Origin of the sequence: Methylobacterium aquaticum (genome assembly GCF_016804325.1) — a bacterium.
GTDB classification, from domain to species: domain Bacteria; phylum Pseudomonadota; class Alphaproteobacteria; order Rhizobiales; family Beijerinckiaceae; genus Methylobacterium; species Methylobacterium aquaticum_C.
In genome coordinates this window covers 605,001-720,343 of record NZ_CP043627.1, presented here as the reverse complement: position 1 = coordinate 720,343, position 115,343 = coordinate 605,001, and the positions used below count along the sequence as shown (strand labels likewise).

General features: G+C 70.7%; 86 protein-coding genes, 2 tRNA genes, 2 rRNA genes and 2 pseudogenes (2 of these 92 cut by a window edge). 49 read left to right on the top strand and 43 right to left on the bottom strand.

Features of this window, described 5'->3' with window-relative positions; genetic code table 11:
- The 7 genes from F1D61_RS03190 to F1D61_RS03160 form a co-directional block, all read left to right on the top strand.
- A protein-coding gene (locus F1D61_RS03190; RefSeq protein WP_203158899.1) for a cytochrome c oxidase subunit I crosses the window boundary here: on the top strand, positions 1–741 show its 3' portion. Its footprint begins 852 nt before the window's first position; only the last 741 of its 1,593 coding nucleotides appear in the window; its start codon lies beyond the left edge, outside the window; the stop codon is at positions 739–741.
- On the top strand, positions 738–1,400 hold the full coding sequence (locus tag F1D61_RS03185; protein WP_203156486.1) for a cytochrome c oxidase subunit 3: 663 nt from the start codon (positions 738–740) through the stop codon (positions 1,398–1,400). Before F1D61_RS03190 ends, F1D61_RS03185 begins: the two co-directional genes overlap by 4 nt.
- 11 nt (positions 1,401–1,411) lie before the next feature.
- Positions 1,412–1,711, top strand: coding sequence for an oxidase (locus F1D61_RS03180; protein WP_203156485.1), 300 nt, complete (start codon positions 1,412–1,414; stop codon positions 1,709–1,711).
- Positions 1,712–1,756: 45 nt separating this feature from the next.
- A complete protein-coding gene (locus F1D61_RS03175; RefSeq protein ID WP_203156484.1) occupies positions 1,757–2,548 on the top strand; it encodes a class II glutamine amidotransferase in 792 nt (263 codons plus the stop codon).
- Between the two features lie 114 nt (positions 2,549–2,662).
- Complete coding sequence (locus tag F1D61_RS03170) at positions 2,663–3,400, top strand: sigma-70 family RNA polymerase sigma factor (RefSeq protein ID WP_203156483.1); 738 nt, start codon at positions 2,663–2,665, stop codon at positions 3,398–3,400.
- A 141-nt stretch (positions 3,401–3,541) separates the two neighbouring features.
- Positions 3,542–3,949 (top strand): DUF1236 domain-containing protein, encoded by a 408-nt coding sequence (locus tag F1D61_RS03165; RefSeq protein ID WP_203156482.1) that lies wholly within the window; start codon positions 3,542–3,544, stop codon positions 3,947–3,949.
- Positions 3,950–4,156: 207 nt separating this feature from the next.
- Positions 4,157–4,411: a hypothetical protein gene (locus F1D61_RS03160; protein WP_203156481.1), complete on the top strand. Its 255-nt coding sequence runs from the start codon at positions 4,157–4,159 to the stop codon at positions 4,409–4,411.
- Between the two features lie 3 nt (positions 4,412–4,414).
- Here the strand turns inward: F1D61_RS03160 and mscL are convergent, their stop codons facing one another.
- Positions 4,415–4,825 (bottom strand): large conductance mechanosensitive channel protein MscL, encoded by a 411-nt coding sequence (gene mscL / locus F1D61_RS03155; protein WP_203156480.1) that lies wholly within the window; start codon positions 4,823–4,825, stop codon positions 4,415–4,417.
- Between the two features lie 122 nt (positions 4,826–4,947).
- On the opposite strand from mscL, the gene tam reads away from it, so the two are divergent.
- Entirely contained in the window at positions 4,948–5,721 is a 774-nt protein-coding gene (gene tam / locus F1D61_RS03150) for a trans-aconitate 2-methyltransferase (RefSeq protein ID WP_203156479.1), read from the top strand.
- A gap of 332 nt (positions 5,722–6,053) precedes the next feature.
- Positions 6,054–7,184 carry a glycosyltransferase family 2 protein gene (locus F1D61_RS03145; RefSeq protein WP_203156478.1) on the top strand — a complete coding sequence of 377 codons (1,131 nt, stop codon included), beginning with the start codon at positions 6,054–6,056 and terminating at the stop codon, positions 7,182–7,184.
- 12 nt (positions 7,185–7,196) lie between these two features.
- On the opposite strand, the gene F1D61_RS03140 is transcribed toward F1D61_RS03145, so the two are convergent.
- The 6 genes from F1D61_RS03140 to F1D61_RS03115 form a co-directional block, all read right to left on the bottom strand.
- Complete coding sequence (locus tag F1D61_RS03140) at positions 7,197–7,997, bottom strand: class I SAM-dependent methyltransferase (protein WP_203156477.1); 801 nt, start codon at positions 7,995–7,997, stop codon at positions 7,197–7,199.
- A complete protein-coding gene (locus tag F1D61_RS03135) occupies positions 7,994–9,097 on the bottom strand; it encodes a DegT/DnrJ/EryC1/StrS family aminotransferase (protein WP_203156476.1) in 1,104 nt (367 codons plus the stop codon). Before F1D61_RS03135 ends, F1D61_RS03140 begins: the two co-directional genes overlap by 4 nt.
- Before the next feature lie 771 nt (positions 9,098–9,868).
- Entirely contained in the window at positions 9,869–10,717 is an 849-nt protein-coding gene (gene pssA / locus F1D61_RS03130) for a CDP-diacylglycerol--serine O-phosphatidyltransferase (protein WP_203156475.1), read from the bottom strand.
- Between the two features lie 17 nt (positions 10,718–10,734).
- Complete coding sequence (locus tag F1D61_RS03125) at positions 10,735–11,448, bottom strand: phosphatidylserine decarboxylase (RefSeq protein WP_203156474.1); 714 nt, start codon at positions 11,446–11,448, stop codon at positions 10,735–10,737.
- Between the two features lie 123 nt (positions 11,449–11,571).
- Complete coding sequence (locus F1D61_RS03120; RefSeq protein WP_203156473.1) at positions 11,572–13,524, bottom strand: ABCB family ABC transporter ATP-binding protein/permease; 1,953 nt, start codon at positions 13,522–13,524, stop codon at positions 11,572–11,574.
- A gap of 230 nt (positions 13,525–13,754) precedes the next feature.
- Positions 13,755–15,122 (bottom strand): LysM peptidoglycan-binding domain-containing protein, encoded by a 1,368-nt coding sequence (locus tag F1D61_RS03115; protein ID WP_203156472.1) that lies wholly within the window; start codon positions 15,120–15,122, stop codon positions 13,755–13,757.
- Positions 15,123–15,342: 220 nt separating this feature from the next.
- Between F1D61_RS03115 and F1D61_RS03110 the strand changes: the two genes are divergently transcribed.
- Positions 15,343–15,936 (top strand): TIGR00730 family Rossman fold protein, encoded by a 594-nt coding sequence (locus F1D61_RS03110; RefSeq protein ID WP_203156471.1) that lies wholly within the window; start codon positions 15,343–15,345, stop codon positions 15,934–15,936.
- 239 nt (positions 15,937–16,175) lie between these two features.
- Positions 16,176–16,382 (top strand): DUF1737 domain-containing protein, encoded by a 207-nt coding sequence (locus tag F1D61_RS03105; protein ID WP_432443200.1) that lies wholly within the window; start codon positions 16,176–16,178, stop codon positions 16,380–16,382.
- A gap of 42 nt (positions 16,383–16,424) precedes the next feature.
- Here the strand turns inward: F1D61_RS03105 and cysS are convergent, their stop codons facing one another.
- Positions 16,425–17,804, bottom strand: coding sequence for a cysteine--tRNA ligase (gene cysS, locus F1D61_RS03100; protein WP_203156470.1), 1,380 nt, complete (start codon positions 17,802–17,804; stop codon positions 16,425–16,427).
- Between the two features lie 347 nt (positions 17,805–18,151).
- On the opposite strand from cysS, the gene F1D61_RS03095 reads away from it, so the two are divergent.
- The gene (locus F1D61_RS03095; protein WP_203156469.1) at positions 18,152–18,481 is read left to right on the top strand and encodes a hypothetical protein; all 330 of its coding nucleotides are present in this window, start codon (positions 18,152–18,154) and stop codon (positions 18,479–18,481) included.
- 395 nt (positions 18,482–18,876) lie between these two features.
- Positions 18,877–19,215 (top strand): hypothetical protein, encoded by a 339-nt coding sequence (locus F1D61_RS03090; RefSeq protein WP_203156468.1) that lies wholly within the window; start codon positions 18,877–18,879, stop codon positions 19,213–19,215.
- 10 nt (positions 19,216–19,225) lie between these two features.
- Here F1D61_RS03090 and F1D61_RS03085 read toward each other — a convergent pair whose 3' ends face one another.
- The gene (locus tag F1D61_RS03085) at positions 19,226–20,227 is read right to left on the bottom strand and encodes an ABC transporter substrate-binding protein (protein ID WP_203156467.1); all 1,002 of its coding nucleotides are present in this window, start codon (positions 20,225–20,227) and stop codon (positions 19,226–19,228) included.
- Between the two features lie 124 nt (positions 20,228–20,351).
- Positions 20,352–20,600 (bottom strand): DUF6356 family protein, encoded by a 249-nt coding sequence (locus F1D61_RS03080; protein ID WP_203156466.1) that lies wholly within the window; start codon positions 20,598–20,600, stop codon positions 20,352–20,354.
- Positions 20,601–20,744: 144 nt separating this feature from the next.
- On the opposite strand from F1D61_RS03080, the gene F1D61_RS03075 reads away from it, so the two are divergent.
- Together F1D61_RS03075 and F1D61_RS03070 are read left to right on the top strand one after the other, a co-directional pair.
- Positions 20,745–21,206, top strand: a complete 462-nt coding sequence (locus tag F1D61_RS03075) for an Lrp/AsnC family transcriptional regulator (protein ID WP_203156465.1) — start codon at positions 20,745–20,747, stop codon at positions 21,204–21,206.
- Positions 21,207–21,319: 113 nt separating this feature from the next.
- On the top strand, positions 21,320–22,783 hold the full coding sequence (locus F1D61_RS03070) for an MDR family MFS transporter (RefSeq protein ID WP_203156464.1): 1,464 nt from the start codon (positions 21,320–21,322) through the stop codon (positions 22,781–22,783).
- Between the two features lie 243 nt (positions 22,784–23,026).
- Here the strand turns inward: F1D61_RS03070 and F1D61_RS03065 are convergent, their stop codons facing one another.
- From F1D61_RS03065 to F1D61_RS03000, 14 genes are all read right to left on the bottom strand, one after another.
- Positions 23,027–23,992, bottom strand: coding sequence for a tyrosine recombinase XerC (locus F1D61_RS03065; protein ID WP_203156463.1), 966 nt, complete (start codon positions 23,990–23,992; stop codon positions 23,027–23,029).
- 69 nt (positions 23,993–24,061) lie between these two features.
- Positions 24,062–24,940 carry an aldose 1-epimerase family protein gene (locus F1D61_RS03060; protein ID WP_203156462.1) on the bottom strand — a complete coding sequence of 293 codons (879 nt, stop codon included), beginning with the start codon at positions 24,938–24,940 and terminating at the stop codon, positions 24,062–24,064.
- 303 nt (positions 24,941–25,243) lie between these two features.
- Positions 25,244–26,923, bottom strand: a complete 1,680-nt coding sequence (locus F1D61_RS03055) for a DEAD/DEAH box helicase (protein ID WP_203156461.1) — start codon at positions 26,921–26,923, stop codon at positions 25,244–25,246.
- A 285-nt stretch (positions 26,924–27,208) separates the two neighbouring features.
- Positions 27,209–31,036: an ATP-binding protein gene (locus F1D61_RS03050; protein ID WP_203156460.1), complete on the bottom strand. Its 3,828-nt coding sequence runs from the start codon at positions 31,034–31,036 to the stop codon at positions 27,209–27,211.
- Between the two features lie 163 nt (positions 31,037–31,199).
- Entirely contained in the window at positions 31,200–31,745 is a 546-nt protein-coding gene (locus F1D61_RS03045) for a gluconokinase (RefSeq protein WP_203156459.1), read from the bottom strand.
- Positions 31,746–32,093: 348 nt separating this feature from the next.
- The gene (gene lpdA, locus F1D61_RS03040; protein WP_203156458.1) at positions 32,094–33,497 is read right to left on the bottom strand and encodes a dihydrolipoyl dehydrogenase; all 1,404 of its coding nucleotides are present in this window, start codon (positions 33,495–33,497) and stop codon (positions 32,094–32,096) included.
- 73 nt (positions 33,498–33,570) lie between these two features.
- Complete coding sequence (locus F1D61_RS03035; RefSeq protein ID WP_203156457.1) at positions 33,571–34,329, bottom strand: SDR family oxidoreductase; 759 nt, start codon at positions 34,327–34,329, stop codon at positions 33,571–33,573.
- 285 nt (positions 34,330–34,614) lie between these two features.
- On the bottom strand, positions 34,615–35,895 hold the full coding sequence (gene odhB, locus F1D61_RS03030) for a 2-oxoglutarate dehydrogenase complex dihydrolipoyllysine-residue succinyltransferase (protein ID WP_203156456.1): 1,281 nt from the start codon (positions 35,893–35,895) through the stop codon (positions 34,615–34,617).
- A gap of 85 nt (positions 35,896–35,980) precedes the next feature.
- Positions 35,981–38,935 carry a 2-oxoglutarate dehydrogenase E1 component gene (locus tag F1D61_RS03025; protein WP_203156455.1) on the bottom strand — a complete coding sequence of 985 codons (2,955 nt, stop codon included), beginning with the start codon at positions 38,933–38,935 and terminating at the stop codon, positions 35,981–35,983.
- A gap of 212 nt (positions 38,936–39,147) precedes the next feature.
- Entirely contained in the window at positions 39,148–40,032 is an 885-nt protein-coding gene (gene sucD, locus F1D61_RS03020; protein ID WP_048434186.1) for a succinate--CoA ligase subunit alpha, read from the bottom strand.
- Positions 40,033–40,189: 157 nt separating this feature from the next.
- Positions 40,190–41,386, bottom strand: a complete 1,197-nt coding sequence (gene sucC / locus F1D61_RS03015; protein WP_203156454.1) for an ADP-forming succinate--CoA ligase subunit beta — start codon at positions 41,384–41,386, stop codon at positions 40,190–40,192.
- Between the two features lie 80 nt (positions 41,387–41,466).
- On the bottom strand, positions 41,467–42,429 hold the full coding sequence (gene mdh, locus F1D61_RS03010; protein ID WP_139033825.1) for a malate dehydrogenase: 963 nt from the start codon (positions 42,427–42,429) through the stop codon (positions 41,467–41,469).
- A 250-nt stretch (positions 42,430–42,679) separates the two neighbouring features.
- On the bottom strand, positions 42,680–43,381 hold the full coding sequence (locus F1D61_RS03005; protein ID WP_203156453.1) for a TetR/AcrR family transcriptional regulator: 702 nt from the start codon (positions 43,379–43,381) through the stop codon (positions 42,680–42,682).
- Between the two features lie 104 nt (positions 43,382–43,485).
- A complete protein-coding gene (locus tag F1D61_RS03000) occupies positions 43,486–44,043 on the bottom strand; it encodes a DUF533 domain-containing protein (protein WP_203156452.1) in 558 nt (185 codons plus the stop codon).
- Positions 44,044–44,191: 148 nt separating this feature from the next.
- Here F1D61_RS03000 and F1D61_RS02995 point away from each other — a divergent pair, with 148 nt between their 5' ends.
- The 4 genes from F1D61_RS02995 (at position 44,192) to katG (ending at position 49,296) form a co-directional block, all read left to right on the top strand.
- On the top strand, positions 44,192–44,956 hold the full coding sequence (locus F1D61_RS02995; protein ID WP_203156451.1) for an alpha/beta fold hydrolase: 765 nt from the start codon (positions 44,192–44,194) through the stop codon (positions 44,954–44,956).
- A gap of 286 nt (positions 44,957–45,242) precedes the next feature.
- Complete coding sequence (locus F1D61_RS02990; protein ID WP_203156450.1) at positions 45,243–45,659, top strand: ester cyclase; 417 nt, start codon at positions 45,243–45,245, stop codon at positions 45,657–45,659.
- Between the two features lie 31 nt (positions 45,660–45,690).
- Complete coding sequence (locus F1D61_RS02985) at positions 45,691–46,623, top strand: glutathione S-transferase family protein (RefSeq protein ID WP_203156449.1); 933 nt, start codon at positions 45,691–45,693, stop codon at positions 46,621–46,623.
- A gap of 372 nt (positions 46,624–46,995) precedes the next feature.
- On the top strand, positions 46,996–49,296 hold the full coding sequence (katG, locus tag F1D61_RS02980) for a catalase/peroxidase HPI (protein ID WP_203156448.1): 2,301 nt from the start codon (positions 46,996–46,998) through the stop codon (positions 49,294–49,296).
- 340 nt (positions 49,297–49,636) lie between these two features.
- On the opposite strand, the gene F1D61_RS02975 is transcribed toward katG, so the two are convergent.
- Both F1D61_RS02975 and F1D61_RS02970 read right to left on the bottom strand, forming a co-directional pair.
- On the bottom strand, positions 49,637–50,266 hold the full coding sequence (locus tag F1D61_RS02975; RefSeq protein WP_203156447.1) for a L,D-transpeptidase: 630 nt from the start codon (positions 50,264–50,266) through the stop codon (positions 49,637–49,639).
- A gap of 111 nt (positions 50,267–50,377) precedes the next feature.
- Entirely contained in the window at positions 50,378–52,480 is a 2,103-nt protein-coding gene (locus F1D61_RS02970) for a prolyl oligopeptidase family serine peptidase (RefSeq protein WP_203156446.1), read from the bottom strand.
- Between the two features lie 177 nt (positions 52,481–52,657).
- Here F1D61_RS02970 and F1D61_RS02965 point away from each other — a divergent pair, with 177 nt between their 5' ends.
- Positions 52,658–53,824, top strand: a complete 1,167-nt coding sequence (locus F1D61_RS02965; protein ID WP_203156445.1) for a ceramide glucosyltransferase — start codon at positions 52,658–52,660, stop codon at positions 53,822–53,824.
- Positions 53,825–53,993: 169 nt separating this feature from the next.
- On the opposite strand, the gene F1D61_RS02960 is transcribed toward F1D61_RS02965, so the two are convergent.
- From F1D61_RS02960 to F1D61_RS02950, 3 genes are read right to left on the bottom strand one after another with little or no spacing between them, the layout of a single operon-like run.
- Entirely contained in the window at positions 53,994–55,139 is a 1,146-nt protein-coding gene (locus F1D61_RS02960; RefSeq protein ID WP_203156444.1) for a glycosyltransferase family 4 protein, read from the bottom strand.
- A gap of 5 nt (positions 55,140–55,144) precedes the next feature.
- A complete protein-coding gene (locus F1D61_RS02955; protein ID WP_203156443.1) occupies positions 55,145–56,161 on the bottom strand; it encodes a glycoside hydrolase family 5 protein in 1,017 nt (338 codons plus the stop codon).
- 1 nt (position 56,162) lies between these two features.
- The gene (locus F1D61_RS02950) at positions 56,163–57,515 is read right to left on the bottom strand and encodes a lipopolysaccharide biosynthesis protein (RefSeq protein ID WP_203156442.1); all 1,353 of its coding nucleotides are present in this window, start codon (positions 57,513–57,515) and stop codon (positions 56,163–56,165) included.
- A gap of 357 nt (positions 57,516–57,872) precedes the next feature.
- Between F1D61_RS02950 and F1D61_RS02945 the strand changes: the two genes are divergently transcribed.
- From F1D61_RS02945 to F1D61_RS02930, 4 genes are all read left to right on the top strand, one after another.
- Positions 57,873–58,682, top strand: coding sequence for a WecB/TagA/CpsF family glycosyltransferase (locus F1D61_RS02945; RefSeq protein WP_203156441.1), 810 nt, complete (start codon positions 57,873–57,875; stop codon positions 58,680–58,682).
- Positions 58,683–58,911: 229 nt separating this feature from the next.
- Positions 58,912–60,726 (top strand): alpha/beta hydrolase, encoded by a 1,815-nt coding sequence (locus F1D61_RS02940; RefSeq protein WP_203156440.1) that lies wholly within the window; start codon positions 58,912–58,914, stop codon positions 60,724–60,726.
- A gap of 3 nt (positions 60,727–60,729) precedes the next feature.
- On the top strand, positions 60,730–61,653 hold the full coding sequence (locus F1D61_RS02935) for a glycosyltransferase family 2 protein (protein WP_348649456.1): 924 nt from the start codon (positions 60,730–60,732) through the stop codon (positions 61,651–61,653).
- Between the two features lie 68 nt (positions 61,654–61,721).
- Positions 61,722–62,765 carry a zinc-dependent alcohol dehydrogenase family protein gene (locus F1D61_RS02930; protein ID WP_203156439.1) on the top strand — a complete coding sequence of 348 codons (1,044 nt, stop codon included), beginning with the start codon at positions 61,722–61,724 and terminating at the stop codon, positions 62,763–62,765.
- 59 nt (positions 62,766–62,824) lie between these two features.
- On the opposite strand, the gene F1D61_RS02925 is transcribed toward F1D61_RS02930, so the two are convergent.
- Positions 62,825–64,759, bottom strand: coding sequence for an SDR family NAD(P)-dependent oxidoreductase (locus F1D61_RS02925; RefSeq protein WP_203156438.1), 1,935 nt, complete (start codon positions 64,757–64,759; stop codon positions 62,825–62,827).
- Between the two features lie 539 nt (positions 64,760–65,298).
- On the opposite strand from F1D61_RS02925, the gene F1D61_RS02920 reads away from it, so the two are divergent.
- The gene (locus tag F1D61_RS02920; protein WP_203156437.1) at positions 65,299–66,411 is read left to right on the top strand and encodes an FAD-binding domain-containing protein; all 1,113 of its coding nucleotides are present in this window, start codon (positions 65,299–65,301) and stop codon (positions 66,409–66,411) included.
- Positions 66,412–66,529: 118 nt separating this feature from the next.
- Here F1D61_RS02920 and pepT read toward each other — a convergent pair whose 3' ends face one another.
- Both pepT and F1D61_RS02910 read right to left on the bottom strand, forming a co-directional pair.
- Entirely contained in the window at positions 66,530–67,765 is a 1,236-nt protein-coding gene (gene pepT, locus F1D61_RS02915) for a peptidase T (RefSeq protein WP_203156436.1), read from the bottom strand.
- Between the two features lie 221 nt (positions 67,766–67,986).
- The gene (locus F1D61_RS02910) at positions 67,987–68,607 is read right to left on the bottom strand and encodes a glutathione S-transferase family protein (protein ID WP_203156435.1); all 621 of its coding nucleotides are present in this window, start codon (positions 68,605–68,607) and stop codon (positions 67,987–67,989) included.
- A gap of 384 nt (positions 68,608–68,991) precedes the next feature.
- Here F1D61_RS02910 and F1D61_RS02905 point away from each other — a divergent pair, with 384 nt between their 5' ends.
- Positions 68,992–70,071 (top strand): replication initiator protein A, encoded by a 1,080-nt coding sequence (locus F1D61_RS02905; protein ID WP_203156434.1) that lies wholly within the window; start codon positions 68,992–68,994, stop codon positions 70,069–70,071.
- A gap of 1,442 nt (positions 70,072–71,513) precedes the next feature.
- Here the strand turns inward: F1D61_RS02905 and hutU are convergent.
- Both hutU and hutI read right to left on the bottom strand, forming a co-directional pair.
- On the bottom strand, positions 71,514–73,178 hold the full coding sequence (gene hutU, locus F1D61_RS02900; protein ID WP_203156433.1) for a urocanate hydratase: 1,665 nt from the start codon (positions 73,176–73,178) through the stop codon (positions 71,514–71,516).
- Between the two features lie 215 nt (positions 73,179–73,393).
- Positions 73,394–74,617, bottom strand: coding sequence for an imidazolonepropionase (hutI, locus tag F1D61_RS02895; RefSeq protein ID WP_203156432.1), 1,224 nt, complete (start codon positions 74,615–74,617; stop codon positions 73,394–73,396).
- 125 nt (positions 74,618–74,742) lie between these two features.
- Between hutI and F1D61_RS02890 the strand changes: the two genes are divergently transcribed.
- The 5 genes from F1D61_RS02890 (at position 74,743) to F1D61_RS02870 (ending at position 82,248) form a co-directional block, all read left to right on the top strand.
- Entirely contained in the window at positions 74,743–76,101 is a 1,359-nt protein-coding gene (locus tag F1D61_RS02890) for a formimidoylglutamate deiminase (protein WP_203156431.1), read from the top strand.
- 122 nt (positions 76,102–76,223) lie between these two features.
- Positions 76,224–76,730, top strand: a complete 507-nt coding sequence (locus F1D61_RS02885) for a CYTH domain-containing protein (protein ID WP_203156430.1) — start codon at positions 76,224–76,226, stop codon at positions 76,728–76,730.
- Between the two features lie 500 nt (positions 76,731–77,230).
- Positions 77,231–78,961: a malate dehydrogenase (quinone) gene (gene mqo, locus F1D61_RS02880; protein ID WP_203156429.1), complete on the top strand. Its 1,731-nt coding sequence runs from the start codon at positions 77,231–77,233 to the stop codon at positions 78,959–78,961.
- 284 nt (positions 78,962–79,245) lie between these two features.
- On the top strand, positions 79,246–79,662 hold the full coding sequence (locus tag F1D61_RS02875) for a DUF1236 domain-containing protein (protein ID WP_203156428.1): 417 nt from the start codon (positions 79,246–79,248) through the stop codon (positions 79,660–79,662).
- A gap of 273 nt (positions 79,663–79,935) precedes the next feature.
- Complete coding sequence (locus F1D61_RS02870) at positions 79,936–82,248, top strand: PAS domain S-box protein (RefSeq protein ID WP_203156427.1); 2,313 nt, start codon at positions 79,936–79,938, stop codon at positions 82,246–82,248.
- Positions 82,249–82,719: 471 nt separating this feature from the next.
- Here F1D61_RS02870 and F1D61_RS02865 read toward each other — a convergent pair whose 3' ends face one another.
- The 5 genes and pseudogenes from F1D61_RS02865 to F1D61_RS02845 form a co-directional block, all read right to left on the bottom strand.
- Positions 82,720–85,149 carry a glycosyl hydrolase 2 galactose-binding domain-containing protein gene (locus F1D61_RS02865; RefSeq protein WP_203156426.1) on the bottom strand — a complete coding sequence of 810 codons (2,430 nt, stop codon included), beginning with the start codon at positions 85,147–85,149 and terminating at the stop codon, positions 82,720–82,722.
- A 233-nt stretch (positions 85,150–85,382) separates the two neighbouring features.
- Positions 85,383–86,384 carry a DUF1839 family protein gene (locus F1D61_RS02860; RefSeq protein WP_203156425.1) on the bottom strand — a complete coding sequence of 334 codons (1,002 nt, stop codon included), beginning with the start codon at positions 86,382–86,384 and terminating at the stop codon, positions 85,383–85,385.
- 7 nt (positions 86,385–86,391) lie between these two features.
- On the bottom strand, positions 86,392–87,360 hold the full coding sequence (locus F1D61_RS02855; protein WP_203156424.1) for an amino acid--[acyl-carrier-protein] ligase: 969 nt from the start codon (positions 87,358–87,360) through the stop codon (positions 86,392–86,394).
- Positions 87,360–88,570: pseudogene (locus F1D61_RS02850) on the bottom strand (acyl-CoA dehydrogenase family protein). The gene F1D61_RS02855 and the pseudogene F1D61_RS02850 overlap by 1 nt, the downstream one beginning before the upstream one ends.
- 2 nt (positions 88,571–88,572) lie before the next feature.
- On the bottom strand, positions 88,573–88,827 hold the full coding sequence (locus F1D61_RS02845; RefSeq protein ID WP_203156423.1) for an acyl carrier protein: 255 nt from the start codon (positions 88,825–88,827) through the stop codon (positions 88,573–88,575).
- A 602-nt stretch (positions 88,828–89,429) separates the two neighbouring features.
- Here F1D61_RS02845 and repA point away from each other — a divergent pair.
- The 4 genes from repA to F1D61_RS02825 all read left to right on the top strand — a co-directional run bounded on the left by repA (position 89,430) and on the right by F1D61_RS02825 (position 92,287).
- Complete coding sequence (gene repA, locus F1D61_RS02840; protein WP_203156422.1) at positions 89,430–90,638, top strand: plasmid partitioning protein RepA; 1,209 nt, start codon at positions 89,430–89,432, stop codon at positions 90,636–90,638.
- Positions 90,635–91,705 carry a plasmid partitioning protein RepB gene (gene repB, locus F1D61_RS02835; RefSeq protein ID WP_203156421.1) on the top strand — a complete coding sequence of 357 codons (1,071 nt, stop codon included), beginning with the start codon at positions 90,635–90,637 and terminating at the stop codon, positions 91,703–91,705. The genes repA and repB overlap by 4 nt, the downstream gene beginning before the upstream one ends.
- 91 nt (positions 91,706–91,796) lie before the next feature.
- Positions 91,797–92,000, top strand: coding sequence for a hypothetical protein (locus F1D61_RS02830; protein ID WP_203156420.1), 204 nt, complete (start codon positions 91,797–91,799; stop codon positions 91,998–92,000).
- Positions 92,001–92,062: 62 nt separating this feature from the next.
- Positions 92,063–92,287, top strand: coding sequence for a hypothetical protein (locus F1D61_RS02825; protein WP_203156419.1), 225 nt, complete (start codon positions 92,063–92,065; stop codon positions 92,285–92,287).
- An 895-nt stretch (positions 92,288–93,182) separates the two neighbouring features.
- Here the strand turns inward: F1D61_RS02825 and F1D61_RS02820 are convergent.
- The 4 genes from F1D61_RS02820 to F1D61_RS02805 form a co-directional block, all read right to left on the bottom strand.
- Positions 93,183–95,516, bottom strand: coding sequence for an FdhF/YdeP family oxidoreductase (locus F1D61_RS02820; RefSeq protein ID WP_203156418.1), 2,334 nt, complete (start codon positions 95,514–95,516; stop codon positions 93,183–93,185).
- 81 nt (positions 95,517–95,597) lie between these two features.
- Positions 95,598–96,065, bottom strand: coding sequence for a YaiI/YqxD family protein (locus tag F1D61_RS02815; protein ID WP_203156417.1), 468 nt, complete (start codon positions 96,063–96,065; stop codon positions 95,598–95,600).
- A 5-nt stretch (positions 96,066–96,070) separates the two neighbouring features.
- Positions 96,071–96,262 carry a hypothetical protein gene (locus F1D61_RS02810; RefSeq protein WP_203156416.1) on the bottom strand — a complete coding sequence of 64 codons (192 nt, stop codon included), beginning with the start codon at positions 96,260–96,262 and terminating at the stop codon, positions 96,071–96,073.
- A 461-nt stretch (positions 96,263–96,723) separates the two neighbouring features.
- Complete coding sequence (locus tag F1D61_RS02805) at positions 96,724–97,116, bottom strand: PilZ domain-containing protein (RefSeq protein ID WP_203156415.1); 393 nt, start codon at positions 97,114–97,116, stop codon at positions 96,724–96,726.
- A 231-nt stretch (positions 97,117–97,347) separates the two neighbouring features.
- Between F1D61_RS02805 and F1D61_RS02800 the strand changes: the two genes are divergently transcribed.
- From F1D61_RS02800 to F1D61_RS02730, 14 genes and pseudogenes are all read left to right on the top strand, one after another.
- Entirely contained in the window at positions 97,348–99,531 is a 2,184-nt protein-coding gene (locus tag F1D61_RS02800) for an ATP-binding protein (protein ID WP_203156414.1), read from the top strand.
- Between the two features lie 205 nt (positions 99,532–99,736).
- Entirely contained in the window at positions 99,737–100,066 is a 330-nt protein-coding gene (locus tag F1D61_RS02795) for an Hpt domain-containing protein (protein WP_203156413.1), read from the top strand.
- Positions 100,067–100,706: 640 nt separating this feature from the next.
- Positions 100,707–101,462 (top strand): cellulose biosynthesis protein BcsS, encoded by a 756-nt coding sequence (gene bcsS / locus F1D61_RS02790; RefSeq protein WP_203156412.1) that lies wholly within the window; start codon positions 100,707–100,709, stop codon positions 101,460–101,462.
- Positions 101,463–101,464: 2 nt separating this feature from the next.
- Positions 101,465–104,215: a UDP-forming cellulose synthase catalytic subunit gene (gene bcsA / locus F1D61_RS02785; protein WP_203156411.1), complete on the top strand. Its 2,751-nt coding sequence runs from the start codon at positions 101,465–101,467 to the stop codon at positions 104,213–104,215.
- A 14-nt stretch (positions 104,216–104,229) separates the two neighbouring features.
- A complete protein-coding gene (locus F1D61_RS02780; protein WP_203156410.1) occupies positions 104,230–104,430 on the top strand; it encodes a hypothetical protein in 201 nt (66 codons plus the stop codon).
- Positions 104,431–104,434: 4 nt separating this feature from the next.
- On the top strand, positions 104,435–104,851 hold the full coding sequence (locus tag F1D61_RS02775; RefSeq protein ID WP_203158896.1) for a cellulose biosynthesis cyclic di-GMP-binding regulatory protein BcsB: 417 nt from the start codon (positions 104,435–104,437) through the stop codon (positions 104,849–104,851).
- Positions 104,836–106,437, top strand: coding sequence for a cellulose biosynthesis cyclic di-GMP-binding regulatory protein BcsB (locus F1D61_RS02770; RefSeq protein WP_203156409.1), 1,602 nt, complete (start codon positions 104,836–104,838; stop codon positions 106,435–106,437). The genes F1D61_RS02775 and F1D61_RS02770 overlap by 16 nt, the downstream gene beginning before the upstream one ends.
- Positions 106,434–107,492, top strand: coding sequence for a glycosyl hydrolase family 8 (locus F1D61_RS02765; RefSeq protein ID WP_203156408.1), 1,059 nt, complete (start codon positions 106,434–106,436; stop codon positions 107,490–107,492). Before F1D61_RS02770 ends, F1D61_RS02765 begins: the two co-directional genes overlap by 4 nt.
- A 1,107-nt stretch (positions 107,493–108,599) precedes the next feature.
- Positions 108,600–109,817: pseudogene (gene bcsN / locus F1D61_RS02755) on the top strand (cellulose biosynthesis protein BcsN); the annotation flags it as partial.
- A 457-nt stretch (positions 109,818–110,274) separates the two neighbouring features.
- Positions 110,275–111,579, top strand: coding sequence for a response regulator (locus F1D61_RS02750; protein WP_203156405.1), 1,305 nt, complete (start codon positions 110,275–110,277; stop codon positions 111,577–111,579).
- 391 nt (positions 111,580–111,970) lie between these two features.
- Positions 111,971–113,454, top strand: a 16S ribosomal RNA gene (locus F1D61_RS02745).
- 150 nt (positions 113,455–113,604) lie between these two features.
- Positions 113,605–113,681: transfer RNA gene (locus F1D61_RS02740), tRNA-Ile, on the top strand.
- 121 nt (positions 113,682–113,802) lie between these two features.
- Positions 113,803–113,878: transfer RNA gene (locus tag F1D61_RS02735), tRNA-Ala, on the top strand.
- 271 nt (positions 113,879–114,149) lie between these two features.
- Positions 114,150–115,343: ribosomal RNA gene (locus F1D61_RS02730) — 23S ribosomal RNA — on the top strand (it continues 1,612 nt past the right edge of the window).
- The 16S and 23S rRNA genes sit together here with 2 tRNA genes alongside, the layout of an rRNA operon.

Genomic DNA, 115,343 nt, shown 5'->3' with positions numbered 1-115,343 from the left:
TTCTTCGTCTGGGGCCACCACATGTTCGTCAACGGGCAGAGCGACTTTGCCAGCGTGGCGTTCTCGGTGCTCAGCTTCGCGGTGGCGGTGCCGTCGGCGGTCAAGGTCTACAACTGGACCGCGACGATCCACAAGGGCTCGCTCAAGCTCGACACGCCGATGCTCTACGCCATGGGCTATATCGGGCTGTTCGTCCTCGGCGGCCTGACGGGTCTTTATCTCGCGACGCTCGCCATCAACCAGCACGTCCACGCCACCTACTTCGTCGTGGCGCATTTCCACTACATCATGGTCGGCGGCACGGTGCTGGCGTTCCTCGGCGGCCTGCATTTCTGGTGGCCGAAGATCACCGGGCGGATGTATATCGAGGCCTGGGGCCGGATCTCCGCTTTCCTGATCTTCATCGGCTTCAACGTCACCTTCTTCCCGCAATTCATCCTCGGCTATCTCGGGATGCCGCGGCGCTACCACGTCTATCCGCCGGAATTCCAGTTCCTCAACATCCTGTCCTCGGCGGGCTCGACGATCCTGGCGGTCGGCTACCTCTTCCCGATGGTCTATCTCGTCTACTCGATCTGGTTCGGGAAGCGGGCCCCGGCCAACCCCTGGGACGCCAAGGGCCTGGAATGGACCGTGCCCTCGCCGCCGCCGGCCCACAACTTCCTCACCGAGCCGGTGGCGCCGAAGATCCCCTACGACTATCCGCTCCAGGCCCGCGAGACCGGGAGGCAGCACTCGTGAGCGCGGGAGCGACCGACGGCGCGGTGGGCGTCAAGCTCGTCTCGCACTTCGCGACCGTCGAGCAGCAGAAGCGCGCCGCCGTGCTCGGCATGTGGGCCTGGCTCTTGACCGAGCTCCTGCTCTTCGCCGGCCTGTTCCTGACGGCGCTGATCCTGCGCCTGCTCCATCCGGAGGCGATCCAGGAGGCGGCGCGGCACCTCAAGTTCTGGATCGGCGCCACCAACACCGTGGTGCTGATCGGCTCCAGCCTGACCATGTCGGGGGCGATCCAGCTCTCGCGCCTCGGCTGGCAGCGCGGCATGGTCCGGTTCATGCTCGCGACCGCCGCTCTGGGCACGCTGTTCCTGTTGCTCAAGGGCTACGAATATTACGCTGACTACCAGGAACACATGATGCCGTTCCTGTCCGACCGGCCCTACGAGCTGAAGGATTCACCGCCCTCGCGGCTATTCGTGAACCTCTACTACGTCGCGACCTCCCTGCACGGCCTCCACCTGATGACCGGCATCACCATCCTGCTGGTGATGTCCTGGCAGGCGAGCCGGCCGGGTTTCTTGAGCGTCCATCAGAACCGGATCGAGATCTTCGGACTCTACTGGCACTTCATCGACCTGATCTGGATCCTCGCCTTCCCGATCCTCTACGTACTCAACCGGTAGGAGGCGCCTCCATGTTCGGCACCAGCGACGAACGCCGCATCCTCTGGCGGCACATGCGCGAGCCGGTCCTGACGGCGTGTGCGCTCCTGGTGATGCTCGGGATCAATGTGGGGTTGGGCGCCGCCCTCCCCTTCCCGCATGTCTGGATCGTCGAGCTTCTGGTGGCGAGCGCCATGGTGGTGACGATCCTCTTGTTCTCGATGGAGGTCCGCCACGAGCCGCCCCTGGTGAAGCTGTTTGCCGGCATCGGCTTCTTCTGGGTCGGCATCCTGTTCACCATGACGCTGGTGGATTACCTGTCGCGAGGGTAAGCCCGTTCACTCCCCGCTCACCGATCCGGCCCTATAACCGTTGCCATGTGCGAATTGCTCGGCATGAGCGCCAACGTCCCGACCGATATCCGCTTCAGCTTCGCGGGCCTGGCGCGCCGCGGCGGCGAGACCGGGCCGCATCAGGACGGCTGGGGCATCTCGTTCTACGAAGGCCGTGGGAGCCGCAGCTTCCACGACCCGGAACCGAGCGCCCGCTCGGAGATCGCCCGGCTGTTGCGGCAATACCCAATCAAGAGCCGGATCGTGATCGCCCATGTCCGGCGGGCCAATCGCGGCCGGGTGGCGCTCGAGAACACCCACCCGTTCAGCCGCGAATTGTGGGGGCGCACCTTCACCTTCGCGCATAACGGCCAGCTGAAGGGCGTGAAGCGCCTGAAGCTCGGCCGCTTCAAGCCCGTCGGCACCACCGACAGCGAGCACGCCTTCTGCTGGATGCTGGGGCGGCTCGAGGAGCGCTGGGGCAGCCTGCCCAAGCCCACCCGCCTCGACGGGGCGGTGCGGGAACTCTGCGCCGAATTGCACGGGCTCGGGGTGTTCAACATGCTGCTCTCCGACAGCCGCACCCTCTACGCCCATTGCGGCAAGCGCCTCTGCACCCTGACCCGGCGGGCGCCGTTCGGCACCGCGACGCTGATCGACGAGGATTGGCGGGTGGATTTCGCGCAGGAGACCACGCCCGACGACATCGTGACCGTGGTGGCGACCCGGCCGCTGACCCGCGACGAGAACTGGACCGACCTCGCCCCCGGCGAGGTGCTGGCCTTCCGCCTCGGCGTGCCGGACGGGGACGAGAACGCGGCCGGCGCCGGGGGCTGACCCGGCGCCGTGGCGCGGCGGGGCTCTATCCGCCGGCTTGTTTCTCGCTAAGCTCTCCCTTTCCGGTCGCGGCCCCCGGGCCCATCTTCCTGACGACAGGCAGACGCGAGAGCCATGACGCGAGACATCGTCCCGAATCCGTCGTCCCCGATTCCGTCGGCGGAGGACCGCCCCGGGCTGTCGGCCAACATCCGGTCGCATCTCGGCACCCAGCTGCGGGCCACCTACGAGGCCCTGGGCGACGCCGATCCGGACAACCGGTTCGCCGATCTCGTCGCGCGCCTCGAAGCGGCGCTGAAGGCGCAGGGCGAGATCGTCCGGCCGGAATTCCGCGACGGGCTCCTGCAGGCGGTGCCGTCCCTGCGCGCCTTCGCGCTGTCGCTCACCAGCAATCCGGCCCGGGCCGACGACCTGGTGCAGGACACGCTGCTGAAGGGCTGGCAGCACCGGGCCCGGTTCCAGCCCGGCACCAACCTGAACGCCTGGCTGTTCACGATCCTGCGCAACATCTTCTACTCCGACCACCGCAAGCGGGTGCGCGAGGTCGAGGACCAGGACGGCTCCTACGCCGCGCGGCTCGCCACCGCGCCGCACCAGGGCGACCGGCTCGATGTCGAGGACCTGCAGAGCGCGCTCGCCAAGCTGCCGCCGGACCAGCGCGAGGCCCTGGTCCTCGTCGGCGCCGAGGGCGTCTCCTACGAGGAGGCGGCGGCGATCATGGGCTGCAAGGTCGGCACGGTGAAGAGCCGCGTCAGCCGCGCCCGCGGCCGGCTGGCGGAATTGCTGGGCTACGACGAGGAAGACCTCGGCACCGACCGTCTGATCCAGTCGGCGATGCCGAAAGACGCCTGATCCGGCCCGGAGTACTCCGGTGGGGTTCGGGGCGACTTTTTCTGCCGAACGATTGAACCGTTTCGCCGGGGGCGACGTTACTCCCCCCGAAGACCTGCCCCGCTCGACCGGGGTAGACTGGACGAAACGGAGATCGACCCGATGAAGAAGACCCTCCTGGCCGCCGCCGCCCTTGCCCTGTCCTTGCCGATGGCTGCCCAGGCCCAGGGCCTGATCCCGGGCGCCCAGCGTGGGGCCGAGGACGGCGCGGCTGCGGCCGGCCCGGTCGGCGCGATCGTCGGCGGTGCCGTGGGCGCCGCGACGGGTGCCGTCGGTGGCCTGCTGGGCGTCGACGACCGCCCGCGCTTCCGCTCCTACGCCGTGCGCCAGCACCGCTCCTACGACTGGGACGGCGACGTGGCCGTCGGCACCGTGCTGCCCTCCTCGGGCGTGAGCTACTACGAGGTCCCGGCCGATTACGGCATCCGCGGCCGCCGCTACACCGTGGTCAACGACCGCGTCGTGCTGGTCGATCCGGGTACCCGCCGCATCGTGCAGGTGATCGACTGATCACGTCCTGCGCCGCCCTCGGGCGGCGCAGCCGTTCTGTACAGAAAGCCCCGGTTCGTCGCCGGGGCTTTTTGCCGTCCGGCAAGATAAAATCCAGCATGTGCCACGGCGGCCTTGCAACGAAACCGGTCCGATCCTCGTTCTTGTTGAAGATCGGCGCGACGGGATTGACACGCGCGCCGCAACCACCCAGCCAGCCGGATCGCAATGCCCTCCGACCCGCACGAAAACCACGACGCCGCGCTGCCGCCGCCGGTGCGCGAGCATCTCGGGCAGCAGCTCCGCTCGGCCTACAACGCCGAGGCCGAGAAGCCGGACTATCTCGGCGATCCGGGCCTTCCGCCGGAATTCACCCCGCAGCTGCGCCGCCTCGAAGGCCGCCTGAAGGCCCACGAGACCGGCCGCGAGGCGGTGGAGGACGCGCTGAAGGACATCCTGAGCGAGTTGCCAGCGAGACGGTGAGCGTTACCGCCGCGCCGCGAGCAGGTCCCTGATCTCGGTCAGGATCTTCACGTCGGCCGGGTCCTCCTTCTTGACCTCCTCGCGCCGGACCAGCTGGTTCATGCCGCGGATGACCAGGAACAGCACGAAGGCGACGATCAGGAAGTTCAGCGCCACGGTGACGAACTGGCCGTAGCCGAGCACCGCGCCCTGCTTCTTGGCCTCGGCATAGGCCAGCCCGCTCTGCACCTTCGAGGAGAGCGGCAGGTAGTAGTTGGAAAAGTCGAGGCCGCCGGTGATCGCGCCGACCACCGGCATGATCACGTCCTGCACCAGCGAGGTGACGATCGCCCCGAAGGCCGCGCCGATCACCACGCCGATCGCCAGATCGACGACGTTGCCGCGCAGGGCGAATTTCTTGAATTCCTCGATCATGGCTTGTGTCTCCGCGGAGGGGATTTCCGTTCGGGCAAACCTGCCCCGCGCAAGCCGGCATCGCGCGGGCGGGGCCCGTTCGGTTAAGCTGGGGCGCTCAAGTGCGGCGGGGAGTCTGTCCGATGGCGGATTGGGATACGGGCCAGTACCTGAAATTCGCCGACGAGCGCACGCGGCCGGCCGCCGACCTGCTCGCCCGGGTGCCGCTCGACGCGCCCGCCCGGGTGGTCGATCTCGGCTGCGGGCCGGGCAACAGCACCGCGCTCCTCTCGGCGCGGTTTCCGCACGCCGCGATCACCGGCCTCGATTCCTCGCCCGCCATGCTGGAAGAGGCGCGCCGGACCCTGCCCGCCCTCACCTTCGTCGAGGCCGACCTCGCCACCTGGGCGCCGGACGTCCCGCCCGACCTGATCTTCGCCAATGCCGTGCTGCAATGGCTGCCCGACCACGCCGCCCTGCTGCCGCGCCTCGCCGGTTTCCTGGCGCCGGGCGGCTGCCTCGCCGTGCAGGTGCCGGACAATCTCGACGAGCCGTCCCACCGGCTGATGCGCGCGGTGGGGGAGGAAGACCCGTTCCGCGAGACGCTCTCCGGCGCCGCCGGCGCGCGGACCACGCTCGGCACGGTCCAGGATTACGATGCGTGGCTGTCGCGGGCGGGCTGCACCGTGGATCTGTGGCGCACCACCTACATCCACCCGCTGCGCGGGCATCGCGGCATCGTCGAGTGGGTGCGCTCGACGGGATTGCGGCCGTTCCTGGCACCGCTCGATCCGGGGGGTCAGGCCGCCTATCTCGCCCGCTACGAGGATGCCTTGCGCCGGGCCTATCCGATGCAGGACGACGGGCGGGTGCTGCTGCCGTTCCCGCGGCTGTTCATCGTAGCGCGGCGGAACTAAAGCATTTTCCGACGAAGTGGATACCGGTTCGTCGCAGAAAATGCGGCAAAATCAATGACCTAGAGAGCTTCGCGATTGCAACGCGATCGTGAAGTGCTCTAGCGCCGCGACCGGGGACCGGCCGCCGCATCGTCGTCGGGCCTTGGGCTGCCGCAGCGAAAGCGGTGGCGTCGGCGCAAGGCAGCGCCTAAGTGCAGTTGACGAAATTCCGGCTGCGCCGGCGTCGCCGCGGCCAGGGACGAGGGCGACCGCGAGTTTCGTGGAAGGCACCGAACCGCCGGCGGGCCGCACGATTCTCGACCGGCCGGATTTGCCAGGGATATCGACCGTCGATGCAGATCCACCTGTATTGCATGTGCCTCAACGAGGCGAAGATCATTCCATATTTTCTGTCGCATTATCGTGATATTGCTACGAAGATTTACGTTTTCGACAACGGATCGACCGACGACAGCCTGCATCTCCTGGCCGGCGACGAGCGGATCACGGTCGCGCCGGTGGAAACCCGGCACGAATCCTTCGCCGACACCTACACGTCGCTGATGAACAACGCCTGGAAGCCGTCACGGGAGAAAGCGGACTGGGTCATCACCGCGGAGATGGACGAGCATCTCCATCATCCGGACCTGCCGGCCTATCTCCGGCAATGCCGGACGGACGGGATCACGCTGCTGACCAGCGTCGGCTACAACATGATCACCGAGGCGTTCCCCACCGATCCCAGGCCTCTCTGGCGCCAGATCGTACGCGGGGCCCGCGCCCCGGATTACGACAAGCCGGCCGTCTTCGACCCGCAGGCGATCGTCGAGATCAACTACCGCCACGGCCGTCACGCCGCCGACCCGACGGGCCGCGTCACGCCCGAGGCGCGACGGCAGGTCAAGCTCCTGCACTACAAGAGCCTCGGGCTCGATTACGTCTGCGAGCGCAACGACACCCTGGCGGTCGGCCTCAAGGCGGTGGACCTCCAGACCGGGCGCGGCGCGCATTACCTGCGCGACCAGGCCCGGACGAGGGCCGATTTCGAGACGATCCGCGCCCAGGCCCGCAGGGTGCCGGGCCTGCGCCTCGACGGCGTGGCGCCGGAGCCGACCTTCGAGGACGAGGTGGACCTGCTGGACCGCTCGGGCCTGTTCGACCCGGTCCACTACCTCGCCCAGAACGGCGACGTCGCCTCCGCCGGCATCGATCCGCTGGTGCATTTCTGCACATTCGGATGGCGCGAGGATCGGGCCCCCAACCGGCACTTCGCGCCGCGCTGGTACCACAGGATCTACCGGCACGAGGTCTCGGACGAGGTCAATCCGCTGCTGGACTACGTCCTCGAGGGAGAGCGGCTCGGCCGCTTCCCGGGCCCGGATTTCGACCCGGAACTGTACCGGCTGGCCGAGCGCCTGAATCCCAGCGAGAGCCCGCTGCGCCACCTGCTGGCGTCGGAGCGGCGGCCGCGCAAGCCGGCCTGACCCCCTGCCCGGTCAGGCCGGGTCGCGGTAGCCCCAGGCCAGGATGTGCTTGCCCGCATCGGTCAGCGCCGGCACCGCCTGCAGGCGGCGCTCCAGGGCGAGCACCCCCTCCTCGTCGGCACGGATCGCCGCGGCGCAGCCCTCGCGGCCCTGGGCGCTCGCCGAGATCAGGATCCCGCACGCCCCGACCCGCGCGAGGCCCGCCTCCCGCAGGAGCGCGGTGATGCCTCCGGCATCGAACAGATGCACGCCGGAGCGCCGGCCGGCATGGACGAAGACGCCGCAACCCTCCTCGAGGCGCACCAGCGCCTCGTCGCCGCGACCGAGGCGCAGGAGCTCGAAGGTGAGGGCGACGCTCGAATCGACGAGGACGCAGACGGGAGCACCGGGCCGGACCCAGCGCACGAAGCGCGCCACCGCCATCCGCGGGTCGGCGGCGTATTGCAGGGACCCCATGGCGAGGACCGCATCGGCCCCGGCCTCGGGGAGCGGGGCGTCCTCCATCGTCTCCGGCCGCAGGGTGAAGCCCTCGGCGAGGGCGGGCTTGTCGGCGAGCACCGCCCGCATCTCCGGCGACGGCTCGATGCCGACGACCGCATGCCCGAGGGCACGCAGCCGCTCGGCGTTGCGCCCGGTGCCGCAGCCGACATCGACGACCCGGCCGGGCGCGGCCGGCAGCAGGGCCGCCACCCGCTCCCAGGCCAAGCGCTCGTAGATCCGGCGCATCGGCTCGGTGTCGAAGCGGTGGTCGTAATCGCGCGCGAAGGCGTCGTAGAGCGCCACCGCCTCGGCCGCGGTCGGGCGGTGGCTCATCGGTCGACCTCCTGCAGCCAGATCGCCCGCAGCGCGGCCGCGACGCGCTGGACGTCCGCGACCGTCATCGCGTCGTGCAGGGGCAGCGACAGCATCCGGTCGCTCACGGCGTCGGCCATCGGAAGCGGGCCGGACCGGCAGGTCTGCCGGAAATAGGGCTGGGCGCCGAGATGCGGGTCGTAATAGGCCCCGATCTCGATCCCCGCCGCCGCGGCCCGGCGGATGAACGCGTCGCGCCCGGCACGGCCCGGCCGCGGAGCCAGGGCCGGCAGGAACACGTGCGCCTGGACGGCAACGGCGGCGCGCTGGAACAGGAAGTCCGGCAGGGCCGCCCGATAGGCCGCGGCCAGGGCTTCCCGGTGCGCGACGATCCCGGCGAGCCGGTCGAGCTGGGCGAGGCCCATCGCCGCCGTGACCTCGTTCAGCTTGGCGTTGAGGCCGGGCATCACGGCCGAGCGACCGGCCACGAAGCCGAAATTCGCCATGGCGCGCAGGTCGCGGATCCGCTCCGGATCGGCGGAATAGACGAAGCCGCCCTCGAGCGTGGCGAAGGGCTTCGTGGCATGCATCGAGAAGACGCTGGGCCGGGCCTGCCCGGCGCCGAGGTTCAGCCCCGCGTGATCGCGGCTTCCCACCGCCGCCGCGGCATCGACCACGATGGCGGCCCCCGTCGCGTGGGCCAGGCGGTCGTAATGCGCGAAGTCGATCGGCGCGCCGAACGTCGTGCATGGCACCACCACGGCGATGTCCTCGCCGTAGCGGGCGACGAGTTCCTCCTCGGCACCGGGCGCGGCGAGCCACGTCTCGGGATCGATGTCGCAGAGCAGGGGGGTGAGGCCGCACCACAGGGCGGCCTGCGCGGTGGCGGCGAAGGTGAAGGCCGGCATCAGGGCGTAGCGCCGCCGCGGATCCGGCTCACCGACCGCCTGCCGGATCGCCAGCATCAGCCCGAGGGTCGCGTTGCAGACCGTGACGCAGGCCCCGACATCCCCGAACAGCTCCCGGGCCAGCGCCCGCTCGAGCCGCTGGTTGATCGGACCGTAATTGGAGAAGCGGCCGGCCGCCTCGATCTCCCGGAAGAGTTCCGTCAGCTCGCCCAACCGCGGTGGGTTGGGATTGATCAGGCGGACCGGTTCGGTCTCGTGCAGCCCCCGGGAACGGGCGGCAACCGTCGATGCAGAGTCGAGCGCCGGCGGTTCACCGGGGATCGGAACCATTCCTTGTGATTGCATCGACGCCCATTGTTCTAGGACTGATACCAGACACAAAGCGAAAACTGAACTTTTGGTAACAGCTTGAATTTCCTTAACGCGGATCACGCGCCAGCTTCAACTCATATTTCTCGCTTGTGCCCGGTCACAATTTAGAGATGGATGCGACAGGGAATGGCACGGTCGGCGAGGCAATAAAGTCCACGAACTGCACTATTGGACATCCGAAGAGCTCGGCATCGAATGGCACCGGACCGACCAGACCCTTACGGTCGAGGCGCATCGCGCTCGGTCAAGGCCGCACGCTTCCCGCAAACGTGTCGCGGCCGGGTGTCCTGCGCAGGATTCGGATCGGGGTCGTCTGGGCACCGGCCCGGAGCGAAGGGACGTCCCGGGCCGGCCCCGATGCGCGGGCTGCGATCTCTCGATGCCGGGAGCCGTCGCCGGCACGGCTTCCGGCGATCCCTTCGGGGGATCGGCGTGTGGCGAGACGAGAAGCCGTCGCGGTGCGAGCCGGAGATGCCGCCGCGCCGGCCGAAGGCGCCATGCCGGGTGATGACCGTGCGGCGGCACGGATCCGGGGCGCCGCCGCGCCAGGTCGGGGGGAACCCGGATGGGTCCGGTCCCGCCCCGCTCCGGCAGGACCGGACCGGCGCCCGATCACGCCGCCGGAGCGTCGCCGCCCGTCGCCTCGGCCTTGAGCTTGCGCCGGTACTGGGCGGCGCCGACCGGGATCGCGCACAGATAGCCGAAGCTCAGGAGCGCCAGGATCTCGAACGGGAAGCTGATCAGGAGCCCGAACGCCGCCACCGTCACGACGAAGATCGGCAGCACGTATTCCCGCGGCACCCGCTTGCCGACGGTCTTGCCCGAGAAGGTCGGCACGGTGGAGATCACCATCAGGGCTATCACCAGCATGTAGATCAGCGCCACCGGGGCCAGCGCCGGCGACATCTCGAAGCCGAGGAAGTGCAGGTAGAGCGGCAGCATCACCGTCAGCGCGCCGGCCGGGGCCGGCATGCCGACGAAGAAGTCCTTCTTCCATTCCGGCCGGTTGGGATCGTCCAGCATCACGTTGAAGCGGGCGAGCCGCAGGGCCATCGCGATGGCGAAGATCAGGGCGACGATCCAGCCGAGCGACTTCAGGTTGTGCAGCACGAAGGTGTAGAGGATCAGCGCCGGGGCGCAGCCGAAATTGACGAAGTCGGCCAGCGAATCGAGCTCGGCACCGAAGCGCGAGGTGCCCTTGAGCAGGCGCGCCACCCGCCCGTCGACGCCGTCGAGCACCGCGGCGGCGATGATGGCGATCACCGCCGGCTCGAACTTGCCCTCGAAGGCGAGACGCACGGCGGTGAGCCCGAGGCAGACCGCCATCAGGGTGATCATGTTGGGGATGATCATCCGCACCGGCACCGCCTTGAACCGGCGCGACCGGGGCTCGACGGACTTGGAGTCGGTCGATTTGGGCTCGTTCGGCTCCGGCGCGAAGGGCGGGAAGAGGTCGTCCATCTGCGGTCCCTCCCCGGTCAGGTGCGGCGGAACTGCCGGACGGGTCCGGTGCCGCGCAGGTCGGCGAGCACGGTCTCGCCGGCCACCGCCTTCTGGCCGAGGCCGACCAGCACCCGCGTGCCCGCCGGCAGGTAGACGTCGACCCGCGAGCCGAAGCGGATCAGGCCGAACCGGTCGCCGACGGTGAGGTCGTCGCCGGGCTTGACCCAGTCGACGATGCGGCGCGCGACCAGGCCGGCGATCTGCACCACGCCGATCCGCACCGGCTCGCCGTTCTGGCGGGTCTCGATCACGAGGCCGTTGCGCTCGTTGTCCTCGCTCGCCTTGTCCAGCTCGGCATTGAGGAACAGGCCGGGGGTGTAGTGGATCTGGTCGATCCGGCCGGTGACCGGCACCCGGTTCACGTGGCAGTCGAACACGTTCATGAACACCGAGATGCGCAGCATCGGCACCGAGGGCAGGTCGAGCTCGGAGGGCGGCAGCACGGTGCTGATCAGGTTCACCCGCCCGTCCGCCGGCGAGACGATCAGCCCGTCGCCGACCGGCACGATCCGCTCGGGGTCGCGGAAGAAGTAACAGACCCACAAGGTCAGCAGCAGGAAGATCCAGCCGAGGAACTGCACGAAGGTGCCGGCGAGCACCGTCAGCACGATGCCGATCGCGATGAAGGGATAGCCCTCCTTGTGGATCGGCACCAGCACGCGGCGGATCGTCTCGAACAGGTCGGTCATGGGTCCTCGGGCCTTTTGCCGGCCGCGAACGGCCGGTCCAGCGCCCGCGGATGGCAGGCGCGTGGCTTCGCGTCAATCATTCGAACGACGCGGGACGGCCCCGGCGCGTCCGAAGGACGCGCCTCACGACACGGCGGCCGGCTCCGGCGCCTTCGCCGCGGGGCCCGGGATCTCCCCCGGCTCCAGATGCGTGCGCAGGCTCGCGCCCGAATGCTCGGCTTCCTGGGCTTCCGCGCGCTTCAAGGCCTCGCGGGCGGCCTCCGCCTCGCGCTGGCGGTTCCACATCGCCGCGTAGGTACCGCCCTGGTCCAGGAGCGAGAGATGGGTGCCGCGCTCGGCGATGCGGCCCTGGTCGAGGACGATGATCTCGTCGGCACCGACCACGGTCGAGAGGCGGTGGGCGATGACGAGCGTGGTGCGGCCGCGGCTCACCCGGTCGAGGGCGTCCTGGATCTCGCGCTCGGTGAAGGAATCGAGCGCCGAGGTCGCCTCGTCGAGGACGAGGATCGGCGGGCCCTTCAGGATGGTGCGGGCGATGGCGACGCGCTGCTTCTCGCCGCCCGACAGCTTCAGGCCGCGCTCGCCGACCGGCGTGTCGTAGCCCTCCGGCAGGGCGGCGATGAAGCGGTCGATCTGGGCGAGCATTGCTGCCTCGCGCATCTCCTCCTCGGTCGCCTCCCAGCGGCCGTAGCGGATGTTGTAGCCGATCGTGTCGTTGAACAGCACGGTGTCCTGCGGCACCATGCCGATCGCGGCGCGCAGGCTGTCCTGCTCGACGCCCGCGATGTCCTGCCCGTCGATCGTGATGCGCCCCGATTGCGGCTCGTAGAACCGGAACAGCAGGCGCGACAGGGTGGACTTGCCGGCCCCCGACGGCCCGACGATCGCGACGGTGCGGCCCGCCGGCACCGTGAAGCTGATGCCGCGCAGGATCGGGCGCTCCGGCACGTAGGCGAAATGCACGTCCTCGAACCGCACCACCGCGTCGCCGATCGCGAGCGGCTGCGCGCCCGGCCGGTCGGCGATCTCGGGGTTGCGGTGCAGGATCTTGAACATGTCGTCGATGTCGATCAGCGCCTGCTTGATCTCGCGATAGATCATGCCCATGAAGTTGAGCGGCATCGAGAGCTGCACCAGCATGGTGTTGACCAGCACGAAGCCGCCGATCGTCGCCCGCCCGGCCATGATGTCGCGGGCCGCCAGCCACATCACCACGCTCATGCCGATGGTGAAGATCACCGCCTGGCCGGCATTCAGCACCGCCAGCGAGACGTAGGTCTGGGTCGAGGCTTTCTCGTAGCGGGCCATCGACTGGTCGTAGCGGGCGGTCTCGCGGGCTTCCGCGCCGAAATACTTCACCGTCTCGTAGTTGAGCAGCGAATCCACCGCCTTGGTGTTGGCATCGGTGTCGGAATCGTTCATCCGCCGGCGGATGGCGATGCGCCATTCCGTGGCCTTGTAGGTGTAGCCGAGATAGGCCGCCACCATCACCAGCACGACGAGCGAATAGGACAGGCTGAACTCGTAGGCGAGCGTGCCGAGCACCAGCAGGAACTCGACGATGGTCGGCACCAGCGTCAGCACCATCAGGCGCGAGAGTTCCTCGATGCCGTTGCGCCCGCGCTCCAGCACCCGGGTGAGACCGCCGGTCTTGCGCTCCAGGTGGAAGCGCAGGGACAGTTGATGCATGTGCCGGAAGGTCTGGAGCGCCAGGCGCCGCACGGCATGCATCGCCACCTTGGCGAACAGCCCGTCGCGGACCTGCGTCAGCAGCGCCATGGCGATCCGGGTGGCGCCGTAGAGCAGGATCATCAGGGCCGGGGCGGCCCAGATCCCGGTCGGGACGCTCTCCTCCTTGCCGCCCACCACCGCGACCAGGGCGTCGGTCGCCCATTTGAAGGTGAACGGCATCGCCAGGGTGACGACCTTGGCGACGAGCAGCAGCCCGAAGGCGATGAAGACGCGGCGCTGCAGGTCGGGCCGGCCGTGGGGCCACAGATAGGGCCACAGGCGGCGGTAGGTCGCGACGAGGCCGGGCCGCTCGGGCTCGGCCGGGGGGATCTGGGTGGTGGACAAGGAACCGGTTCCGGACGGGATCGGCGTCGCATATAGGCCAGGATGCGACAGGCCGACAGCGCACCCGACGCGGCCCGGACCTGCGGCGAAGGCGTCTGCGCGGCGGCCGACCTCCGGGAAACCTGCGCGACAGGCCCGCAGGCCCTGTCGGAACGACGATCATCCGTCGGGGGCAGCCGCTCACGCGTCGTCCCCGGATCGCCCTGGCGCTGCGGCGCCGCGGGCTCGGGTCAGCCGCGGCTCTCGGGCTCACGCACCTGCGCCGCCTCGCCGGGCAGCACGAAGACCTGGCCGGGATAGATGCGGTTGGGATCGCGGATCTGGCCCTGGTTGGCGTCGAAGATCACGGTGTAGCGCAGGCCGCGGCCATAGGCCCGGCGGCTGATGCTCCACAGGTTGTCGCCGCGGGTGACCTTCGCGGTGCTGATGCCGGGCACGAACACCGTACCGGGAGCGGCGGCCTCTCGGGCCACGGCCCCGTGATCCGGGGATCCTTGCCCCGATTCCGGGGCCGCTATCCGCTCGGGGGCCGGGGACGTCGCGCCCGCGGCGGGACCGGATGGCCCCGCCGGGGCCTCGCGCGCCGGAGCGTGGCGGGCCGGCCCCGCGACCGGAGCCGGTCCGAGATTCGGCGGCACCGCGAAGGCGGTCTCGGCCCGGGTCTTGACCGCGCCGGAGGCGGGATCGACCTGATCGACCCGCACCCGGTAGTCGCCCGGCGTGACCCCGCGCCCGATGGTGAAGGCGACGCGGCCGTCCGGCCCAGCCTGGCCGGGGGCCACCAGCGTGTCGTTGAGGTAGAGGCGCAGATCCGCCTTGGGCGCACCCTGCGCGGTGACGTAGAGCCGCCCGCCCGCCTCGGCGTCGACGCCGACGACCTTGACCGGCGGGGAGCCGGCCGGAATCTTCGCGTCGATCTCGCCGCCGCCCCTGGCCTCCGCCCGGGCCGCCGCCTTGCCGGGCCCGGCCTTCGGTGCGGTATCCTTGAGAGCAATATCCTTGGTCGCGGCATCCTTGGCCGCGACATCCGGCAGCGAGAGCACGGCGGTCGGCCGACCCGGCGCCGTCACGGCGACGAGGGGCTTGGTGCGGTGGTCCTGCGCCACCACGACCACGGCGCTGGCCCGGCCTGCGGCGGTGGCGCCGTCCGGCGCGGTGCTGCGCAGCGTGATCTCGTGGCTGCCCGGCGCCAGGACCGGCGGCACCAGGGCGAAGTTGCCGGCCTCGTCCGCCTTGGTGCGGGCGAAGGGCTGGCCGTCGCGCAGGATCTCGACCTCGGCCCCGGGCCGGCTGCGCCCGGCGACGACGCTCGCCCCGTCGGGCTCGACCCGGATGACGTCGAAGGACGGCGCATCGTCCGCCGCGGCGGGAGCCTCCGGCTTGGTCGGCAGGGCGGCGAGCGGCCTCAAAGCCGGAGCGGGGGAAGCCGGTGGGGCGGCTCCTGGCAGCGCGGCCGCCGGCTCCGTCTCCGGCGAGGCGAACGAGAACAGCCGCGTGCCGCTCGCGGCGACGCCGATGAGCACGAACCCGGCGACGAGGCCGACGCCCGCGAGGACGAGGCCCCTGCGCAACTCGCCCCTCGGCAACTCGGTCGTCATGGCGCAACACTCCCGCTCACGGGTCCTCCCGCCGATGGCCCACGCACGACCGCGCGACCTTTCGCCTCCGGTCGACACGCCCACGCCATCGACCCCATAGTAACAGGACTGTCGGGGCGAGACCACGCGGCGCTCACAAGCGCGGCTCGGCCGGAAACTTGCCTGGCGCAAGATCGACCATGGAATGGCCGGCAACGGCTGCGAACGGTGCGGAGACTCGATGCGGACGGTTTGCGTGTATTGCGGCTCGGGGTTCGGCACCGATCCGGTCTTCGAGGCGGCGGCGCGGGCGCTGGGGCGCCAGCTGGCCGAGGCCGGCATCGCCCTGGTCTATGGCGGCGGCAATGTCGGGCTGATGGGCACGGTGGCACGGGCGGTGCTCGACCATGGCGGCCACGTCACCGGCATCATCCCGGACTTCCTGAAGTCGCGCGAGCGCATGCTCGACGACGTGCAGGAGACCATCGTGGTCTCCGATATGCACACCCGTAAGAAGCTGATGTTCGACCGCTCCGACGCCTTCGTGGCGATGCCCGGCGGCATCGGCACCCTGGAGGAGCTGGTCGAGCAGATGACCTGGTCGCAGCTCGGCCAGCACGCCAAGCCGATCCTGCTGCTCTCGGTCGCCGGGTTCTGGACCCCGTTCCTCGGCCTCCTCGACCACATGCGCCGCACCGGCTTCATCCGCGAGGGGCTCGATCTCAGCTACCTCGTCGCCGAGGAGCCGGACCAGGTGGTGCCGATGCTGCGCGAGGCGATCGCCAAGACGGCGCCGCGGCCGGAAGCCGAGGCGCTGATCGAGGAGAAGTTCTGAGCCTGCGACGATCCATCGAAGGCCTGCCACCTCCGGCCTATTCAGGAGCCGACGGTGGCAGGCTTCGCAGTCTCTCCCACCCTCGACCTCATCCCGAGGCGCCGGAGCGCAGCGGAGGCCTCGAAGGAGGGCTCCAGAAGTCTCTGCGATCTCTGGAGCTCTCCTTCGAGGCGAGCAATGCTCGCACCTCAGGATGAGGTCGAGGGTGGATGAACAGACAACGTCACCAGGAGCCCATCTTGACCACGACCCCGGACGCAAAGCCCCCGAACGACATGCTGCCCTACCGGCTGATCACGGGTAAGGACGATGCCAATTTCTGCCGCCGGATCTCGGAGGCGCTGGCTCTGGGCTACCGGCTGTACGGCTCGCCGTCCTGCACCTTCAACGGCACCGACGTGATCGTGGCGCAGGCCATCGTCTGGCCGTCGGTGGTCAAGGAGTGACGGCGGCACGAGGGACGGCACGCCGCCCCTCGGCCCATGGTCCTACGAGCCCACCGTCCAGGTGGTGGTGCCGTCCTTGTTGTCCTTCACCGTCACGCCGAGCGCCGTGAGCGCGCCGCGGATCCGGTCGGATTCGGCCCAGTCCTTGCGGGTACGCGCCTCCTTGCGCTCGGCGATCAGCCGCTCCACCGCCGCCGCGTCGACCCCGGAGGCCGCGACCGCCGCCCGCTCGCGCTCGGACCTGGTCTGGCCGAGCAGGCCGAGCAGGCCGGCGCCGGCCTTGAGCGCGGCCGGATCGTCGAGGCGATGCACCTCGCCGAGGGCCGCCGGGGTGTTGAGGTCGTCGAGCAGCGGTTCGAGCACGCTGTCGGGCGCCGGGCCCGGGGCCACGTCGCCGGCGGCGTCGTACCAGCGGTCGAGGGTGCGACTGGCCTCCTCCAGGGCGCGGAGCGTCCAGTCGATCGGCTGGCGATAGTGCGTGCGCAGCATGGCGAGGCGCACGACCTCGCCCGGCCAGTCCGCCAGCACGTCGCGCAAGGTGACGAAGTTGCCGAGCGACTTCGACATCTTCTCCCCCTCGACCTGCAGGAAGCCGTTATGGAGCCAGATGTTGGCCATCACCGGCGTGCCGAAGCAGCAGCGGGACTGGGCCACCTCGTTCTCGTGGTGGGGAAACACCAGGTCGATGCCGCCGGCATGGATGTCGAAGGTCTCGCCGAGATGCTTCCAGGCCATGGCCGAGCACTCGATGTGCCAGCCCGGGCGCCCTGCGATCTTGATCCCGCCGGGCGAGGCCCAGGACGGCTCACCGGGCTTCGAGGGCTTCCACAGCACGAAATCGAGGGGCGAGCGCTTGTAGGGCGCGACATCGACCCGGGCCCCGGCCTCCATCTCGTCGAGGGGGCGGCGCGACAGCGCGCCGTAATCGGGCATCGAGGGGACGTCGAACAGGACGTGGTCCTCGGCCACGTAGGCGTGGCCCGCCGCCACCAGCCGGTCGATCAGCGCCGTCATCTCGACGATGTGGTCGGTCGCCCGCGGCTCGATCATCGCCGGGGGCCGGCCCGCCCCGTTCACGTCCTCCGGCATCAGGATGCCGAGGCGGCGGATGTCGTCGTGGAACTGCGCCAGCGTCCCGTCGGTCAGCTCGCGGATGGTGATGCCGCGCTCGGCCGCCCTCGCGTTGATCTTGTCGTCCACGTCGGTGACGTTGCGGGCATACGTCACCGCCTCCGCCCCGTAGACGTGGCGCAGCAGCCGAAAGAGCAGGTCGAAGACGATCAGCGGCCGGGCGTTGCCGATATGGGCGGCGTCGTAGACGGTCGGGCCGCAGGCATACATCCGCACCCGGCGCGAATCGATCGGCCGGAGCGGCTCCTTGGCCCGGGAGAGCGTGTTGTAGAGGCGCAACAGCGAGGCCATGAAACACCTGCGGGACGGGGTCGGGCCGGGGCGCCGCGCGGGGCACCGGCCGAGGTTCTAAGTCGTTGCCGGATCGGGCTCGGTCCCGTCCGGCGGAAGGTCCGAACGCCGCCCGTGCCGGCGACCGCGGCGGCCGCCTGTTGCACGGGTGAGACGCCCGAATGAGCCGATCCGGGTTAGCTCAAATCCGTGAGCAATTCGAGAAGGCAGACGCCGCGGGGGCCAAGCCCGTGCCGGACCCTGCGTAATCGCCCCGCTCGCACGATGCGTAGAGAGATTGTTTACCACCCACGCCCAGTGTCGGGCCGGAGCCGGATGCCGACGGCTCCGATCAGAAGGTTTGCCCCATGCGTCGCACCCTCGCCGTCCTCAGCGCCCTCGGTGTCCTGGCCTCCGCCACCGCCCCGGCGCTGGCCGCCTCGCAGGGAACCGGCCAGGGAACCGGCGTGGAGAAGACCTTCCTGATCCCCTCCAGCGACGGCTACGGCGTCGCCGAGTGCCTGACCACCGGCGGCGAGTGCGGCCAGGTGGTGGCGGATGCCTGGTGCGAGTCGCAGGGCTACGCCAAGTCCGCGTCGTACGGCATCGCCGCCCAGGACGAGTATACCGGCGCGATCGAGGCCGCCCCGGCCGTGAAGACCTCCGACCGCCCGATCCGGATCACCTGCCGGGATTGATTGTCTTCTGCGAGAGGCGGGGTCGCGCGGCGCCGGATGGATCACGTCTCGCGGCGCATCGAAGTCTCGTCGGCTGGCTCGACGAACCTGACACCCTGAGTGTCATTCCGGGGCCGCGAAAGCGGAGCCCGGAATCCAGACACTCAGTTTCCTCAGAATCGATCGGAACGCCGTTCGCTCTTTTCTGATCCATCCGCGGCTCTGGATTCCGGGCTCCGCGTTCGCGGCCCCGGAATGACGCGGTGGATATGACAAACATCGAGAAAAATGCCGTCGGGCTGCCATGCGAGCTTTCAGGCCGCCCGGCTCGACACCGGACCCCGCTGGCGCACCGCGCAGATCCGCCTATCTCGGCCCCTATGCGCCGCCGAAAGCGGCAGCCGGGAGCGTGTGGCATGATCCGAAGCCTCGTCATCGTCGCCGCTGCCCTGCTGCCGACCCTCGCCGACGCCGCTCCGCGGCCCCGCGCGCCCGTCGGCCCGGTGGTCCCCGGCCTGCCCGGCTACGATTGCCGCCTCTGGACTCCCCTCGATCACGATACGGTCGGGCCGTATCCCCGCCCGGGCGCCCGGCCGGTGCGGGCGGCGAGCGGCTGGGGCGGCAGCGCCTACGGCTACGGCACCGGCGGCGCCTCGGCCTCCGGGGCCGTCGCATTCCCGGCCGACAGCGCGGCGGAATGCGATCTCGGCGCACGGACCTTCGGCCGGGCCGGTCTCGACATCCTGCCGCGCTGACGACACGGGGTCAGGTGCCCGGCCGGTCGTGCACCGCCTTGGCGAAGAAGTCCGTCCACGCCTTCGGGCGGTTCTTCAGCACGCCGGCCTTCACGAGGTGGTCGGCCTGGAGCATCGTGCCGTAGGGCGTGGCCGAGAAGACGACGCCGGGCTGCTTCATCATCGCGACGAGTTCGTCCGGCTCGAACTTCTCCTTGGTCGCCGCCAGGTAGATCGTGGCCGCCTTCTTCGGGTCGTCACGGATCAGCGCGTTGGCCTCGTCGATGGCGGCGAGCACCGCGGCGGTGGTCTTCGGGTTCTGGTCCATGAACTTGCCGCGGCCGAACACGATGGCGTTGCTCAGAGGACCGCCGACCACGTCGTAGGAATTGAGCACGACGTGGATCTTCGGGTCCTTCAGCTCGATCTGCTGGTAGGGCGGCAGCGAGAAGTGGCTGTTGACCTCGCTGGTGCCGCCCAGCAGCGCGCCGACCGCGTCGGGATGGCCGAGCTGCACGGTGAGCGCGTCGAGCTTGTTGCGGCCGGCCTCGCCGAACTGGCGCTCGGCGGCGATCTGGAGCATCACCGCTTGCGCCGAGACCTTCACGGTCGGCACCGCGATCCGGTCCTTGGCCGAGAAGTCGGCCAGCGTCTTCACCGCCGGGTTGCGGGTGACGAGCATCATCGGCGCGCCGGCCGAGGCCGCCAGCCCCTTCACCTCGCCGCGGGTGCGGTCCCAGGCGAGGAGCAGGTTGGTGGCGCCGCTGGTGACGAAATCGACGTTGCCGGAGATCAGCGCATCGACCGAGGCGCCGCCGCTGGTCAGGGTGACCCAGCTCACCTTCACGTCGCCGAGGCCGGCCGAGGCGACGTGCTTCTCGACCAGGCGCTGCTGCTCGGCCAGCACCATCGGCATGTAGATCAGGCCGGGCTGCCGGGTGAAGCGCACCTCGCCGGTCTCGGCGTGGGCAACGGAGGTGGCGAGGCCGAGCGCGACGGCCAGCGCGCCGGCGGCGCGCCTGAGGAACGGCATGGGCGAATGCTCCCTGGTTCTCGGCCCCTGTCCGGACGCGTCGTCGCGCGCCCGCCGGAGCCGTTCAGGGAGCCAGGGTCCGGAAATACCCCGGACACGTCAACCCGCGACGAAGGAAGGGGCCTCAGGCCGAGACGGCGGAGGACTCGGTCCGGTGCCCGGCGGCGCGGCTGCGATTGGCCACCATGCGGTCGTGCAGGCGCAGGATCGTGCGCGAGCCGGTCGAGGTGAAGGCGAAGGGCAGGATGCCGTGGACGAGGCAGGCCAGCCCGCCGGCGATCATGCTGAGCCCGAAGCTGGTGGCGACGCCCATATGCTCGACATAGGTCTCGCCGACGGCGGCCGGGTGCTCGGAGAAGGACAGCTTCGACATGGGCTTTACCGGGGTTCCTGGGGTCTCGAAAGGCAGGCTAAGGATCGCACGGACCCCGCGAAGGCGGATTGCAAATTTTCCTCCGTTTTCGCATGATCGCGCAATCAGGTTGCGCTATATCGCGATCGGTTGGGAAAATTTCGCGTGGACGAGTTCGACCGGAAAATCCTGTTGTGCCTCCAGGAGAACGCGGCCGAATCGCTCGAGGCGATCGCCGCCCGGGTCGGCCTGTCGGCCTCGCCGTGCTGGCGGCGGATCCAGAAGCTGGAGGCGCAAGGGGTGATCCAGCGCCGGGTGGCGCTCCTCGATCCCGACCGGATGCGGGTCGGCGTCACGGTGTTCGTCTCGGTGCGCACCAACCGGCATAATGCCGACTGGGCCGAGCGCTTCTGCGCCGCCGTGGCGCAGATCCCCGAAGTGGTTGAGTTCTACCGCATGAGCGGCGAGATCGACTACTTGTTGCGCATCGTCGTGCCCGACATCGCGGCCTATGACCGGGTCTACAAGCGGCTGATCCAGTCGGTCGAACTCTACGACGTCAGTTCCGCCTTCGCGATGGAGCGGATCAAGTACACCACCGCCCTGCCGGTGACTTACGCTGAGTAAGTCGACGCCGCGCACAATTGCGCGGGTCTGGCCTGCGCCGGGCGCCGGTTGCTTTCCGGGCCGATCGGTCTAGCTGCGGCCGATATCCTCCCCCCTGCCCGACGAAGCCCCGCATGACCACCTCCCGGACGACGCGCCGTCCCCTTGTGATCGCCGCCGTCATGGCCTCGATGGCGATGGTGGCGATCGAGGCGACCATCATCTCCACGGCGATGCCGGGCATCGTCGGCGAGCTCGGCGGGCTCTCCCTCTATGCCTGGGTGTTTTCCGGCTTCCTCCTGACCCAGACCGCCGCCACGATCGTGTTCGGCAAGCTCGCGGACATCCACGGGAGGAAGCCCGTGCTGCTTGCCGGCATCGCGGTGTTCCTCGCGGCCTCGGTGCTGTGCGGCTTCGCCTGGTCGATGCCGGCGATGATCGCGTTCCGGCTGATCCAGGGCATCGGCGCGGGCGCGATCCAGCCGGTCTCGCTCACCATCGTGGGCGACCTCTACTCCGCGCAGGAGCGCGGGCGGATCCAGGGCTTCCTCGCCAGCGTCTGGGCGATCTCGGCGGTGGTCGGGCCGGTGGCGGGCGGCTTCATCATCGCGCACGCCTCCTGGTCGTGGATCTTCTGGATCAACCTGCCGGTCGGCCTCGTCGCGAGCGGCCTGTTCGTCGCCTTCCTGCACGAGGGCGAGCGGCGCGAGCGCCGGCCGGTCGATGCGGCGGGCGCCGCCCTGTTCACCCTCACGGTCGCCGCGCTGATGGTGGCGCTGACCGAGGCCGGCGAGGCGCGCTGGACGGTGGTCGGCATCGCCGCCGGGCTCGGGATCGTCGCGGCCGTGCTGCTGGCGTTCCAGGAGCGGCGGGCGCGGGAGCCGGTGATCGACGCCGCGCTCTGGCGCCGCCGGCCGATCGCCGCCGCCAACGGCACGTCGCTGCTCGCCGGCATGGCGCTCATCGGGCTCACCACCTTCCTGCCGATGTACGTGCAGGGCGTGCTCGGGCAGACGCCGATCGTCGCCGGCATGGCGCTGACCGTGATGGTGCTCGGCTGGCCGATGGGCGCGACGCTGGCGGCGCGCTCCCTGCACCGGTTCGGCCTGCGCCGCATCCTGGTCACCGGCGGCCTGATGCTGCCGCTCGGCGCGCTCGCCATCGTGACGCTCCAGCCCGGCAGCCACCCAGTCCAGGCCGGCGTCGGCTCGCTCGTCATGGGCTTCGGCATGGGGCTCCTGAGCAACGCGTCCCTGATGCTGATCCAGGAGATCGTGCCCTGGACCCAGCGCGGCAGCGCCACCGCCTCGAACATCTTCTCGCGCAACCTCGGCAGCACGCTCGGCGCCACGATCTTCGGCGCGGTGCTCAATCACGGGCTCTCGGCGGCGGGCAGCACCGTCACGGCGGACAGCCTCCAGCAGGCCCTGGCGGCGGGCGGCCTGCCGGGGGAGGCCGAGACCGTGCGGATGGTGCTCCAGCACGCCCTGCACCAGACCTTCTGGGCGGTGCTGATCATTTCGGCGGCCGCCTTCGCCACCGCGCTCCTGGTGCCGCACGTCGCGCTCGGGCGGGCGCGCGAGGTGCCGGCGGAGTAGCTGGCACCCTATATACGACAGTGATATGCAGCCAGCGGCGATCGTCCCTCCCATCCGCGACCTCATCCTGAGGTGCGACTGAAAGGAGCCTCGAAGGAGGGCTCCAGAAATCTCTGAGACTTCTGGAGCCCTCCTTCGAGGTCAGTCGATCTTCGATCGACTAACACCTCAGGATGAGGTGGAGGGTGGGTTATATTAAACTCTCGTCAGACATCCGCAAAAGCCCTCCGTTCAACCAGATTCTCAAGAAGCCCGCGCCCGCGGATGCGCGGCGTCGAAGGCGTCGAGCAGGCGGGCGGAGTCGACCTTGGTGTAGACCTGCGTCGTCGCCAGGGAGGCGTGGCCCAGCAATTCCTGGATCGCCCGCAGGTCGCCCTGGCGGGCGAGCAGGTGGCTGGCGAAGGAGTGGCGCAGGGCGTGCGGCGTCGCGGTCGAGGGCAGCCCCAAAGCCCCGCGCATCGAGGCGACGGCGAGCTGCACGATCCGCGGCGAGAGCGGACCGCCCTTGGCGCCGACGAAGAGCGGCCCCTCCGGCGGCAGGGCGTAGGGGCAGAGCTTCAGGTACTCCTCCACCGCGGCCTGGACCTGGGCGATCGCCGGCACGCTGCGGGTCTTCTGGCCCTTGCCGACCACCGTCACGGCATCGACCCCGCCGACCGGCGCATCGCGCCGCGTGAGGCCGAGCGCCTCCGAGATGCGCAGGCCCGAGCCGTAGAGGAGCGCCAGCACCGCGGCGTCGCGGGACAGCACCCAGGAGGGACGATCCTCACCGAGCCGGATGTCGGGGCTCGCCATCGCGATGGCGGCCGCGACCGGGAGCGGGCGGGGCAGGCGCCGCTCGACCTTGGGCGATCGCACCGCGGACAGAGCCGCGACGCTGCCGTGGCCCTCCCGGTCGAGGTGGCGGGCAAACGAGCGCAGGCCCGCGAGCGCCCGCATCAGGCTGCGCCCGCCGACGCCGTCCTGGCGTCGCGCCGACATGAAGCCGCGGACGTCCCGGGGCTTCAACCCGATCAGGGTCGGGATGTCGGGGTTCGTGCCCCCCTTGGCCAGGTGGGCGAGGAACTGGCGCAGGTCGCGCCGATAGGCCTCGACGGTGTTGGGCGACAGGCGCCGCTCCGTGGCCAGCCCGTCGAGCCAGGTGATCGCCGCCGCCCGCACGTCGGGGGCGCCGGGCAGCAGCAGGTCGACGGATTCTGCGTCGGACATTGGGGGCCGGGCTCCGGTTGGAGACCGAATAGGCCCCCGATCCGGTTTATGGGGGGTTGACGTTCCCGGTCAGGCGGGGGTGAAGCGCAAGGTGACGCCGTGGCGGGCGCTCGCGCCCGGCGCCAGCAGGCGTTGCGAATCGCGCTCCGCCAGCTCGCCGGAAAAGCCCATCCAGTCGGCGTGGCCGGTCCAGCATTCGAGGGACAGGAACGGCGCCGTCGGCTTCGTCCAGACCGCGAGATGCGGGAAATCCTCGGCCTCGAGGGTGATCGTCGCGCCCGACGGGGCGGTGAAGTGCATCGCCCGGCTGCGGGCGTTCAGGAACACCAGCGCCTCGGTGAACATCTCGGGATCGAGGGGCAGGGTGTCGCCGGCGAGGGGCAGCGCGCGCTCGGAGCGCACCAGCAGCCCGCCGGGCCCGACCTCGGGCACCGCCGGCCGCTCGGGCTGCTCGAAGCGCACCGCGTAGCCGCCCCCGGCCGCGCGCTCGCCGCCGGCGAAGGGCCAGGGAAAGGCCGGGTGGAAGCCGAGGCCGTAGGGCAGCGGTTCCGAGCCCGGATTGTGGACCTCGCAGGCGAAGGTCAGCGCGCCGTCCCGCACCGTGGCGGTGATGTCGAGGCGGAAGGCGAACGGGTAATGCGTGCGGGATTCCGGGGCGTCGGTCAGGCGCAGGGTCACGCTGTCCTCGGCCTGCGCCACCACCGTGAAGCGGCTGTCGCGGGCGAACCCGTGCTGCGCCATCGGGTAGGCCCGGCCCGCCACCGTGACGGCGCCCCCGGCGGAGGCGCCGACCACCGGGAAGAGCCAGGGCGCATGGCGGTTCCAGTGCGCCGGATCGCCCTCCCACAGGTACTCGGTGCCGCCGACCCGCCAGGAGACCGGCTCGGCCCCGGCGAGGGCGAGGCGGGCGGTGGTGTCGCGGTGGCGGATCTCGACGGTGTCGGTCATCGGGGCCTCGTAGGGCTGGCCGGGCGTGAACCCTCCCCCCTCTGCGGCAGGACTATCCAGGGCAAATCCCTTTGAGAATCAAGCGCGGGATCCCCTCTCCCGTGTGGGAGAGGGGTAGGGGTGAGGGTGACACGATTCCGCAATGACCCTGAGCCGTCGAGCTGCCAGCACGACGATCTCAGCTTTATACTGAAGCGTGTCACCCTCACCCCCGACCCCTCTCCCACACGGGAGAGGGGAGACGCGCCATTCTTTTCAGCGACAGCCACGCGCAGAGGGGGGAGGGATCGAGAGAGCGGAAGTTCACCCCCGCCGGGCGGTGTTGTTGCTGCGCCGGGGCTGGCGGGGACGCGGCGGGACCTCGGCTTCGCCGCCGGCCAGGGCCTCGACCTGGAGGTCGGCCGGGCCGGTGCGCGGGAAGGTGTGGGCGAAGCGCTCGGCGGCGCCGCCGCGGACCTCGAACTTGGTCTCGCGGTCGAAGATGCGGATCGCGCCGATCTCCTCGCGGGTCACGTCGCCGCGGCGGCACAGCATCGGCAGCAGGCGGCGCGGATCGGCATTGTCGCGCCGGCCGACATTGAGGCGGAACCACACGCTCGACCCGAACGGGGCGCGCGGGCCGTCCCGCGGGGTCGTCTCGCGCTTGGTCATCGCGCCGCGGCCGGTGGTGAAGCCCGGATCGGTGACCTCCTCGGGCGCCGGCAGGCGCGAGCGGTAGGCCCGCACCAGGGCGGCGGCCAGATCCTCGGCCGAGCGCTGGGCGAGCAGCGACTGGGCCATCGCCCGGTCCTCGTCGCTCACCTCGTCGGTGACGAGCGGGTCCTGGAGCAGGCGCTCCTGGTCGAGGGTGCGGATCTCGTCGGCCGGCGGCGGGCCGGACCAGACCGGGACCACGTTCGCCCGCACCATCAGCTCCTCGGCCCGGCGGCGGCGGGACGGCGGCACCAGGAGCACGCTGATGCCCTTGCGGCCGGCCCGGCCGGTGCGGCCGGAGCGGTGCTGCATCACCTCCGCGTCGTTGGGCAGCTCGGCATGGATGACGAGGCCGAGACCCGGCAGGTCGATGCCGCGGGCGGCGACGTCGGTGGCGACGCAGACCCGGGCGCGGCCGTCGCGCAGCGCCTGGAGGGCGGCGTTGCGCTCGCCCTGGCCGAGCTCGCCCGAGAGCGCCACGGCCTGGAAGCCGCGCTCGGTCAGCACCGCCTGGAGGTGGCGCACGGAATTGCGGGTGTTGCAGAACACGATCGCGGTGCGCGCCTCGATCTGGCGCAGGGTGTTGACCACCACGAGCTCCGTCTCCCGCGGCAGGATGCGGAAGGCGCGGTACTCGATGTCGGCATGGGCCTTGGTCTCGCCGACCACCGCGATCCGCTTCGCATCGCGCTGGTAGGACTCGGCGAGCGCCACGATGGCCTTCGGCAGGGTGGCGGAGAACAGCAGGGTGCGCCGCTCGGCCGGCGTCGTGCCGAGGATGAATTCGAGGTCCTCGCGGAAGCCGAGATCGAGCATCTCGTCGGCCTCGTCGAGCACCACGGCGCGCAAGGCCGAGGGGTCGAGGTTGCGCCGCTCGAGGTGGTCGCGCAGGCGGCCGGGGGTACCGACCACGATGTGGACGCCGTCGGCGAGCCAGCGGCTCTCGCGCCGCGGATCCATGCCGCCGACGCAGGAGACGACGCGGGCGCCGGCCGGGCCGTAGAGCCAGGACAGCTCGCGGTGGACCTGGAGCGCCAGCTCACGGGTCGGCGCGATCACCAGCGCGAGCGGCGCACCGGGGGCGGGCAGCATCTCGGCATCGCCCAGCAGCGTGCGGGCGAGGGCCAGGCCGTAGGCGACGGTCTTGCCGGAGCCGGTCTGGGCCGAGACGACGAGGTCGCGCCCCTCGGTCTCGGGCTCGAGGACGGCGGCCTGGACCGGCGTCGGGTCTTCGTAGCCGCGGTCGGCGAGGGCCTTGGCGAGGGGGGCGGGCAGAACAGGAAAAGGCACGTGGATTCGATCCCGGTGATAGCGACGCGCGGGGATCGAATCGGCTCCGGAGGCACGGCCTGGCAGCTCGTGGCCTCGTGGAGAGGGCCGGCCGCATCGGCGGCGGGCGCTCTGCGGCGCGCGGGGAATCCCTACGGTCTTTTCGTGGAGGAGGCAGCCATTACAGGGGTTCCGCCCGCAGGTCCACCCCGCCCCCCGCATGGGTGGCACCCCCAGAGGGATGCCCCGAGCGGGATGATGTCGGCGGATCGGGTGCGTTCCGGGCGACGTGTTCCGGGCGGGGGATCAGCCCTCGATCATCGCCCGGATCTTGCGCGCCAGGAGATCGACCGGGAAGGGCTTCGTGATCATCTGCATCCCGGGGGCGAGAAATCCCGCCATGGCGGCGTTCTCGGCGTAGCCGGTGATGAACAGCACCTTGAGCCCCGGGCGGTGCTCGCGGGCGGCATCCGCAAGCTGGCGGCCGTTGAGGCCCGGCAGGCCGACATCGGTGACGAGGAGATCGATGCGGGCGGCTCCCCGCAGGGCCGCGAGGCCGGCCGGACCGTCCTGGGCCTCGAGCGCCTGGTAGCCGAGATCGCGCAGCACGTCGACGATGAGGCCGCGCACCGCCGGCTCGTCCTCCACCACCAGCACGGTCTCGCCGCTGCCGGCGGGCGGCTCGGCCGGGCCGGCGGCCGGGCTCTCGGCTTCCATGAGGGGACCGTCGTGGCGGGGCAGGTAGAGCGCCACGGTGGTGCCGCGGCCGACCTCCGAGGCGATGACCGCATGGCCCTCGGACTGGCGGGCAAAGCCGTAGATCATCGACAGGCCGAGACCCGTGCCCTGCCCGATCGGCTTGGTGGTGAAGAACGGATCGAAGGCGCGGCGCACCACCTCGGGCGGCATGCCGGTGCCGGTATCGGTCACGGCGAGCCGGATATAGGCGCCCGGCGCCACGTCGCCGTGGGCGGCGGCGAAGACCCCGTCGAGGGTGACGTTGCGGGTCTCGATGGCGAGGTGCCCGCCCTCGGGCATCGCGTCGCGGGCGTTGATGGCGAGGTTGAGGATCGCGCTCTCGAGCTGGTTGGCGTCGCACAGCGTCGGCCAGAGGCCGTCGGCGAGGCGGGTCTCCAGGGTGACGGTCTCGCCGAGCGTCCGGCGCACCAGGTCCTCCAGGGAGGCGACCAGCGCGTTGGCATCGACGGCCCGCGGATCGAGGGGCTGGCGCCGGGCAAAGGCGAGGAGCCGGTGGGTCAGCGCCGCGGCCCGGTGGGCCGAGGTCAGCGCCGCCTCGATGTAGCGCGGGGCGACGTCGGTACGGCCCTGCGCCAGGCGCGTCGACAGGAGGTCGAGGGAGCCGACGATGCCGGTCAGCAGGTTGTTGAAGTCGTGCGCGATGCCCCCGGTCAGCTGGCCCACCGCCTCCATCTTCTGCGACTGGCGGAAGGCGTCCTCCAGCTCGCGCTGCTCGGTCACGTCGCGCCCGACCGCGTGCAGGTGGTCCTCCCCCGGCACCGCGGTCCAGGACAGGGTGCGGTAGGCGCCGTCGGCGTGGCGGTAGCGGTTCTCGAAGAGCAGCGTCGCGTGGCCGTCGGCGAGGCGCCTGGTCTCCGCCAGGGTGCGCTCGCGGTCGTCCGGGTGGACGAGGTCGAGGAACGGGCGGCCGACGAGGTCGGCTTCCGTCCAGCCGAGCACCGCGTGCCAGGCGGGGTTGAGCGCCGCGATCGTGCCGTCGAAGCGCGCGACCAGCATCACGTCCTTCGACAGGCGCCACATCCGGTCGCGCTCGCGGGTGCGCTCGGTGACCTGGGCCTCCAGGGTCTCGTTGACCCGCCGCAGGGCATCCGCCGCCTCGTGCCGGACCCGGGCGAGGCGCAGGTTGGTCTCGACCCGGGCCAGCAGCTCGCGGGCCGAGAACGGCTTGATCAGGTAGTCGTCGGCGCCCGCCGCCAAGCCCTCGATGCGGGCCTCCTCGCCGGCCCGGGCCGAGAGCAGGATCACCGGAATGCCCCGGAGCGCCGGATCGGCCCGCAGCGCCGCGAGGAGCCCGAACCCGTCGAGGCCCGGCATCATCACGTCGGAGAGGACGAGGTCGGGCGCGTGGCGGCGGGCCGCCTCCAGCGCCGCCTGCCCGTCGCCCACCGCCTCGACGACGTGGCCGCTGTCGCCGAGCAGGCGCCGGACATAGGCCCGCATGTCGCCGTTGTCGTCGGCGAGCAGCACCCGGCCGGTGAGGCAGGACGGGGAGGAACGGGGCACCTCGCCGAGATCGGGCGGGCCCACCGCCCCGTCGTCGAGCCAGCGCGTCGCCTCGTCGACGAAGACGTGGGAGCGGGTGGCGGTCGAGAGGCCGGCCCGGGCGGCGCGGATGCGATCCTGCGGCAGGTGGGCCCGGCCGAGCGGCAGGCTCACCGTGAAGGTGCTGCCCTCGCCCACCGTGCTCTCGACCCCGACCGTACCGCCATGGAGCCGGACCAGTTCCTGCACCAGGGCGAGCCCGATGCCCGATCCCTCGAAGCTGCGCCCCTGCGCGCCCTCGACCCGGTGGAAGCGCTCGAACAGCCGCGGCAGCTCGGCCTCCGGGATGCCGAGGCCGGTATCCGCCACCGACAGCACCGCCCGGCCCCCTTGCGCCCGCAGCCGCACGGCGATGCCGCCGTCCAGCGTGAACTTGAAGGCGTTGGAGACGAGGTTGAGGACGACCTTCTCCCACATCTCGGGATCAACGAAGGCCGGCTCCGGCAGGCTCTCGCACTCGACGCCGAGGACGAGGCCGGCCTTGTCGGTGGCCGAGCGGAAGCTGGAGGCGAGCTCCGCGGTGAAGCGGGCGAGGTCGAGGGGCTCGAAGGCGGCTTGCGCCCGGCCGGCCTCGATGCGCGAGAAATCGAGCAGCGCGTTGACGAGCTTCAGGAGCCGCAGGCCGTTGCGGTGAGCGAGTTCCACCAGGCGGCGGGTGTCGGGATCGAGGGTGGCGGGGGCGGAATCCAGCACCTCGGTCAGCGGCCCGAGCATCAGGGTCAGGGGCGTGCGGAACTCGTGGCTGACGTTGGAGAAGAACACCGTCTTCTGCCGGTCGAGCTCAGCGAAGGCCTCGGCCCGGCGCCGCTCGGCCTCGTAGGCGTTGGCGTTGGCGAGCCCCGTGGCGATCTGGCCGACGAACAGCTCGACGAAGCCGCGATATTCCTCGTCGAGGGGCCGGTAGGGGTTGAGGCCCGCGACGAACACCCCGGCCGGACGGGCCTGGCCCTGCTGGGCAATCGGCACGACGAGCGCGTGGGTGGGGGGCCGGTCCCAGGGGCCGGACGGCAGGGCGGCAAATGACGGGCCCAGCGCCTCGACCGGCAGCAGCACCGAGGCCTGGCTGGAGGGGCCTTGGCCGGAGAGACCTTGGCCGGATGGATCGAGGTGGTCCATCGCGGCGGTAGCGGCCTCGGCCGCCCGTCCGGCGGCCGGGTGATCCGGCCCGATTCCCGCCCGGGCCAGCAGGGCCGGCGCGTCGCCCGCGAGATAGGCCAGCGCCACCGGCAGGTCGCCGGTCCCCTCCCCGAGGCAGGCGGCGACGACGGTGCCGACCTCCGCCGCGGTGCGGGCCGCCGCCATGCCGGCGCCGAGGTCGCGCAAGGACCGCAGGCGCCGCTCGCCGATGACCCGCTCGGTCTCCTCCGAGACAACGCAGAGCATGCCGGTGACGGTGCCGGCATCGTCGGCGAGCGGGCTGTAGGAGAAGGTGTGGTAGCTCTCCTCGGTAAAGCCGCGCCGCTCCAGGAACAGCAGCAAAGCCTCGTCCCAGGTCGCCTCGCCGGTGCGCAGCACCTGGGCGATGCGCGGCCCGATATCGGGCCAGATCTCGGCCCAGACCACGTCCGAGCGCGAGCCCAGCGCCCAGGATTCCTTGACGCCGAGCGTCGGCCCGTACGCGTCGTTATAGAAGAACGCGAGGTCGGGTCCCCACGCCATCCACATGGCGAAGCGGGAGCCGAGCATGATCCGCACCGCCGTGGTCAGCGATTGCGGCCAGGCCTCGATCGGCCCGAGGGACGTCGCCGCCCAGTCATGGGCGCGCAGGCGGGCGCCCATCTCGCCCCCGCCGGGAAACAGGGTCTCGTACGCGTTCGTCCACTTACCCGGCATGAGTATCGTCCAGCATGCCCCCGCGATGGCACGGGCGCCGCGGAGTGTCAAAAACCAGGCATAAAGGAATCCTGACGCGACGGGCCGGACGAGCGTATTTTCTGGAAAAACTCCGACCGACCGGGGCGTCCGGCCCGCCGGGTGCGGTTCGTCCTGGGTGGGATCAGGCGCCGTGCGCCGGCCGGCCGGTCAGGGCCCCGCCGATCTCGGCGACGATCGCCTGCGGGGTGGCACCGATCGAGACCACGAGCGGGTTCTCGTCGGACGCCGGCTCCTCCAGGGTGCGGAACTGGCTGTCGAGCAGGCTCGTCGGCATGAAGTGGCCGTGGCGGGCGGCCATGCGCCGGCCGATCAGATCGCGGTCGCCCTTGAGGTAGACGAGGCGCACGTCCGGCCGATCGCCGACCAGAATCTCGCGATAGGCCCGCTTGAGGGCCGAGCAGGTCACCACCCCGTGCCGCCCCTCGGCCCGGAGCCGGTCGATCCAGGCCGCGATGGCCGCGAGCCAGGGCCAGCGATCCTCGTCGGTGAGGGGGTGGCCGGCCTGCATCTTCTCGACGTTGGCCGGGGGATGGAAATCGTCGCCATCCTCGAACTCCCAGCCGAGCCGGCCGGCGAGCAGGCTCGCCACCGTGCTCTTGCCGGAGCCGGAGACGCCCATCACCACGATGACAGCGGGAGGAATCGGATTGCCTGGGGCATTGTCCATCGTAGCGTGTCCTCCCGTTTTCTTTGTCATTCTCAAGCAGACGATACCGCGTTGAGCGCGTCACCCTCCCCTTCTGCCGCACCGCTGTCCGGGGAAAACCCCTTCGAAATCAAGGCGCGGGATCCCCTCTCCCGAGTGGGAGAGGGGTAGGGGCGATCGAAGATCGCGCAGGGTGGCTCGGGTTCCGCAATGACCCAGAACTGTCGAGCTGCGCAGCTCGACGCCCAGCGAATTATCCTTAAGCCGAGCCACCCTCACCCCCGGCCCCTCTCCCACACGGGAGAGGGGAGGCGCGCCATTCTTTTCCCGGACAGCCCTGCGCAGGGGGGAGGGGTATAGCCGTCGCGCTCACATGTGCAGCGCGCGCTTCTCCACCGCGAGGGCGGCTTCCTTCACCGCCTCGGTCAGGGTCGGGTGGGCGTGGCAGGTGCGGGCGATGTCCTCGGAGGAGGCGCCGAACTCCATCGCCACCGCGACCTCCATGATGAGGTTGCCGGCATCGGGCCCGACGATGTGGACACCGAGCACCCGATCGGTGGAGGCATCGGCCAGCACCTTCACGAAGCCGTCGGTGGTGTGGTTCACCTTGGCGCGGCCGTTCGCGGTGAACGGGAACTTGCCGGTGTTGTAGGCGATCCCGTCCTTCTTCAGCTCCTCCTCGGACTTGCCGACCGAGGCGACCTCCGGCGTGGTGTAGACCACGTTCGGGATCACGCCGTAATTCACGTGGCCCGCCTTGCCGGCCAGGATCTCGGCGACCGCGACGCCCTCGTCCTCGGCCTTGTGGGCGAGCATCGGGCCGGCGATCACGTCGCCGATGGCGTAGATGCCGGTGACGTTGGTGGCGTAGCGGTCGTCGGTCTGGATCCGGCCCTTGTTGTCGAGCTGGACGCCGACCGTGTCGAGGCCGAGGCCCGCGGTGTAGGGCGTGCGGCCGATGGCGACGAGGACCACGTCGGCCTCCAGGGTCTCGGCCGTGCCGCCCGCGGCCGGCTCGACGGTGACCTTGGCACCCTCGCCGCTGCGCTCGACGCCGGTGACCTTCTGCGACAGGCGGAAGGTGATGCCCTGCTTCTGCAGGATGCGCTGGAACTGCTTGCCGACCTCGCCGTCCATGCCCGGCAGGATCCGGTCGAGGTACTCGACGACGGTGACCTCGGAACCGAGACGCCGCCAGACCGAGCCGAGCTCGAGGCCGATCACGCCGGCGCCGATGACCACGAGCCTGCCCGGGACCTTGGTCAGGTCGAGGGCGCCGGTCGAGGAGACCACGACCTCCTCGTCGATCGTCACGCCCGGCAGGTTGGCGACGTCCGAGCCCGTCGCGATGACGACGTTCTTGGCCTCCAGGATCTGGTTGCTGCCATCCTCCGAGGTGACCTCGACCCGGCCGGCGCCGGCCAGCCGCCCGGTGCCCTGGAAGGCGTCGATGCCGTTCTTCTTGAGCAGGAACGCGACGCCCTTGGTGTTGCCGTCGACGCCCTCCTGCTTGAACGACATCATCTTCGCCAGGTCGAGCTTCGGCTCGCCGACGGTGATGCCCAGCACCGGGAAGTGCTTGGTCACCTCCTCGAACGCCTCGGAGGCGTGGAGCAGGGCCTTCGAGGGGATGCAGCCGACATTGAGGCAGGTGCCGCCATGGGTCGGGCGCTTCTCGACCACGGCGGTCTTCAGGCCGAGCTGGGCGGCGCGCAGGGCGCAGACATAGCCGCCGGGGCCGGTGCCGATGACGACGAGATCGTAGGACGACATTCTGGACTCGCGAGGTTGGGAGCGGCGGGCCTCATGGGCTAAGCCGCCGATGACGGGGATGGGGTGAGGAGAGTTAGCGGCCGCCCGAGATCGTCAGCGTCGTGCCGGTGGCGTAGGAGGCCTCGTCCGAGAGAAGCCACATGATCGCCGAGGCGACCTCGTCGGCGGTGCCGGCGCGCTTCATCGGCACGAGCGGGCTCAAGCGCGCCAGCCGGTCGGGCTGGCCGCCGCTGGCATGGATCTCGGTCTCGATCAGCCCGGGGGCGACGCCGGTGACCCGGATCCCCTCCTCGGCGACCTCGCCGGCGAGCCCGGTGGTGAAGGTGTCGATGGCGCCCTTCGACGCCGCGTAATCGACGTACTGGTTCGGCGCGCCGAGGCGGGCGGCCACCGACGAGAGGTTGACGATGACGCCGCCCTGGCCGCCATGCCGGGTCGACATCCGCCGCACCGCCTCGCCCGCGCACAGGAACGAGCCGATGACGTTGGTGGTCATCATCCGGTGGAGCCGGGCGAACGTCATCTCGTCGACCCGGGCGGCGTAGTCGACGACGCCGGCATTGTTGACGAGGCCGCCGAGCGTGCCGAGGCCGTCGGCCGCCTTGAACAGCGCCGGAATGTCGGCCTCGAGCGCGACGTCGCTCCTGACGGCGAGCGCGGTGCCGCCGGCCGCCTCGATCTCCCGCACCAGGGCGTCGGCGGCGTCCTTGGCCGCGACGTAGGAGAAGCAGACCCGCCAGCCGGCCCGCGCGGCGCGCAGGGCGACCGCCCGGCCGATGCCGCGGCTGCCGCCGGTGACCACCAGGACCTTGTCCGAGACAGCCTTGTCCATGACCCCGTGCTCCCTGTTGCGAGGGGCCCTAAACAGCTGGACTGTCAAGGGGAGCCTCCTGGAACGATCAAGGCGCGGGATCCCCTCTCCCGTGTGGGAGAGGGGTAGGGGTGAGGGTGACACGCTTCAGTCAGAATCGCTGAGCGTGGTGCTGGCAGCTGGACGGTTCCGTATTCTGCGGAACCGCAGCACCCTCACCCCCGGCCCCTCTCCCACTCGGGAGAGGGGAGACCCGCGCTCCTTCTTTGTCGGACCACCCCGGGGGAGCGGTCCGAATCACTTGCCTCAGAGGTCGAGCACGAGGCGCGCCGGGTCCTCCAGGGCCTCCTTGACCCGCACCAGGAAGGTCACGGCCTCCTTCCCGTCGACGATCCGGTGATCGTAGGACAAGGCGAGGTACATCATCGGCCGCGCCTCGATCTTGCCGTTGCGCACGACCGGGCGCTCCTCGATGCGGTGCATGCCGAGGATGCCCGATTGCGGCGCGTTGAGGATCGGGGTCGACATCAGCGAGCCGTAGATGCCGCCGTTGGTGATCGTGAACGTGCCGCCCTGCATGTCCTCGATCGACAGCTTGCCGTCGCGGGCCTTGCGGCCGAAGCCGGTGATGGCCTTCTCGATGCCGGAGATCGACAGCTGGTCGGCGTCGCGCACCACCGGCACGACGAGGCCCTTGTCGGTGCCGACCGCGATGCCGACGTGGTAGTAGTTCTTGTAGACGATGTCCTGGCCGTCGATCTCGGCGTTCACCGCCGGCACGTCCTTCAGGGCGCCGATCACCGCCTTGGTGAAGAAGCCCATGAAGCCGAGCTTGGCGCCGTGCTTCTTCTCGAACACGTCCTTGTACTGCTGGCGCAGGGCCATCACCGCGCCCATGTCGACGTCGTTGAACGTCGTCAGCATCGCGGCGGTGTTCTGGGCGTCCTTGAGGCGCCGGGCGATGGTCTGGCGCAGCTTGGTCATGCGCACCCGCTCCTCGCGGGAGGCATCGTCCGGCGCCGAGGGAGCGCGGGCGGCCTGCGGGGCCGGGGCCGGGGCGGGAGCCGAGGCGCCGGACGAGATCGCCGAGAGCATGTCGCCCTTGGTGACGCGGCCGTCCTTGCCGCTGCCCTTCACCGACGACGGGTCGACGCCGGATTCGTGGGCGAGGCGCGCGACGGCCGGGCCGTTGTCGCCCGAGGCGTGACCCTTCGGGGCGGCGTCGCCGTGGGCGCCGTAGGAGGCGGACGAAGACTTCGCCGGAGCCTCGGCGGCGGCCTTGGAGGAATCCTTGGGGGCCTCCTTGGGAGCCTCGGCCTTCGGGGCCGCGCCGTTGCCGGCGGAGGCGCCGCCCTCGACGATCGAGCCGAGCAGCGCGCCGGGCTCGACCGTCTCGCCGTCCTTGGCGACGATCTCGCCGAGCTGGCCGGAGGCCGGGGCGTTGACCTCGAGGGTGACCTTGTCGGTCTCGAGCTCGACCAGCGGCTCGTCGGCCTTCACGATGTCGCCGGGCTTCTTGAACCAGCGGCCGATCGTGGCCTCGCTCACGGACTCGCCGAGCGTCGGGACGCGGATTTCGGTGGCCATGTCTTCCGTCAGGGTTGGGGCGGTGGGGTGTCGCCCGAAAAAAAGGATCAGGCGGCGCCCCTCGCGGGGCGCCGGTGAAGGAGGATCAGACCGCCAGGGCCTCGTTGAGGAAGGCCTGGAGCTGGTCGAGGTGCTTCGACATCAGGCCGACGGCGGTCGAGGCCGAGGCCGGGCGGCCGACGTAGCGCGGGCGCTTGGAGGCGGAGCCGGCCTGGTTGAGGACCCATTCGAGGTAGGGATCGACGAAGGCCCACGAGCCCATGTTCTTGGGCTCCTCCTGGCACCACACCACCTCGGCGTTGCGGAACCGGGAGATCTCGGAGGCGAGCGACTTCAGCGGGAACGGGTAAAGCTGCTCGACGCGCATCAGGTACACGTCGGAGATGCCGCGCTTCTCGCGTTCCTCGTAGAGGTCGTAATAGACCTTGCCCGAGCACAGCACGACGCGCCGGACCTTGTCGTCCTTGACCAGCTTCACGCCGTCCTGCGCCTTCTCGGCATCGTCCCAGAGCACGCGGTGGAAGGTCGAGCCCTCGGCGATGTCCGACAGGGCCGAGACCGCCCGCTTGTGGCGCAGCAGCGACTTCGGGGTCATCAGCACCAGCGGCTTGCGGAAGTCCCGCTTCAGCTGGCGGCGCAGGATGTGGAAGTAGTTCGAGGGCGTCGTGCAGTTAGCGACCTGCATGTTGTCCTCGGCGCACATCTGGAGGTAGCGCTCGAGGCGAGCGGAGGAGTGCTCCGGACCCTGGCCCTCGTAGCCGTGCGGCAGCAGCATCACCAGGCCCGACATGCGCAGCCACTTGCGCTCACCCGACGAGATGAACTGGTCGACCACGACCTGCGCGCCGTTGGCGAAGTCGCCGAACTGCGCCTCCCACAGCACCAGGGAGTTCGGCTCGGCGAGGGTGTAGCCGTACTCGAAGCCGAGCACCGCCTCCTCCGAGAGCATCGAGTTGATGACCTCGTAGCGGCTCTGGCCGTCCTTGATGTGGTTGAGGGGCGTGTAGCGCTCCTCGTTCTCCTGGTCGATCACCACGGAGTGGCGCTGCGAGAAGGTGCCGCGCTCGACGTCCTGGCCCGACAGGCGGACCCGGTGGCCTTCCGTGAGGAGCGAGCCGAAGGCCAGCGCCTCGGCGGTCGCCCAGTCCAGGCCCTCGCCGGTCTCGATCGCCTTGGCGCGGTTGTCGAGGAAGCGCCGGATGGTGCGGTGCAGGTGGAAGTCCTTCGGCACCGTGGTGATGGCTGTCCCGATCTCCCGCAGGGTGTCGGCCGGCACGCCGGTGCGGCCGCGGCGCGGGTCGTCCTCGTCCTCGCGCACCGCCTTCAGGCCCGACCAGCGGCCATCCAGCCAGTCGGCCTTGTTGGCCTTGTAGCCGGTAGCGATGTCGAACTCGCTGTCGAGGGTGGCGCGGAACTCGGCCTTGCGGTCGTCGAGCTCCTTCTGGCTCAGCACGCCGCTCTCGGTCAGCCGCTTGCCGTAGGTCTCCAGCGTCGAGGGATGCTTGCGGATGATCTGGTACATCTTCGGCTGGGTGAACGCGGGCTCGTCGCCCTCGTTGTGGCCGAAGCGGCGGTAGCAGAGCATGTCGATCACCACCGGCTTGTGGAACTTCTGCCGGTACTCGGTGGCGATCTTGGCCGCGAAGGTGACGGCCTCGGGGTCGTCGCCGTTGCAGTGGAAGATCGGCGCCTCGACCATCTTCGCCACGTCGGACGGGTAGGGCGAGGAGCGCGAGAAGCGCGGATCGGTGGTGAAGCCGATCTGGTTGTTGATGATGAAGTGGATCGAGCCGCCGGTGCGGTGACCCTTCAGGCCCGACAGGCCGAAGCACTCCGCCACCACGCCCTGGCCCGCGAAGGCGGCATCGCCGTGGATGAGGAGCGGCAGCACGGTGGTGCGCTGCTCGTCGGCCTTCTGGTCCTGCTTGGCGCGCACCTTGCCGAGCACCACCGGATCGACGATCTCGAGGTGCGACGGGTTGGCGGTCAGCGACAGGTGGACGGTGTTGCCGTCGAAGGCCCGGTCGCTCGAGGCGCCGAGGTGGTACTTCACGTCACCCGAGCCCTCGACCTCGGCCGGCGACGACGAGCCGCCCTTGAACTCGTGGAAGATCGCCCGGAACGGCTTCGACATCACGTTGGCGAGCACGTTGAGGCGGCCGCGATGGGCCATGCCGAGCACGATGTCGGTGACGCCGAGCGCACCGCCGCGCTTGATGATCTGCTCGAGCGCCGGGACCATCGCCTCCGAGCCGTCGAGGCCGAAGCGCTTGGTGCCGGTATACTTGAGGTCCAGGAACTTTTCGAAGCCCTCGGCCTCGATCATCTTGTTGAGGATCGCGCGCCGGCCCTGCTCGGTGAACGAGATTTCCTTGTCCTTGCCCTCGATGCGCTCCTGGATCCAGGCCTTCTCCTCCGGATCGGAGATGTGCATGAACTCGACGCCGAGGGTCTGGCAGTAGGTCCGCTCCAGGATCGCGACGATCTCCCGGATGGTGCCGAACTCCATGCCGAGCACGTTGTCGAGGAAGATCGGACGGTCCCAATCGGCCTCGGTGAAGCCGTAATGCTGCGGGTGCAGCTCCTCGTGGTCGCCGCGCGGCTGGAGGCCCAGCGGATCGAGCTTGGCGTGGAGATGGCCGCGCATGCGGTAGGCGCGGATCAGCATGATCGCGCGGACCGAATCCTTCGTCGCCTGCTGCACGTCGGCCGGGGCGACCGCCTGACCCTTGGCCTCCTGCTTGGCCTTGATCTTCTCGCCGACCGCCTTCTCGATCTGGGCCCAGTTGCCGTCGAGCGCCGAGACGATGTCGCCGTTGGCGGCGAGCGGCCAGTTCGGCTTGGTCCAGGACGCGCCTTCCGCGTTCTTGACCACGATCGCGCTCTCCTCCTTCAGGCCGGAGAAGAAGCTGCGCCACTCGGGATCGACCGCATTGGGGTCCCGGGTGTAGGTCGCGTAGAGCTCCTCGATGTAGTCGGCGTTGCCTCCGTAGAGGAACGAGGTTCCGAGGAGGGCGTCGTTCGCGTCCTGGCGTGCCATGGCGATCTGTCTATCCGCGCTGGTCGATCGAGGCCCGGCTTCTCGCCAACAGTTGAGGCGGGAGGATGGCGGGGGATCGACGGTGGGGGCGCCCGGTCTCACCGGGCGCGAGGATGTCTTACGCACTCAAGAGAGTTGACGTTTGCTTGCGATATGGATGCGGAACCGGAATTCCGCACGCCACGCCTGCCATGCGCGAGGCGAAGGGCTTTTTAGCCCTTCAGGACCTCGACCAGGGTCTTGCCGAGGCGGGCCGGCGACGGCGAGACGCGGATGCCGGCCTCCTCCATCGCGGCGATCTTGTCCTCGGCGCCGCCCTTGCCGCCCGAGATGATCGCGCCGGCATGCCCCATGCGGCGGCCGGGAGGGGCGGTGCGGCCGGCGATGAAGCCGACCATCGGCTTCTTGCGGCCGCGCTTGGCCTCGTCACGGATGAACTGCGCCGCCTCTTCCTCGGCCGAGCCGCCGATCTCGCCGATCATCACGATCGACTCGGTCTTGTCGTCGGCCAGGAACATCTCCAGCATGTCGATGAACTCGGTGCCCTTGACCGGGTCGCCGCCGATGCCGACCGCCGTGGTCTGGCCGAGGCCCTCGTTGGTGGTCTGGAACACCGCCTCGTAGGTCAGCGTGCCGGAGCGCGACACGATGCCGACCGAGCCCGGACGGAAGATGTTGGCCGGCATGATGCCGATCTTCGACTCGCCGGCCGTCACGATGCCGGGGCAGTTCGGGCCGATGAGGCGCGACTTCGAACCTTCGAGCGAGCGCTTGACCCGCACCATGTCGAGGACCGGGATGCCTTCGGTGATGCAGACGATCAGCGGGATCTCGGCGTCGATCGCCTCGCAGATCGCGTCGGCGGCGCCCGGCGGCGGCACGTAGACCACCGAGGCGTCGGCGCCGGTGGCGTGGCGGGCTTCCTTCACGGTGTCGAACACCGGCAGGCCGAGATGGGTCGCGCCGCCCTTCCCCGGCGAGGTGCCGCCGACCATCTTGGTGCCGTAGGCGATCGCCTGCTCGGAGTGGAAGGTCCCGTTCTTGCCGGTGAAGCCCTGGCAGATGACCTTGGTGTTCTTGTCGATGAGGATGGACACGTGCGATCTCCGGAGATCTGCATTCTGGGATGGGCGGTGCGGCTCAGGCGAACCGAGCCTCAGGGGATGCACCGCGCCTGAGAAACTGCGCCGAGGGGGAGCCCGGTCGCCGGGCCCCGCTCACGAGAAGGGCGCCCTCGCGGGCGCCCTGCCCTCCTCAGCCCTTGCGCACCGCCGCGACGATCTTCTGCGCCGCGTCGTCGAGGTCGTCGGCCGGGATCACGTTGAGGCCCGAGGAGCGGATGATCTCCTTGCCCTTCTCGACGTTGGTACCCTCGAGGCGCACCACCAGCGGGACCTGGAGGCCCACGGTCTTCACGGCCGCGATCACCCCGTTGGCGATCACGTCGCACTTCATGATGCCGCCGAAGATGTTGACCAGGATGCCCTTCACGTTCGGGTCGGCGGTGATGATCTTGAAGGCCGCGGTGACCTTCTCCTCCGAGGCGCCGCCGCCGACATCGAGGAAGTTCGCCGGCTCCTCGCCATAGAGCTTGATGATGTCGAGGGTCGCCATGGCCAGACCCGCGCCGTTCACCATGCAGCCGATGGTGCCGTCGAGCGCGATGTAGGCCAGGTCGTACTTCGAGGCCTCGATCTCCTTCTCGTCCTCCTCGGTGATGTCGCGCAGCTGCACGATCTCCGGGTGACGGTAGAGGCTGTTCGAGTCGAACGAGATCTTGGCGTCCAGGCACTTCAGGTGCCCGTCCTTGGTGACGATGAGCGGGTTGATCTCCAGCATGCTCATGTCCTTGGCGGTGAACGCCCGGTAGAGCTTGGTGGTCAGATCCTCCGCCTCCTTGGCGAGCGGGCCGGTGAGGCCGAGCGCCTTGGCGACCGCGCGGCCGTGATGCGGCAGCACGCCGGTGGCCGGGTCGACCGAGAAGGTGATGATCTTCTCAGGGGTGTCGTGGGCGACCTGCTCGATGTCCATGCCGCCCTCGGTCGAGACCACGAAGGCGACCTTGCCGGTCTCGCGGTCGACGAGCATCGACAGGTAGAACTCGGTCTCGATGTCCGAGCCGTCCTCGATGTAGAGGCGGTTGACCTGCTTGCCGGCCTCGCCGGTCTGCACCGTCACGAGGGTGCGGCCGAGCATCTGCTCGGAGAAGGCCTTGACCTCCTCGACCGACTTGGCGAGGCGCACGCCGCCCTTCTCGCCGGCCTCGGCCTCCTTGAACTTGCCCTTGCCGCGCCCGCCGGCGTGGATCTGGGACTTCACGACCCAGAGCGGGCCGCCCAGCTCCTTGGCGGCGGCCTCGGCCTCGGAGGCCTTGAAGATGGCGCGGCCGTTCGAGACCGGCAGGCCGAACTCCTTGAGGACGGCCTTGGCTTGATACTCGTGGATGTTCATGGGGCGACAAGCTTTCTTAAAGTCAGGCGGGGCGTCCGGGAGGCGGCGCGGGGAGATCCCTGCGCCGCCCAAGGTCCGGGTTACGCCAGCGCGCCGTTGATGCCCTTGCAGGCCTCGACCAGGCCCTTCACGGAATTGACCGACTTCTCGAACATCGCCTTCTCCTCGCCGGAGAACTCGACCTCGACGATGCGCTCGACGCCGTTCTCGCCGATCACGATCGGCACGCCGATGAACAGGCCGTCGACGCCGTACTGGCCAGTGAGGTGGGCCGCGCAGGGCAGGACCCGCTTCTTGTCCTTGAGGTAGCTCTCGGCCATCGCGATCGCCGAGGCGGCGGGCGCATAGAAGGCCGAGCCGGTCTTGAGCAGGTTGACGATCTCGCCGCCGCCTTTACGGGTCCGCTCGACCATCGCGTCGAGCTTCTCCTGGGTGGTCCAGCCCATCTTGACGAGGTCGGGCAGCGGCACGCCGGCCACCGTCGAGTAGCGCACCAGCGGCACCATGTCGTCGCCGTGGCCGCCGAGCACGAAGGCGGTGACGTCCTCGACCGAGACCTGGAACTCCTCGGCCAGGAAGTGGCGGAAGCGGGCCGAGTCGAGCACGCCGGCCATGCCGACGATCTTCTTCGGGTCGAGGCCGGAGAACTTCTGCAGCGCCCACACCATCGCATCAAGCGGGTTGGTGATGCAGATCACGAAGGCGTTCGGGGCGTGGGTCTTGATGCCGGTGCCGACCGCTTCCATCACCTTCAGGTTGATGCCGATCAGGTCGTCGCGGCTCATGCCGGGCTTGCGCGGCACGCCGGCGGTCACGATCACCACGTCGGCGCCGGCGATGGCGCTGTAGTCGCTGGCGCCGGAATACTTGGCGTCGAAGCCGTCGACCGGAGCGGATTCGGCGATGTCGAGGCCCTTGCCCTGCGGCACGCCGTCGGCGATGTCGAACAGCACGATGTCGCCCAGCTCCTTGAGGCCGGCGAGGTGCGCGAGCGTGCCGCCGATCTGTCCAGCGCCGATGAGCGCGATCTTCTTGCGTGCCATGTCAGAACCGATCCTTCGCGGTGTGGTGGAACCGTCGTGGGCCGGGGTCCGCTCGCGAGGAGCCCGCGCCGGCGGGTGCCTCTTTGGCGAAAAAAGCCGGAGCCGACAACCCGAGGGCCCGGCGCGGGGCGCCGAGGCACCGCCGCAGCCGCCCTGACGAACCGTCGCGCGATCCATTTTTCCTTTTTCGATCAGCGCTTTGTTCCGGCAGCCGGTCGATCGTTACATTTTGGAAGGTTTGTCAGCGCCGCTACAGGGTGCCGATGCGCAGGATCCGCAGCATCGCCCGGATGACCGCGCCGAGGCGGGTCTCGATCAGGTCGCGGGGCATCTCGGCGTCGAGCTGGATCGAGACCGGGTGCAGGAAGCGATGGGTGGTGTCGAAGATGAAGGCGATGCCGCGCTCGCGGTCGCGCAGCGAGAAGGTGCCGGCATTCATCCCCTCCTCGATCACCCGCTCGACCAGCTGGCGCAGGCGGCCGCGATGGCGCCGGGCGATCGGCCGCGACTCGACCGTGGCGTCGCGGTGGACCGCGAACAGGTGCGGGTCCCGCGCCAGCACCTCGCGCTGCATCGAGGCCAAGGCCAGGAGCAGGCGTTCGAGCTTGTCGTCGGCGGGGTCCGGCGCGTCCGCGATGGCGCCGAGCTCGGCCTCGACCTCGCGCAGCCAGCGGCCCGCCACCGCGTCGACCAGCGCGGTCTTCGACGGGAAGTAGCGGTAGACGTTGGCATGCGTCATGCCCGCCTCGGCCGCGACCCCCACCACGGTGACCTGCCGGTGGCCGAGCCGGCGCAGGTGGTCGGACGCGATGGCGAGCAGCCGCGCGTCGGCGGAGGGCGGCGCCGGCCGGGCGCGGGGGTTCGGGCCGGGAGAATGCGGACCTGGGGAGAACGGCGCGTCCGCCGGATGCGTCTCGTCGCGGGTCTGGGCGCCGGGGCGGCTGCGGGGCATGGAACTCGAAAGACAGTCAGGATCGACGGCGCGACGATCCCGCCAGGGTAACGGCCGGTCGGCGCCAGGAGAAGCCCCGCCCCGGCGCCTTGGAGCCGCAGTCTTCAGACCCGGTAGCGTCGGTGCAGGCTCGACACCACGTCCTCGGCCAGTCCCAGCCGCTCGGCGAGATAGGCGAGATACAGTTGGTTGACCCTTCGGCGCTGGTCGACGGCGAGCAGCGAGGCGACGTAGGCATAGGCGCCGAGATCGGCGTCCAGGATCGCGTCGAGGAGGTCGCCCAGCGCCAGGGGCGCGGCGAGCGCCTTGTCGAGGCGCTGGCGCTCGGCCTCCGCGGCGCTGATCCGGGCGAGCGCATCGCGCACCGGGGCCGGGTCCTGCCGCCGCCCCTGCGCCAGGAACGCCGCCGCCATCGCCTGGATGACGAGGTCGCGCTGCGCGGGCTCCAGCACCCGCAGGTTCAGGGTCAGCGGCACCAGGGTCTGGTGCCGGTTCTGCAGGAAGGCGTGCAGCACCTTCTGGCTCAGGGCCTCGGTCACCACCGCATCCGCCCGGCCGGCCCGCCGGTCGCGGCGCGAGGCCCGGGCCGGGGCGGCCGTGGCCTCGACCTCCTCGGCCGGATCGCCGCCGCCGAAGGCGCGGGTGAGGAAGGCGAAGCTCATGCGGGATTCCAGGGCCGGACCTTTGAGGCCCCGCATCAACGTGCGACCGCGCGCCTGGCTCCGCCTCCCCTCCCCGCTCCCTGCGTTGCGGGCCCGCCCGCCCGTGGCTAAAGCCGGCCCAGACCTCGCGCGGGAGCCTCGAAACGCCATGCAGACCTTCGATTCGGACGGCGTGCCGATCGCCTATCTCGACGTCGCCCCGGCCGAGGGCGCGGCCGAGCCGATCCTGCTGATCCACGGCTTCGCGTCGAACCACATGGTCAACTGGGTCAACACCTCCTGGGTGCGCAGCCTGACCGGGGCCGGGCGGCGGGTGATCGCGCTGGACAATCGCGGCCACGGCCGCAGCGGCAAGCTCTACGAGCCGGAGGCCTACGGCTCCGACCTGATGGCGGAGGATGCCCGCCGGCTCCTCGACCATCTCGGCATCGCCCGCGCCGACGTGATGGGCTACTCGATGGGCGCGCGGATCACCGCCTTCCTGGCGCTCGGCCATCCGGACCGGGTCCGCTCGGCCGTGCTCGGGGGTCTCGGCATCCATCTCGTCGAGGGCCGGGGTCTGCCCGCCGGTATCTCGGACGCGATGGAGGCGCCGTCGCGCGACGCCGTCGCCGACCCGACGGCGCGGATGTTCCGGGTCTTCGCCGAATCGACCGGCAGCGACCTGCGGGCGCTCGCCGCCTGCATGCGCGGCTCGCGCCAGACCCTGTCGCGGGCGGAAGTGGCGCAGATCGAGGTGCCGGTGCTGGTGGCGGTGGGGACCACCGACACGGTGGCGGGGTCGGGGCCGGCGCTCGCCGCCCTGATCCCGGAGGCCAGGGCCCTCGACATCCCCAACCGCGACCACAACCTCGCGGTCGGCGACAAGGTGCACAAGGCCGGGGTGCTGGAGTTCCTGGCCGCGCGGCCCTGACGGCGGCGGCGACTGGAGGCGTCGGGTCCCATTCCCCTGGTCGGCAGGGCTGTTCGGCGAAAGGAAAGGCGCGGGTTTCCCCCGGGCAGCCCTGCTCGACCGGGACACCGGGCGCGGCGACGCCCCGGTCCCGGGAGTCATGGCGGCAGCCGCGGCATGGCAAAGCCCCGCTCCGTATGAATGCCCCACCTCCGTCCGGCACGGATTGCAAGCCGATCGATTGTGCGCAAAACAATAGGACAGCCGCGCACCCCGCAAGAGGGTGCGCGCCTCCCGGGAGAACGCCATGTCGATCGACGCCAACAAGGATCTCGCCCGCGCCTACTTCGCCGCCTTCCTCGACCGCGACGCGGCGTGGTGGCAGCGGCACATCGCCCCCGACTTCGTGCGCCACGATCCCGGGCTGAACTTCACGGTGCGCGGCCCCGAGGGCGTGGCCCGGCTCGGCGAGGTGCTGCATGGCGGCGTCACCGAGATGACGCTGCCGATCGACGAGGTGGTCGCCGAGGGCGACCGGGTGCTGGTGCGCCTGCGCTTCCGGGGCCGCCATACCGGCGACCTGATGGGGCTGCCCGCCAGCGGCCGCAGCATCGACATCGCGGTGATGGACCTGTTCCGCATCGTCGACGGGCGCCTCGTCGAGCATTGGGCGCTGCTGGACAATCTCGGGATGCTGAAGCAGGTCGGCGCCCTCCCGGCCTGATCCCCATCCCTCACCAGCCGGGAGACCCCGCATGTCCACGCCGCAGATCGTCCTGCACCACTACGCCTTCTCGCCCTACGCCGAGAAGGTCCGCCTCGCCCTCGGGATCAAGGGGCTCGCCTGGGGCTCGGTCGAGGTCGCGATGATGCCGCCGCGCCCGCTCCTCGATCCCCTCACCGGCGGCTACCGCCGCATCCCGGTGCTGCAGGTCGGCGCCGACATCTACTGCGACACCCACGCGATCCTGCCCGCCCTGGAGCGGCTGCACCCCGAGCCCAGCCTGTATCCGGGCTTCGCCCCGGCGCTGGCCGAGGGCCTGACCTACGGCCTGGAGCGCGACCTGTGGCTCGCGGTCATCGGCGTCACGGTGCATTTCGCCGGCGACCTGCCCGAGGCGTTCCTGCGCGACCGCAAGGACGATTACCTCTACGTCGACATCAGCCACGGGGCGATGGAGCCGGACTTCGCCCGCAACGCCCAGCGGGTCGCGGCCTGGACCTCGTGGCTCGCGGCGGCCCTCTCGGACGGCCGCCCGTTCCTCGGCGGCGACCGGCCCGGGGTGGCGGACCTGGCGCATCACCACCTGCTCTGGCTGATGCGCGGCGGCGGCCGGGCCGGATCGGTCGACCGGCTCCTCGAGCTCGCGCCCCTCCTCGGCTGGATCGAACGGGTCGCCGCCCTCGGCCATGGCCGGCCGCAGGCGATGACCGCCGAGGCGGCCCTGGAGGTGGCGAAAGCCGCCGAGCCGGCGCCGGTCGAGGCCGTCAACGCGGTGCCGGACCTGATCGCGGCGGCCCCCGGCGAGCCCGTGACGGTGACGCCGGACGATTTCGCCCGCGTGCCGGTCGAAGGCCGGCTCGTGGCGGTCGATGCGAGCCGCATCGTCATCCGCCGCGACGATCCGCAGGTCAGGGCGCTACACCTGCACTTCCCGCGGGCCGGGTTCACGGTGGCGAAGGCCTGAAGGCCGGCGGTCCCGGCGGATCGGTTCCCGCATCCGTGCCGGCGCCGCGCCGCGGCCCCGGCACGATGCCCGCTCGCGAGCCGCCGGGCTGCGATGAACGGGAATTTAGTGGCCGCAACGGAATCGGCGCCTATCTGCCCCGGCGCATGGTCTGATCGTGTCGGGTCCGGGATGAAGAGCTGTGTCCTCAAGTCGGCGCCAGGGGCGGAACCGCCCATCGCCCAGGGGCATGGCCACATCCATATACCCAGCACCAGTATAATGCATCCTCCGGGATCGAACCAGAACTTCTGAGCGGCGTGCCTCGCGCGGTCGAGGCCCGTCGCTCGTGCATCCCGATCGCCGCGCGATCGGCACGGAAGGAGCCACGGCGTGGAAACCTATAAAGACGTCCTGTCGGGCCAATGCCCCTTCGGCGGCGACCGCGTCGGCGGCGCTGTCACGACGCCGCCCACCCTGGAGGAGTGGTATCCCGACCGCCTGCGCGTCGAGATGCTGCACCAGAACGGGCCGCAGGCGAATCCGCTCGGCGAGGCGTTCGATTATCGCGCGGCCTTCGCGTCGCTCGACTATGAGGCGCTGAAGGCCGACATCAAGCAGTTCCTGACCAGCTCGGTCTCGTGGTGGCCGTCGGATTACGGCAATTACGGCCCGCAGATGATCCGCATGGCCTGGCACTCCGCCGGCACCTACCGCATTGCCGACGGGCGCGGCGGCGCCGGCCAGGGCCTCCAGCGCTTCGCGCCGATCAGCAGCTGGTGGGACAACGGCAACACCGACAAGTCGCGCCGCCTGCTCTGGCCGATCAAGCAGAAATACGGGGCCGCCCTGTCCTGGGCCGACCTGATGGTGCTGACCGGCAACGTCGCCCTCGAGATCATGAACTTCCCGACCTACGGCTTCGCCGGCGGCCGCGAGGATGCCTGGGAGGCCGACAACGCGACCTACTGGGGCCCGGAGCTGTGGGACCCGACCAACGTCAAGTCCTTCGACGAGATGGTCAACCGCGACAAGCGCTGGCGCGGCAAGAACGGCGATGCCGACTACGATCTGGAGAACCCGCTCGCGGCCTCGCACCAGTCGCTGATCTACGTCAACCCGGAGGGGCCCTACGCCAACGGCGACCCGATGGGCTCGGCCCGCGACATCCGGGTGACCTTCACCCGCATGGCGATGAACGACGAGGAGACCGTGGCGCTGATCGCCGGCGGCCACGCCTTCGGCAAGAGCCACGGCATGGTCAAGGCCGACCGGATCGGCCCGCCGCCGGAGATCGCCCCGATCGAGGCGATGGGGTTGGGCTGGCACAACCCCGTCGGGACGGGGGCGGCCGAGAACACGATGACCAACGGCATCGAGGGCTCGTGGACGCAGGATCCGACGACCTGGGACAACAGCTACCTGGAGAACCTGTTCAAGTTCGAGTGGAAGCAGACCCGCAGCCCCGCCGGCGCCCTGCAATGGGAGCCGATCGACCCGGACGCGCCGAAGACGCCCGACGCCCATATCCCGGGCCAGTCGCACCCGCTGATGATGATGACCAGCGACATCGCGCTCAAGACCGATCCGGTCTACCGCGCGATCTGCGAGAAGTTCCTGTCGGACTTCGACTACTTCACGCTGCAATTCTCCAAGGCGTGGTACAAGCTGACCCACCGCGACATGGGCCCGAAGGAGCGCTATGTCGGGCCTGAGACCAAGATCGAGGACGATCTTCTGTGGCAGGACCCGATCCCGCCTGTCGATCACCCGCTCGTCGACGAGGCCGACATCGCCGCCCTGAAGGCGGAGATTCTGGGAAGCGGCCTGTCGGTCTCCGACCTCGCCTTCACGGCGTTCTCGTCGGTCGCCACCTACCGCAACAGTGACAAGCGCGGCGGCGCCAACGGCGCCCGCCTGGCGCTCGCGCCGCAATCCGGCTGGACCGTCAACCGGCGCACCCTGCCGGTGATCGAAAAGTTGCGCGGCATCATGGCCGGGTTCAACGGCAAGGCCGCCGGGGCTAAGAAGGTCTCGCTCGCCGATCTCATCGTGCTCGGCGGCTGTGCCGCCGTCGAGGAGGCGGCGAAGGCGGCCGGCAACGCGACCCCGGTGCCGTTCGTGCCGGGCCGGATGGACACCACCGACGCGCTGACCGACGCCGAGAGCTTCGAGTGGCTGAAGCCCCTGGTCGACGGTTTCCGCAACTACGTCGATCCGTCCTTTGCCGAGATCACGCAAGGGCGCGTGTCTCCCGAGCAGGTCTTCCTCGACAAGGCCAACCTCCTGGCGCTCACCGCGCCCGAATGGGTGGTGCTCACCGGGGGCCTGCGGGCGCTCGACCTGAACCATGATGGTGCCCGCCACGGCATCTTCACCGACCGGGTCGGCGTGCTGACCAACGACTTCTTCACCGTGCTCACCAGCATGGACTACGAGTGGAAGAAGGCGGACGCGGCCGGCACGACCTTCACCCTCGACGACCGGCAGACCGGCGAGACCAGGTTCACGGCGACGCGCTGCGACCTCGTCTTCGGGTCGAACGCGCAGCTGCGGGCGGTGGTCGAGATCTATGCCGGGCGCGACGGGCAGGACCGGTTCGTGCGCGACTTCGTCAAGGTCTGGCACAAGCTGATGATGCTCGACCGCTACGACGTGAAGCGCAACGAGGCCGGGATGACCACGGCGGCGTGAGGACGGCGTTTTACCGATGAACACTCCCCTCTCCCGCTTGGGAGAGGGGAGCTCGCAATGGCCGAGGTCTGTTCCATCCGCCCTCGGCCTCGAACCAGCCGCCCCACTCCTCGACCGCGACAGCGGAATCCGGATTCCGGACCCTCGAGGACGATGCGGGACGCCCGTCCGCTCTCTCCCGAACCGTCGGCGGCCCTGGATTCCGGGCTTCGCGGCGCGCCCGAGCGAAGCCGATCGTCGCGAAGCGATCGATCGGACATCGTACGACTCGGTGGAAGCGAGATCCGCAGAGGCCGATCGGAATGGTTCTCGGATCGGCCGGCGCTAACCGAACCCCTCGTCAGTACGACGAGCCGTAGGAATAATACGTCGCGCCGTAGGGGGACGGATAGGTCGCCCCGACCGGTTGCCAGCCCTCGCCACCCCACGGATCGGTGGACCGCCTGCGCGACACGCGGGGGGCCTGCGCGAAGCCGTCCTCGTCGAGGCGCTCCCGGCGCATCCTGGCTTCTCGCCGCGGCGAGGCCCGTCCGGCGATGGCGGTCTCGTCGCCGCCGATCACCACCCGGGTGCTGCCCATGCCCTCCGCCTTGACCAGGGCGTAGAGCGTCGCGGCCTTGCCCGGCGCCAGGCGCACGCAGCCATGGGAGGCCGGGGTGCCGAGGCGGCTCGTCTGGCCGCTGCCGTGGATGGCGTGGCCGCGGCCGGTGAAGAAGATCGCGTGCGGCATCGGCGCGTCGTCCCACTCGCGCGAGCGGTAATCGGCCACCATGCGCGAGGGCGAGAAGGCGCCCCGCGGCGTGCTGTAGCCGGCCATGCCGGTGGAGACCGGCCAGTCGTAGAGCGTCTGCCCGTCTCGGGTCACGGTCATCCGCTGGGTGGTCTTGTCGACCCGGATCAGGATTCCGGCCCGCGCCTCGTTGGCCCCGGCCACGCAGAGGGTGACGAGGAGGATTGCCGCGGCGCGCATCGTGGAGAATCCTTGTTCCGGCAGGAGAAGCCATGGCGTGATGCCACGCTTTGCTGCCGGAATGACGTGCGCGCCGGGCGCGAGTTCCCGGTTTTTACTGCACAGAAACCTTTATGTGCCGGCGACCTCCGGTTCCCAGCCGATCGCCCGGCGCAAGAAAGCGGCGCCGAGGGCCGCGAAGGCGGCGGTCTCGGCGCTGGTCTTGCCGTGGGAATGGCCGCCGGCCTCGGGTTCGTAGAAGCGGGCGGGGTATCCCAAGGCCTGGAGCTTCGCCGCCATCTTGCGGGCATGGCCCGGATGCACCCGGTCGTCGCGCCGGGTGGTGGCGATCAGGATCGGCGGGTAGGGCTTGCCGGCCTCGGCCCCGTGATAGGCCGAGATCCTTTGCAGGAAGGCCCAGTCCGCCGGGTCGTCCGGGTCGCCGTATTCGGCGATCCAACTCGCGCCGGCGAGAAGCTTGGTGTAGCGGCGCATGTCGATCAGCGGCACGGTGCAGAACAGCGCCCCGAAGCGCTCGGGGTAGCGCGTCAGCATGTTGGCGATGAGGAGCCCGCCGTTCGAGCCGCCCTCGGCGGCGATGCGGCCGGGCCGGGTCACGCCCCGGCGCACCAGGTCGGCGGCCACCGCCGCGAAATCGTCGTGGGTGAGCGCCTTGCCCTCGCGCCGCCCGGCCTCGTGCCAGCGGGTGCCGAACTCGCCGCCGCCGCGGATATTGGCCACCACCCGGGTCCCGCCCTTGGCGAGCCAGAGCCGGCCGAGCACCGCCGAGTAGCCGGCGAGGTTCGTCACCTGGAAGCCGCCATAGCCCGAGAGGTGCACCGGCGCCTCGCCGGTCTCCCCCGCCGGGCCGGCCTGGACGTAGGGGATGCGCTCGCCGTCGCTCGACACCGCCTCGTGGCGGGTCACCACCATGCCGTCGGCCTCGAACAGGGCCGGGGCCTGCTTGAGGAGACTGGGCGCGGCGAGATCGGGCCGGGTAGTCAGGAGGGTCGAGGGCGTGACGGGGTCGTTGGCGGCCACCATCAGGTCGCCGTTCGATTCCTCCTCCTCGCCGTCCATCGACCAGACGCTGACGACGCCGAGCTCCGGCAGGCCGGCGACCCGGCTCTCGGCCCAGCCGCTCGCCGAAGGAGTGAAGACCGGAAACACCGCCTTCAGGTCGTCGAGGATCGAGAGCACCAGGTGCCCGCCGGTCCAGAAGAAGCCCTGCAGCGCCCGGCGCGGGCCGGGGGTGAACAGAACCTGGAACCCTCTGTCCCCAGCGAGGAACGCGTCCAGCCCGATGCCGAGCACGCTGTCGGCCGGGTGCGTCGTGCCGCCGACCTCCCACGGCGTGCGGGTCCGGATGGCGAGAAAGCCCCGGTGCCAATGGGCATCGGCATCGGTCGGGATGTCGAGGCGGGTCTTCGGGCCGGTGCGGTCGCCGAGATGGACGTGGCCGTCGAAGAAGCCGGTCCGCTCGGCGAAGACCAGGCGCTCCGGTTTCGCCTCCCGGTCGGGATAGCCGTAGGCGACCATGCTGGTGGGGCCGGCGGAGAAGATCACCGGGGCGTCGAGCGGATCGGTGCCGCGCCGCCACAGCCGCACGGTGCGGGCATAGCCCGACGGCGTCGCATGCTCGGGGCCGCCCAGCGGAGAGGCGAGCAGCAGCGTGTCGGGATCGAGCCAGACCGGGATGCTCTTGGCTTCCGGCAGCGTGAAGCCGTCCGCGACGAAGCGGCGGGTCGTCAGATCGAACTCGCGCACCAGGGTCGCGTCGCCGCCGCCGCGGGAGAGCTGGATCAGCGCCCGCGTGTGGTCGGGCGGCAGGCTCGCGGCGCCGCTCCACACCCAGTCCTCACCCTCGTCGCGGGCGAGCGCGTCGAGGTCGAGGAGCACGTCCCATTCCGGCTCAGGCGTGCGGTACCCGGCTTCCGTCGTGCGCCGCCACAGGCCGCGGGGATGCCCGGCATCCTGCCACAGGTTGTAGAGGAGGCCGCCGCGCCGGGTGACGCCCGGGATCTTGTCCGGCCGGTCGAGGGCGGCCTTCAGCCCGTCGCGGTCGGCGGCATAGCGGCCGTCGGCATAGGCCGCCAGCGTGTCGGCGTTCTGCGCCTCGACCCAGGCGAGCGCCCGCTCCCCGTCGATCTCCTCGAGCCAGAGATGCGGATCGTCGTCGGGCGCCTGGAGGGTCGGGCGGGGATCGGGGGGCAGCGAGTTGGAGGGCAGAGACATGCCGGGCTCGTCGGTTGTTCGGTTGCGCGAGGATGTAGCCTGGCCGGGGGGCAGGTCCAGGGCGGGCCCGGACGGGAACACCGTGCCCGGACACGCCGCTCCGTCATACGGTTGCAACAGCCCGCCTGTTTGAGGGGAGGACAGGGCGCGGGTCGGCACCGGCCCGGGAGGATCCGCATGACCGGTACCGGCATCGCCGCCATCATCTGCCTCGCCCTCACGGTGATCAACCTCGCGAGCCTCGCCATCGCCCTGCGCCGTCTCGGCCGGCGGGACTCGAGCCAGCGGGATCCGGCCCCGTCCGGGCTCGCGGAGGTCCCGGTCACGGTGGTGCGGCCGGTCTGCGGCCTGGAGACCTACAGCGAGGAGACGCTGGCCTCGGGCTTTCGCCTCGCCTATCCGCACTACGAGCTGATCTTCTGCGTCGCCCGCGCCACCGACCCGATCGTGCCGCTGGTCGAGCGCCTGATCGCGATGCATCCGGGCGTTCCGGCACGGCTGATCGTCGGCGACGAGCGGGTGAGCGACAACCCGAAGCTCAACAACTGCATCCGCGGCTGGGAGGCGGCCCGCCACGACTGGATCATCCTGGCCGATTCGAACGTGCTGATGCCGGAGGACTACATCCAGCGCCTGCGCGCCGCCTGGCGGCCGAAGACCGGCCTCGTCTGCTCGACCCCGGTCGGCACCCGGCCCGGCAGCTTCTGGGCCGAGGTCGAGTGCGCCTTCCTCAACACCCTCCAGGCGCGCTGGCAATATGTCGGCGAGGCCCTCGGCCTCGGCTTCGCGCAAGGCAAGAGCATGCTCTGGTACCGCCCGCTCCTGGAGGCGCAGGGCGGCATCCGGGCGCTCGGCGCCGAGATCGCCGAGGATGCCGCGGCGACCAAGCTGGTGCGGGCGATGGGCCGGCAGGTCCACCTCGTCGCCTCGCCCTTCCCTCAGCCCCTCGGACCGCGCCGCGCCGCCGAGGTGTGGTCGCGCCAGCTGCGCTGGGCGCGCCTGCGCCGCGTCACCTTCCCGCTGTTCTTCGCCCCCGAGATCGGCACCGGCGCGGTGATCCCGATGCTCGCCGCCTATCCGGCGGCCGGCGGGGACCTCGCGGGCCTGGCGGCGATGCTTGGCACCGCCATCGTGTGGTACGGCGCCGAGTGGCGGCTCGCCGCCCGCAACGGCTGGCCGCGCTCCTGGCGCTGGCCGCTGGCGTGCCTCGCCCGCGACCTGCTGCTCATCCCGATCTGGCTCGCCGCCTGGGTCGCCCGCGACATCGTCTGGCGCGGCAACGCCATGGACATCCGCACCAAACCCGCCCGCCTCGGCGCCGACGCCCCGGCGGCGGTGCCCTGACCGCCTGGACGGAGGGTGCGGACGGGATCACGCTTTGCCCCCTGCCCCGACTCGGGCTTGCCCGGGTCGGGGCAGGGCGACCTTGGACGCATTGCGTTCGGGCAATCCCGGGGACGCGGAACTCGGGCAAGCCCGAATTCCCGGAAGGCGGGCGGGTTCGGCCCGCGGCTCACGCCGCCGTGGCGGCCACCACCGGCCTGGTCCGGGCGAGCGCGGCCTCGTAGGTCGCGACGTAGCGCGCCGCGACGCTCGACCAGCGGTACTCCGACAGATCCTCCGCCCCTGGCACGATCGCGCCGCTTTCCAGGCGGTCGTAGGCGCCGCGGATCGCCGCGGCGGCGCCCGGCGCATCGGCGAAATCCGTCAGGGTGATCGAGGGGTGGTGCTCTCCGAAGCACGCGAAGGCGTCGTTCGGATGGGCCACCGGAATGAGCCCGGCGCTCAGCGCCTCGATGAGCGCGAGGCCGAACCCTTCGTATTCCGAGGCCGAGACGAACAGGCTCGATTGCCCGATCAGGTCGCGGATCGCCGGCACGTCGAGGCCGAGATGCAGCGTGACCGAACCGGTGAGGCCCAGCCGGTCGATCTCGCCGGTGAGCGCCTCGGCGCTGACGTCGTAGGGCACCCCGCAGATCCGCAGGCGCCAGCCCGGGCCGAGCGTCTGCATGGTAGCGAGCAGCCGGTCCAGGCGCTTGTTGTGCGAGAAGCGGCCGAGGGTGAGGAGGGCGCGGCGGGGCTCCGGCGAGGCGGCGCCGGCGAACTTGTCGAGGTCGACCCCGTTCGGGATCACCGTGACGCCGCCCGGCGTGATCGGGCCGAACAGCCGCGCATCGCTCTCGCTGCACGCGACGACCGCCTCGTAGGCGCGCACGCTCACCCGGGTCGGGCCGGCGAACCACAGCGCCTTCAGCCGCGCATGCGCGGGGGTGTGAAAGAAGCCTCCTTGCGTCGTCACCACCATCGGCCGGCGGTGGAAGGGCTTGGCCAGCGCGAAGGCGTCGAAGAAGAAGTCGATGGCGTGGACGTGGACGATGTCGGCGTCGTCGAGATGGCGGAACACCGAGGGCGCGAGCGGGTAGCGCGAGGAGCCGACATACGGGATCCGCTCGATGTCGATGCTCTCCAGGCGCTCCCGGGCCGGCAGCCGCCGGTCGGGCTCCGAGAACAGCCGGTCGAGGGTCACCACCCGCACCCGGTGGCCGAGGCGGGCCTGCTCGCGGGCGAGGTTGGCGGCGACATCCTCGAGCCCGCCGCGGTTGGGCAGGAACTGGCGGATCACGTGCAGGATCGACAGGGGCGCGGCGGGGTTCGTCATGAGGCTCACGGCTCGCAGGAGGGCTTGGCCTTGGCGGCGGTCTGGATCGCGGCCACCACCGGGGCGGTGGCCCCGGCAGGATCGAGCCGCAGCGGATAATCCGGCGCCCACAGGTCGCCCGCGGCCCAGGCGGTCCAGCCGACCCAAGCCTGCGGGTTCGCGTTGAGGTGGGCCAGCACCGCCGCCAGGCGCTCCGGGCAGTTGCGGTTGCCCGAGGCGCCGATCTCGCCCAGGAAGGCGCGGCGCTTGTTCTGCGCCAGCCAGTCGGTCAGGCGCTCCACCGCCTTAAGAGCGTCGGCGCCGCGGGTGCATTCCGCATGGGTGCCGGAGAAGTCGGCATCGAGGTATTGATGCACCTCGTAGGCGAAGTTCTCTCCCGGATCGACCGTGCCGAGCATGATCGCGGCGTTGTTGCCGGTCGGCAGGTCGGCGGTCCAGCTATGCGCGCCGGTCCAGCCTGAGCCCGGCACCAGCACCAGCTGCTTGGCCCCCGTCTCCCGGATCGCCGCGATGGCGGCGTTGGCGGCGGTGAGCCAGCGATCGGCCGGGATGTCGTGCGGCTCGTTCATCAGCCCGAACACCACCGAGGCGTCGCCGCGGAAGTGATGTGCCAGGCGCCGCCAGACATCCGCGAAGGCCTCCGGCGTCACCATCTCGGTGCCGATCCGCGCCTTGCCGTGATAGGCGTAGTTGTGCAGGTCGATCACCGTGCGCAGGCCCGCCCGGGTCCCGGCCGCGACCGCGGCTTCGAGCCGGGCGAGCTCGTCCGGGTCGAGGGGCTGGCGCAGGGTCGGCTGCAGCCGCTCCCAGCGGATCGGCAGACGCATCGCGCTGAGACCCAAACCCGCGAACCGGCTGATCGTCGCCGCCGAGGGGTAGAGGTAGTCGAAGCCGTAGCGTCCCGGCACGGTGCCGAACTCGGCCCCGCTGATGTTGACGCCGCGCAGGCAGGCGGGCGCGGCGGCGGCGGGTGCGGGCGGGAGCGCCAGGAACAGGCAGGCGAGGGCGAGGAGGCGGCGCATGTCACTCTGCCGCCTCGGCGGCCCGAAGGGGCGCCGGCGCGGGGGTCCGGCGGGTGAAGAAGGCGGTCGCGCGGCTGTCGACGTTCCAGTTCGCCCGCACCCAGCGGGCGAGGACCAGGGTGATGACCAGCGTCCAGCACACGTTGGCGATCGCGACCCCGAGGATGCCGAACGGCACCGCGACGAGGCAGAGCAGGACCGCGTAGATCGAGAACAGCACCGCGTTCGCGACCAGGATGTAGCGCTCGCCGCCGCCGATCGTCAGCAGCGATGCCCCCGGCCCGAAGAAGGCAATGACCACCGAGGACAGGCTGAGCACCGTCAGCACGTCGGTATGGGCGACGAAATCCGGCTTGAACAGCGCCAGGGCGTAAGGAGCGCCGAGCGCCATCACCACGGCGCCGACCGACGAGATCGTGAAGCTCGCGAGCGACAGCCGCCCGATCAGGCGCTGGGCGCCCTCCCGGTCGCCGGCCTGGAAATGCGCGGCGATCATCGGCATGCTGACCGTGTCGATCGCCGCGCTCGGCAAGTTGACCAAAGTCGCGTAGCGCAGGGCCACGAAGTAGAACGCCGCCTGCTCCATGCCGAGCAGCGCCCCGACGATCACGGTCTCGAGGAAGGCCGTGACCGCCACCATCACGTTGTTGGCGGTAAACAGCAGGCTCTCGCTGCGCCAGGCCGGCGCCTTCTGCGGATGGCGAAAGCCCCCGCGCCAGGAATCCCAGCCGTGCAGGCTCGCGAGGTGGCCGATCTGGTAGAGCGTCATCGCCAGGAGCAGCCCGATCACGATCCCCATCGCGGCGGTGGCGCCGGTGAGGAGGCCGGCGAGCGCGGCGCCCCAGAGCAGCACCGAGCAGGCGCCGCGCCAGACCACCTCCCGCGGCAGCAGCGCCAGCCAGATCCGGCCGTGGACGCGAAAATAGCTCTGGAGATATTCCGACAGCGCGAACACGGCCGCGAAGGCACAGGCGAGGTGGAGCCGGTGATAGGGATCGGGCAGCGATTCCTCGGCGACGAAGACCACCGCGCTCAACCCCACCATCGCGGCGATCGCGGCGGCGAGCCAGCCGAGGTTGTAGCGCACCAGCCCGTCATTGTGCGGCGTGACGCCGTCCTGCGCGCGGTAATGCTTCAGCACCAGGTTCTGCTGGCCGAAGGCCGCGATCAGGCCGAGCCCGCTGCCGAGCGAGAACAGGAAGACGTAGACGCCGTACTCGTAGGTGGTGAGGACGTGGCTGGCGACGAGCAGCATCACGAAACCGAGGACCGCGCTGGCGATCCGGGCGACGAAGGCCGAGGCGAATTGCTGCGAGCGGGCCGATCGGCGCAGCCGCGCGACGAGTGTCAGCATCGTGTCCGTCGCCTCTTCCTGGATGCGGGGGCTTCGCACCCGCCGCTCCTTCCTCGGACTTAGCAGCGATCCCCTATCGGGACTTTAACGCGATCTCGCGCACCCGCCCCGACCACCTGGATATCGTCGCGACGCCGTAACAAGACGACAAGCTTATCCATTCGCAACGGCGCCGATACGAACTTTTCGGCATTCGTCAAACGCACCGTTAACCCTGCACTGAATTAGGACTGCATCTCGGGTGTGGGCGGCTGCATTCATCGTGGGGCGGGTGCGGACCGCCGGCAATTCTTCACCGATCGCCGCGATGGTCTTGCCTCGACACGGATCACCGCAACCCCCAATCGGAAGCGTCCCATGCCTGACCGCGCCATCGATCCGGCGCCCGAAGCTGCGAGCGTCGACCGGCTCGAACTCGAGGGCGTCAGCATCAGCGACCTCACCCGCGACGAGGTGTTTTCCCGCCTGCGCGACGCCCTCGACCGGCGGACGCAGCTCTGCCTCGGCTTCTGCAACGCAAACATGCTGCTGAAGGCGCTCGGCCTGCCTGCCTATGCCGCCGCCTTGCGCAGCTTCCTGCTCGTCAGCGACGGGCTCGGGATCGACCTGTGCTCGGGCCTGTTTCGTGGCCGCTCCTTCCGCCAGAACCTCAACGGCACCGACCTGATCCCGGCCTTCCTGGCCACCGAGACGGCGCCGCGCACCCTGTACCTGCTCGGGGCCAAGCCCGGCATCGCCGAGGCGGCGGCGCGCAACCTGGCGCTCCTCCATCCCCAGCACCGGGTCGTCGGCGTGCGGGACGGCTACTTCGCCCCCGCCGAGACCGGGGCCGTGATCGCGGCGATCAACGCCGCCTCGCCGGACATCCTGCTCGTCGCCCTCGGCAATCCGGGCCAGGAGATGTTCATCGCCGAGCACGCGCCCCGGATCGACGCGCGGGTGCTGATGGGGGTCGGCGCGCTCCTCGACTACACCGCCGGCGCCTCCGTCCGTGCGCCCGCGGCCTGGCGCCTCCTGCGGCTCGAATGGGTGTTCCGTCTCCTGCGCGAGCCGCGCCGCCTCGGGCGGCGCTACACCGTCGACATCGTGGTCTTCCTGGTCACGATCCTGCGGCTGCGGCTGGCGAGCCTGATGCGCGACCGGCCGGTCCGGGTCGCGCGGTCGTGAGTCGGGGATCGACCGGCTGGTCTGTCCGAGGAAAGGCGCGGGTTTCCCCGGACAGCCTGACGCCGCGAAAACCCTTTCGTGACGGACCACGAGGCACGATCCGTCACGGCCGGAGGCTGCACCGGCGCCCGCTCGTCTTAGACGAATCAGAAAACTTCAAGCGCTAGAACAGTCCAGGCCGGCCCTCGGGCCGAGGATTGTTCCGATCGAACGAGAAGGAACTGTGCAGATGCTGACCGACGGTGCGGGCCAAGGGCCCGCCGCGACGGAGCCGGTCCCGGTCGCGCTCGGCGACGCGTTCGGCTGGTTCAGCCCGGGGCCCGGCCGACGCGGCGTGCTGCTCTGCGGCACCTTCGGGTTCGAGCAATGGTGCGCCTACCGCTCCTGGCGCGAGCTCGCCGCGATGGTTGCCGCGACCGGCTGTCCGACCCTGCGCTTCGACTATCCGGGCCAGGGTGATTCCCGCGACCCGGCGGGCCCCGAGATCCCGGCGGCCCTCGACGCGATCCGGGCCGGCCTCGCCTTCCTGCGCGAGCGGGGCGCCGAGGAGGTCGCCGTGGTGGGCCTGCGGCTCGGCGCCACCCTGGCGGCGCTCACCGGCGCGGAGATCGACCGGCTGGTGATGCTGAGCCCGTTCCCGGGCGGCAAGGCCTACCGGCGCGAGATGGCGATGCAGGCGCGGCTCATCGACGTGATGCCCGACCGCACGCCGATGCCGCAGGAGCCCGATTCGCTGATGATCGGCAGCTTCCTTCTCGGGCCCCGGACCCTCGCCGACCTGGCCCGGCTCGACCTCGCCTCGGCGGAGCGGACCCCGGCGCCCCGGATCCTGATGCTGGGCCCGAAGGTCGACGCGCTCGCCGAGCGCTACCGGGCGCTCGGCAGCGGTGTCGAGACCGGGCCGTTCCCCGACCTGACGCAGCTCGTCTCCGATCCGCTCTTCTCCCGCACCCCCGACCAGACCTTCGCGCTGGTGCGCGACTTCGTGGCGGCGGAGCCGCCTGCCGCCGTCGCCCCGGTCGCCCCGGTCGCCTTGCCCCTCTTGCCCCCCTTGCCGCCCTGCCGTCTGGAGGACGAGGGCTGGCGCGAGGAGGTGTCGCGCTTCGGCCCCGGCCTCGTCGGCATCCTGTGCCGGCCGGCCGCAAGCTGGAGCGGCGACACCGTGCTGGTGATCAATTCCGGGCGCAACCCGCGGGCCGGGCACGGGCGGCAGACGACGCGGCTCGCCCGGCGCCTGGCGGCCTCCGGCATCGCCTCGTTCCGCTTCGACCTGCGCGGCATCGGCGACAGCCCGGACCGGCCGGACGGCTCGCTGCCGCTCTATGCCGCCGACTCGGTCGCCGACGTGACGGCGGCCATCGATCACCTGGCGGCCACCGGCCACACCCCCGGCGTGGTCCTGGGCAATTGCAGCGGCGCCTACCAGGCGTTCCAGGCCCTCGTCGGCGATGCCCGCCTGCGCGCGGCGGTCCTGGTCAACCTGTACTGCTTCGACCTCAAGCCCGGCACCGACGTCGAGACCATGGTGCGGGACACGTTCCGCCACAGCCAGAGCTACGGCGAGCGGGCGCGGCAGGGCCGGTTCTGGCGCCGGATCCTCACCGGCGACCTCAGCCTGATGAAGATCGCCCGCGCGCTCCTGCGCGACGGCGCCGCCCGCTTCGACCGCGCGACCGCCCGGATGCCGTGGCGGACGCTGAGCGCGGCGAGCGTCGCCGGCCGGGTGGCCCGCCTGCGCCGCCGCGGGGCCCGGATCTGCATGGTCTACAGCGCCGACGACCTCGGCATCCCGACGGTGCGGGCGCATTTCGGCGAGGCGGAGGCGCGCGTCGCCCGCCGCCTCGGCTATCCGGTCGAGATCCTCGCGGGCACCGACCACAACCTGAGCCGCCCGGCCGACCAGGATCGGGTCTTCGCCATCCTCCAACGGGTCGTGCGCGACACCCGGCCCGAAAGCCGGACCGATGCCGCCGCCGAACCGGCCCCCCCGCGACAGGCCCGGGTCCCGGGCGAGCTGTCCCTGCACATGTCGCGCAGCGGTTGAGGAATCGACGATGAGCCCCGTATCCCCCCTGTCCTCCGCCCCCCGCCCCTCGTCTCCCTCCTGGTCTGCACCAAGGGCCGCTCGGCGCAGCTCGAACGGCTGTTCGAGTCCCTGCTGGCCCAGACCTGCCCCGATTTCGAGGTGGTGCTGGTCGACCAGAACGAGCCCGGCACCCTGGAGCCGATCGTAGGCCGCTACCGCGACCGGCTCGGCATCGACCATGCCCGCTCGGCGCCGGGCCTGTCACGGGCCCGCAACGTCGGGCTCGCGCGCTGCCGCGGCGACCTGGTCGCCTTTCCGGACGACGATTGCTGGTATCCGCCCGGGCTCGTCGCCGAGGTGGTGCGGCTCTTCGCCGAGCATCCGGAGGCCGATGCCGTGACCGGCCGCACCCTCGACGCCACCGGGCGCGAATCGCTGGGCGCGTTCCTGGCCGCCGACCAGGCGGTCGACCGGCGCAACGTATGGTTCTCCGGCAATTCCAACGGCCTGTTCGTGCGCCGCGCCGCCGCCCGCGCGGTCGGCGGCTTCGACGAGACCCTGGGCGTCGGCGCCCCGACCCCGTTCCGCTCCGGCGAGGAGACCGACTTCCTGTTGCGCCTGCTGGCGCAGGGGCGCAGAGTGGTGTTCCGCCACGGCCTCGTCGTCCACCACGACCAGGTGGCTGAGGCCGGCCGCCACACCCGCGCCGCCGACTATGCCCGCGGCTTCGGCCGGGTGCTGCGGCTGCACCGCTACGGCCTCCTCTATCTCGCCTTCCGCCTCGCCCGCTTCACCGCGAGCGGCACCCGCGCGCTGCTGCGCCGGGATACCGGCACCGCCCGCGACAAGGCCTTGTGGGCGATCGGGACGGTAGCGGGCTACTGCGCCGTGCGGCGGGGAGAGGGAGACACGGTCGCGGGAGAGCAGCGCGCCTTCGGTCGCTGAGGGTTGCGCGCCCGGCCGCAATCCTGTCCGACAGAGCGGGTTTTTCGCGAGACGGGGATGCGGCCGAGATGAGAGCGATGGTCGTCGAGCTTTTCGACCGGGTGCCGGAGATCCGCGACGTGCCGGACCCGGTGCCGGCGCCCGACGGCGTGGTGATCGACGTCAAGGCCACGGGGCTGTGCCGCAGCGACTGGCACGGCTGGAAGGGGCACGATCCCGATATCCGCCTGCCCCACGTGCCGGGGCACGAATTCGCCGGCGTGGTGGCGGCGACGGGGTCGGCGGTGCGCCGGTTCCGGGTCGGCGACCGGGTCACGGTGCCGTTCATCGCGGCCTGCGGCCATTGCCGGGAATGCCATGCCGGCCACCAGCAGGTCTGCGAGGCGCAGTTCCAGCCCGGCTTCACCCATTGGGGCTCGTTCGCCGAGTTCGTGGCGATCGACCGGGCCGACCACAACCTCGTGCGCCTGCCCGACGACATGACCTTCGCCACGGCGGCGAGCCTCGGCTGCCGCTTCGCGACCTCGTTCCGGGCGGTCGTCGACCAGGGCCGCGTGCGCGGCGGCGAGTGGGTCGCCGTCCACGGCGCCGGCGGGGTCGGCCTCTCGGCGATCATGATCGCGTCCGCCCTCGGCGCCCGGGTCGTCGCGGTGGACATCGCCGAGTCCAAGCTCGCGCTCGCCCGGGCGATGGGGGCCGATGCCACGATCGACAGCCGCGCCGTGCCGGACGTGGTCGAGGCGGTCCGGGAGATCACCGGTGGAGGCGCCCACGTGTCGATCGACGCGCTCGGCCACCCCGAGACCTGCTTCAACTCCATCGCCAACCTGCGGCGGCGCGGCCGCCACGTGCAGGTCGGCCTGATGCTCGCCGACCATGCCCGGGCGTCGATTCCGATGGCGCAGGTCATCGCGCACGAGCTCGAGATCTACGGCAGCCACGGCATGCAGGCCTGGCGCTACGACGCCATGCTGGAGATGATCCGGGCCGGCCGGCTCACGCCGGAGCGGCTCCTGGGCGAGACGCTCTCGCTCGCGCAAGCCGTTCCGGCACTCGTCGCGATGGGGGACACGGCGCCCGACGGCATCGCGATCATCGATCCGCGGGCCTGAGCGGGCCTCCCGCTTGCGGCGCCGGAGCGGGCTGGATGCCGGCCCGGCGCGGCACCCGCTCAACCGGCGGAGGCGACAGCGGGGGTCTTGCCCTCGCCCCGCAGCAGGAAGTCCGGGATCGCCTCGCCGAACACCGCGTCGGCCGCCGCCCGGTCGTCCGCCGCCACGGCCGCCGCCAGCCGGTCGAGCCAGGCCTGCAACTGGGCACGGTCGGCGAAGACGGGTTTGGCCGCCATCACCCCGTCGATGCCGGCGAGGTTCACCATCGGCTCGTCGCGGGCGAACAGGATCTCGTTCAGGCGCTCGCCCGGGCGGGCGCCGGTGACCAGCACGTCGATGTCCTCGCCGGGCTCGAAGCCGGCGAGCCGGATCATCCGCTCGGCGAGGTCGCGGATCCGCACCGGCTGGCCCATCTTGAGCACGTAGACGGCGGCGCGCTGGTCGCCGGCCTTCGGGTCGCGGGCCTCGCGGTCGGCGTGCGACGCGGCGGTGAGGACGAGGTCGGCGGCCTCGCGCACCGTCATGAAGTAGCGCACCATGTCCGGGTGCGTCAGCGTGACGGGGCCGCCGCGGGCGATCTGCGCCTTGAACACCGGCACCACCGAGCCGACGGAACCCAGCACGTTGCCGAAGCGCACCGCCACCAGGCGGGTCTCGCCGGGTGTGCGGCCGGCATCGAGGGCCTGGGCGTACATCTCGGCGAAGCGCTTGGTGACGCCGAGCTGCGAGACCGGCTCGATCGCCTTGTCGGTCGAGATCATGACGAGCGCCTTGGCGCCGGCGGCCAGCGTCGCGTCGGCGACGTTGACCGAGCCGAAGACGTTGGTCTTGATGCCCTCGCTCCAGTCGCGCTCGAGGTAGGGCACCTGCTTCAAGGCGGCGGCGTGGAAGACGTAGTCGGGCCGGAACTCCTTCAGCACCCGAAACAGCCGGTCGCGGTCGCGGATGTCGGCGATGACGCCGCTCACCCCCTCCTGGCCGGAGAGGCCGGGGCGGCTCAGGACCCCGTGCAGGGCGGGCTCGGAACTCTCCAGCACCAGGACGGCGCTCGCCCCGAAGGCGACGGCGCGGGCGCAGATCTCCGAGCCGATCGAGCCGCCGCCACCGGTGACGACGATCCGCTGCCCGGTCAGGAAGTGCTCCAGCCGCGGCCGGTCGATGGCGACGGTCGGGCGGAGCAGCAGGTCCTCGATCTCGATCGGGGCGAGTTCCGCCCCGCGGCCGGCATCGCCGAGGCTCGTGACCCGCGCGAGCGGCAGGCCGAGGCGGCGCGCCCGCGCGATCAGCGCCTCGGGCTCGGCCTCGGGGGCGAGGGCGCTCGGGGTCGCGACGAGGCGGCGGATCGGCACGCCGCGGGCGGCCATGGCGGCCACCACCGCGTCGAGGTCGGAGACGGATCCCAGCACCGGCACGCCGCGCATGGTCTGGCCCTGCTCCTCGGCCCGGGGCGAGAGGATGCCCTTCGGGTCGAGCTTGCGCACGGCGCCCGACTCGATGGCGCGCAGCACCACCTCGATGTCGTGGCCGCGCCCGATCAGCAGGGTCGGGGTGCTGGCGGCCCGCGCCGCACTCTGGCGCGAGCGGCTGTATTTCAGGTAGCGGAACGCCAGCCGCGGCCCGCCGAGCAAAAAAATCTGCAGGACGAAATAGAGCCCGATGGCGATCTTGCCGAAGAAGTAGATGCCGAACAGGGCCGGCGAGACCAGCACGTAATCGAGCACCAGGAGCAGCAGGGTCAGCACCGCCACGGCCCGCACGATGTTGGCGAGGTCCGGCAGCGAGGCGAAGCGCCACTTGGTCCGATAGAGCCCGAAGGCACGATAGACCAGGCCGGCGCAGGCCACGAAGGGCGGCAGCAGCACCGGCAAATGGGCGAGCCGCTCGGCTAGGAGCGGGCCGTCGAAGCGGATCGCGAAGGTGAGGAGCACGGCGAGGGCCGTCGCCACGAGGTCGTGGACGATGATCGTCGCGGTCTTGAGGATCTGTCTGCGCATCGGGAGCCGGGCGCGGTATCGGCCGGGGCTTCCGCGGTGTCAACGCGGGGTGGTGGCGCCGGTGCCCCGCGCAGGGAGACTTGCCAAACGCCGCCGCTCCGCCATCGGACATGCGGCCAGGGAGCGTCGCGGATGCACGGTCCGTGCAAGGGAGCCCCCGCATCCCATGCCCGGCCCTGCCTTCTTCCAGCTCCAGGCCGCCCCCGCCGATTGGAACGGTGTCGTCCCCGAAGCCGCGGCGCGCCGCTCACGATCGTCCGACGCGCCCCGGCCAGCCGGCCTTCTGTCGCCGCATGCGCCCGCTCGAGGCCGCCTGCGGCACGACGAATGATCTTACGAGGCCCGGGACGGGCTCGACACGGTGCTGGAGCCCGGCCGCGGGTTCCTGGTGGCGGATCACCCCGGGGCGATGCCGGCGAGTGCCGGACAGCCGGAGCCCCTCGCCGCGCGCGGGTCTCGCCTGAGGCACGGCGCCGCCCCGCTTCCGGGCCCGACCGTCCTACATGACGGCGATGTCTCACGAATCGTCCCCTCCCGTCATGACCCGCGCGGCCGGCCTCGCGGCGCTGGCCGCCTTCCTCGCCGGCCCCGGCGCCGATTACGCCGCCGCCCGCAACACCGATCGCGGCCGGGGCGCGGCGCCGACGACCTCGGCCCTGTCGCCCTACCTGCGCCGCCGGCTCCTGACCGAGGAGGAGGTCGTCCGGGCAAGCCTGCGCGCCTTCGGTGGGCGCGGGGCGGAAAAATTCATCAGCGAGGTCTTCTGGCGCACCTATTTCAAGGGCCATCTCGAGACCCATCCGGAGGCCTGGACGCGCTACCTCGCCGGGTGCGACGCCGGGCGCGACCGTCTCGCCACCGAGCCCGGCCTGCGCCGGACCCACGAACGGGCGATCGCCGGACGGACCGGGATCGACGGGTTCGACGACTGGGCCGTGCAGCTCGTGGAGGAAGGCTGGCTGCACAACCACGCCCGGATGTGGTTCGCCTCGATCTGGATCTTCACCCTGCGCCTGCCCTGGGAACTCGGCGCCGACTTCTTCCTCCGCCACCTCCTCGACGGCGATCCGGCGAGCAACACCCTGTCCTGGCGCTGGGTCGCGGGCCTGCACACGCGGGGCAAGCCCTACCTCGCGCGGCGCGACAACATCCGGGAGTTCACCGACGGCCGACACGATCCCGCCGGCCTCGACGAGCGGGCGGCCGCCCTGGAGGAGGAGACACCGCCGCGCGAGGTTCCGCCGGCGCCGGCCGATGCGCCGCCGGACGGTCCGGTCGCCCTGCTCCTGCATCTCGACGACCTGCACCCGGAGAGCCTGTCCCTCGGCGGCGCCCGGGTGGTGCGGGTCGGCGGCCTGACCGCTTCGGTCGAGGGCGTGGCCGACCGGGTCCGCGCGGCGGACGAGGCGGCGATCGGGGATGCGCTCGCCCGGGCGGGCGCGCATTTCGGCTGCCCGGTCGAGCCGGTGCGGGAGGGGTGGGCCGGCGACCTGCCGGTGGTGACCCCGTTCGCTCCCATCGGCCCTTCCGCCGAGGCGCTGCCGGCGGGCTGCCGCCGGATCCGGCGGGACTGGGACGAGCGGTGCTGGCCGCTGTCGAACCGGGGCTATTCGCGGCTGCGGGGGGCGATTCCGAAGCTGACGGGAGCGTGAGCGAGGGGAAGCGCGCCGTCGCAATCTGCCGGTTGTCGCTTCCGGAGGATGCAATCAGATCGGGTCGGCTCTCGGGATCGAGTCGCGTCCGCGACGCGGCACGGCGAGACCCGGGCTCCTACCCCGCCGCCAGCAAGCAAATCCGCCGCGTCACCCGCCACGAGGCCGCGAAGGCCGGGACCGGCAGGAACTCGAACCGCGAGTGGAAATTGTGGGTGCCGGTGAAGTAGTTCGGCGTCGGCAGCCCGCGGGCCGAGAGGGCCGCGCCATCGGTGCCGCCGCGCATCGGGATCTGGCGCGGGGCGATTCCCTCGGCCTCGAGCGCCGCGAACAGGAGATCGACCGATCGGCGATCGTCGCCGAGGCTGTCGTGGATGTTGCCGTAGGTGTCGGTGATCCGGCACGCGACCCGGCCGGTCGGATAGAGGGCGGCGATCTCCTCGGTCACCGCGTGCAGGCGCGCCTTGCGGGCGGCGAAGCTCTCGCGATCGAAGTCGCGGATCATCGCCTGGAGGCGCGCCTCGCCGGAATGGGCCTGGAGGCCGTTGAACCAGATGTAGCCCTCGCGGCCCTCGGTGTTCTCCGGCGTCTCGGCCCGGTCGAACCGCGCGATGAAGTCGTGCGCCATCAGGAGCGGGTTCACCATCACGCCCTTGGCCGACATCGGATGCGCGGCGACGCCGGTGAACACGATCTCGGCGCCGGCGGCGTTGAAGGTCTCGATCACCACCTCGCCGAGGCCGCAGGCATCGATCGTGTAGGCGAAATCGACGGGCAGGCGGGCGAGGTCGAGGGCCTTGGCGCCGCGCAGCCCGATCTCCTCGTCGGGCACGAAGGCGACGAAGATGTCGCCATGCGGGTCCTGCGGCGTCAGGGTGGCGAGCAGCGTCATCAGGATCGCGATCGCCGCCTTGTTGTCGGCCCCGAGCACGCTGGTGCCGTCGCCGACGATCACGTCCTCGCCCTGGTAGGGGGCGATCTCCGGATGCTCGGCGACGCGCAGCCAGACGTCCCGGTCGCGGTTAAGGCAGAGGTCGGCGCCCTCGAAGCGCAGCACCTGCGGGCGGATCTCGGGCGAGAGCCCGACATCGACGGTGTCGAGATGGGCGACGAAGCCGATCGGCGGGGCGCCGGGCCGGGTGCCGGGTTTGCGCGCCGTCAGGATCGCATGCTCGTCGAGCACCACGTCGGTCAGTCCGAGATCGCGCAGCTCACCGGCGAGCAACTCGGCCAGGGTGCGCTGGCCCGGGGTGCTCGGCAGGGTGGTGGCGCCGGCGTCGCTCTGGCTCGCCACCGCGAGGTAGCGAAAGAAGCGCTCGACCAGCTGGGCCCGCAGGGCCGTCTCGTCCGCCATGGCGTGTCGTTCCCTCGGATCCTGCAACGTCATCGATTACACATGTCTCACCCGCGACCTCATCCTGAGGTGCTGGGCGATCGAAGATCGCACAGCCTCGAAGGAGGGCTCCAGGGATCGCCGAGACTTCTGGAGCCCTCCTTCGAGGTCAGTCCATCGATGATGGACCGACACCTCAGGATGAGGTCGTGGGTGGGATGGACAAGATACCCGCAACACCGTCAGGTGAGCGCCACCGCGAATCCGCGCTGTACCCCAGGCCGCGCCATCAGCGCCTCGTACCAGCGCCGCACGTTCGGGTAGTCCGCCAAGTCGACCCGGTGCCGGGCATGGCGCCAGGCCCAACCGAGAATCGCGAAATCGGCGATCGAGAGGGCGCCGGCGACGAACTCGCCCTCCCCCAGCCGCCTGTCGAGCACGCCGTAGAGCCGGCGCGTTTCCTTCTGGTAGCGCTCGAGCCCGTAGGCGCGATCCTTTTCGTCGACGCCGAGGAAGTGGTGGACCTGGCCCGGCATCGGCCCGAAGCCGCCCATCTGCCACATCAGCCATTCCATGACCTGGACCCGGCCGCGCCCGGAAGCGGGCAGGAACAGCCCCGTCTTCTCGGCGAGGTAGACCAGGATCGCGCCCGATTCGAACACCGAGATCGGCGCCCCGTCCGGGCCTTCCGAATCGACGATCGCCGGGATGCGGTTGTTCGGGCTGATGGCGAGGAAATCCGGCGCGAATTGCCGGCCCTTGGTGATGTCGACCGGCTCGACCCGGTAGGTCAGGCCCATCTCCTCCAGGGCGACGCTGATCTTGCGGCCGTTCGGCGTGTCCCAGGCGTAGAGCTGGATCATGCTGCGCTCCCTCCGGCGGGCTTTCCCGGCAAATCCTAACACCCGGTTACCAGGGCGCGGGGCCCGGCGACAAGCGCTGCCACGACCAGGGCGGCGATCCGGATTCGACGTTAACCGCGATTGAAGAGGATCGGGGACGACCTCCGAAAACCCTGTTGCGTCCACGATTTGGAAGGAAGGCGGGGCCTAGCGTCGGGCCATGAGACGGATTCGGGACGGCAGGGCGGCAGGGAACGGCACGGCGCGGCGGGCGCCGTCCCTCAGCAGACTTGCGTTGGCAGGCCAACGCTTCGTCCGCTTAGGTTGTTGTTTTATCGCAGATTTTTGTCGCAAAACCGGCAGCCACTTTTGCGAAATCTGCTTAGGCCCGACACGGACGTGACGATGAGCCATCGGCGCAACGACCAGATCGACATGGTGGTGCCCTTCGTCCATTTCCGCGACCAGCGGGAGACGATGGAGCGGCCGTTCTTCTCGATCGCCAAGCAGAAGCGCCTGAAGGAGATCGACTATACGAGCCCCGACGGCTCGGTCTGGGTGCGGGTGCTGCCGAACCAGGCCTACGGCATGGCGACGATCTGGGATGCCGACATCCTGATCTGGGCCGCCTCGACGATCTGCGAGATGAAGAAGCGCGGCCGCAACGACATCCCGCGCAAGCTCAACTTCATGCCCTACGACCTGCTGAAGGGAATCGGCCGCGAGACCGGCGGGCGGCAATACAAGCTCCTGCGCGACGCGCTGTTTCGCCTGCAATCGACCTCGGTGCGCACCAACATCCGGGCCGAGAAGGCCAAGCGCAAGGAACGCCAGTTCAGCTGGATCGACGCCTTCGACGACACGATCGACGAGGAGACCAATGCCAGCCGGGGCATGTCGATCACCCTGTCGGACTGGTTCTACGAGGGCGTGCTGATGGATGGCGGGGTGCTCGCCATCGACCCGGCCTATTTCGGCATCACCGGCGGGCGCGAGCGCTGGCTCTACCGCATCGCCCGCAAGCATGCCGGGGGGGCGGGCGACAGCGGTTTTGCCATCAGCCTGCCGACCCTGTTCGACAAGTCGGGCGCGGAAGGCACCTATCGCCGGTTCAAGTTCGAGATCGCCAAGATCGCCAAGGCGGACGAGCTGCCGGGCTTCGTCCTGCGGATCGAGGACAAGGAGCGCGGCGAGCCGCACCTGCGGATGATCCGCCGCGACCTCGTCACCGACGAGGGAGTGGTCGTCGCCGCGCCCAAGCCCAAGCGGACCCGCAAGCCGAAGGCGTCGGCCGAGCTGCCGCTCTTCCGCCACCTGTCGGACGAGACGATCGCGCTCTGCCGCAAGGCCCATCCGGGCTGGGACGTGTACGGGCTGAAGACCGAGTTCGACCACTGGCTCGAAGGCGACGCGACCCGCGAGCCGAAGAACTACGAGAGCGCCTTCCTGGGGTTTGCCGAGCGCTTCGTGCGCGACGCACACTGATCCACAGGCCCGCCCGTTCCCGATGTACGAGGGGAGCGGCGGCCGAGAACGACGGCTCCGAGGGGAAATCCCCGGAATCCCTGTGAACGAGTCGGGTGGACTCGGCACTTCGGGAACGCCCGGGGGTCGGGTCGGCACTTCGGGAACGCGCACCGTGCGATCGGGAACGCCGGCACGGTACTTCGGGGACAGGACGGCCGGTACAACGGGGACGAATCCCCGGTACAACGGGAACGGTCCACCCGCGTTAAACATTTGGGCGAGTTTCAGGAATCGCCGCCCCCGACGCGCCTAAATCGATAAAGATTCCTGTAACACTCTAAGCGGTGCATTCTGGGGAAAAGCCGGACGGCGAGTCGAAGCCCGAGTCGTGGCCGGCAATCGCGAGTCGAGGCGCGATCCACACGGCACCCACAGGAGTCCACGGGACTCGCCGGAACGAATCGATCCACTACGGCATCTATCGAACCGAGGCCGCCAGGCTGGACTCGACTCGAGAAAGCTTTCCTGTGGGACTCTCCGGGATGGAGGATCACGATCTCGACTCGCCGGACCGCGGCATCGTACGAGCGGATTCAAGGCGGCTGTGTGGATGGATGGCTTTGCGCGAGGGCGAAAAAACGGGGGGTTCGCACCATGGCGAACCGTTCGTGAAGTACGCCCGGGCGGCAAGAAGCGGGATGGAAATGCGATCCGCGACGCCGGCGAGGCGCGGGAGGGTGCCGATCGCGATCACGGAAAGCCGGCGGCGGGGAGTTCCCGGTGATGCGGAGCGGGTGCGGCGACGCGAGGACGTACATCGGGGACAGCGGGGAGAAGCGCCTGATGCGGGACCGGGTTCTGCACGGTTTACCCGCAATCCCGAACGCTGCCCCGGTGGATAGGGCAGGCACGGGAGGGCGGTCCTGAAGATCAAGGGTCGCCAATCGAGGACGAAGCGGTTTTGCCGTCTCCGAGGCCCCTCGCGGATGTCGTAGCGGGGAAAGGCGAAGTTCCCGAAATACGTCGCGCGGTCTCGGACCAGTTCCGCGTACGGTTCCAGGCCTTTCGCACCCTCGACCTCATCCTGAGAGCCTGTTTGAGCAGGATTTCTACCAAATATTTGAGGCAGACGGGACCATCCTACCCGCTAACCTCATCCTGAGGTGCGAACGAAGTGAGCCTCGAAGGAGGGCTCCAGGGATCGCAGAGGCTTCTGGAGCCCTCCTTCGAGGTCAGTCGATCTTCGATCGACTAACACCTCAGGATGAGGTCGAGGGTGGGAAGACCCCATGCCGGCAGCTTTCCCGCGGTTGTCGTATTCTGTGGGTCAAGACAGTCGGCGTTCCGCTTCATCCTGCATCGTCAGCGGTTATGGATCCCGGGTTCCGCTTTCGCGGCCCCGGGATGACGTCGAGGGTTTGAATGCGCTCAGGTCGCTCGGACAGGACCGTGGAAACGCCTTACCCCAGCGACGGCAGATCCAGACCATGCTCCCGGGCGCAGGCCGCCGCGTCCTCGTAGCCGGCATCCGCATGGCGCATCACGCCGGTGGCGGGGTCGTTCCACAAGACCCGCTCCAGGCGCCGGTCCGCGGCCTCGCTGCCGTCGCAGACGATCACCATGCCGGCATGCTGCGAGAAGCCCATGCCGACCCCGCCGCCGTGATGCAGCGAGACCCAGGTCGCGCCGGACGCGGTGTTGAGGAGGGCATTCAGGAGCGGCCAGTCGGAGACCGCGTCCGACCCGTCGCGCATCGCCTCCGTCTCGCGGTTCGGCGAGGCGACCGAGCCGGAATCGAGGTGGTCGCGGCCGATGACGATCGGCGCCTTCAATTCGCCCTTGCGCACCATCTCGTTGAAGGCCAGCCCGAGGCGGTGACGGTCGCCCAAGCCCACCCAGCAGATCCGCGCCGGCAGGCCCTGGAACCGGATTTTTTCCCGCGCCATGTCGAGCCAGCGGTGGAGATGGTGGTTGTCGGGCAGAAGCTCCTTCACCTTGGCATCGGTGCGGTAGATGTCCTCCGGGTCGCCGGACAGGGCGCACCAGCGGAACGGCCCGACGCCGCGGCAGAAGAGCGGGCGAATGTAGGCCGGCACGAAGCCCGGGAAGGCGAAGGCGTCCTCGACGCCCTCCTCCAGCGCCATCTGGCGGATGTTGTTGCCGTAATCGACCACCGGCACCCCGGCGCGGTGGAAATCGAGCATCGCCCGGACATGCACCGCCATCGAACGCTTCGCCGCCGCCGCCACCGCGGCCGGATCGGTCTCGCGCTTCGCTTCCCACTCGGCGACGGTCCAGCCCGCCGGTAGGTAGCCGTTGACCGGATCGTGGGCCGAGGTCTGGTCGGTGACGCAATCGGGGCGCACGCCGCGGGCATAGAGCTCGCCGAAGATGTCGGCGGCGTTGCCGAGCAGCGCGACAGAGCGCGGGGTCTTGGTGCGGCGGGATTCCTCGATCAGCTCCAGGGCGTGGTCGAGGTCGCGGGCCTGGACGTCGACGTAAGCAGTGCGCAGGCGGAACTCGATGCGCGAGGCCTGCGCCTCGACCGCGAGGCAGGAGGCCCCCGCCATGGTGGCGGCGAGCGTCTGCGCGCCGCCCATGCCGCCGAGACCGGCGGTGAGAATCCAGCGGCCTGACAGGTCGCCGGCATAATGCTGGCGGCCCATCTCGACGAAGGTCTCGTAGGTGCCCTGAACGATGCCCTGGCTGCCGATATAGATCCAGGACCCGGCCGTCATCTGGCCGTACATCATCAGGCCCTTGCGATCGAGCTCGTGAAAATGCTCCCAGGTCGCCCAGTGCGGCACCAGGTTCGAGTTGGCGATCAGCACCCGGGGGGCATCCGCATGGGTGCGGAACACCCCGACCGGCTTGCCGGACTGGACCAGCAGGGTCTGGTCGTCGTCGAGGTCGCGCAGGGCCGCCACGATGCGGTCGAAGCTCGCCCAGTCCCGCGCCGCCCGGCCAATGCCGCCATAGACCACCAGTTCGCCCGGCCGCTCGGCGACGTCGGGATCGAGGTTGTTCATCAGCATCCGCAGCGGCGCCTCGGTCAGCCAGCTCTTGGCGGTGAGGGCCGTGCCGTGGGGGGCGCGGACGATGCGGGCGTTGTCGATGCGGGTCATGGGGGGCTCCGGGTAGGAGGGTGGCATTCGATCGTCGTGCAACTCATCCCACCCACACCCTCATCCTGAGGTGCTGGGCGATCGAAGATCGCACAGCCTCGAAGGAGGGCTCCAGTGATCTCGGAGACTTCTGGAGCCCTCCTTCGAGGTCAGTCGATCGAAGATCGACTGACACCTCAGGATGAGGTCGCGAACAGGAGAAAACAGTCTCGTGGTCAGCGCGCTCCGCAGATGCGGGCATGAAGCGGGTTGAACCCCATGCGGTAGACGAGCTCGGCCGGCCGCTCGACCGACCACACGGCGAGGTCGGCGCGCTTGCCGGCTTCGAGCGTGCCGACCTCGGACAGGATCCCGAGCGCGCGGGCGGCCTCGCGGGTGGTGCCGGCCAGGCATTCCTCGACGGTGAGGCGGAACAGGGTCGCGGCCATGTTCATGGCGAGCAGCAGCGAGGTGAGCGGCGAGGTGCCGGGATTGGCATCCGTCGCGACCGCCATCGGGACGCCGTGGCGCCGGAACAGCCCGACCGGCGGCAGCACGGTCTCGCGGATGAAGTAATAGGCGCCGGGCAGCAGCACCGCGACGGTGCCGCTCGCCGCCATGGCGGCGGCCCCGGCCTCGTCGGTATGTTCGAGGTGATCGGCCGACAGCGCGTGATGACGTGCCGCCAGGGCGGCACCGCCGAGATTCGAGAGCTGGTCGGCATGGAGCTTCACCGGCAACCCGAGCGACTCCGCCCGCGCGAACACCCGCGCGACCTGATCGGGCGAGAAGGCGATGCCTTCGCAGAACGCATCGACCGCATCGACGAGGCCGTCCGCGGCGAGCGCCGGCAGCATCGTGTCGGCGACCTCGGCGATATAGGCGTCCTTGTCGCCGCGGGCCTCCGGCGGCAGGGCGTGGGCGCCGAGGAAGGTGGTGCGGATCGTGACCGGGCGCAGCTCCGCGAGCCGGCGGGCGGCGCGGAGCGCCTTGCGCTCGCTCGGCAGATCGAGGCCGTAGCCCGACTTCACCTCGACGGTGGTGACGCCCTCGGCCATCAGCGCGTCGAGCCGGGGCAGGGTCTGGCGCACGAGGTCGTCCTCGCTCGCGGCCCGCAGGGCGCCGACCGACGAGACGATGCCGCCGCCGGCCCGCGCCACCTCCTCGTAGGAGGCGCCGCTCAAGCGCAACTCGAATTCGTGCGCCCGGTCGCCGGCCCAGACGAGGTGGGTGTGGCAGTCGATCAGGCCGGGGGTGATCCAGCGGCCCTCGCCGTCGATCGTCTCGGCGCCCGCGAGAGCCGCCCCCGGCAGGTCGGCCGCGGGCCCGGCATACAGGATGCGGCCGTCGCGGATCGCCAGCGCGCCCTGCTCGACCGCGCCGATGCCCGCGAGCCCGGGCGCGAAGGTGGCGAGCCGGACGTTGCGCCAGACCTGCGTCACGCCTTCACTCCCGCTCATGCGCATCTCCTCGTGATTCGCGTATATGTATAGACATGAGCGATCCGCTTTGTATAGACATGAATGGCGAGGCGCGGGAGCGCATCGCCCGATGCAGGAGACGCGCCGATGCAGGGGATGCTCCGATGACCGTGCTGCACGCCGCCCAGGCCCTGACGCCCACGGGCTGGCAGGCCGATCTCCGGCTGACCGTGACCGAGGGGCGGTTCTCGGCCCTGGAGGCGGGCGCTGCGCCGCTTCCCGGGGATACCCGGGTCGCCGTGCTGGTGCCGGGCCTGCCGAACCTGCACAGCCACGCCTTCCAGCGCGGCATGGCGGGGCTGGCCGAGCGGCGGGGGCCGTCCTCCGACACGTTCTGGACCTGGCGCGAGACGATGTACCGCTTCGCCCTGCGGATGAGCCCGGACGAGGCCGAGGCGGTCGCAGCGCAAGCCTATCTCGAGATGCTCGAATCCGGCTTCACCCGGGTCGGCGAGTTCCACTACCTGCACCACGGCCCGGACGGGCGCCCCTACGGGAACGTCGCCGAGATGGCGGAGCGGATCGCCGCCGCGGCCTCCCTCACGGGCCTGCGCCTCTCCCTGCTGCCGGTGCTCTACCGCTGGTCGAATTTCGGCGGCGCGGCCCCGAATGAGGGGCAGCGTCGCTTCGTCAGCGACCTCGACCTGTTCGGGCGCCTCGTCGCGGAATCCCGCGCCGCCCTGGCGACGCTGCCCGGCGCCACCCTCGGCGTCGCGCCCCACAGCCTGCGGGCGGTGACGCCGGAGGATCTGTCGGCGTCCGTCGCCCTGGCGGAAGGCGGGCCGGTCCACATCCACGTGGCCGAGCAGGTGCGGGAGGTGGAGGATTGCCTGGCCTGGTCCGGCGCGCGCCCGGTGCAATGGCTCCTCGACCATGCCGGGCTCGGCCCGCAATGGTGCCTGATCCACGCCACCCACATGACGCCGGACGAGACGACGCGATGTGCGCAAAGCGGCGCCGTCGCGGGCCTGTGCCCGGTGACGGAAGCCAGCCTCGGCGACGGCATCTTCCCCGCCCCCGGCTTCGTCGCGGCGGGCGGGCGCTACGGAATCGGCACCGATTCGAACGTGCTGGTGGGCGCGGCCGACGAGCTGCGCCAGCTCGAATACGCCCAGCGCCTCGGAGAGCGCCAGCGCAACGTGCTCGCCGCCCCGGGCGCCTCGACGGGGCGGGCCCTGTTCGACGCGGCTTTCGCCGGCGGCATCCAGGCGCTGGCGGCGGAAGCAGGCGGGCTCAAGCTGGGGGCTCCGGCCGATTGCGTGGCGCTGGCCGGGACGGATCCGGCACTCCTCGAACGGCACGGCGACGCCCTCCTCGACGGCTGGATCTTCGCGGCCGGGTCGCGGGCGGTCGACGCGGTCTGGGTGGCGGGCCGGCAGGTCGTCGCGGATGGGCGGCACCGGGCCCGGGAGGCGGTGGGCGCGCGGTATGCGGCGGTGCTCCGGCGGTTGATGGCGGAGTGACGGCCTAGGCTCCTTGCGCCGCGCGCCGTCACGGAACTGTCGGAATGGCCCTGGCCCTCCCAGGTCCGATCGGCTATCAGCCCCGCCGCCCCGGCAACGGCGCCGGGCCTGGCTCGAGAGTGATGCGGTACGAGGTCGAGCGGAAGTTCCTGGTCGCCCATGCGGGCTGGCGCGAGCACGCGGTGAGCCGGCACCGGCTCACGGACGGGCTCGTGGGCGAGTTCGCCGGCGGCAAGGTGCGGGTGCGGCTCGACGACGAGCGCGCCTGGCTCACCGTCAAGGGCCGGCGCGACGGCCTGTCCCGGCCGGAATTCGAGTACGAGATCCCGCGGGACGAGGCCGAGGCGATGCTGCACCTCGTCTGCGAGACCTGCCTGATCGAGAAGACGCGCCACTGCGTGCCCCATGACGGCATGGTCTGGACGGTGGACGAGTATGGCGGCGCGCTCGCCGGCATGGTGCTCGCCGAGATCGAGCTGGAGCACGAGGCGCAGGTCGTCGCCCTGCCGGACTGGCTCGGCCGCGAGGTCACGGCGGATGCCCGCTTCCGCCAGTCGACCCTGCTGCGCCTCGCCCGCGAGGCCGGCCGCCCGGTGACCCTGACCGAGGTGATCGCGGCGGCGCTGTGATGGCCCGACCCGCGGTCTCGTCCGCGTCAGCGGCGCCCCCTGAAGCGGAAGCCGCAGGATAGGCAATATAATTCTCATGCGCCGCCGTCGAGGAAGTGTTGACAACTTCCGATACTGCTCTGGCGCGACGATGATCGATACGGTCGGAGTGGCGGTCGCGGGGCGATTGTGCTTGCCGTTCACATCGGCTATGAGCCGGCCGCAAGATCATCGAGCCGAACCGGCCAGCGTCCTTCCCGCCTCCGAGGCCGGTTCACGGGTGTCTCCCACGCCCTGATGCCTCGCGTCTTCGGCGGAGTGACGCCCCCCGCCCCAGACCGGGAGCGGAACCCCCGTCGCGAGGGACCGGCCGACCACGGCCGAGGGACCGCGACGGCGACGAGGAAACCCACCCGAATGGCCTTGGACGCGCGGGCCCGCCCGCCGTCGCGATCTGACGCCTGTCACGGCCGAGGGTGTCTCTGCGCACCCGCCGGCCCGCACGAGAACGGGATCTGGCCATGCGTGCCGACGACAAGACCACCTCCCTGAAGTCCTCCTCGTCCAAGGAGACCTGCCCGACCGGCGTGAGCCGCCGCCAGATCCTCGGCGGTGCGGCCGCCGGCCTCGCGGCCTCGGCGCTGCCCGAATCGCTCGCCGTCGCGCAGAGCGCCGACAAGACCGACGTGCTGCTGATCGGCGGCGGCATCATGAGCGCGACGCTCGGCGTCTGGCTCAACGAGCTGGAGCCCGGCTGGTCGATCCGGATGATCGAGCGCCTCGACCAGGTCGCGCTGGAAAGCTCGAACGGCTGGAACAATGCCGGCACCGGCCACTCGGCGCTTGCCGAGCTGAACTACACGCCCGAGAAGAAGGGTAAGATCGAGATCGCCAAGGCGGTCGAGATCAACGAGGCGTTCCAGGTCACCCGCCAGTTCCTCGCCTGGCAGGTGAAGAACGGCGTCCTCAAGAACCCGAAGTCGTTCATCAACTACACGCCCCATATGAGCTTCGTCTGGGGTGACGACAACGTCGCCTATCTGAAGAAGCGCTACGAGGCGCTGAAGGCGAGCCCGCTGTTCGCCGGGATGGCGTTCTCGACCGATCCCGGTCAGCTGAAGCAATGGGTCCCCCTGATGATGGAGGGACGCGACCCGAACCAGACGGTCGCCGCGACCTGGTCGCCGCTCGGCACCGACGTCGAGTGGGGCGAGGTTACCCGCCAGTACGTCGCCCACCTGAAGACCCAGAAGAGCTTCCGCCTCGACGTCTCGACCGAGGTCCAGGGCATCACGAAGAACCCGGACGGCTCCTGGCGCGTCACCGCGCGCAACCTCAAGGACGGGTCGCGCCAGGCCATCGACGCCAAGTTCGTGTTCATCGGCGCCGGCGGCGGCGCGCTGCACCTGCTCCAGGCCTCCGGCATCCCGGAGGGCCGGGACTATGCCGGCTTCCCCGTCGGCGGCTCGTTCCTGATCAACGAGAATCCGGACGTGGCGACGCTCCACCTCGCCAAGGCCTACGGCAAGGCCTCGGTCGGCTCGCCGCCGATGTCGGTGCCCCATCTCGACACCCGCGTGCTCGGGGGCAAGCGCGTCCTCCTGTTCGGCCCCTTCGCGACCTTCTCGACCAAGTTCCTGAAGGAGGGCTCGTATTTCGACCTCCTGACCTCGACCACGACCAGCAACGTCTGGCCGATGATGAAGGTCGGCTTCGACGAGTACCCGCTGGTCGAGTACCTCGCCGGCCAGCTGATGCTCTCCGACGACGACCGCCTGGCGGCCCTGCGGGAGTACTTCCCGAGGGCCAAGAAGGACGAGTGGCGCCTGTGGCAGGCCGGCCAGCGCGTGCAGATCATCAAGCGCGACACGGACAAGGGCGGCGTGCTGAAGCTCGGCACCGAGATCGTCGCGGCCAAGGACGGCAGCATCGCCGCCCTGCTCGGCGCCTCGCCCGGCGCCTCGACCGCGGCGCCGATCATGCTGGAGGTGCTCCAGAAGGTCTTTTCGAAGAACGTCGCCACGCCCGACTGGCAGGAGAAGATCCGCCGGATCGTCCCGAGCTACGGCCAGCGGCTCAACGACGACCCGGAGAAGGTGGCGCAAGCCTGGGCCTATACCAGCGAGCAGCTGCAACTGCCGGCCCCGCCGGCGATCGACCGCGGCCCGCTCAAGCCCACCCCGGTGAGCGACACCGTGCTCAACGGCAACGACGCGCCGGTCAAGGGGCCGGTCGGCGACCTGGCGCCCTGAGGTGGCCCGGTCCGCGACGGCGGGGTGATCGCTCCACCGTCACAGGTGGGGTGGTGCTGGGGCGTGAGCCCCCTCCCCTTCCCGCGTGTAGAACCGTCCGGGACAAGAATGGCGCGGGTCCCCCCTCCTCCCTCTGCGGAGCAGGCCGGGAGAGGGGCAGCGCGACGCTGATCCAGAGGGCGCCTCTCAGAACGGTTCGATCCTCTCCGGACGGGGAACCGGTCCTGCATCCCCACCGTTCTCCCGATACGGCCAAGCTCCCGGCCGGTCCCGAGACACCACCCATGACCATCGCCCTGCGCCTCGCCACCACGGCCCTCCTCCTCGGCTTCGGGATCGGCGCCGCCCAGGCACAGGGCACGGCCCGCGGGGCCCAGGACGGCGCGGCCCGGGGCGAGGCGATCGCCGGGCCGGTGGGCGCGGTGGTGGGCGGGGCCATCGGGGCCGCCGTCGGCACCGCCAACAGCATCCTGGGCATCGACCGGCGCGAGCGCTTCCGCATCTACGCCGCGGGCGAGCACCGGCCGTCCTTCCGCCATGACGGGCCGGTGCGCGTCGGGACCGTGCTGCCGCCCGAGGGCGTGATCTACTACGACGTGCCGCCGGAATTCGCGCTCAAGGGCTTCAACTACACCATCGTCAACGACCACCCGGTGCTGGTCGAGCCCGGGACGCGCCGCATCGTCGAGGTGATCGACTGATACCAACGGTCGTTGGAAACGACCTTTGGTTCCGTTCTCGAATTTTCGTCAAGCCTCTGGCTTGTTATAGAAAATTCGAGATGGCTCAATGGCCCGATGCGTCAGCATCTTGGGCCATTGGTATGACAGGCCTCCGGGCGCCGCTTACGGCGCGCGACGGACGCGGAGGCTCCGCAATCGCCGCGCGACCGATCGGAAAGCCTGTGACGGGATCGGCCGTGACCTTCGGGCCGTCTTCGCGTTAAGAGCCGGGACCGAAAGCCCCGGCCACGCATGTCACGCACTCCCGATCCGCTCGATATCGTGTGCGATCCCGACCGCCTCGCCGCGCTCGATTCGTACGCCATCCTCGACACGCTGCCCGAGCAGGGCTTCGACGACGTGGTGCGCCTGGCGAGCCGCCTGTGCGATACGCCGATCGCGCTGGTGAGCCTGGTCGCCGGCACCCGGCAATGGTTCAAGGCCCGCACGGGCTTTCCCCTCCCCCAGACCGATCTCGGCCGCTCGGTCTGTGCCCATGCCCTGGTGCAGCCGGACGAACTCCTCGTCATCCCCGACCTGAGCCGGGATCCCCGCACCCGCGACAACCCGCTCGTCACGGCCTCGCCAGGCATCCGGTTCTATGCCGGGGCGCCGCTGCGCACGCCCGACGGGCTGGGGCTCGGCACGCTCTGCGTGATCGACTACGTCCCGCGGCCGGAGGGCCTGAGCGCCGCCGAGGCCGGCGACCTGCGGGCCCTGGCACGGCAGGTGATGGCCCAGTTCGCCCTGCGCCGGGCGGTGGCGGAGCAGGAGGTGGCCCTGGAGGCGGTGCGGGCCACCGAGGAGCGCTACCGCCGGGCGGCCCAGGCCACCCGGGACGCGATCTGGGACTGGGATTTCGCCACCGGCCACGTGCTCTGGAACGAGGCCCTGGAGGCGGCCTACGGCCACCCCCTCGCCGATGTCGCGCCGACCGCGGCGTGGTGGATCGACCACATCCATCCCGACGACCGCGCCCGGATCGACGCCTCGATCCACGCCGTCATCGACGGGGCCGGGACGGTGTGGGGCGACGAGTACCGCTTCCGCCGCGCCGACGGCTCCTACGCGGACGTCTTCGATCGCGGCTCGGTGATCCGCGACGAGGCCGGTCGCGCGGTGCGGATGATCGGCGCGATGCTCGACCTCACCGAGCGCAAGCGGGCCGAGGCGGAGCGGCGCGACTCGGAACGCCGGCTCGACTTCGAGCGCGGCCTGCTCGAAGCGGTGTTCCGGCAGGCACCGGTCGGCATCTCGGTCGCCGGGATCGGGCCTGGAGCCCCGAACCTGATCAATGCCCGGGCCGAGGCGATCCTCGGCCACGGCATCGACGGTCCCGCCCTCTCCCGCTACGCCTCCTTCCGCGCCGAGCACGCCGACGGTCGCCCCTACGCGCCGGACGAGTACCCGTCCTTGCGCGCGCTGCGGGAGGGCGCGGTGGTGACGGCCGAGGCGATGCGCTACCGCAACGGCACGACCGGGGCCTTGCGCCTGCTCGAGGTCTCCAGCAGCCCGGTCCGCGACGAGGACGGTACGATCCGGGCCGCGGTCACGGTCTTCCTCGACGTGACCGAGCAGCGCGAGGCGCAAGCCGCGCTTCGCCGCCTCGCCCTCGTCGCCGAACAATCGAGCGACTTCATCGCCATCGCGGATGCGCAGGGCCGGATCGACTACGTCAACCCGGCCGGCCGGGCCCTGGTGGGCCTCAGCGAGGAGGCGGCGCAGGACGTGCGCCTGACCGACGTCTTCACGCCGGAGGACCTCCCCTTCGCCGAAGGCACGATCCTGCCGGCGATTCGGGACGGCGGGTGCTGGAGCGGCGAATTCCGCATGCGCAACCTCGCCACCGGGGCGGTGGTGCCGGTGCGCTACAACCTGTTCGCCCTGCGGGGCCCCGGCGGGGCGTTCGAGGGTTTCGCGGCGGTGAGCTACGACATCTCGGCCCGCAAGGCGGCGGAGGCGCAGCAGGAGATCCTCAACCGCGAGCTGAGCCACCGGCTCAAGAACACCCTGGCGATGGTCCAGGCCATCGCCGTGCAGACCCTGCGCAACGCCGCCGACCCGGCCGCCGCCCGCGAGGCGCTGGTGGCCCGGCTGGTGGCGCTCGGCAAGGCGCACGACCTCCTGCTGACCGGCGAGGGCGAGAGCGCCGACCTTCGGGCGGTGCTCGCCGACGCCCTCGCCATCCACGACGACGGCCGGCCCGGACGGTTCCGGCTCGGAGGACCGCCGGTCCCGTGCGGGGCGCCGGCGGCGCTTTCCCTCGCCCTGATGGCGCACGAACTCGCCACCAACGCGGTGAAGTACGGCGCCCTTCGCACTCCCGAGGGCTACGTCACCCTCGACTGGACGATCACCGACCCCGCCGCCCCGGTCCTGGCCCTGCGCTGGCAGGAGCATGGCGGTCCTCGCGTCACGCCGCCCGCCCGCAAGGGATTCGGCTCGCGCCTGATCGAACGGGGGCTGGCCGGCACCGTCGATGGCGAGGTCGCGACGCAATACCTGCCGGAGGGGGTGGTGTGTACGCTCACGGCGCCGCTGCTGGAGCTGCGGCGGGGGGAGTGAGGCGACGTATCCGCGACGAGTTCGTGCAGAGCTGGGGCACGTCTCCCATCCGACGGATGGGAGAGGGGCCGGTGGTGACGGTCGCGCGCTTCAGGATTGAGAGCCTGTTTGATCGACTCAGACACTTACTCCCACACACGACCTCATCCTGAGGTGTCAGTCGATTGAAAATCGACTGACCTCGAAGGAGGGCTCCAGGGATTGCGAAGACTTCTGGAGCCCTCCTTCGAGGCTCCTTTCAGTCGCACCTCAGGATGAGGTCGCGAGAGGGATGGAAAAGGTCGTTGCAGCTAAATTTTCGCAAGTCAAACAGGCTCTGAGATCCGGGCGTCGTGCCGATCGACCGAAACTGAGGGTTCGTTCGATTGGTCTCCACAGATATCAAACCAACCGCGTCATTCCGGGCTCCGCCATGCGGCCCCGGAATGACGCGGAGGGTGGCGATCATGGTGAGAATCGTCGTTCGGCCGGTCAGAACCGCACCACCTCGCTGCCATTCACCGCCCGCACCGTCCCGCTCGGCCGCTCGCCCGTTCCGGTGAAGGCGAGGCGTCGCTCGCTCCCCGGCGCCAGCGGGAACCAGTTGTCGGACGGGCGCCCCTCGCCGTCGAGCACGACATGCACCCCGAGGGCGTACCGCTCCGCCGCGATCCGCAGCGCGACCAGGTCGCCGTCGTCGACGAGGGCGGCGGACAGGCCGATCTCCCGCGGGGTCGCGTCCCGTCCGGCCAGGTGATGGAACGCCTCGGCGAGGACCGTCCCGTCGGCGCGGGTCAGCCGCAGATGCGCCAGGTCGTGCGCCGCCGGGCCGAAGCGATAGGCGGCGGTCGCGTCGAAGAAGCGGCCGAGCAGGGCGGCCGAGGACAGGGCGACCGTGGCGCGCGGCGCGAGCGTCAGGCTGCGCTCGCCCTTGGCGGCGACCTTGCCGGCGGCCGTCGTGAAGGCGAGCGTGACATGCGCCTCGATCGGGTCCGCGGTCTCGTTCAGGAGATGCGCGTGGAGGCCGTTCAGCCCCTCGTCCGTGAGCAAGGCCTGAACCGGCCGGAAGGCGCGCTTGAGGGCATACCAGGCCGATTTCGGCCGGCCGGTCACGTCGATCACGCCCCAGCCGGCGCCCGGCGCGAGGTCGCGGTAGAGCCAGACCAGGCCGCCGGCGGTGACCGAGCCGGCGCGGCGCCATTCCGAGACGGTCGCCTCCATCACCTCGGCGACGGCCGAGCGGCCGAGGGTCAGGTAGCGCTCCGGATCGTCGCGCCGTAAGGATTCCGGATCGACGCCGTAGAGCGCGCCGACATAATGGTCGCGCACGCCCTCGAAATCCCAATCGGCGCCGCGGTCGCGCGGCACGCCCAGGGCCCAGGCGGGATCGCGCGGATCGGTCAGGCCGGCTTCCGCGAGCGAGACGGGCTCCGGCACGTTGGCGAAGGCCAGGCACTCGGAGGCAAAGCGCACCTCGGCCCGGCGCGCATCCGCGAACGGGCGGCAATAGGCGCCGACACCGTAATAGTGGGTCACCCCGGCATCGGTGGAGAACGGCAGGTCGCCGCCCGACGGCGAGTTCGGCACCACGACGAGGTCGGGCCGGATCTCCGCCGCGGCCTCCCGCACCATCGCCTCGACGGCCCTTGCGCGCCAGACCGATTCCGGAAAACCCAGCATCGCCGCCTGCTGCTCGACCTCGCTGCCGCCGCCGACGACGCAGAGCGAGGGCGAGGCCTGGAGCCGGTCGAGGAGCTGCGCGATCTCGGTCCGGAGTGCCGAGCGGAAAGCCGGATCGTCGGTCGGATAATCGAAGTTGGCCAGCATCAGGTCCTGCCAGACCAGGAGGCCGAGTTCGTCGCAGAGATCGTGGAAGGCTTTTGCCTCGTACAGCATCGTGCCGCCGACCCGGATCATGGTCATGCCGGCCTCCACCGCGAGGCTTAAGGAGGGGGCGTAAGCCGCGCGGTCGCCCGGCAGCCCGACGAGATCGGGCGGGGTCCAGCAGGCGCCGCGGCAGAAGACCGGCACGCCGTTGACCGCGAGGCTCAGGCCCTCGGCGAAGGGGCGGGTCTGCGTGATGGTGCGGAATCCGACCCGGCCGAGATCGAAGGTCTCGCCTCCGGCCGCGACCGTGACGGCGTGCAGCCGCGGCTCGCCATGGGTGTGCGGCCACCACAGGGCGATGCCCGGCAGTTCGAGCCGGCCCTCGAACCGGCCGGGCGCGGTCTCGGCCAGCACCGTCTCGCGGCCGTCGCAGCGCAGGGTGACGGGACCACCGGCCTCCGGGAGGCGCAAGCCGAGGCTCAGGATCCCGGTCCCGTCCTCGACGCTCGCCCGCAGGTCGATCTCGCCCGGCTTGGCCCCCTCCCCTCTCCGGGTGATCGGCCGGTACGGCCCGACGGCATCGACGCTCGGACACCAGCCCGGCATGAAGCCGAGCAAGGTGGTGCGGGCGTGGCGCAGCGATCCGGGCGTGGCGAGCTGGGGCCGCCAGCGGCCGCGCTTGTGCGGTCGGGCGAGGTCCTGCGCCAGCGAACGGAAGGCGAGCGCGAGGGTGTGGCGGCCCTCGAGATCGACCGCGAGCTCGTGAGCGAGGAACATCGAGCGGGAGGCGAGCAGGAGCTCGGCATCGAGCCAGACCTCGCACAGCGTCGCCAGTCCCTCGAAACGCAGGATCTCGTGGCCTCGCCCTTCGATCTGCGTGCGATACCAGATGTCGGAGCCGTGCAGCGGCGTTGGCGCGCGGTCCGACCAGCGTCCGGCCGCGCGCAGGGCGCCTGCCGCGGTGCCGGGCACCGGGGCGGGGATGAAGCCGGCGAGGTTCGTCAGATCCTCGGGCCCGGTGCAGGCGCCGGGTTCGGTGACGATCATGTCCCACGGCCCGTCGAGGGGCCGGTCGACGGTGCGCAGAAGGGCCATGCTGTCGGTCGGAGCCTGCTCGGTGGAGACGGATGGACATCGATCACACCCAAGACCTCATCCTGAGGTGCGAGCATGGCTCGCCTCGAAGGAGGGCTCCAGAGATCTCGGAGACTTCTGGAGCCCTCCTTCGAGGCCAACCGATCTTCGATCGGCCGGCACCTCAGGATGAGGTCGTCGGTAGGATCGACAAGGACATCGGCGAGGCTGTTCCCCGCCGATCATGGATGCCCTCACTCCGTCGCGAGCGCCCGGTCGAGCGCCGCGAACACGGCCGCGTAGGTCGCCTCGGCCGCGGACAGGCGCTCCGGCAGTCCGGCGAGCTTGCCGCGGGCGAAGGCGCGGGCGAGCTGGAACTGGAACGCCTTGGCCTCCTGCGCCAGCCGCGTCGCCGCCTCCGCCGCCTCGCCGAACGGTCCGGCCTCGGCCTGCGTCAGCCACGCCAGATGGCTGCCCAGAAGCTCGAAATTGGCCCCGAGCTGGCGGGTGGTGTTGAAGGCGTAGGCGTGGAAGGCGGTGAGCGGCCGCTGCACGAAGGCATCCGGCTTGCTCGCCAGCGCCTCGCGGAACGCGGTGACCGGGTTCCGTTCCGGCGCGTGGCCGCGGTGCCGGCGCAGCAGGGCCAGGGCGGCGCCCGGCAGCTCGGCCGGGCTCAAGGCTCGGCCGCACGGCTTCACGAACTCGGCGTAAGGAAGCAGCCGGCCCCTGGCGAAGATGCCGTCGTAATCGGCGCCTTCGAGCTGGAAGCGTCCGGCATTGTGGACGTAGTCGAGGACGCGTCTTTGCGGATCGAGGGCCAGGATCGCGATCGTGGTCTTCGAGGCCTCGCGGCCATAGGTGGTGCCGGCGGTGTCGGGGAGGAAGAAGGCGTCGACCTCGACCAGCACCGGCAGGCCGCGGGCCACCTGGACCAGGCTGTGGCTTTCCAGGTCCTCGTAGAGCGCCAGTTCGAGGATCTCCAGGCCGTAGAGCGCCTCGATGTCGGCGGCCTTCGGCTTGAAGAAGGTGAACTGGTCGCCCTCGAAATCCTGCCGCAGGGTGAAGCCCAGCATCGCCTCGGGGTGTAAGCCCCGCAGGTGCAGGAGCTCGATCCAGAGATCGACGTAGCAGTTCGTCTCCGGCCAGGTCCGGTCGGCGGCGTGGAGCGCGTGCGGCGTATGCGCGGGACGGGGAGGAATCGGGGCCGCGGACGTCTCCGTCCGCGGCGCGATGGCGTGAGCGAGAGCGGCCGACATCGCAGCCTCAGCCGAAGAGCTGGGCGCGCACATCCGCCGGCCAGGCGTCGAGGTCGAGGCCGTGGTGGCGCAGGAGCGCGAGGGTGATCCGCTCCAGGCCGAAGCCGACGCAGGCCGTGTGCGCCACCGAGCCGTCGGCCTGGGCGATGCCCCAGGTCGTGCCGAAATGGTCCTGGTGGTAGTTGAAGCTGAGGCAGGCGGTCGGCTTGTCCTCGCTGTTGACCGGCACGTTCAGCTCGAACTTCAGCGCCTGGGCGCGCTGGTTGTTGGCCAGCATCTTGCCGGCGCGGCCGAAGAACGGGTCGTTGGCCGGGTCGATGGCGAGCGGCAGGCCGAGGTCGCTCATCATCTTGGTGCCGCGCGTCAGCCACAGCTCGCGGAAGGCCAGAACCTGCTCGGGCGTGCCCATGCGGACGTATTCGCGCATGCGGAACAGCTGCATCCGGGTCGGCTCCAGCGACGGCTCGTGCCGGAAGCAGTAGGATTGCAGGTCGAACAGCAGCCCGCCCTCGGGCAGCCGGCCGCGGGCGGCGGCGACCGGATAGAGCGGGTAGCAGGCGGCCGGGGTCAGGACGATGTCGGTGGCGGCCTGCTTGGCGGTCCAGTCCTCGCCGGCATCCAGGCAGGCCAGGAGACGGGCGTGGTCGGCCTCGTTGCCGCAGAAGCTGTGCACCGTGCCGGCGAGGTGCGGGAAGCCCTTGAGGTAGCCGCTGCGCTCGAAGCTGGAGCGGGCCATGCCGGGCGGGAAGCGCAAGGCCTCGGCGCCGTCGGCCCCGCCGATGCGCGAGACCAGGCGGTCGAGGGCTTCGACCACGCTCTCGAAGGCGCCGGAGCGGCCGTAGAGCCCGTCGACCCCGGTGCGGATCAGGAGGCCGCGGTCGAACAGGTTGTCGAGGAACGAGCGCGGCGCAGGCGCGGCGTCGTCGATCGCCTCGGCGGCAGCGGGCAGGAGATCGGAGGAGAGGCTCTGGTCCATCACGCGCTCAGGAGCTTGCCGCTGCCCTTCTGCACCAGCAGAAGGTTGGCGGTGTTGGAGAGGATGCGGTCGTTGTTGATCATCAGCGGCGCCGAGAGGACGTCGCGCAGCTGCCGGCCGAGGCTGAACGGGGTGCCGTTCTTGTAGCCCATGATGCCGACGACGCTGAGCGCCCGCTGCACGATGTCGACGGCCTGGACCGAGACGGTGGTCTTGACGTTGTTGAGCATGATCGAGAAGCCGATCGCGCTCAACGCATCGGGGTCGCCCTTGGCGGCCTCGTAGCGGGCGAGCCCGGCGACCACCGTGCTCTTCATCGCCTGGAGCTCGTTGGCGGCTTCCGCCAGGCGCAAGGCCCCCGGAGGAACCTGGCCCGGCTTCTTGCGCGCCTCGGCCTGGACAAAGGCGCGGGCGCGGTCGACCGCGTAGCTGCTGATGCCGAACCACACGCTGCCCCAGAGCAGGTGCGAGGCGGCGAGCATCGATTGCGCGGCGATCTCCGCGAAGGGCTTCTGGAGCACCTGGGCCACCGGCAGGCCCTCGGCCTTGAGCACGAAGCCGTCGCTGCAGGTGCCGCGCATGCCGAGCGTGTCCCACACGCTGGTGCGCTCAAGCGTGATCTGGTCGGCGAGCAACGCCACCAGCACCTGGTCGGAGGTCGCGGCCTCCGTGTGGCGGCGGGCGGTGGCGAGGATCAGGTCGGCCTGCGCGCCGTAGGAGATGACGCTCGCCTCCTTGGTCAGGCGGAACGTGTCGCCTTGCGCCTCGACGGCGCAGAGGCTGTTGCGCAGGTCGCCCCCGATGCCGGCCTCGGTGGTCGAGGAGGCGATCAGCATCTGCTCCGCGGCGATCCGCTCCATCAGCGTGCAGTGCCAGGGGCTGTCGAGCCCGTGGGTGACGAGGCTCGCGAGCTTGATGTGGTGCATGGCGAACACCATCGCGGCGGCCGAGCAGGCGCGCCCGAGGACGGCGCAGAGCTCGGCGATCTCGCTCATCGAGGCCCCTCCCCGCCCAGGGAGCGCGGGACCTGGATGCCGAGCAGGCGCTCGGCCTTCAGCGCGGCGACCGCCTCGGCCGGGAAGCGGCCCTCGCGGTCGACCGCGTCGGCGTGGCGGGCGGCGTGTTCCGCGACGCGCTTGGCCCGCGCGTCGAGGTCGCCCGCCGGGGCCGGCGTCGCGGCGGGCAACGCCGCCGCGACCTCGACGTGCATGTTCATGCGGCCTCCTGCTGGCGCAGGCCCGCCACGGTGTCCCGGATGATGTGGATCGTCGAGAACGAGCGGCGGCCGAGCGCCGAATCGGGAAACTCGATGTCGAACCGCTCCTCGAGGGCCAGCATCAGCTGCACGGAGCCGAAGGAATCCAGCCCTTTCTCGAACAGGTCGTCGTCGTCCGACAGCCCGTCGACGACGCCCTTCAGCGATTCCAGCGACTTCAGCACGTCCCGGATGTCGGAGATCTCGACCATGAGGCACCACCTTCCTGTTTGAGACAAGCATCCCATTCGGCAGATGAGATTGCAATCTCGGGGCCAATTCTTGGTAAATTTTCGCGTGTCTATTTTCGGGAATTTTCTGTTCCACTGCGGGGCGGCGGGGTCGATCCGAGTGGATATGGGACACTACACTCCGGACAGCTTAACGGCTGGCAAACCGCCGGGCCGATCTTGGGAGGAAGTTCCGTCAAGCTTACGGATTTCGCCGAGAGGATTAAGCCTGCTGCCCGTCGCGGTCTCCGCGATTGCACGATCCGGTGGTTTGCCGTGGCGGGGTGACCCTGGTCCCTATGTGCCGACGCCGACCGGGACCCTAGCGCCGGGCGAAGGCGCGATGAAGCGGCCGACGCCGCCCCATTTCGAGGTAGCCCCCCTGCCGTCCGGAGGGGGCCCCGTGTCTGACCGGGGGAGCGCGGTGCCGGTAAGCCCCCTCCCCCGCCCTGCGCCCCTGCCGCCGGACGCTTGCGCCAGGCTTGCGCCGATGGCGGCGCGGCGATTGCGAATCGGGGCCGAAACGGGCCAATTGCAGTTCGAACGCCAAACCGGCGAATTTTCTGCAAACAGGGCAAGCGAGGATGAATCAGCACACCCCGCCGCAACCTCCCGCCCCGGTCGCGCCGGCCGCGATGATCGGCGCCCACGCGGCGACGCTGCGGGCGCAGCTTCAGGCGATCTCCTCGGGCCTCTTTCCGCCGATCGCCGCCAAGGGCCTGCGCCGCTTCACCTCGACGGAAGCCGCCCGGATCATCGGCGTGACGGTGTCGCGGCTGCAGCAGCTCGCCGCCGACGGGCTCGGGCCGCAGCCGGAGGTGTCGGCGAACGGGCGCCGCTCCTACACGCTCGCCGACATCCACGGCCTGCGCGCCCATCTCGACGAGAATGCCCGGGGTGGCCGGCGCTACCAGCCGCGGCGATCCGGGGCCGAGCACCTGCAGGTCGTGGCGGTGGCGAACTTCAAGGGCGGGTCGGGCAAGACCACCACCACCGCCCACCTCGCCCAGTCGCTCGTGTTGCGCGGCTACCGGGTGCTCGCCATCGACCTCGACCCGCAGGCCAGCCTCTCGGCCCTGCTGGGCGTGCAGCCCGAACTCGATGTCGGGGCCGACGAGACGCTCTACGGCGCGATCCGCTACGACGAGGCCAGGCCGCTCAGCGCCGTGGTCCGCTCGACCTACTTCACCGGCCTCGACCTGGTGCCGGCCAACCTCGAACTGATGGAGTTCGAGCACGAGACCCCGCGGGCGCTGAGCCGCCGCCGGCCCGGCGAGCCGCTGTTCTTCGACCGGGTCGCCCACGCGATCGAGACGGTGGCCGAGTCCTACGACATCGTCGTCATCGATTGCCCGCCGCAGCTCGGCTATCTCACCCTCTCGGCGCTCTGCGCCGCGACCTCGCTGCTCATCACGGTGCATCCGCAGATGCTCGACGTCGCCTCGATGAGCCAGTTCCTGGCGATGACCGAGGATCTGCTCGGCGTGGTGGCCGAGTCCGGCGGGCGCCTGCAATACGACTGGCTGCGCTACCTGGTGACCCGCTACGAGCAGCAGGATGCACCGCAGACCCGCATCGTCGGCATGTTGCGAACCCTGTTCGAGGATGCGGTGCTGACCGCGCCGATGCTGAAATCCTCGGCGGTGTCGGATGCCGGCCTGTCGAAGCAGACCCTCTACGAGATCGGCCGCGAGAGCGTGACGCGCTCGACCTACGATCGGGCGCTCGAATCGCTCGAGGCGGTCAACGGCGAGATCGAGGGCCTGATCCGCCGCGCCTGGGGCCGGTCATGAGCCGCAAGTCGAACCTCGACGCGCTGTTCGGTGCAAAACCGGCACCCAAGCCGGCGGACAAGCCCGCCACTCCCGAGGCTCCGCCGGCGCCGGAGCCGGAGGTGTTTGCAGCTGCAAACCTGACTCCAGCCGAACCCGAGTTTGCAGCTGCAAACCCCCGCGCGCCGGAGCGCAGCCGCAGCGGCGCGGTGCGGGCGATGAGCAGCACCCTGCGCGGGCTCGCCGCCCGGGCCGATGCCGCGGCGGAGATCGAGACCGGGACCGTCATCGTCGAGATCGAGCCGGAGCGGATCGACGATTCCTTCATCGCCGACCGGGTGGCCGACGCCAACGATCCAGGGTTGGCCGCCCTCGTCGAGAGCATCCGCGAGAGCGGCCAGCAGGTGCCGATCCTGGTACGGCCGCATCCGGACAGCCCGGAGCGTTATCAGGTCGCCTATGGCCGGCGGCGGATCCAGGCGGCGCGGCACCTCTCACAGGCGGTCCGCGCCGTCGTGCGTCCGCTCTCGGATGCCGAGCTGGTGGTGGCCCAGGGCAAGGAGAACCTGGAGCGGCAGGACCTGAGCTATATCGAGCGGGCCTTCTTCGCGCTCCGGCTCGAGGAGCACGGCTTCCCGCGCGCCACGATCACCGCCGCGATGGGCATCGGCAAGGGCGACCTCTCGACCCTGATCTCGGTCGCCCGCACCGTCCCGGCGGACATCGTCCGGGCGATCGGCCCGGCTCCGGCCGCCGGGCGGCCGCGCTGGATGCTGCTCGCCGAGCGGATCAAGGCGGCTGCGCCCGGCCGGATCGCCACGCTCCTCGCCGAGCCCGGCTTCCGGGAGAAGCCGACCAACGAGCGCTTCGCCGCCCTGCTGAATGCGCTCTCGCCCCCCGCGGCGAAGCGAGCCCCACCGCAGGTCTGGAGCGACGAGGCCGGTCGCGGCATCGCCCGGATCGAGCGCACGTCCGACCGGGTCGCCCTGTCCTTCGACGAGACCGCGGAACCCGGGCTCGCCGATTACGTCCTCGACCGGCTGCCCGAGATCCTGGCCGCCTACCGCGCCGGCCGCGCGCGGCCCTGAGACCGGCCAGCCTCATCTTCCGGCCGGCCGGGAACCGAAGAGCCGTGCCGGGCCTCTTTCGGGACAGCCCCTGTCCCCGTCGAGGCCCGCCATGCGCCACATCCCGTCGACCCTCTTCACCCTCGCCGTCCTGTTGCCCGCGGCCGCGTCGGCCCAAGATGCCGCCGCCACGCAGGCGCGCCGGGTCTGCGAGGCCAAGGCCGATCAGGGTGGAATCACCGGCGACAACCGGGCGACGTATTTGCGGGAATGCGAGGCGGGCGAGCGCCTGGTGCGGGGCGAGGCGCCGCGCTGAAGCGAACGGCGGCGGGCCCGGCGCGTTGAACCGGGTACAGCCATGAGGCCATGGAGCACCCAATGACCGATTGGAGGCCCATCGATCGCGCGCCCCGGGACGGGCGCTGGATCATCGCCATCCACCGGGACGAGCCGGACCGGCGCGCCGTGATCCGCTGGGATCCCGGCCGGCTCGGGGATGGCCGACCCTGGCACGTCGCCACCACCGATTACGGCTACGAGGCGGATGCCTTCACCGACTGGACGCCGTTCCCGGAGCCGCCCGAACCGGGGCAGGGGGCCTGACCGGCCCCGGCGAGCCGGCGCAGCGCCGTCGAGGAAGCTGTCGCACGCCGCGCCGTGAAGAGCCCGATCGCCCACGAGACACGACAGGACGGCTCGTCTGCGGCTCCGGCGCGCGTCCCACCCGCGACCTCGTCCTGAGAGCCTGTTTGAGCAGGATTCCTACCCAATATTTGAGGCGGACGGGATCATCCTACCCGCTAACCTCATCCTGAGGTGCGAACGAAGTGAGCCTCGAAGGAGGGCTCCAGGGATCGCCGAGGCTTCTGGAGGCCTCCTTCGAGGTCAGTCGATCTGCGATCGCGTGCGATCTCTGATCGCCAACACCTCAGGATGAGGTGGAATGGTAGGATATCTCCTGATTTTTCTCAGTTTTTGTCAAATCACGCTGCTCAAACAGGCTCTGAGATGGAGGGTCGGAAATCCCGATGCCGGCAGGCTTCGCGTCTGTCATCGACCGCGCCGACCACGCAGGCATCACTGCCGGGGCAACGCAAGACAACCCGCTCGCGGTCGCGACGGGGGTCGGCCTGGTGATCCTGATCGTGGTGAAGCGGCGCGGCAGCGTCGGCCCGAATCCGGCGAGGCCTGGAACGGCGCGAGCTTGCCTTCGTCCCTTTGGCCGGATTGCGCGGCCCCGTCTGCATGTGGGACAAAACGGAAGCACCGCCGCGATGGCGTCGCGGCGGTGCTTGCCCTCAGCGAGGGCCTTCCTCCCCAGACTTCGAGCCGCTCTCGAGGGCGGCCTGTTTCGTGTCTGTGATCACAGTCGTACCCGGCGATTCACGGTCGCACAAGCACAATTGTGCGTCATTCCCGGGCATCTGGCATTTTCCTGCGCAAATTTCGGGGCAGGGGAGGGGGCTCCCGAAGCCCCGTCCCGATGGCGGAGCGCCCCTCAGATCGGGTGCGCCGCATGCCCGGTCGGCTCGCGCCGATCCGTCTTCGGCCCACCGGGATCCGGCCGGATCCGCACCGGCACCGATTTCGCCGCCGGCGTCCCCGACTGGATGTCGTGGTGCGAGAGCGCCATCAGGGGGTTCATCTCGGGGTAATAGGCCCCCAGACATCCGTCTGGCAGGGAGAACGGCGTCACCGTGAGGCCGGTCACCTCGCGGGTGATTCCGTCGCCGGCATCGCTGACGAGGGTGACGACCTGGCCCTCGCTCAGGCCCGCGCGGCGGATCTCGCCCGGGTTCATCAGAAGCACGTCGCGGGTCCCCTCGATCCCGCGCAGGCGGTCGCTGTAGCCGTAGATCGTGGTGTTGAACTGGTCGTTCGACCGCATGGTGATGAGCCGATAGCGGCCGGGCGCGTCCTCGAAGCCGGTCGCCGACATGACCTCGGGGGCAGTGAACTCCGCCTTGCCGGTCTCGGTCTTCCAGATCCGCTCGCGGGCCGAGTTGCCGCGATAGAAGCCGCCGGGGATCCAGAGCCGGTCGTTGAAGTCGTGGAACTCCTCCCGGTAGGTCCTGGCGATCTCGTCGCGGACCAGGCCGTAATCGCCGACCCAGGCATCCCATGTCACCTTCGGGTTCGGCGCCAGGGTCGCCTTGGCGAGCCCCGCCACGATCGCGACCTCGGACTTCAGGAAATCGCTCGCCGGGGTGCGGCGGCCTTGCGAGCCGTAGATGCAGCTGAACGTGTCCTCGATGCTCACCGCCTGCGGGCCCGACGCCTGCTTGTCCTCCTCGGTGCGGCCGAGGCAGGGCAGCAGGTAGGCGATCTCGCCGTTGACGAGGTGCGAGCGGTTGAGCTTGGTCGCGACCTGCACGGTGAGGCGCATGCCCGTCCAGGCCTTCTCCATCCGGTCCTGGTCGGGGATCGCCCGCACGAAGTTGCCCCCCAGCCCGATGAAGGCCCGGATCTCGCCCGACAGGATGCCCTCGCAGGCCTCGACCGTGTTGACGCCCTTGTCCCGCGGCGGCTCGAAGCCGAATTGCTCAGCCAGGCGATCGAGCGGCACCAGTTCCGGCTTCTCCGAGATGCCGACGGTGCGCTGGCCCTGGACGTTGGAGTGTCCGCGCACCGGCGACACCCCGGTGCCCTCGCGCCCGATATTGCCCTTCAGCAATAGCAGGTTGACCACCATCGCGACGTTCTCGAAGCCGTGGACGTGCTGCGTCAGCCCCATGCCGTAGAAGGCGCAAACCCGCTCGGCCTCGACATAGACCTGTCCCGCCGCCTCGATATCGGCGCGACCGATGCCGGATTCGCGCTCGATCTCCTCCCAGGGGGTCGCCCGGACCTTCGCCTCGAAGGCGTCCAGCCCGGTCGTGTGCCGGGCGATGAAGTCGACATCGAGGATGCGGGTGCCCCGCGCCTTGGCGGCGTCGTCGGCGGCGAAGACGTGCTTGCACAGGCCGAGCATCACCGCGATGTCGCCGCCGGGCCGGACCTGATGGTACTGCGCGCTGATCTGGGTCGAGGAGCGGGTCAGCATCTCGATCGGGCTCTGCGGGTTGGTGAAGCTCTCGAGCCCCCGCTCGCGCACGGGGTTGAAGGTGATGATCTTCACACCGCGTTTCGCGGCTTCCTGGAGCGGATGCAGGAAGCGCGGCGAGTTGGTGCCGGTGTTCTGGCCGAAGAAGAACATCGCGTCGCATTTGGACAGGTCGTCGAACACGACCGTGCCGACGCTGGCGCCGATCACCTTCTTCAACGCCACCGAGGTCGTCTCGTGGCACATGTTGGAGGAATCGGGCAGGTTGTTGTTGCCGTAGAGCCGGGCGAACAGGGCGTAGAGATACGAGGTTTCGAGGCTGGCACGTCCCGAGGAGTAGAACACCACCGATTTCGGGTCGAGCCGGCGCAGCTCCATGCCGATCGCCTGGAAGGCCTCGTCCCAGCCGCAGGCGACGTAGCGGTCGGCGGCGCGGTCGTAGCGCATCGGGTGGGTCAGGCGGCCGAGCTGTTCGAGGTCGTAGTCGCTCCAGCCGCGCAGCTCGGTCAGGGTGTGCTTGGCCAGCGTGTCGGGCGTGCAGCGCCGGGTGGTCAGCTCCCACAGGGTCGCCTTGGCGCCGTTCTCGCAGAACTCGAACGGGTGGTAGTTCGCCGGCTTCGCCCAGGAGCAGGAGACGCACATGAAGCCTTTCGGCTTGTTCTGGCGAAACAGGGTTTCGGTGGCGAGCGGCGTCGCCCATTCCTTGCCGAACACCTCGGCGATGCCGCGCACGGAGCCCCAGCCGCCGGCCGGGCTGTCGTAATGGACCGTCTTCTCCTCGACCGACATGCTGGCTCTCCCGTACGGCCGACGAAGGCCCGCCGCCGACAGGGAACCCGCAGGGATCGGGGAAGTTCGCCGGAACCGGCGTCAGCCGTCCTTCGTGGCGCGCTTCAGCCGCATCAGGGCCCGGTCGAGGGCACCGAGGAAGGCGGAGCGGTCCTTCGGTGAGAACGGCTTCGGCCCGCCGGTCACCGCGCCGGCCTCGCGCAAGGACTGCATCAGGTCGCGGGTGGCGAGCGCCATGCCGACCGAGGAATCGGTGAAGGCCTTGCCGGTGGGGCCGAGCACGCTGGCGCCGGCCTTCACGCAGCGGCTGGCGAGCGGCACGTCGGCGGTGACCACCACCGTGTGCGGCCCGGCCCGCTCGGCGATCCAGTCGTCGGCGGCATCGAACTTGTCCGACACGATGACGCGCTCGATCCACGGCTCGCGCGGCACGTTCAGGAACGCGTTGGCGACCACGACCACGTGGGCGCCGTGCCGCCCGGCGACGCGGTAGATCTCGTCCTTGACCGGGCAGGCATCGGCATCGACGAGGATGGTGAGCGCCGCCATGGCGGTCAGCGGCCGGGATTGAGAAACAGGCTGTCGAATTCCGGCGGCGCGTAGTCCCGCCCGGTGATGTCGGTGATGACGACGTGGTCGTGGCCCTCGGCCTCGAGTTCCTGCGCCTTCTCCAGGGCGCCCTCCGGCGAGGTGCGCTGGTGCGAGAGCGGGCCTGTGGCGGTGTGGGCGGTCACGACGAGGTGCATTGTCATCCTGTGATGGGCGGGGCCTGCGCGCTTATCGCATGAGGATTCGCGATGCGGCGAGCCCCGGCGGAGGAGGCGAGCTCCCGGCGGGGGAGGCGAGCTCCCGGCAGGGGAGGGGGTTTGCCGGCCGAAACGCCGCTCTCACTGCGACCGGCCTCGGTCGGCGCGACCAGGCCAGGGTCGGGGATGAGGGTTAACGATGTGTTGACGGGCGCGACGCCCGAACGCTCCCCCTCTTGCGGGCAGGACGATCACATGCCCGCGCGGCGCTCGTGCGAAGCCGGAATCCGCATCGCGAAGCGATCGGGACTCACATGAAGCGATCATCGGCATCGCCGTCACCCGCGGACGAAACCCGACCGCAGGATCTCGGCGCCGAATGCTATCCTCGAACTGCGACCGATCCGGTCGCAATCGGACAAGACGGGGATGGACGGGCCGGCCGTCCGGGCGATGCGCCCTTACATCCCCGGCGCCGTCCAGATCCGGGTCAGCCGGGCCAGGCGCACCAGGGCGGCCTGGAAGTGCTCGGATGTGTCGTCGACCCGCGCGTGGATGCCGAGCGCGCTCAGGCTGACGACCCGGGCCTCGACCTCGCCGATCGTCGCCGCCGCGACCCGGATCGTGGCGTCCGGGACCAGCAACGCCGCCTCCACCGGTGCCAGCAGCAGGCCGCCGCGGCTCAGGTTCAGGATCTCGGTGCGGTAGCTCCGGCCGCCATGGCGCAGCCGCGCCGACAGGGTGACGGGAAAGCGCCGGTCGCGCCGCCGCTCGCTGTCGCGCCGCGACTCGGCGGCGAGGGCCGTCACCGAGGAAGCCGAACCGATCTGTGGCGGGTGGGACGTGAGATTCATGCCCGTTTCGATCGCAGGGATAGGTTAAGTCTCGTTTAATGAATTCATGGTTAACTATCATCTGACAATTTTTCGTTCTTTCCCTGAGATCACCACCACCATGACGAAGGGTCTCGATGCAAGGTCACACCCGGTGGTTGTCCATGCGCGGAGGGCGGCGCGCGGCACGGTGCGGGGCGATCGTCTTGTGACGGCAGGGCCTTGCGGCGGGGAACCCTGGGGCATGACGCCGTGAGCGGGGCACGGTTCGGCTGGCGCGCCGCCCTCGCGCGGCTGTTCGGGCGCGGCGCGGCAGGGCGGGTGCTCGCCGGCTGCCCGGATCTCGTCGCCGAGATCGACGGCGCGGGCCGGCTCGTCTCGGCCTCCCCGGCGAGCCGGGCGCTGACCGGCCGCGCGCCCGAGACCCTCCGGGGCCTCGCCCTGGCGGAACTGGTCCATCCCGAGGACCGGGCCGGTGTCGCGGCCCTGCTCGCCGAGGGCGGCGCCGCGGTGCATCGCCTGTCCCATGCCGACGGGCGGTGGATCTGGGTCGAGACCCGGCTGTCGGCGCAGGGACCGCCCTTCATCGCGGCGATCCGCGATGCGGCCGCGCGCCAGGACGCCGAGGCGTCGCTGCGCGCCAGCCGGGCGCATTACCGGGCGCTCGCCGACACGCTGCCCCAGCTCGTCTGGATGGAGCGCACCGATACCGGCGACACGATCTACGCCAACCCGGCCTTCGAGCGCTATTTCGGGGCGATCGTCCCCGGCCGGGCGGCCCGGCAGGAGCGCTACCACCCGGAGGACCGGCCGCGGATCGCGGTGGCCCTCACGGAGGGCGGCAGCGGCGAGGTGCAGGGGCGCCTGCGCGACCGCGACGGCGCCTATCGCTGGCACCAGCTCTCGTTCCAGCCCCTGCGCAAGGACGACGCGCTCCTCGGCTGGCTCGGCTCGGCCCTCGACATCGACGAGATCCTGGCCGCCCGCCAGGCGCTGGAGGAGACCGGCGACCTCCTGCGCCTCGCCCAGGAGGCCGCGGGGGCGGGCCTGTTCGACCTCGACCTCGTCACCCGCGAGGTGACGCTGGCGCCTTCGAGCGCCCGGCTGCACGGCCTGCCCGGCGACCGCCCGGCGGTAATCTCGCTCGGCGCTTGGCTGCGCCGGCTGGCGCCCGGCGACCGCAAGCCGGCGCTCGCGGCTTTACGCGGGGCGATCGCCGGCGGCGGCACCTTCGACGTCGCGTTCCGGGTCCGGCTGCCCGGCGGGCAGCGCTGGATCCAGGCGATCGGCCGGCTCTGCCGCGACCGGGACGGCCGGCCGCTGCGGGTGACCGGCCTCAACCTCGACATCTCGGCCCGCAAGGATGCCGAGGCCGGGCTCGTCGCCGCCAAGGCGGCTGCGGAATCCGCCAAGGCCGCCGCCGAGGCCGCGAGGACCGCCGCCGAGCGGGCGAACGCCGCCAAGACCGATTTCCTGTCGGCGATGAGCCACGAGATCCGCACGCCGCTGAACGCCGTCATCGGCTTCACCGGCCTGCTCGCCCAGGCCGACGGCCTGGAACCGGATCTGCGGCGCTATGCGGGGCTCGCCCGCGCCTCGGCCGGTGGGCTCCTCACCCTCGTCAACGACATCCTCGACTTCTCCTCGGTCGAGGCCGGGGCGGTCGCCCTGCGCCGCGAGCCCTTCGCCATCGAGGCCCTGGCGGAGGGCTGCCTCGGCGTGGTCGGGGCGGCGGCGGCCGAGAAGAATCTCGACGTGGCGAGCGCCATCGATGCGAGCCTGCCGCGCCGCCTCGTCGGCGACGAGGCGCGGCTGCGCCAGATCCTCCTCAACCTCCTCAACAACGCGGTGAAGTTCACTCCCCGCGGCAGCGTCGCCCTGTCCCTGCGCCACGAGGGTAGCGGCCGGGACGGCGAGCGGGTCCGCTTCTCCGTTGCCGATACCGGCATCGGCATCCCGGCCGACAAGCAGGGCCGGCTGTTCGAGCGCTTCTCGCAGGTCGACAGCTCGATCCGCCGCGATTACGGCGGCACCGGCCTGGGGCTCGCCATCAGCCGCCGCCTCGTCGAGGCGATGGGCGGCGAGATCGGGGTGATCTCGGGAGCCGGCCGCGGCGCGACCTTCTGGTTCACCCTGACGCTGCCCCGGGCCGAGGACCAGGCGCTGCCCGAGGCCCGCGCCGCCGTTCTGCCGAGCCGTCCCGGCCGCATCCTCCTCGTCGAGGACATCGAGGTGAACCGCGAGCTCGCCTGCCTGATGCTGCGCAAGGCCGGCCATCACGTCGACGTCGCCACCGACGGGTTCCAGGCGGTGCGGGCGGTCGAGGGCGGGACCTACGACCTCGTGCTGATGGACGTGCAGATGCCGGGCCTCGACGGCACCATGGCGACGAGGCTGATCCGCTGCCTGCCCGGGCGGCGGGGCGGGTGCCGGTGATCGCCATGACCGCCAACGTGCTGCCCGACCAGGTGCAGTCGTTCCGCGCCGCCGGGATGGACGACCATCTCGGCAAGCCCTTCGCCCCGGCCGAGCTCACCGCGCTCCTCGCCCGCTGGCTCGACCGCGCCCCGCCGGAGGACGAGCCCGCCCCCTCGACCGGGCGCTCTATGACGGCGTCTGCGCCCACCTGCCGCCGGAGGCGGTGCGGCGCTTGCTGGGCCACCTCGCCGAGCAGGTCACCGGGGCGCTGGCAGGGGAGGGGAGGGATGCGGCCGAGCGGGCGCGGCTGCGCTTCGAGGCGCACGGCCTCGTCTCGGCGGCCGGCCTGCTCGGCTTCGCAGCGCTCTCCCGGGCCTGCGCCGAGGTCGAGGCCTGCGGCGAGGACGAGGTCGCGGGCGATTCCGCCGCCTTCCCGCTGGCGCTGTCCCGGGCCCGGGCCCGCTGCTCCGCGGCGGCCTTCGAGACCCGTCGCCTGATTGCCGGGCTGGAGGAGGCTCCCCCGGCGCCGGTCGGTCTCGGCCGGACGGGTTAGGGCGGGGGTGGGGAGGGGCTACCGGTCAATCGAGCCCGGATCGAATGGCCCGCATTGGCTGCGCGAAGACGAGGTCGTCGTCGGAGCCACAATTCGGAAATAAAGCGCTGCTCCGCTCGGCCACACGGAATAACGGACCCACACGTCGCCTCTGACAGTCAACTCCTTGTAAATGCGGGCGCTTTCCCCTCCCCCTTGTGGGGAGGGGTCAGGGGTGGGGGTGGTGCAGGAGGCACCGCTGCGCTCTATCAGGCACCACCCCCACCTCCAACTCCTCCCCACAAGGGGGAGGAGAGACGCGCTACCTCATCACGGGGAGGCCACTCACTGAGGGAGAAAGTACCAGGGCGCGGACGTGTGAATACGATCATGCGCATGCGAGAGCGGATCCCACGACCTTCCGAAACACGGTGAAGGCCGGTGGGAGCCGCATCCGCCGCGGGCCCCGCCTATCCCGGCACGCTTGTGGACACGGACCGCCGGCAGGCTTGACGCCCCATGCGAGACGTCGGTTTCCAGCCGAAATCATCCTGAAGGACGTAAGACTTAATCGCACGGGATGCCGCCCGTCCCGGCAAGGTCCGTTTAAGGATGTCGGCCCGATCCTCGCCCGTATTGCAGGGTCAGGTGGCGTATCGACATGCACCGCAATCTCGCCCGCGTCGGCATCCGGCGCGGCCCGTCTCCGCGCGTCCTCTCCGGATGCCTGTTCGCTCTGGCGGCCTCCGGCCGGCCGGCGCTGGCCGCCGACTGGTATACCGGCACCGAGGCGGCGAGCCCGCAGGAGGCCTGGATCGTCTCGGTCGACACCTCGGCGACCGTGAGCTCGCAGGGCTCGCAATTTGCCGGGGCCACCGCGACCGCGGCGCCCGCCGGCAGCCTCCTCGCCAGCGGCCTGCGCCTGCGGGCGGACGCGACCATCGGCTCGTACCGGGCCGGCACCGGGCTCGGCCAGCAGGCGGAGGTCGCGGCGATGCTCGGCTACGGCTTCGTCTGGCCGGAGGCGGTGCTGTCGGCCTTCGTCGGGCTGAACGTGCGCCGCAACGAGGTGCCGGGGCTCGAGGCGAGCGTGCGCAACGCCGGCGGCCTCAAGGCGGCCCTCGACCTCTATGCCCGGCCGACCCCCGGCACGATGGTGCACGCCACCGGCACCTATTCCAGCACCTTCAACGCCTATTACGGCCGCCTGCGCGGCGGCGTCGCGGTGATGGGCGGCTTCCTCGGGCCGGAATTCGCGCTGCTCGGCGACGATTATTACCGGCAATGGCGGGTCGGCGCCCATTGGAGCGGGTTCCAGTTCGGCGCGCTGCAAGTCGGCGTCGCCGCCGGCTACCTGCACGACCAGACCCGCAAGGGCGGCCTCTACACCACCGTCGACATGCGGGCGGGTTTTTGACGATGGCCGCCTTGCGCTGGATCGCCTGGGGGCTCTCGGCCCTCCTCACAATCGGGTTCCTGGTCCAGCCGGTCGGCCCGGAGGCGCAGACCTGGCTCTGCGCCGCCGCTTGCGCCGGCATGGCCGCCCTGTGGCTGCTGGCGCCGCGGCGCGGCCTGCCGCGCCTCGCCTTCCTGGCGCTCGGCAGCCTGGTGGTGATCCGCTACGTCTACTGGCGCCTCACCGGCACGCTGCCCTCCCTCGACGATCCCGTCGGCCTCGGTTTCGGCCTGCTGCTGCTCGCCGCCGAGCTCTATTGCGTGCTGATCCTGGCGGTCAGCCTCGTGGTCAATGCCGATCCCCTGGTGCGCGCCCCCGTCGCCCTGCCGCCGGCCGCGGAACTGCCCGCCGTCGACTTGCTGATCCCGAGCTACAACGAGCCGACCGAGCTTCTCGCCGCGACCCTCGCGGCGGCCCTCAACCTGGACTATCCGGCGGAGAAGCTCACCGTCTGGCTCCTCGACGACGGCGGCACCGATCAGAAATGCACCGATCCGAACCCCGAGAGAGCGCAAGCCGCGAGAGCCCGCCGGGCCGAGTTGCAGGCGCTCTGCTGTGACTTGGGCGCCCGCTACCTGACGCGCGCCCGCAACGAGCACGCCAAGGCCGGCAACCTCAACAACGGGCTCTGTGCCTCGCGGGCCGAGATCGTGCTGGTGCTCGACGCCGACCACGCGCCGTTCCGCTCGTTCCTCGCCGAGACGGTCGGGCTGTTTTCCCGGGATCCGAACCTGTTCCTGGTCCAGACCCCGCACGTCTTCCTCAATCCCGATCCGATCGAGCGCAACTTGCGCACCTTCGCCCGCATGCCGTCCGAGAACGAGATGTTCTACGGCGTGACCCAGACTGGGCTCGACAAGTGGAACGGCTCGTTCTTCTGCGGCTCGGCGGCGCTCCTGCGCCGTCGCGCCCTCGATGCCGTCGGGGGATTTTCCGGCATCACCATCACGGAGGATTGCGAGACCGCCCTCGACCTGCACGGCAAGGGCTGGACCAGCGCCTATGTCGGCCAGCCGCTGATCGCGGGCTTGCAGCCCGAGAGCCTGGCCGATTTCATCGTCCAGCGCGGCCGCTGGTGCCAGGGCATGATCCAGATCCTGATGCTCAAGAACCCGCTGATGAAGCGCGGTTTGCGGCCGATCCAGAAGCTCGCCTACCTGTCGAGCATGACGTTCTGGTTCTTCCCGCTGCCGCGGCTGATCTTCATGCTCGCGCCGCTCCTGCACATCTTCTTCGACGTCAAGATCTTCGTCTCGTCGGTTGACGAGGCCCTGGCCTATACGGCGACCTACATCGTCGCCAACCTGATGATCCAGAACTACCTGTATGGCCACGTGCGCTGGCCGTTCGTCTCGGAGCTCTACGAGTACGTCCAGGGCGTGTTCCTGGTCCGCTCGATCGCCTCGGTGATCCTCTCGCCCCGGCGCCCGAGCTTCTCGGTCACCGCCAAGGGCGCCGGCCTCGACCGCGACCACCTCTCCGCCCTGGCCTGGCCGTTCTTCGCGATCTTCGCCGCTCTCGCCGCCGGCTGCGGCATGGCGGCGTGGCGCTACCTCTACGAGCCCGGCGTCACCAGCCTGATGCTGGTCGTCGGCCTGTGGTGCGGGTTCAACCTGGTGATCGCCGGCGTGGCCCTCGGCGTGGTCGCCGAGCGGCGCCAGGACGAGCGCGTCCCGAGCCTCCCGGTCGGACGGCCGGCTTCGGCGGCGATCGGATCTGAGCAGATCCCCGTCACGGTCGAGCGGATGAGCGCCGAGGCCGCGACCCTGCGCCGGACCGACGGCGCGCCCTGGCCGGCGATGCCCGAGGGCGGTCTCCTGCACGCCGCCGCCGGACCGGCCTTGCCCTTCACCCTCCGGGCTGCGCCCGAGCCGGACCTGCGGGTCGTCGCCTTCGCAGCCCTTGCGCCGGCGCAGTATCGGACGGTGGCGGGCCTGATGTACGGCGATGCCGGCGCCCTGCGCGGCTTCCTCGCGAGCCGCCGTCGCCACCGCGACCTTCTCACCGGCAGCTTGCGCTTCCTCGCCTGGGGCATCGCCGAGCCGGTGCGGGCCCTGTCCTACATCGGCAAGTCCGCGCGCGCGCCGGTCGCGCCCGCGCCGAAGGGCAAGGTCGACAGTCTGCCCGAGATGTCGGCGGGGCTTCCGGAGTCCGCCGCGCTGCCGCTCCGCCCCGCCGCCGAGCCGGCCCCGCACGCGATCCTCGCCGACCGGATCGCCCGCGAACGGCCGAGCGTCGCGCCGCTCCCCGCCGCCGCCTCGCCCGTGCCGGTCGTGTCTGCCGCGGCGCCTCCGGTGGACCTCCCGGCGCAGGCCCTCTTGCAGGCTGCCTTGGAGGCCCTTGTAGCAATGCCCGTGGACGTTTCCCCGGGGATTCCCGCGGTCCTCCGGCCCGAGCCGCTTTCCGCTCCGGTGGCGGCCGCGGTCGAGGCACCCGTTCACGCCCCGGTCGCGCCCGAGGCTCCGGTCGACGAAGCCGTCTGGCGGATGGCCATCGCCGATCTCCTCGCCGCCGCGCCCGCATCCGGCGAGGCCCTCGCCGCCGGCGCGCTCGACGCGGCGGCCTGGGCCGAGAGCATCCGGGCGCTCGCCGGCCCCGGGACCGCCCCGGTCCCGCTGCCGCGCCGCGCGAGCCCCCTCGACGCCGCTCCCCCTGCCGCCCTCCGCGACGCCTTCGCGCTCTTGCGCGACGCGGCGTCCCGCAACGCCGCCTGAGGAGATTCTTCGGGATGCGCCGCCTCCTCGTCTCCACCGTCGCAATCCTGTGCGGCGCATCGGCCTCGGTGCCCGCCCGGGCCCAGACCTTCTCGGGCTTCAGCCCGACTCCCACCATGATGCTGCCGGGCACGATCCCCCGGCTCCTCCGGCGGCGGCCCCCGCCCCGACGGGCCCGGCCCTGCGGCGCCTCCCGGCCGTGGCAGGCCCCTTGAGGCTCTGGGGCGAGACCGGCACCGTCACCTGGCCGCTCTTCGTCACCGCCGCGGAGGCGCGGGCCGGGGCCGGTTCCAGGTCGGCTACCTGTCGGCGATCTCGGTCCTGCCGGAGGCCTCGACCCTGCGGATCGTCCTCAACGGCGCCGAGATCGGCCGCACGGCGGTCGACGGCGCCCGCGGCCTGCGGCGCGAGACCGTGACGATCCCGCCCGGCGCCCTGCGGCCCGGCTTCAACGCCGTGACGATCGCGGTCGACCAGCGCCACCGCGTCGATTGCTCGGTGCCGGCGACCTACGAATTGTGGACCCAGATCGATCCCGACACGACCGGCCTCGTCGCCGCGGGGAGGGGATCGCCGACCTCGCCGATCTTCCCGCCGCCCGGCCGGGGCCGGACGGCGCCGTGCCGATCCGCCTGATCCAGACCGGCGAGCGCCTGTCCGAGCGCCGCGTCGAAGGCCTCCTCGCCGGGGCCCAGGCCCTGGCGCTGGCGGGCCGGCTCGGTCAGCCCGCCGTCTCCTTCGCCCCGACGCCCGAATCCGGCGACGGCCTCGCCCTGGCGGTGGCGCCCGCGGCCGAGCTCGCCCGCAGCCTCGACATCGCCTCCCTCGGGCCCGTCACCGGTCCGCGCCTCGCCCTCCTGCCGGGCACGCCCGTCCGCCGCCCGGTCGTCGTCGTCACCGGGCCGGGCGAGGCCGACGTCGCGGCGGCGCTCGCGCAGCTCGCCGATCTGGCCGCCAAGCCGGTGCAGGGCACGCTGCAGGGGCTCGATGCGCTGCGCGACGCGAACGGCCGGCCGGTCACCGGGGCCGGGAGCCTGACGCTCGCCGATCTCGGCTTCAGCGACAGGGTGGTCGGCGGGCGGACCGCCCAGCTCACCCTCGATCTCTCCCTGCCGCACGACCTCCTGGCCGCCGACTACGCCAAGCTCGCCCTCGACCTCGACGCCACCTATCCCGCCGGCCTCGCGCCCGGCGCGCAGGTCAGCGTGGCGATCAACGGCGAGGCGGCGGGCAGCGTCCCCCTCGGCAAGGCCGGCGGCGAGACCTTGCGCCGTCGCACGGTCTTCCTGCCCCTGCGCCTGCTGCGCCCCGGCCTCAACCGGATCACCCTGCTGGCCGAGCTGCCCCGGGCCGACGACCGCACTTGCACCAGCCCGGCCGGCGAGCGCCTGATCCTGCGCGCCAGCACCCGCCTGACCATCCCCGACCTCGCCCGGATCGCCCGCCAGCCGGATCTCGCCGCCACCGCGGCCGCCGGCTTCCCGTACCGGGCGGGCGGCGAGGGCCGTGCCCCGACCCTGTCGGTGCCCGCTCCCGACCGCGACACCATGGCGGCCGCCGCCACCCTGGCGACCCGCCTCGGCATCGCGGCGGGCCGGCCGATCCCCTTCGCCTTCGCGGCCGGGCGCAGCGGCGTGGTCGGGCCGACCGTGATGGTGGCGGCCCTGCGCAGCCTCGATGCGCCGCTCCTGACGGCCGCCGGCCTCGACCCCCAGGCCCTGCGCGATGCCTGGATCAGACGCGACGAGCCGGCCCCGGCGCCTGAGGCGAGCCCGACCCTGCGCCGCCAGCTCCTGCGCCGCGGCGGCATCCCGGGCTGCCGCGCGGCGGCGACCGCCTCGCTCGGCCTGCCCGAGGCCGCCCTCGTCCTCGCCCAAGGCGTGACCGGGCCGGCACCCGACGACGTGCTGACCCTCGTCACCGCCCCGAGCCCGGCGGGTTTGAGCGAGGCGACCGCCTGCCTCGTGCAGCCCCTGGTCTGGAGCCGGCCCCGCGGCGGCGTCACCCTGCTGGCATCCGACGGTGCCGTCGCGGTGCAGGAGCCGGAGAGCGCCCGGTACGTCGCCACCGCGCCGGCCTCGTTCGGCAACCTGCGCCGCATCGCCGCCGGCTGGCTCTCCCTCAACCGCGGGGTCTACGCCCTGATGGCCCTCGCCTGCGCCGGGCTGCTCGCCGCCTCCACCCACCAGCTGGTGCGCAACCTCGGCAGGAAGACGTCATGAAGACTGTCGCGATCCTGCTGGCGCTGCTCGCCCTCTGCACCGCCGCCGCGGCGCAGGCCCCGCCGCTCGCCGACCAGGACGGCTGGCGCGCCTACAAGGCCCGCTTCGTCACGGAGGCCGGCCGCGTCGTCGATACCGGCAATGGCGGCATCAGCCACAGCGAGGGCCAGGGCTACGGCATGCTGCTCGCCGCTCTCGCCGGCGACCGCGCCACCTTCGAGCGGATCTGGACCTGGACCCGCGCCAACCTGATGGTGCGCGACGACCAGCTCCTCGCCTGGCGCTGGGAGCCCGACCGGCGCCCGGCCGTCGCCGACATGAACGACGCCGCCGACGGCGACCTCCTGGTCGCCTGGGCGCTGGCCGAGGCGGTGACGCTCTGGAACGATCCCTCCCACCGGGTCGCCGGCCGGCGCATCGCGGTCGAGCTCGGCCGCAAGCTGATCCTGCCGCGAGCCGCCCACGGGCCGCTGCTCCTGCCCGGCGTGGCGGGATTCTCCGCCGAGGACCGTCCCGACGGCCCGGTGGTCAACCTGTCCTACTGGATCTTCCCGGCCTTCGACCGGTTGCCGCTCCTCGCGCCGGAATTCGACTGGGCCGGGCTCGACCGCAGCGGCCGCCGGCTGCTCCGGGCCGCCCGGTTCGGCCCCGCCCGGCTGCCGAGCGAGTGGATCTCCCTCGCCGAGGCTGCCCCTCGGCCCGCCGACGGCTTCGCGCCCGACTTCGCCTACAACGCGCTGCGCATCCCGCTCTACCTCGCCATGGCGGGCACGACCGATACCGACCTCTACGCGCCCTTCCTGACCCTCTGGCCGCGGGCGGATGCCGGCAACCTCCCCCTCGTCGATACGGGGAGCGGCAAGGTCACCGCCCGCCTCTCCGAGGCCGGCTACGGCGCCGTCCCGGCCCTCGCCGCCTGCGCCGCCCGCGGCACGCCGTTCCCGCGCTCGCTGACCCAGGTGCGGGCCGAGACCGAGCATTACTACCCGGCGACCCTGCAGCTCCTGGCGCTGGCCGCCCTCAGGACGAGGTATCCCGCATGCGCCCCGCGCTGATCCTCGCCCTCGTTCTCGCCGGTGCGACGCCCGCGAGCGCGGCCGAGTCCCGGCCCGACGAGACGGCGCTGCGCTACTACGCCGCCCAGCGCCAGCCCGAGCGGGTCGCCGCCGAAACGGCGCGCCTGTCGCGCCGCTTCCCGGGCTGGACGCCGCCCGCCGACCTCTGGACCGCCGAGCCGGGCGCCGAGGACGAGGAGGGCTTCTGGGATCTCCTGAATGCCGGCCGCCTCGACGCCCTGAAGACGGCGCTGACCGACCGCACCCGCGCCGAGCCGGGCTGGACACCCTCCGGGGCGCTCGCCGGCGCCCTGACCCGCCGCCTTCTGCGTGACGAGGTGCGGGCGCTCGTGAAGGCCGGGCGCTGGGACGACCTCGCGGGCCTCGCCGAACGACGCCGGCCGGAGATCGAATCGGGCGAGGCGGAGGTGGCCTGGAGCGCCGCCGAGGCTTTCGCCCGCGCCGACCGGGCGCCGGAGGCGATCGCGCTGTTTACTCGTGCGCTCTCCGTCCCCGGCGCGGGCGCCGACGAGCGCCGGGCCGGCCTCCTGCGGGCGCTGCCGCTGCTGCCGATGGCCGAGATCGACCGGCTCAGCCAAAAAATCCCCGCCGACGACCTCGCGCCGATCCGCATCGACCTGATCCGCGCCCGCCTCTCGGCGGTTCTGCACGACGAGGCCGGCCAGGCGGTGGCGCCTGCGGATCTCGCCGCCTTCCAGGCCTATGCCGAGGCGGCGCCCGATCCCGACCAGCCGGCGCTCGTGGCCTGGTACGCCTTCAAGCGCAGCGACCTGGCCGAGGCCCTGTCCTGGTTCAAGCGCGCCATCGCCCGGGGCGGCGACGCGATGGTGGCGCACGGCCTCGCCCATACCCTGCTGCGCCTCGGCCTGCGCCGGGAGGCGGAGGACGTGGCCTATGCCTGGCGCGAGCCGCTGGTGAACAATTCGCTCCTGTTCATCGACATCCTGGAGCGCGACCTGACCCGCGCGGTGCCCCCGGCGATCGAGCCCGAGCGCCTGCGCCGCTACGCCGAGGTCACCGCCGCCACCGCGTCCGGCGAGGGCGCGCAGGCGCTCGCCTGGTACGCGACCAATACCTGCCAGTTCGATGCGGCGCTCGCGTGGTTCCGCCGTGCCGTGGCATGGTACCCCAAGGAGGCGACCGTCTACGGCTACGCCCTGGCGCTCCAGCGGGCGGGCCAGCAGCGCGCCTTCGTCGACCTCGTCAACCGCTACGACGGGCTGTTTCCGCGGGTGGTCGGCCTCGTCTTCTCGCCCCGCGCCGACCGGCCCTCGCCCTGCGACGCCCCGGCGCCGCGCCCGGCGGAGCCGGCCTCCCGCCACGCCTATCTCGACCTCGCGCCCCGGCTCGGATCCGAGCAGCGCAGCCGCGTGCCCCAGCCCGATGCGCTGGCGGCCTCCGCCGCTCCGCTCGTGCGCCGCAGCGACTTCCCGGTCGCCGTGGTGCCCGAGAACGAGCTGCGCGCCGCGCCCGCCGGCAGCCCCTTCGCCGTCACCCCGCGCCGGCCCGTCCCACCGGCCGCCTGCCGACCACCGCGCGGCGCGTCCCCGGCGTCGGGCCGATGCCCTACGAGCGCTACGGCTTCTCGCTCCTGCCGGCCTGGACCGGCGAGACCGGCCCCAGCATCCCGAGCGCGGCCGAGCGCCCCGCGCCCCTCGGCAGCCTGTGGTCGGCGATGCGGGCGGTGCCCGCCGATCCGCCCGTCCAGCACGACGTCGCCACCACCGGCGCCGTCCTCCCCCGTCACCGGAAGCCCCAGCCGTGAACCGCCCGCTCGCTCTCGCCGCCGCCATCCTCACCCTGGGCGCCTGCACCGCGCAGGAGCGCGCCGCCGCGCCGCGTTTCAGCAGCCTCGATGCCGCCGCCTTGCCGGCCGGCCCGGTCCCGCTTCGGGCGACCCCGGTCGTCGTCCTGCCGGCCTGGATCGGGCGGCCGGTCTCGGTGCGCGAGCGCGACGGCGCCGGCGGGTTCGAACAGGCAATCACGCTGAGCCCTCCCGGGCACCGGAGCGCGCACAAGGACCTGATTCTGGCCTCGTCTCCGAAGGATGGCGGGCTCGACGGCCTCCTGGGCGGCAAGCCGACCGAGGCCGGCATCCGCGCCGAGATCGCCGGCGCCTTCCCCGGCCTGGCGATGCAGGTCGTCACCCGCCCCTCCGCCAACGCTTACGGCCCCTACGGCCTCGCCATCGGCCGCACGGGCGCGACGCGCTGCCTCTATGCCTGGCAGTGGATCCCGGCGGCGCCGGTGCTTGCGGGCGGCGCGGTCGTGCCCCTGTCGTTACGCCTGCGCCTGTGCCGGGACGACGTCGCCTTCGAGGCGATGGCCGCCGCGGTGACCCAGCTGCGCCTGGTGCCGCGCTTTGCCGGTGAACCCGTGGCGATGCCGGCCCGCGCCCCGTACCGCCCGCGCCAAGAGACCCGAAGCCAAGAGACCCGAAGCCAAGAGGCCCGAAGCCAAGAGGCCCGAAACCAGGGGGCCCGCCGTCAGGCTCCTCCCGCACCGGTCGCCGCCGCGCCGGCCCCCGAGCCCGCCCCGTCCGGCGCGCGCTATCTCGGCGAGGCGGCCGAGGCCGGCGCGGCCGCGACCGGCGTCAGGACCGCCACGATGCGCACCGTCCTCGCGGGCGCGGTCGAGCCTCCGTCTCCGGTGTCGGCGAGCCTGCCCCCCGACGCCGCGATCCTGCCGCCGGAAGCGACGCGCGGCCCGGCCCCGCGCCCGTGACCCCCTCTCTCGTATCGTTGCCCGAGCGGAGTAACCGATGAGCCTGCGCCTTCTCGTGGTCGAGGACGATCCCGGCTTCCAGGACCTAGTCCGCGCCCTGTGCGAACGCCGGGGCGACAGCGTCGACGTCGCCGCCGACGGCTTTCTCGGTCTGCGGCTCCTGAGCGAGCGTCGCCACGACGTGGTGATGATCGACTACCACCTGCCCGAGATGGACGGCTACGCCCTGGCGCGGCTGATGCGCGAGGTCTCCCGCCCCGAGGACAAGGTGCGGCTGATCGGCGTGACCGCCGACCGGCACGGGCTCGCCTCCCGGCGCGGCGCCGACGCGCGGTTCGACGCCATCCTGGTCAAACCCCTCGACCCGGCGGCGCTCTACGCCGCCCTCGACCGGCTGACCCGCCCGGAGGAGGTTCCGCCGCCCGAGACCGGGGCCGATGCCGTCTGGCGTCGGTTCGGCCTGACCGGGCGGCCCCGCGCCCTGATCTGCCCGGCCCCTGGCCCCGCCGAGGCCGCGGCCTTCGCCCAGGCCTTCGTGCCGGTGACGCGCGCGGCCGACGCCGACCTGCTCCTCCTCAGCGGCGAGGCCGGGCTCCCGGCCTTGCGCGCCGCCCGGGCCGAGACGCCGACCCGCCCGGTGCCGAGCGTCGACCTCACCGGGCGCCTGCCGGGCGCCTGCGACGTGAGCTTCCGGGTCGCCGAGCCGGCCTCCTGGGCGGCCGTGGCCGAGGCCTGCACCGGCTTTGCCGCCCGCCGCGCCGGGCTCGGCCTGGGGGAGGGGCCTGTCGAACCCGCCTCCCACCTCCTGGCCCTGCTCCAGGTCTCCGCCCGTGACCTGCCGCTGACGGGCGGGGAGGGGGGATCGGTCTACGAGACCGGCCTGTCGCCCGCCGCCCTGATGGGCGCGGTGCTGACCCTCACCGAGGCCGGGGCACTCGCCTGCCTGGCCTCCGGCAGCGGGGTGAGCGTGCGCCTGACCGAGGCCGGGCGTCGCGCGGCAGAAGCCGGCCCCGTCCCGGACGCACCCGCCCGTCCGCCGGTGCTCGACGCGCGCAAGACCGCCGAGCTCACGCGCCTGATCGGCGACGCGGAGTTGCGCCGCCTGCGCGACCGGCTGATGGGCCAGCTCGCCACCGCCTTCGCCCCGCAGGCCGACCCCGCCACCCTGGCGCACGAGGCCCACGTCATCGTGGCGATGGCCGGGAGCCTCGGCTTCGACGATCTGGCCGCCGCCTGCCGCACGCTCGAAGCCGCCATAACGGCCGGCACCGGCCTGCCCGACGCCGTGACCGAGGCTCGCCGCGCGGTGGGCGCCGCGCGCAGCCACTGCGCGGCCGCCTGACGCCGAAAGGGGAGGGGATGTCTGTCGCGAGAGTTTCACAAACCGGTTGACGGGCGAAAATCCGGGGCCTATACGACCATCCATCGGCGCCGGCCGCTTCCGCGGACCGGCCGCTGAGCCATCTTCGAGACAGTCTGGGCCGGCAAGCCTGACCTTGGTCAGGCGCTGGTCCTGTTGTCGCCGACGATACCCCGGTTCAACCGGGTCGCTCTTTGACAAGTTCATACGAGAAAGAGAAGCGTGGACGGCGTCGTCCCTGCGGATCGGTTCTTCGGAGCCGGTCGTGAGTAGGATGATGCTGGTCTGACGTTTCGGTGCTCACACGATCAGGCGGAAACGCCGGTCGGTCGTGAGCCTCCGTTTTAGTTGTGATCAGCTATGATCAGCTCTTCAACTTGAGAGTTTGATCCTGGCTCAGAGCGAACGCTGGCGGCAGGCTTAACACATGCAAGTCGAGCGGGCCCTTCGGGGTCAGCGGCAGACGGGTGAGTAACGCGTGGGAACGTGCCCTTCGGTTTGGAATAACTCAGGGAAACTTGAGCTAATACCGGATACGCCCTTTTGGGGAAAGGCTTGACTGCCGAAGGATCGGCCCGCGTCTGATTAGCTAGTTGGTGAGGTTACGGCTCACCAAGGCGACGATCAGTAGCTGGTCTGAGAGGATGATCAGCCACACTGGGACTGAGACACGGCCCAGACTCCTACGGGAGGCAGCAGTGGGGAATATTGGACAATGGGGGCAACCCTGATCCAGCCATGCCGCGTGAGTGATGACGGCCTTAGGGTTGTAAAGCTCTTTTCTCCGGGACGATAATGACGGTACCGGAGGAATAAGCCCCGGCTAACTTCGTGCCAGCAGCCGCGGTAATACGAAGGGGGCTAGCGTTGCTCGGAATCACTGGGCGTAAAGGGCGCGTAGGCGGCTGATTTAGTCGAGGGTGAAAGCCCGTGGCTCAACCACGGAATGGCCTTCGATACTGGTTGGCTTGAGACCGGAAGAGGACAGCGGAACTGCGAGTGTAGAGGTGAAATTCGTAGATATTCGCAAGAACACCAGTGGCGAAGGCGGCTGTCTGGTCCGGTTCTGACGCTGAGGCGCGAAAGCGTGGGGAGCAAACAGGATTAGATACCCTGGTAGTCCACGCTGTAAACGATGAATGCTAGCCGTTGGGATGCATGCATTTCAGTGGCGCCGCTAACGCATTAAGCATTCCGCCTGGGGAGTACGGTCGCAAGATTAAAACTCAAAGGAATTGACGGGGGCCCGCACAAGCGGTGGAGCATGTGGTTTAATTCGAAGCAACGCGCAGAACCTTACCATCCCTTGACATGGCATGCGAACTCGAGAGATCGGGTGTCCTCTTCGGAGGCGTGCACACAGGTGCTGCATGGCTGTCGTCAGCTCGTGTCGTGAGATGTTGGGTTAAGTCCCGCAACGAGCGCAACCCACGTCCCTAGTTGCCATCATTAGGTTGGGCACTCTGGGGAGACTGCCGGTGATAAGCCGCGAGGAAGGTGTGGATGACGTCAAGTCCTCATGGCCCTTACGGGATGGGCTACACACGTGCTACAATGGCGGTGACAATGGGCAGCGAAGGGGCGACCTGGAGCGAATCCCCAAAAGCCGTCTCAGTTCGGATTGCACTCTGCAACTCGGGTGCATGAAGGCGGAATCGCTAGTAATCGTGGATCAGCACGCCACGGTGAATACGTTCCCGGGCCTTGTACACACCGCCCGTCACACCATGGGAGTTGGTCTTACCCGACGGCGCTGCGCCAACCGCAAGGAGGCAGGCGACCACGGTAGGGTCAGCGACTGGGGTGAAGTCGTAACAAGGTAGCCGTAGGGGAACCTGCGGCTGGATCACCTCCTTTCTAAGGATGCTGTTGGCAGGATGATCGGGTGACCGGTCCTCTCCTCGTACGGCGTCATTGGAATCAGAACCCAGTCAGGGTTCATATGGCGGGACGCGCCGTCTTCGTTTCTCTTTCTCATCATCCGGACACGCTGGTGGAACCAGCGACGGGCCTGTAGCTCAGGTGGTTAGAGCGCACCCCTGATAAGGGTGAGGTCGGACGTTCGAGTCGTCCCAGGCCCACCATTGTTCTTGGGGCCTCAAACGCCGGCGGCGACATCCGTCGCCTCAGGCTTCCCGCGTCACGCGGCGCGGCGGCCAGTCGGCCTTGCGAGGCTTCGCCTCGACCATCCTGAGCGGCGCCCCAGGGGCTGTAGCTCAGTTGGGAGAGCGCGTGCTTTGCAAGCATGAGGTCGTCGGTTCGATCCCGTCCAGCTCCACCACCCTCCCCTGCCGAACGGCAGTGAGGTCGAGGGTCGTCCGGATCAAAGAGCTTCGCACCATCGACGCCTAGAGCGGGTGGCTGCGGATATCTGACATCGTGAAGAGGGAATGTGCCCGGGTCGCTGTGAAAGCGGCGGACCTGGGTGCGTTCGGCAAGCATAAGGCAGTCGCTGCGAAAGCGGTGGCTGCCGGTCTTTATCGTGACCGTGGATGGCGGTGAGCGATGGCCCCAACAGGCTGTCGGTCACGCCGGACACCGATCATGAGAGCGATCAAGTGCCTTAAGAGCATCTGGTGGATGCCTTGGCGCTGAGAGGCGATGAAGGACGTGGTACGCTGCGATAAGCCTTGGGGAGCTGCGAACGAGCTTTGATCCGAGGATCTCCGAATGGGGAAACCCACCTTCAGCCACCGTATCGTGGATCCAGTTCGCTGGGTCTGCGCTACGATGGTTTACGAAGGTATCAAATCCTGAATTCATAGGGGTTTGAAGCGAACCCGGGGAACTGAAACATCTCAGTACCCGGAGGAAAGGACATCAACGAGACTCCGTCAGTAGTGGCGAGCGAACGCGGACCAGGCCAGCGCCTGGCATGACGCTTACCGGAACGGCCTGGAATGGCCGGCAGGATGGGTGACAGCCCCGTACGGGACAAGCCAATGCCAGGACACGAGTAAGGCGGGACACGTGAAATCCTGTCTGAAGATGGGGGGACCACCCTCCAAGCCTAAGTACTCCTCAGCGACCGATAGCGAACCAGTACCGTGAGGGAAAGGTGAAAAGCACCCCGACGAGGGGAGTGAAACAGTTCCTGAAACCGGATGCTTACAAACAGTGGGAGCCCAAGGTTCGTCCTGGGTGACTGCGTACCTTTTGTATAATGGGTCAGCGACTTAAAGTAACGAGCAAGCTTAAGCCGGTAGGCGAAGGCGCAGCGAAAGCGAGTCTGAACAGGGCGTTCAGTTCGTTGCTTTAGACCCGAAACCAGGTGATCTAGCCATGCGCAGGATGAAGGTGCGGTAACACGCACTGGAGGTCCGAACCAGTGCCCGTTGAAAAGGTCTTGGATGACGTGTGGTTAGGGGTGAAAGGCCAATCAAACCTGGACATAGCTGGTTCTCCGCGAAAGCTATTTAGGTAGCGCCTCGAGCGAATGCCGTGCGGGGTAGAGCACTGGATGGGCTAGGGCCGCCCACAGCGGTACCGCACTCAACCAAACTCCGAATACGCACGAGCACTACTCGGGAGACACACGGCGGGTGCTAACGTCCGTCGTGAAGAGGGCAACAACCCTGACCGACAGCTAAGGCCCCCAATTCGTGGCTAAGTGGGAAAGGATGTGGGACTCCCAAAACAACCAGGAGGTTGGCTTAGAAGCAGCCATCCTTTAAAGAAAGCGTAACAGCTCACTGGTCTAGCCAAGGGGTCCTGCGCCGAAAATGTAACGGGGCTCAAGCCACGAG

Coding starts and splice junctions, on each gene's coding strand:
- F1D61_RS03180 (WP_203156485.1), top strand. CDS start 1,412: ATGTTCGGCACCAGCGACGAACGCCGCATCCTCTGGCGGCACATGCGC.
- F1D61_RS03175 (WP_203156484.1), top strand. CDS start 1,757: ATGTGCGAATTGCTCGGCATGAGCGCCAACGTCCCGACCGATATCCGC.
- F1D61_RS03170 (WP_203156483.1), top strand. CDS start 2,663: ATGACGCGAGACATCGTCCCGAATCCGTCGTCCCCGATTCCGTCGGCG.
- F1D61_RS03165 (WP_203156482.1), top strand. CDS start 3,542: ATGAAGAAGACCCTCCTGGCCGCCGCCGCCCTTGCCCTGTCCTTGCCG.
- F1D61_RS03160 (WP_203156481.1), top strand. CDS start 4,157: ATGCCCTCCGACCCGCACGAAAACCACGACGCCGCGCTGCCGCCGCCG.
- mscL (WP_203156480.1), bottom strand. CDS start 4,825: ATGATCGAGGAATTCAAGAAATTCGCCCTGCGCGGCAACGTCGTCGAT.
- tam (WP_203156479.1), top strand. CDS start 4,948: ATGGCGGATTGGGATACGGGCCAGTACCTGAAATTCGCCGACGAGCGC.
- F1D61_RS03145 (WP_203156478.1), top strand. CDS start 6,054: ATGCAGATCCACCTGTATTGCATGTGCCTCAACGAGGCGAAGATCATT.
- F1D61_RS03140 (WP_203156477.1), bottom strand. CDS start 7,997: ATGAGCCACCGCCCGACCGCGGCCGAGGCGGTGGCGCTCTACGACGCC.
- pssA (WP_203156475.1), bottom strand. CDS start 10,717: ATGGACGACCTCTTCCCGCCCTTCGCGCCGGAGCCGAACGAGCCCAAA.
- F1D61_RS03125 (WP_203156474.1), bottom strand. CDS start 11,448: ATGACCGACCTGTTCGAGACGATCCGCCGCGTGCTGGTGCCGATCCAC.
- F1D61_RS03115 (WP_203156472.1), bottom strand. CDS start 15,122: ATGACGACCGAGTTGCCGAGGGGCGAGTTGCGCAGGGGCCTCGTCCTC.
- F1D61_RS03110 (WP_203156471.1), top strand. CDS start 15,343: ATGCGGACGGTTTGCGTGTATTGCGGCTCGGGGTTCGGCACCGATCCG.
- cysS (WP_203156470.1), bottom strand. CDS start 17,804: ATGGCCTCGCTGTTGCGCCTCTACAACACGCTCTCCCGGGCCAAGGAG.
- F1D61_RS03095 (WP_203156469.1), top strand. CDS start 18,152: ATGCGTCGCACCCTCGCCGTCCTCAGCGCCCTCGGTGTCCTGGCCTCC.
- F1D61_RS03090 (WP_203156468.1), top strand. CDS start 18,877: ATGATCCGAAGCCTCGTCATCGTCGCCGCTGCCCTGCTGCCGACCCTC.
- F1D61_RS03085 (WP_203156467.1), bottom strand. CDS start 20,227: ATGCCGTTCCTCAGGCGCGCCGCCGGCGCGCTGGCCGTCGCGCTCGGC.
- F1D61_RS03080 (WP_203156466.1), bottom strand. CDS start 20,600: ATGTCGAAGCTGTCCTTCTCCGAGCACCCGGCCGCCGTCGGCGAGACC.
- F1D61_RS03070 (WP_203156464.1), top strand. CDS start 21,320: ATGACCACCTCCCGGACGACGCGCCGTCCCCTTGTGATCGCCGCCGTC.
- F1D61_RS03065 (WP_203156463.1), bottom strand. CDS start 23,992: ATGTCCGACGCAGAATCCGTCGACCTGCTGCTGCCCGGCGCCCCCGAC.
- F1D61_RS03060 (WP_203156462.1), bottom strand. CDS start 24,940: ATGACCGACACCGTCGAGATCCGCCACCGCGACACCACCGCCCGCCTC.
- F1D61_RS03050 (WP_203156460.1), bottom strand. CDS start 31,036: ATGCCGGGTAAGTGGACGAACGCGTACGAGACCCTGTTTCCCGGCGGG.
- F1D61_RS03045 (WP_203156459.1), bottom strand. CDS start 31,745: ATGGACAATGCCCCAGGCAATCCGATTCCTCCCGCTGTCATCGTGGTG.
- lpdA (WP_203156458.1), bottom strand. CDS start 33,497: ATGTCGTCCTACGATCTCGTCGTCATCGGCACCGGCCCCGGCGGCTAT.
- F1D61_RS03035 (WP_203156457.1), bottom strand. CDS start 34,329: ATGGACAAGGCTGTCTCGGACAAGGTCCTGGTGGTCACCGGCGGCAGC.
- odhB (WP_203156456.1), bottom strand. CDS start 35,895: ATGGCCACCGAAATCCGCGTCCCGACGCTCGGCGAGTCCGTGAGCGAG.
- F1D61_RS03025 (WP_203156455.1), bottom strand. CDS start 38,935: ATGGCACGCCAGGACGCGAACGACGCCCTCCTCGGAACCTCGTTCCTC.
- sucC (WP_203156454.1), bottom strand. CDS start 41,386: ATGAACATCCACGAGTATCAAGCCAAGGCCGTCCTCAAGGAGTTCGGC.
- mdh (WP_139033825.1), bottom strand. CDS start 42,429: ATGGCACGCAAGAAGATCGCGCTCATCGGCGCTGGACAGATCGGCGGC.
- F1D61_RS03005 (WP_203156453.1), bottom strand. CDS start 43,381: ATGCCCCGCAGCCGCCCCGGCGCCCAGACCCGCGACGAGACGCATCCG.
- F1D61_RS03000 (WP_203156452.1), bottom strand. CDS start 44,043: ATGAGCTTCGCCTTCCTCACCCGCGCCTTCGGCGGCGGCGATCCGGCC.
- F1D61_RS02995 (WP_203156451.1), top strand. CDS start 44,192: ATGCAGACCTTCGATTCGGACGGCGTGCCGATCGCCTATCTCGACGTC.
- F1D61_RS02990 (WP_203156450.1), top strand. CDS start 45,243: ATGTCGATCGACGCCAACAAGGATCTCGCCCGCGCCTACTTCGCCGCC.
- F1D61_RS02985 (WP_203156449.1), top strand. CDS start 45,691: ATGTCCACGCCGCAGATCGTCCTGCACCACTACGCCTTCTCGCCCTAC.
- F1D61_RS02975 (WP_203156447.1), bottom strand. CDS start 50,266: ATGCGCGCCGCGGCAATCCTCCTCGTCACCCTCTGCGTGGCCGGGGCC.
- F1D61_RS02970 (WP_203156446.1), bottom strand. CDS start 52,480: ATGTCTCTGCCCTCCAACTCGCTGCCCCCCGATCCCCGCCCGACCCTC.
- F1D61_RS02965 (WP_203156445.1), top strand. CDS start 52,658: ATGACCGGTACCGGCATCGCCGCCATCATCTGCCTCGCCCTCACGGTG.
- F1D61_RS02960 (WP_203156444.1), bottom strand. CDS start 55,139: ATGACGAACCCCGCCGCGCCCCTGTCGATCCTGCACGTGATCCGCCAG.
- F1D61_RS02955 (WP_203156443.1), bottom strand. CDS start 56,161: ATGCGCCGCCTCCTCGCCCTCGCCTGCCTGTTCCTGGCGCTCCCGCCC.
- F1D61_RS02950 (WP_203156442.1), bottom strand. CDS start 57,515: ATGCTGACACTCGTCGCGCGGCTGCGCCGATCGGCCCGCTCGCAGCAA.
- F1D61_RS02945 (WP_203156441.1), top strand. CDS start 57,873: ATGCCTGACCGCGCCATCGATCCGGCGCCCGAAGCTGCGAGCGTCGAC.
- F1D61_RS02940 (WP_203156440.1), top strand. CDS start 58,912: ATGCTGACCGACGGTGCGGGCCAAGGGCCCGCCGCGACGGAGCCGGTC.
- F1D61_RS02930 (WP_203156439.1), top strand. CDS start 61,722: ATGAGAGCGATGGTCGTCGAGCTTTTCGACCGGGTGCCGGAGATCCGC.
- F1D61_RS02925 (WP_203156438.1), bottom strand. CDS start 64,759: ATGCGCAGACAGATCCTCAAGACCGCGACGATCATCGTCCACGACCTC.
- F1D61_RS02920 (WP_203156437.1), top strand. CDS start 65,299: ATGACCCGCGCGGCCGGCCTCGCGGCGCTGGCCGCCTTCCTCGCCGGC.
- pepT (WP_203156436.1), bottom strand. CDS start 67,765: ATGGCGGACGAGACGGCCCTGCGGGCCCAGCTGGTCGAGCGCTTCTTT.
- F1D61_RS02910 (WP_203156435.1), bottom strand. CDS start 68,607: ATGATCCAGCTCTACGCCTGGGACACGCCGAACGGCCGCAAGATCAGC.
- F1D61_RS02905 (WP_203156434.1), top strand. CDS start 68,992: ATGAGCCATCGGCGCAACGACCAGATCGACATGGTGGTGCCCTTCGTC.
- hutU (WP_203156433.1), bottom strand. CDS start 73,178: ATGACCCGCATCGACAACGCCCGCATCGTCCGCGCCCCCCACGGCACG.
- hutI (WP_203156432.1), bottom strand. CDS start 74,617: ATGAGCGGGAGTGAAGGCGTGACGCAGGTCTGGCGCAACGTCCGGCTC.
- F1D61_RS02890 (WP_203156431.1), top strand. CDS start 74,743: ATGACCGTGCTGCACGCCGCCCAGGCCCTGACGCCCACGGGCTGGCAG.
- F1D61_RS02885 (WP_203156430.1), top strand. CDS start 76,224: ATGCGGTACGAGGTCGAGCGGAAGTTCCTGGTCGCCCATGCGGGCTGG.
- mqo (WP_203156429.1), top strand. CDS start 77,231: ATGCGTGCCGACGACAAGACCACCTCCCTGAAGTCCTCCTCGTCCAAG.
- F1D61_RS02875 (WP_203156428.1), top strand. CDS start 79,246: ATGACCATCGCCCTGCGCCTCGCCACCACGGCCCTCCTCCTCGGCTTC.
- F1D61_RS02870 (WP_203156427.1), top strand. CDS start 79,936: ATGTCACGCACTCCCGATCCGCTCGATATCGTGTGCGATCCCGACCGC.
- F1D61_RS02865 (WP_203156426.1), bottom strand. CDS start 85,149: ATGGCCCTTCTGCGCACCGTCGACCGGCCCCTCGACGGGCCGTGGGAC.
- F1D61_RS02860 (WP_203156425.1), bottom strand. CDS start 86,384: ATGTCGGCCGCTCTCGCTCACGCCATCGCGCCGCGGACGGAGACGTCC.
- F1D61_RS02855 (WP_203156424.1), bottom strand. CDS start 87,360: ATGGACCAGAGCCTCTCCTCCGATCTCCTGCCCGCTGCCGCCGAGGCG.
- F1D61_RS02845 (WP_203156423.1), bottom strand. CDS start 88,827: ATGGTCGAGATCTCCGACATCCGGGACGTGCTGAAGTCGCTGGAATCG.
- repA (WP_203156422.1), top strand. CDS start 89,430: ATGAATCAGCACACCCCGCCGCAACCTCCCGCCCCGGTCGCGCCGGCC.
- repB (WP_203156421.1), top strand. CDS start 90,635: ATGAGCCGCAAGTCGAACCTCGACGCGCTGTTCGGTGCAAAACCGGCA.
- F1D61_RS02830 (WP_203156420.1), top strand. CDS start 91,797: ATGCGCCACATCCCGTCGACCCTCTTCACCCTCGCCGTCCTGTTGCCC.
- F1D61_RS02825 (WP_203156419.1), top strand. CDS start 92,063: ATGACCGATTGGAGGCCCATCGATCGCGCGCCCCGGGACGGGCGCTGG.
- F1D61_RS02820 (WP_203156418.1), bottom strand. CDS start 95,516: ATGTCGGTCGAGGAGAAGACGGTCCATTACGACAGCCCGGCCGGCGGC.
- F1D61_RS02815 (WP_203156417.1), bottom strand. CDS start 96,065: ATGGCGGCGCTCACCATCCTCGTCGATGCCGATGCCTGCCCGGTCAAG.
- F1D61_RS02810 (WP_203156416.1), bottom strand. CDS start 96,262: ATGCACCTCGTCGTGACCGCCCACACCGCCACAGGCCCGCTCTCGCAC.
- F1D61_RS02805 (WP_203156415.1), bottom strand. CDS start 97,116: ATGAATCTCACGTCCCACCCGCCACAGATCGGTTCGGCTTCCTCGGTG.
- bcsS (WP_203156412.1), top strand. CDS start 100,707: ATGCACCGCAATCTCGCCCGCGTCGGCATCCGGCGCGGCCCGTCTCCG.
- bcsA (WP_203156411.1), top strand. CDS start 101,465: ATGGCCGCCTTGCGCTGGATCGCCTGGGGGCTCTCGGCCCTCCTCACA.
- F1D61_RS02780 (WP_203156410.1), top strand. CDS start 104,230: ATGCGCCGCCTCCTCGTCTCCACCGTCGCAATCCTGTGCGGCGCATCG.
- F1D61_RS02765 (WP_203156408.1), top strand. CDS start 106,434: ATGAAGACTGTCGCGATCCTGCTGGCGCTGCTCGCCCTCTGCACCGCC.
- F1D61_RS02750 (WP_203156405.1), top strand. CDS start 110,275: ATGAGCCTGCGCCTTCTCGTGGTCGAGGACGATCCCGGCTTCCAGGAC.